At 68.1% G+C, this 111,234-nt stretch carries 113 protein-coding genes and 1 pseudogene (2 of these 114 only partly in view); 77 read left to right on the plus strand and 37 right to left on the minus strand.

Translation table 11 applies throughout. From position 1 onward, the window contains the following. Positions 1–643 carry the 3' portion of a DUF484 family protein gene (locus tag CNE_RS00540; RefSeq protein WP_010811484.1) on the plus strand. It extends 44 nt beyond the left edge of the window, so 643 of the gene's 687 nt are visible here — the last part of the coding sequence; the start codon falls outside the window, past its left edge; its stop codon occupies positions 641–643. A gap of 25 nt (positions 644–668) precedes the next feature. Beyond that, positions 669–1,748 carry a tyrosine recombinase XerC gene (locus CNE_RS00545; protein WP_013955206.1) on the plus strand — a complete coding sequence of 360 codons (1,080 nt, stop codon included), beginning with the start codon at positions 669–671 and terminating at the stop codon, positions 1,746–1,748. 1 nt (position 1,749) lies between these two features. Here the strand turns inward: CNE_RS00545 and CNE_RS00550 are convergent, their stop codons facing one another. Beyond that, positions 1,750–2,706 carry a transcriptional regulator GcvA gene (locus tag CNE_RS00550; RefSeq protein WP_013955207.1) on the minus strand — a complete coding sequence of 319 codons (957 nt, stop codon included), beginning with the start codon at positions 2,704–2,706 and terminating at the stop codon, positions 1,750–1,752. Between the two features lie 248 nt (positions 2,707–2,954). On the opposite strand from CNE_RS00550, the gene CNE_RS00555 reads away from it, so the two are divergent. The 9 genes from CNE_RS00555 to pcp all read left to right on the plus strand — a co-directional run bounded on the left by CNE_RS00555 (position 2,955) and on the right by pcp (position 10,443). Continuing rightward, positions 2,955–3,323, plus strand: coding sequence for a DUF2917 domain-containing protein (locus CNE_RS00555; protein ID WP_013955208.1), 369 nt, complete (start codon positions 2,955–2,957; stop codon positions 3,321–3,323). Positions 3,324–3,494: 171 nt separating this feature from the next. Beyond that, positions 3,495–4,250 (plus strand): lipoyl(octanoyl) transferase LipB, encoded by a 756-nt coding sequence (lipB, locus tag CNE_RS00560; protein ID WP_013955209.1) that lies wholly within the window; start codon positions 3,495–3,497, stop codon positions 4,248–4,250. Positions 4,251–4,290: 40 nt separating this feature from the next. Continuing rightward, positions 4,291–5,286, plus strand: coding sequence for a lipoyl synthase (gene lipA / locus CNE_RS00565; protein WP_013955210.1), 996 nt, complete (start codon positions 4,291–4,293; stop codon positions 5,284–5,286). Between the two features lie 241 nt (positions 5,287–5,527). Then, positions 5,528–6,175 carry a 5-oxoprolinase subunit PxpB gene (pxpB, locus tag CNE_RS00570; protein WP_013955211.1) on the plus strand — a complete coding sequence of 216 codons (648 nt, stop codon included), beginning with the start codon at positions 5,528–5,530 and terminating at the stop codon, positions 6,173–6,175. Further along, positions 6,172–7,191 carry a 5-oxoprolinase subunit C family protein gene (locus CNE_RS00575; RefSeq protein ID WP_013955212.1) on the plus strand — a complete coding sequence of 340 codons (1,020 nt, stop codon included), beginning with the start codon at positions 6,172–6,174 and terminating at the stop codon, positions 7,189–7,191. Before pxpB ends, CNE_RS00575 begins: the two co-directional genes overlap by 4 nt. 55 nt (positions 7,192–7,246) lie before the next feature. Further along, positions 7,247–7,987 (plus strand): 5-oxoprolinase subunit PxpA, encoded by a 741-nt coding sequence (gene pxpA / locus CNE_RS00580; RefSeq protein WP_013955213.1) that lies wholly within the window; start codon positions 7,247–7,249, stop codon positions 7,985–7,987. A gap of 100 nt (positions 7,988–8,087) precedes the next feature. Next, positions 8,088–8,816: a DUF969 domain-containing protein gene (locus CNE_RS00585; protein WP_013955214.1), complete on the plus strand. Its 729-nt coding sequence runs from the start codon at positions 8,088–8,090 to the stop codon at positions 8,814–8,816. Positions 8,817–8,826: 10 nt separating this feature from the next. Next, positions 8,827–9,777: a DUF979 domain-containing protein gene (locus CNE_RS00590; protein WP_013955215.1), complete on the plus strand. Its 951-nt coding sequence runs from the start codon at positions 8,827–8,829 to the stop codon at positions 9,775–9,777. Positions 9,778–9,792: 15 nt separating this feature from the next. Beyond that, positions 9,793–10,443 carry a pyroglutamyl-peptidase I gene (gene pcp / locus CNE_RS00595; RefSeq protein ID WP_013955216.1) on the plus strand — a complete coding sequence of 217 codons (651 nt, stop codon included), beginning with the start codon at positions 9,793–9,795 and terminating at the stop codon, positions 10,441–10,443. 11 nt (positions 10,444–10,454) lie between these two features. Here pcp and CNE_RS00600 read toward each other — a convergent pair whose 3' ends face one another. Genes CNE_RS00600 through CNE_RS00620 form a run of 5 tightly spaced genes read right to left on the minus strand, consistent with a single transcriptional unit; the run spans position 10,455 to position 15,368 of the window. After that, a complete protein-coding gene (locus CNE_RS00600; RefSeq protein WP_013955217.1) occupies positions 10,455–11,705 on the minus strand; it encodes a VanZ family protein in 1,251 nt (416 codons plus the stop codon). A gap of 19 nt (positions 11,706–11,724) precedes the next feature. Next, positions 11,725–12,372, minus strand: coding sequence for an ABC-type transport auxiliary lipoprotein family protein (locus tag CNE_RS00605; protein ID WP_404997185.1), 648 nt, complete (start codon positions 12,370–12,372; stop codon positions 11,725–11,727). A 52-nt stretch (positions 12,373–12,424) separates the two neighbouring features. Beyond that, a complete protein-coding gene (locus CNE_RS00610) occupies positions 12,425–13,366 on the minus strand; it encodes an MlaD family protein (protein WP_013955219.1) in 942 nt (313 codons plus the stop codon). Then, positions 13,363–14,235, minus strand: coding sequence for an ABC transporter ATP-binding protein (locus CNE_RS00615; protein WP_013955220.1), 873 nt, complete (start codon positions 14,233–14,235; stop codon positions 13,363–13,365). Before CNE_RS00615 ends, CNE_RS00610 begins: the two co-directional genes overlap by 4 nt. Next, complete coding sequence (locus CNE_RS00620) at positions 14,232–15,368, minus strand: MlaE family ABC transporter permease (RefSeq protein ID WP_013955221.1); 1,137 nt, start codon at positions 15,366–15,368, stop codon at positions 14,232–14,234. Before CNE_RS00620 ends, CNE_RS00615 begins: the two co-directional genes overlap by 4 nt. A gap of 172 nt (positions 15,369–15,540) precedes the next feature. On the opposite strand from CNE_RS00620, the gene CNE_RS00625 reads away from it, so the two are divergent. From CNE_RS00625 to CNE_RS00635, 3 genes are read left to right on the plus strand one after another with little or no spacing between them, the layout of a single operon-like run. Beyond that, positions 15,541–16,422 carry a biotin--[acetyl-CoA-carboxylase] ligase gene (locus tag CNE_RS00625; protein ID WP_041228266.1) on the plus strand — a complete coding sequence of 294 codons (882 nt, stop codon included), beginning with the start codon at positions 15,541–15,543 and terminating at the stop codon, positions 16,420–16,422. Next, on the plus strand, positions 16,419–17,261 hold the full coding sequence (locus CNE_RS00630; protein ID WP_013955223.1) for a type III pantothenate kinase: 843 nt from the start codon (positions 16,419–16,421) through the stop codon (positions 17,259–17,261). The genes CNE_RS00625 and CNE_RS00630 overlap by 4 nt, the downstream gene beginning before the upstream one ends. 42 nt (positions 17,262–17,303) lie before the next feature. Further along, a complete protein-coding gene (locus tag CNE_RS00635; protein WP_013955224.1) occupies positions 17,304–18,029 on the plus strand; it encodes an SPOR domain-containing protein in 726 nt (241 codons plus the stop codon). A 15-nt stretch (positions 18,030–18,044) separates the two neighbouring features. Here the strand turns inward: CNE_RS00635 and rfaE2 are convergent, their stop codons facing one another. The 7 genes from rfaE2 to CNE_RS00670 form a co-directional block, all read right to left on the minus strand. After that, positions 18,045–18,539, minus strand: a complete 495-nt coding sequence (gene rfaE2, locus CNE_RS00640; RefSeq protein ID WP_041227682.1) for a D-glycero-beta-D-manno-heptose 1-phosphate adenylyltransferase — start codon at positions 18,537–18,539, stop codon at positions 18,045–18,047. Between the two features lie 575 nt (positions 18,540–19,114). Beyond that, positions 19,115–19,978, minus strand: a complete 864-nt coding sequence (locus CNE_RS00645; RefSeq protein WP_013955226.1) for a ferritin family protein — start codon at positions 19,976–19,978, stop codon at positions 19,115–19,117. A 200-nt stretch (positions 19,979–20,178) separates the two neighbouring features. Further along, positions 20,179–21,444 carry a patatin-like phospholipase family protein gene (locus tag CNE_RS00650; RefSeq protein ID WP_013955227.1) on the minus strand — a complete coding sequence of 422 codons (1,266 nt, stop codon included), beginning with the start codon at positions 21,442–21,444 and terminating at the stop codon, positions 20,179–20,181. Between the two features lie 37 nt (positions 21,445–21,481). Continuing rightward, positions 21,482–22,279, minus strand: coding sequence for a polyhydroxybutyrate granule multifunctional regulator PhaM (gene phaM, locus CNE_RS00655; RefSeq protein ID WP_013955228.1), 798 nt, complete (start codon positions 22,277–22,279; stop codon positions 21,482–21,484). Positions 22,280–22,353: 74 nt separating this feature from the next. Beyond that, positions 22,354–23,187 (minus strand): enoyl-CoA hydratase/isomerase family protein, encoded by an 834-nt coding sequence (locus CNE_RS00660; protein WP_013955229.1) that lies wholly within the window; start codon positions 23,185–23,187, stop codon positions 22,354–22,356. A 121-nt stretch (positions 23,188–23,308) separates the two neighbouring features. Beyond that, entirely contained in the window at positions 23,309–24,289 is a 981-nt protein-coding gene (locus CNE_RS00665) for a fumarylacetoacetate hydrolase family protein (RefSeq protein ID WP_013955230.1), read from the minus strand. 82 nt (positions 24,290–24,371) lie between these two features. Continuing rightward, positions 24,372–25,370, minus strand: a complete 999-nt coding sequence (locus CNE_RS00670; protein ID WP_013955231.1) for a Bug family tripartite tricarboxylate transporter substrate binding protein — start codon at positions 25,368–25,370, stop codon at positions 24,372–24,374. Positions 25,371–25,550: 180 nt separating this feature from the next. Between CNE_RS00670 and CNE_RS00675 the strand changes: the two genes are divergently transcribed. The 4 genes from CNE_RS00675 (at position 25,551) to CNE_RS00690 (ending at position 28,815) form a co-directional block, all read left to right on the plus strand. Next, positions 25,551–26,384, plus strand: coding sequence for an IclR family transcriptional regulator (locus CNE_RS00675; protein ID WP_013955232.1), 834 nt, complete (start codon positions 25,551–25,553; stop codon positions 26,382–26,384). Between the two features lie 58 nt (positions 26,385–26,442). After that, the gene (locus CNE_RS00680; RefSeq protein ID WP_013955233.1) at positions 26,443–27,438 is read left to right on the plus strand and encodes a DUF3108 domain-containing protein; all 996 of its coding nucleotides are present in this window, start codon (positions 26,443–26,445) and stop codon (positions 27,436–27,438) included. Positions 27,439–27,489: 51 nt separating this feature from the next. After that, entirely contained in the window at positions 27,490–28,332 is an 843-nt protein-coding gene (locus CNE_RS00685; protein ID WP_013955234.1) for an alpha/beta fold hydrolase, read from the plus strand. A gap of 225 nt (positions 28,333–28,557) precedes the next feature. Next, entirely contained in the window at positions 28,558–28,815 is a 258-nt protein-coding gene (locus CNE_RS00690; RefSeq protein WP_010812891.1) for a BTH_I0359 family protein, read from the plus strand. A 72-nt stretch (positions 28,816–28,887) separates the two neighbouring features. On the opposite strand, the gene CNE_RS00695 is transcribed toward CNE_RS00690, so the two are convergent. Then, positions 28,888–29,280 (minus strand): rhodanese-like domain-containing protein, encoded by a 393-nt coding sequence (locus CNE_RS00695; RefSeq protein ID WP_010812890.1) that lies wholly within the window; start codon positions 29,278–29,280, stop codon positions 28,888–28,890. Positions 29,281–29,509: 229 nt separating this feature from the next. On the opposite strand from CNE_RS00695, the gene CNE_RS00700 reads away from it, so the two are divergent. The 5 genes from CNE_RS00700 to CNE_RS00720 all read left to right on the plus strand — a co-directional run bounded on the left by CNE_RS00700 (position 29,510) and on the right by CNE_RS00720 (position 35,452). Then, positions 29,510–30,571: a homocysteine S-methyltransferase family protein gene (locus tag CNE_RS00700; protein WP_013955235.1), complete on the plus strand. Its 1,062-nt coding sequence runs from the start codon at positions 29,510–29,512 to the stop codon at positions 30,569–30,571. A 17-nt stretch (positions 30,572–30,588) separates the two neighbouring features. Further along, positions 30,589–33,336 (plus strand): methionine synthase, encoded by a 2,748-nt coding sequence (metH, locus tag CNE_RS00705; RefSeq protein ID WP_013955236.1) that lies wholly within the window; start codon positions 30,589–30,591, stop codon positions 33,334–33,336. Positions 33,337–33,599: 263 nt separating this feature from the next. Next, entirely contained in the window at positions 33,600–34,061 is a 462-nt protein-coding gene (locus CNE_RS00710; protein WP_013955237.1) for a hypothetical protein, read from the plus strand. 305 nt (positions 34,062–34,366) lie between these two features. Continuing rightward, positions 34,367–34,999, plus strand: coding sequence for a response regulator (locus tag CNE_RS00715; RefSeq protein WP_013955238.1), 633 nt, complete (start codon positions 34,367–34,369; stop codon positions 34,997–34,999). Positions 35,000–35,044: 45 nt separating this feature from the next. Next, entirely contained in the window at positions 35,045–35,452 is a 408-nt protein-coding gene (locus CNE_RS00720; RefSeq protein ID WP_041227685.1) for a response regulator, read from the plus strand. Between the two features lie 49 nt (positions 35,453–35,501). Here the strand turns inward: CNE_RS00720 and CNE_RS00725 are convergent, their stop codons facing one another. Further along, a complete protein-coding gene (locus tag CNE_RS00725) occupies positions 35,502–36,905 on the minus strand; it encodes a sensor histidine kinase (RefSeq protein ID WP_013955240.1) in 1,404 nt (467 codons plus the stop codon). 284 nt (positions 36,906–37,189) lie between these two features. Here CNE_RS00725 and CNE_RS39015 point away from each other — a divergent pair, with 284 nt between their 5' ends. Continuing rightward, positions 37,190–37,357: a DUF1328 domain-containing protein gene (locus CNE_RS39015; protein ID WP_010812883.1), complete on the plus strand. Its 168-nt coding sequence runs from the start codon at positions 37,190–37,192 to the stop codon at positions 37,355–37,357. A 52-nt stretch (positions 37,358–37,409) separates the two neighbouring features. Then, positions 37,410–37,838 carry a DUF883 family protein gene (locus CNE_RS00735; RefSeq protein WP_013955242.1) on the plus strand — a complete coding sequence of 143 codons (429 nt, stop codon included), beginning with the start codon at positions 37,410–37,412 and terminating at the stop codon, positions 37,836–37,838. 174 nt (positions 37,839–38,012) lie between these two features. Here CNE_RS00735 and CNE_RS00740 read toward each other — a convergent pair whose 3' ends face one another. Then, positions 38,013–38,333, minus strand: a complete 321-nt coding sequence (locus CNE_RS00740; RefSeq protein ID WP_013955243.1) for a DUF1840 domain-containing protein — start codon at positions 38,331–38,333, stop codon at positions 38,013–38,015. 253 nt (positions 38,334–38,586) lie between these two features. On the opposite strand from CNE_RS00740, the gene argS reads away from it, so the two are divergent. The 5 genes from argS to CNE_RS00765 all read left to right on the plus strand — a co-directional run bounded on the left by argS (position 38,587) and on the right by CNE_RS00765 (position 43,778). Continuing rightward, positions 38,587–40,383, plus strand: coding sequence for an arginine--tRNA ligase (argS, locus tag CNE_RS00745; RefSeq protein WP_013955244.1), 1,797 nt, complete (start codon positions 38,587–38,589; stop codon positions 40,381–40,383). A 117-nt stretch (positions 40,384–40,500) separates the two neighbouring features. Next, a complete protein-coding gene (locus CNE_RS00750) occupies positions 40,501–41,226 on the plus strand; it encodes an SPOR domain-containing protein (protein WP_013955245.1) in 726 nt (241 codons plus the stop codon). Positions 41,227–41,392: 166 nt separating this feature from the next. Continuing rightward, entirely contained in the window at positions 41,393–42,028 is a 636-nt protein-coding gene (locus tag CNE_RS00755; protein ID WP_013955246.1) for a thiol:disulfide interchange protein DsbA/DsbL, read from the plus strand. 107 nt (positions 42,029–42,135) lie between these two features. After that, on the plus strand, positions 42,136–42,942 hold the full coding sequence (locus tag CNE_RS00760) for an SDR family oxidoreductase (protein ID WP_013955247.1): 807 nt from the start codon (positions 42,136–42,138) through the stop codon (positions 42,940–42,942). Between the two features lie 2 nt (positions 42,943–42,944). Beyond that, entirely contained in the window at positions 42,945–43,778 is an 834-nt protein-coding gene (locus tag CNE_RS00765) for a helical backbone metal receptor (RefSeq protein ID WP_013955248.1), read from the plus strand. 16 nt (positions 43,779–43,794) lie between these two features. On the opposite strand, the gene CNE_RS00770 is transcribed toward CNE_RS00765, so the two are convergent. Next, positions 43,795–44,871: an MBL fold metallo-hydrolase gene (locus tag CNE_RS00770; RefSeq protein ID WP_013955249.1), complete on the minus strand. Its 1,077-nt coding sequence runs from the start codon at positions 44,869–44,871 to the stop codon at positions 43,795–43,797. 208 nt (positions 44,872–45,079) lie between these two features. Here CNE_RS00770 and CNE_RS00775 point away from each other — a divergent pair, with 208 nt between their 5' ends. From CNE_RS00775 to CNE_RS00900, 26 genes are all read left to right on the plus strand, one after another. Continuing rightward, positions 45,080–45,544 carry a MerR family transcriptional regulator gene (locus CNE_RS00775; protein WP_013955250.1) on the plus strand — a complete coding sequence of 155 codons (465 nt, stop codon included), beginning with the start codon at positions 45,080–45,082 and terminating at the stop codon, positions 45,542–45,544. Between the two features lie 128 nt (positions 45,545–45,672). After that, entirely contained in the window at positions 45,673–46,149 is a 477-nt protein-coding gene (locus CNE_RS00780) for a PaaI family thioesterase (protein ID WP_013955251.1), read from the plus strand. 64 nt (positions 46,150–46,213) lie between these two features. Next, positions 46,214–47,395 (plus strand): isovaleryl-CoA dehydrogenase, encoded by a 1,182-nt coding sequence (locus CNE_RS00785; RefSeq protein WP_013955252.1) that lies wholly within the window; start codon positions 46,214–46,216, stop codon positions 47,393–47,395. Positions 47,396–47,503: 108 nt separating this feature from the next. Further along, complete coding sequence (gene aceK / locus CNE_RS00790) at positions 47,504–49,339, plus strand: bifunctional isocitrate dehydrogenase kinase/phosphatase (RefSeq protein ID WP_013955253.1); 1,836 nt, start codon at positions 47,504–47,506, stop codon at positions 49,337–49,339. Beyond that, entirely contained in the window at positions 49,336–50,007 is a 672-nt protein-coding gene (gene can / locus CNE_RS00795) for a carbonate dehydratase (protein ID WP_013955254.1), read from the plus strand. Before aceK ends, can begins: the two co-directional genes overlap by 4 nt. A gap of 50 nt (positions 50,008–50,057) precedes the next feature. Further along, positions 50,058–51,236, plus strand: a complete 1,179-nt coding sequence (locus CNE_RS00800; RefSeq protein ID WP_013955255.1) for an acetyl-CoA C-acetyltransferase — start codon at positions 50,058–50,060, stop codon at positions 51,234–51,236. Between the two features lie 93 nt (positions 51,237–51,329). Continuing rightward, a complete protein-coding gene (locus CNE_RS00805; protein ID WP_013955256.1) occupies positions 51,330–52,010 on the plus strand; it encodes an SDR family oxidoreductase in 681 nt (226 codons plus the stop codon). A 30-nt stretch (positions 52,011–52,040) separates the two neighbouring features. Beyond that, entirely contained in the window at positions 52,041–53,171 is a 1,131-nt protein-coding gene (locus tag CNE_RS00810; RefSeq protein WP_013955257.1) for an acyl-CoA dehydrogenase family protein, read from the plus strand. A gap of 87 nt (positions 53,172–53,258) precedes the next feature. Further along, on the plus strand, positions 53,259–53,915 hold the full coding sequence (locus CNE_RS00815; protein ID WP_018314407.1) for a 2-hydroxychromene-2-carboxylate isomerase: 657 nt from the start codon (positions 53,259–53,261) through the stop codon (positions 53,913–53,915). After that, positions 53,912–54,598 carry an HAD family hydrolase gene (locus CNE_RS00820; RefSeq protein WP_013955259.1) on the plus strand — a complete coding sequence of 229 codons (687 nt, stop codon included), beginning with the start codon at positions 53,912–53,914 and terminating at the stop codon, positions 54,596–54,598. Before CNE_RS00815 ends, CNE_RS00820 begins: the two co-directional genes overlap by 4 nt. Beyond that, positions 54,595–55,032, plus strand: coding sequence for a YchJ family protein (locus CNE_RS00825; protein WP_013955260.1), 438 nt, complete (start codon positions 54,595–54,597; stop codon positions 55,030–55,032). The genes CNE_RS00820 and CNE_RS00825 overlap by 4 nt, the downstream gene beginning before the upstream one ends. Further along, positions 55,029–55,706 carry a glutathione S-transferase family protein gene (locus CNE_RS00830; protein WP_013955261.1) on the plus strand — a complete coding sequence of 226 codons (678 nt, stop codon included), beginning with the start codon at positions 55,029–55,031 and terminating at the stop codon, positions 55,704–55,706. The genes CNE_RS00825 and CNE_RS00830 overlap by 4 nt, the downstream gene beginning before the upstream one ends. A 53-nt stretch (positions 55,707–55,759) precedes the next feature. After that, positions 55,760–57,367, plus strand: a complete 1,608-nt coding sequence (locus CNE_RS00835) for a carboxyl transferase domain-containing protein (protein ID WP_013955262.1) — start codon at positions 55,760–55,762, stop codon at positions 57,365–57,367. Between the two features lie 42 nt (positions 57,368–57,409). After that, positions 57,410–58,303: a dienelactone hydrolase family protein gene (locus tag CNE_RS00840; protein WP_013955263.1), complete on the plus strand. Its 894-nt coding sequence runs from the start codon at positions 57,410–57,412 to the stop codon at positions 58,301–58,303. A 37-nt stretch (positions 58,304–58,340) separates the two neighbouring features. Further along, a complete protein-coding gene (locus CNE_RS00845; RefSeq protein WP_013955264.1) occupies positions 58,341–59,129 on the plus strand; it encodes an enoyl-CoA hydratase/isomerase family protein in 789 nt (262 codons plus the stop codon). Between the two features lie 265 nt (positions 59,130–59,394). Continuing rightward, positions 59,395–60,807 (plus strand): adenosylmethionine--8-amino-7-oxononanoate transaminase, encoded by a 1,413-nt coding sequence (gene bioA, locus CNE_RS00850; protein ID WP_193351033.1) that lies wholly within the window; start codon positions 59,395–59,397, stop codon positions 60,805–60,807. Continuing rightward, on the plus strand, positions 60,797–62,011 hold the full coding sequence (gene bioF / locus CNE_RS00855) for an 8-amino-7-oxononanoate synthase (RefSeq protein WP_013955266.1): 1,215 nt from the start codon (positions 60,797–60,799) through the stop codon (positions 62,009–62,011). Before bioA ends, bioF begins: the two co-directional genes overlap by 11 nt. Further along, entirely contained in the window at positions 62,008–62,745 is a 738-nt protein-coding gene (bioD, locus tag CNE_RS00860; RefSeq protein ID WP_013955267.1) for a dethiobiotin synthase, read from the plus strand. The genes bioF and bioD overlap by 4 nt, the downstream gene beginning before the upstream one ends. A 19-nt stretch (positions 62,746–62,764) precedes the next feature. Beyond that, positions 62,765–63,796 carry a biotin synthase BioB gene (bioB, locus tag CNE_RS00865; RefSeq protein WP_013955268.1) on the plus strand — a complete coding sequence of 344 codons (1,032 nt, stop codon included), beginning with the start codon at positions 62,765–62,767 and terminating at the stop codon, positions 63,794–63,796. A 64-nt stretch (positions 63,797–63,860) separates the two neighbouring features. Then, positions 63,861–65,888, plus strand: coding sequence for an acetyl/propionyl/methylcrotonyl-CoA carboxylase subunit alpha (locus tag CNE_RS00870; protein ID WP_013955269.1), 2,028 nt, complete (start codon positions 63,861–63,863; stop codon positions 65,886–65,888). Between the two features lie 108 nt (positions 65,889–65,996). Next, a complete protein-coding gene (locus CNE_RS00875) occupies positions 65,997–66,938 on the plus strand; it encodes a 2-hydroxyacid dehydrogenase (RefSeq protein ID WP_013955270.1) in 942 nt (313 codons plus the stop codon). Between the two features lie 38 nt (positions 66,939–66,976). Next, on the plus strand, positions 66,977–67,912 hold the full coding sequence (locus CNE_RS00880) for a hydroxymethylglutaryl-CoA lyase (RefSeq protein ID WP_013955271.1): 936 nt from the start codon (positions 66,977–66,979) through the stop codon (positions 67,910–67,912). A 41-nt stretch (positions 67,913–67,953) separates the two neighbouring features. Beyond that, on the plus strand, positions 67,954–68,454 hold the full coding sequence (locus tag CNE_RS00885) for a YbaK/EbsC family protein (RefSeq protein ID WP_013955272.1): 501 nt from the start codon (positions 67,954–67,956) through the stop codon (positions 68,452–68,454). After that, positions 68,451–68,879, plus strand: a complete 429-nt coding sequence (locus CNE_RS00890; protein WP_013955273.1) for a thioesterase family protein — start codon at positions 68,451–68,453, stop codon at positions 68,877–68,879. Before CNE_RS00885 ends, CNE_RS00890 begins: the two co-directional genes overlap by 4 nt. A gap of 21 nt (positions 68,880–68,900) precedes the next feature. Continuing rightward, on the plus strand, positions 68,901–69,173 hold the full coding sequence (locus tag CNE_RS00895) for a DUF1289 domain-containing protein (RefSeq protein ID WP_085959674.1): 273 nt from the start codon (positions 68,901–68,903) through the stop codon (positions 69,171–69,173). Continuing rightward, positions 69,143–70,099: an MBL fold metallo-hydrolase gene (locus tag CNE_RS00900; protein WP_013955274.1), complete on the plus strand. Its 957-nt coding sequence runs from the start codon at positions 69,143–69,145 to the stop codon at positions 70,097–70,099. The genes CNE_RS00895 and CNE_RS00900 overlap by 31 nt, the downstream gene beginning before the upstream one ends. A gap of 22 nt (positions 70,100–70,121) precedes the next feature. On the opposite strand, the gene CNE_RS00905 is transcribed toward CNE_RS00900, so the two are convergent. The 6 genes from CNE_RS00905 to CNE_RS00930 all read right to left on the minus strand — a co-directional run bounded on the left by CNE_RS00905 (position 70,122) and on the right by CNE_RS00930 (position 77,075). Further along, positions 70,122–72,314, minus strand: a complete 2,193-nt coding sequence (locus CNE_RS00905) for a TonB-dependent receptor (protein WP_013955275.1) — start codon at positions 72,312–72,314, stop codon at positions 70,122–70,124. Between the two features lie 159 nt (positions 72,315–72,473). Continuing rightward, positions 72,474–72,938 carry a hypothetical protein gene (locus CNE_RS00910; RefSeq protein WP_404997184.1) on the minus strand — a complete coding sequence of 155 codons (465 nt, stop codon included), beginning with the start codon at positions 72,936–72,938 and terminating at the stop codon, positions 72,474–72,476. Further along, the gene (locus tag CNE_RS00915; RefSeq protein WP_013955277.1) at positions 72,865–74,157 is read right to left on the minus strand and encodes a GTP-binding protein; all 1,293 of its coding nucleotides are present in this window, start codon (positions 74,155–74,157) and stop codon (positions 72,865–72,867) included. The genes CNE_RS00910 and CNE_RS00915 overlap by 74 nt, the downstream gene beginning before the upstream one ends. A 232-nt stretch (positions 74,158–74,389) precedes the next feature. Then, positions 74,390–74,809, minus strand: a complete 420-nt coding sequence (dksA, locus tag CNE_RS00920; RefSeq protein ID WP_010813282.1) for an RNA polymerase-binding protein DksA — start codon at positions 74,807–74,809, stop codon at positions 74,390–74,392. 613 nt (positions 74,810–75,422) lie between these two features. Beyond that, a complete protein-coding gene (locus CNE_RS00925; RefSeq protein ID WP_013955279.1) occupies positions 75,423–76,508 on the minus strand; it encodes a CobW family GTP-binding protein in 1,086 nt (361 codons plus the stop codon). Between the two features lie 30 nt (positions 76,509–76,538). Next, complete coding sequence (locus tag CNE_RS00930; RefSeq protein WP_013955280.1) at positions 76,539–77,075, minus strand: Fur family transcriptional regulator; 537 nt, start codon at positions 77,073–77,075, stop codon at positions 76,539–76,541. 147 nt (positions 77,076–77,222) lie between these two features. Between CNE_RS00930 and CNE_RS00935 the strand changes: the two genes are divergently transcribed. From CNE_RS00935 to CNE_RS00960, 5 genes are all read left to right on the plus strand, one after another. Continuing rightward, positions 77,223–78,122, plus strand: a complete 900-nt coding sequence (locus CNE_RS00935) for an alpha/beta fold hydrolase (RefSeq protein WP_013955281.1) — start codon at positions 77,223–77,225, stop codon at positions 78,120–78,122. Positions 78,123–78,417: 295 nt separating this feature from the next. Continuing rightward, positions 78,418–79,404 (plus strand): tripartite tricarboxylate transporter substrate-binding protein, encoded by a 987-nt coding sequence (locus CNE_RS00945; RefSeq protein ID WP_013955282.1) that lies wholly within the window; start codon positions 78,418–78,420, stop codon positions 79,402–79,404. 229 nt (positions 79,405–79,633) lie between these two features. Beyond that, positions 79,634–80,170 carry an ATP-dependent protease subunit HslV gene (hslV, locus tag CNE_RS00950; RefSeq protein ID WP_010813287.1) on the plus strand — a complete coding sequence of 179 codons (537 nt, stop codon included), beginning with the start codon at positions 79,634–79,636 and terminating at the stop codon, positions 80,168–80,170. A 50-nt stretch (positions 80,171–80,220) separates the two neighbouring features. Then, positions 80,221–81,552 carry an ATP-dependent protease ATPase subunit HslU gene (gene hslU / locus CNE_RS00955; RefSeq protein WP_013955283.1) on the plus strand — a complete coding sequence of 444 codons (1,332 nt, stop codon included), beginning with the start codon at positions 80,221–80,223 and terminating at the stop codon, positions 81,550–81,552. 345 nt (positions 81,553–81,897) lie between these two features. After that, positions 81,898–82,191: a hypothetical protein gene (locus tag CNE_RS00960; protein ID WP_013955284.1), complete on the plus strand. Its 294-nt coding sequence runs from the start codon at positions 81,898–81,900 to the stop codon at positions 82,189–82,191. Positions 82,192–82,264: 73 nt separating this feature from the next. On the opposite strand, the gene CNE_RS00965 is transcribed toward CNE_RS00960, so the two are convergent. Continuing rightward, complete coding sequence (locus tag CNE_RS00965) at positions 82,265–82,876, minus strand: response regulator transcription factor (protein ID WP_013955285.1); 612 nt, start codon at positions 82,874–82,876, stop codon at positions 82,265–82,267. Then, positions 82,873–84,267 carry an ATP-binding protein gene (locus tag CNE_RS00970; RefSeq protein WP_013955286.1) on the minus strand — a complete coding sequence of 465 codons (1,395 nt, stop codon included), beginning with the start codon at positions 84,265–84,267 and terminating at the stop codon, positions 82,873–82,875. The genes CNE_RS00965 and CNE_RS00970 overlap by 4 nt, the downstream gene beginning before the upstream one ends. Before the next feature lie 176 nt (positions 84,268–84,443). Here CNE_RS00970 and CNE_RS00975 point away from each other — a divergent pair, with 176 nt between their 5' ends. Then, the gene (locus tag CNE_RS00975) at positions 84,444–84,932 is read left to right on the plus strand and encodes a copper chaperone PCu(A)C (protein WP_013955287.1); all 489 of its coding nucleotides are present in this window, start codon (positions 84,444–84,446) and stop codon (positions 84,930–84,932) included. 179 nt (positions 84,933–85,111) lie between these two features. On the opposite strand, the gene CNE_RS00980 is transcribed toward CNE_RS00975, so the two are convergent. Next, complete coding sequence (locus CNE_RS00980; protein WP_013955288.1) at positions 85,112–86,047, minus strand: LysR family transcriptional regulator; 936 nt, start codon at positions 86,045–86,047, stop codon at positions 85,112–85,114. A 93-nt stretch (positions 86,048–86,140) separates the two neighbouring features. On the opposite strand from CNE_RS00980, the gene CNE_RS00985 reads away from it, so the two are divergent. Beyond that, complete coding sequence (locus CNE_RS00985; RefSeq protein WP_013955289.1) at positions 86,141–86,671, plus strand: DMT family transporter; 531 nt, start codon at positions 86,141–86,143, stop codon at positions 86,669–86,671. Here the strand turns inward: CNE_RS00985 and CNE_RS00990 are convergent. Next, positions 86,644–86,886 (minus strand): cysteine-rich CWC family protein, encoded by a 243-nt coding sequence (locus CNE_RS00990; RefSeq protein WP_013955290.1) that lies wholly within the window; start codon positions 86,884–86,886, stop codon positions 86,644–86,646. The two genes, CNE_RS00985 and CNE_RS00990, sit on opposite strands and share 28 nt — an antisense overlap. Positions 86,887–87,241: 355 nt before the next feature. Here CNE_RS00990 and argB point away from each other — a divergent pair, with 355 nt between their 5' ends. From argB to metW, 5 genes are all read left to right on the plus strand, one after another. Next, positions 87,242–88,159 (plus strand): acetylglutamate kinase, encoded by a 918-nt coding sequence (gene argB / locus CNE_RS00995; RefSeq protein ID WP_010813296.1) that lies wholly within the window; start codon positions 87,242–87,244, stop codon positions 88,157–88,159. 71 nt (positions 88,160–88,230) lie between these two features. Further along, a complete protein-coding gene (locus CNE_RS01000) occupies positions 88,231–89,169 on the plus strand; it encodes a pyrimidine 5'-nucleotidase (protein WP_013955292.1) in 939 nt (312 codons plus the stop codon). Then, positions 89,166–89,837 (plus strand): nucleoid occlusion factor SlmA, encoded by a 672-nt coding sequence (gene slmA, locus CNE_RS01005; RefSeq protein ID WP_013955293.1) that lies wholly within the window; start codon positions 89,166–89,168, stop codon positions 89,835–89,837. Before CNE_RS01000 ends, slmA begins: the two co-directional genes overlap by 4 nt. Before the next feature lie 275 nt (positions 89,838–90,112). Next, positions 90,113–91,294: a homoserine O-succinyltransferase MetX gene (gene metX / locus CNE_RS01010; protein WP_013955294.1), complete on the plus strand. Its 1,182-nt coding sequence runs from the start codon at positions 90,113–90,115 to the stop codon at positions 91,292–91,294. Then, positions 91,291–91,902 carry a methionine biosynthesis protein MetW gene (gene metW, locus CNE_RS01015; protein WP_013955295.1) on the plus strand — a complete coding sequence of 204 codons (612 nt, stop codon included), beginning with the start codon at positions 91,291–91,293 and terminating at the stop codon, positions 91,900–91,902. Before metX ends, metW begins: the two co-directional genes overlap by 4 nt. Here the strand turns inward: metW and CNE_RS01020 are convergent, their stop codons facing one another. Continuing rightward, positions 91,903–92,817, minus strand: a complete 915-nt coding sequence (locus CNE_RS01020; RefSeq protein ID WP_013955296.1) for a LysR family transcriptional regulator — start codon at positions 92,815–92,817, stop codon at positions 91,903–91,905. It lies immediately after the preceding gene. Positions 92,818–92,927: 110 nt separating this feature from the next. Between CNE_RS01020 and CNE_RS01025 the strand changes: the two genes are divergently transcribed. Both CNE_RS01025 and CNE_RS01030 read left to right on the plus strand, forming a co-directional pair. Continuing rightward, positions 92,928–93,815: a DMT family transporter gene (locus tag CNE_RS01025; RefSeq protein WP_013955297.1), complete on the plus strand. Its 888-nt coding sequence runs from the start codon at positions 92,928–92,930 to the stop codon at positions 93,813–93,815. A 124-nt stretch (positions 93,816–93,939) separates the two neighbouring features. Beyond that, positions 93,940–94,788 carry an acyl-CoA thioesterase gene (locus tag CNE_RS01030; RefSeq protein WP_013955298.1) on the plus strand — a complete coding sequence of 283 codons (849 nt, stop codon included), beginning with the start codon at positions 93,940–93,942 and terminating at the stop codon, positions 94,786–94,788. Between the two features lie 13 nt (positions 94,789–94,801). On the opposite strand, the gene CNE_RS01035 is transcribed toward CNE_RS01030, so the two are convergent. Continuing rightward, positions 94,802–96,061: a muropeptide transporter gene (locus CNE_RS01035; protein WP_013955299.1), complete on the minus strand. Its 1,260-nt coding sequence runs from the start codon at positions 96,059–96,061 to the stop codon at positions 94,802–94,804. A gap of 155 nt (positions 96,062–96,216) precedes the next feature. Here CNE_RS01035 and CNE_RS01040 point away from each other — a divergent pair, with 155 nt between their 5' ends. Beyond that, a complete protein-coding gene (locus CNE_RS01040; protein WP_013955300.1) occupies positions 96,217–97,179 on the plus strand; it encodes a M48 family metallopeptidase in 963 nt (320 codons plus the stop codon). Positions 97,180–97,249: 70 nt separating this feature from the next. On the opposite strand, the gene argC is transcribed toward CNE_RS01040, so the two are convergent. After that, a complete protein-coding gene (gene argC, locus CNE_RS01045) occupies positions 97,250–98,197 on the minus strand; it encodes an N-acetyl-gamma-glutamyl-phosphate reductase (protein ID WP_013955301.1) in 948 nt (315 codons plus the stop codon). A 116-nt stretch (positions 98,198–98,313) separates the two neighbouring features. Here argC and CNE_RS39020 point away from each other — a divergent pair. Beyond that, positions 98,314–98,517 (plus strand): annotated as a pseudogene (locus CNE_RS39020) (type II TA system antitoxin MqsA family protein); the annotation flags it as partial. A 9-nt stretch (positions 98,518–98,526) separates the two neighbouring features. Here the strand turns inward: CNE_RS39020 and CNE_RS01050 are convergent. Beyond that, the gene (locus CNE_RS01050) at positions 98,527–99,303 is read right to left on the minus strand and encodes an exodeoxyribonuclease III (protein ID WP_013955302.1); all 777 of its coding nucleotides are present in this window, start codon (positions 99,301–99,303) and stop codon (positions 98,527–98,529) included. Positions 99,304–99,330: 27 nt separating this feature from the next. Between CNE_RS01050 and pyrE the strand changes: the two genes are divergently transcribed. Together pyrE and CNE_RS01060 are read left to right on the plus strand one after the other, a co-directional pair. Next, positions 99,331–100,017 (plus strand): orotate phosphoribosyltransferase, encoded by a 687-nt coding sequence (gene pyrE, locus CNE_RS01055; protein ID WP_013955303.1) that lies wholly within the window; start codon positions 99,331–99,333, stop codon positions 100,015–100,017. Positions 100,018–100,119: 102 nt separating this feature from the next. Next, positions 100,120–101,427, plus strand: coding sequence for a patatin-like phospholipase family protein (locus CNE_RS01060; protein ID WP_013955304.1), 1,308 nt, complete (start codon positions 100,120–100,122; stop codon positions 101,425–101,427). 14 nt (positions 101,428–101,441) lie between these two features. On the opposite strand, the gene CNE_RS01065 is transcribed toward CNE_RS01060, so the two are convergent. From CNE_RS01065 to CNE_RS01080, 4 genes are all read right to left on the minus strand, one after another. After that, entirely contained in the window at positions 101,442–102,251 is an 810-nt protein-coding gene (locus CNE_RS01065; RefSeq protein WP_013955305.1) for a polyphosphate kinase 2 family protein, read from the minus strand. Positions 102,252–102,359: 108 nt separating this feature from the next. Next, entirely contained in the window at positions 102,360–103,226 is an 867-nt protein-coding gene (gene dapF / locus CNE_RS01070; RefSeq protein WP_013955306.1) for a diaminopimelate epimerase, read from the minus strand. A 42-nt stretch (positions 103,227–103,268) separates the two neighbouring features. After that, complete coding sequence (locus CNE_RS01075) at positions 103,269–104,162, minus strand: lipid A biosynthesis lauroyl acyltransferase (protein WP_013955307.1); 894 nt, start codon at positions 104,160–104,162, stop codon at positions 103,269–103,271. After that, positions 104,159–105,064, minus strand: a complete 906-nt coding sequence (locus tag CNE_RS01080) for a lysophospholipid acyltransferase family protein (RefSeq protein WP_041228271.1) — start codon at positions 105,062–105,064, stop codon at positions 104,159–104,161. Before CNE_RS01080 ends, CNE_RS01075 begins: the two co-directional genes overlap by 4 nt. 331 nt (positions 105,065–105,395) lie before the next feature. Here CNE_RS01080 and metK point away from each other — a divergent pair, with 331 nt between their 5' ends. Both metK and CNE_RS01090 read left to right on the plus strand, forming a co-directional pair. Then, the gene (gene metK, locus CNE_RS01085) at positions 105,396–106,559 is read left to right on the plus strand and encodes a methionine adenosyltransferase (RefSeq protein ID WP_029047350.1); all 1,164 of its coding nucleotides are present in this window, start codon (positions 105,396–105,398) and stop codon (positions 106,557–106,559) included. Positions 106,560–106,761: 202 nt separating this feature from the next. Continuing rightward, positions 106,762–107,706, plus strand: coding sequence for a Kdo hydroxylase family protein (locus CNE_RS01090; protein WP_013955310.1), 945 nt, complete (start codon positions 106,762–106,764; stop codon positions 107,704–107,706). Here the strand turns inward: CNE_RS01090 and CNE_RS01095 are convergent, their stop codons facing one another. Beyond that, the gene (locus CNE_RS01095; protein ID WP_013955311.1) at positions 107,707–109,110 is read right to left on the minus strand and encodes a coniferyl aldehyde dehydrogenase; all 1,404 of its coding nucleotides are present in this window, start codon (positions 109,108–109,110) and stop codon (positions 107,707–107,709) included. Between the two features lie 314 nt (positions 109,111–109,424). Between CNE_RS01095 and CNE_RS01100 the strand changes: the two genes are divergently transcribed. Further along, positions 109,425–111,104 carry a GMC family oxidoreductase gene (locus CNE_RS01100; RefSeq protein WP_013955312.1) on the plus strand — a complete coding sequence of 560 codons (1,680 nt, stop codon included), beginning with the start codon at positions 109,425–109,427 and terminating at the stop codon, positions 111,102–111,104. A gap of 4 nt (positions 111,105–111,108) precedes the next feature. Here the strand turns inward: CNE_RS01100 and CNE_RS01105 are convergent, their stop codons facing one another. Continuing rightward, positions 111,109–111,234, minus strand: partial view of an acyl-CoA dehydrogenase family protein gene (locus CNE_RS01105; RefSeq protein WP_013955313.1) — the 3' portion only. The gene runs 1,536 nt beyond the window's last position; only the last 126 of its 1,662 coding nucleotides appear in the window; the start codon falls outside the window, past its right edge — the gene reads right to left on this strand; it ends in the stop codon at positions 111,109–111,111.

The raw sequence follows: 111,234 nt of genomic DNA on the forward strand, positions 1-111,234 counted from the left end.
ATTCTTCGAAGAACACGCCGAGCTGCTGGCCGCGGTGCAGCTGACCAGCCCGCACAGCCACCGCGCCGTGTCGCTGCAGGAACGCCAGATGGAAATCCTGCGCGAGAAGAACAAGGGCCTTGAGCTGCGCCTGGCGGACCTGGTCCGCCACGGCCATGACAACGACCGCACCCAGCAGCGCATGCATGCCTGGCAGCTGCGCCTGCTGGCCGAAGCCGATTCGCACGCGCTGCCCTATGCGGTGCAGGACGGCCTGCAGCAGGTGTTCGACGTGCCGGCGGTGGCGCTCAGGCTGTGGGACGTGGCCGAGCAATACGTCCATATGGAAGTGGCGCAGGGCGCCAGCGAAGACCTGCGCATCTTTGCCGAAGGCCTGCGTGCGCCGTACTGCGGCAGCAACGGCGGCTTCGAGGCGGCGGGGCTGCTGGAGCGCGACGATATCACCTCGCTGGCGATGGTGACGCTGCGCGTGCCGGTGCGTGCCGGTGATGCCGAGGCCGGTGCCGACGTGCGCGGTGCCGCCTTTGGCCTGCTGGTGCTGGGCTCGCCCGATCCGCGCCGTTTCCACGAAGGCATGGGCACCGCCTACCTGTCGCAGATCGGCGAAGTCGCCGGCGCCGCGCTGCACCGGCTGCGCGACTGAGGCGCGGCGGCCCACGCCTGACGCCATGACTGCACGCCGGCCGCCCCGCAGCGTGGTTGCGGATGTCGCGCCTGCCAGCGACACCCCGCCGCCGGCACCCGAGCCGCTGGTCACGCGCTACCTCGACTGGCTACGCGGCAGCCGCAAGCTGGCTGAGCACACGCTGACCAGCTACAGCCGCGACCTGCGCGTGCTGCAGGGGCACGCGGCGCGCTATGCGCCTGGCGTGGCCCTGCTGGCACTGCAGACCCACCATATCCGCAACTTTGCCGCGCGGCTGCATGGCGCCGGGCTGGTCGGCACCAGCATCGCGCGCACATTGTCGGCGTGGCGCGGTTTCTTCCAGTGGGCGGCGCGCCACGGCCATGGCGTCACGGTGAATCCGGTCGACGGCGTGCGCGCGCCGCGCTCGGGCCACGCGCTGCCCAAGGCGTTGTCGGTCGAACACGCGGTGGCACTGGTCGCGCATCCTGCCGGCACGGATGCCCAGGCACTGCGCGACCATGCGGTCTATGAGCTGTTCTATTCAAGCGGGCTGCGGCTGTCCGAGCTGGTGCAGCTGGACCTGCGCTATGCCGATGCCGACGGCTACCGCTCCAGCGGCTGGCTCGACCTGGCCGGGGCGGAAGTCACCGTGACCGGCAAGGGTTCGCGCCAGCGCTCGGTGCCGGTCGGCAGCAAGGCCGTCGAGGCGCTGCGCGCCTGGCTGGCGGTGCGCGACACGCTGCTGCGCCCCGGCGCCTTGCCGGAAGATGCGCACGCCCTGTTCCTCGGCCCGCGCGGGCGGCGCCTGTCGATGCGCACGGTGCAGTTGCGGCTCAAGCAACAGGCGCTGCGCGCCGGCGTGCCGGCCGATGTGCATCCGCATATGCTGCGGCATTCGTTTGCCACCCACGTGCTGCAGTCGTCGGGCGACCTGCGTGCGGTGCAGGAGATGCTGGGCCATGCCAGCATCTCGACCACGCAGGTCTATACCGCGCTGGATTTCCAGCACCTGGCGAAGGTCTACGACAAGGCCCATCCGCGGGCCGGCCGGGCGCGCGCCAGGCCGGCAGCTGACGCCGCCGCCGATCCTGCTGACGCCGACGAAGCGTCGGAAGACTAGTTCACTCCCACTGCGCCAGCACCTCGCGGAAGCGCTCGATCTCGGGCAGCAGCCAGCCGCGGAACGCCTGCACCTTGGGCAGGTTCAATGAGCCCGGCGCGCATACGAAGTACAGCAGCCAGGGACAGGCGATGCTGACATCGAACAGCCGCACCACGCGCCCGGCCAGCAGGTCGTTGTAGGCCAGCGAGGAGCGGATCAGCGCAATGCCCTGGCCTTCGGATGCGGCCTGCAGCAGCAGCGAGGAATCTTCCAGCAGCAGCCCCTTGCGCGGTTCCGGCCAATCCAGCCCGGCGGCCTCGAACCACGGCTTCCACGGATCGCCCTCGCCGCGCAGCAGCGGCAGGCCGGCCATGTCCTGCGGCCGCTCGGGCAGGCGGCCGCCATTGAAGCCGGGGCTGCAGACCGGAAAGAAGACGTCGTCCAGCAGCCGTTCCACATACAGGCCGGGATAGTCGCCGCTGCCCATTCGCAGCGCGATATCGACTTCCTCATGCGCAAAGTTGACCAGCGTGTTCGACGATAGCAGCTCGACATCCAGCTCCGGGTGGCGCTCGATAAAGCTGCCGATGCGCGGCGTCAGCCAGCGCGCGGCAAACGACGGCATGGTGCTGATGGTCAGGCGCTTGTCGCGGTTGCCGGCCTGCAGCGCGCGCGTGGCATCGGCGATCTGCAGCAGCGCGTCACGCACGCGCTCGGCATACAGGCGCCCCGACGGCGTCAGCGCGACGCGCTTGCCGTGGCGCTCGAACAGCGGCATGCCCAGTTCTTCTTCCAGCGCGCGGATCTGGTGGCTGACCGCGCCGTGCGTGACAAACAGCTCCGTGGCCGCGCGCGAAAAGCTCTCGTGCCGCGCCGCAGCCTCGAAGGCGCGCAGCGCGGTCAGCGCCGGCAGGCGCGGCAGCTCGCGGTGCCAGCCGCGCGGCAGGTCCTTTTCCCAGGCGCTCTTCCAGGCCATGGTGGTCTCCAGGCGGTCGTGTGTATGTGAATTTGTCTAACAAGAACAAGGAAAATATATCGTTTTGATAGTGGCCGGGCAATCACTAATATTCCATCACCGGCCCCCGCAGTACTTATTTACTTCACGGCGATATTCGTAGGATTTAACTGGCCTGGTCCCCTTGCCGGGCCAGTTCCGGTGGCCCGCCGCGAATTCGTACTGCGCCTAGCGTATTCCCGCCGAGGCCGGCTGAACGGAGAACCACCATGAAAACCGTGCTCACAACGACCGTGTTCACACTGAATCCTGGCGAAGTCACCACGCTGTCGGTGCATGCTGCCCAGCGCCTGCATGTCGAAGAGGCCCGCGGCACCGACGTATGGCTGACCCGCGAGAAAGATTCAGAGGACTACTGGCTGCGTTGTGGCGGCAGCCTGCTGCTGCGCTCGGGTGACGAGGTGGTGCTGAGTGTAGACCCGCGTGCGCTGCACCCGGTGCGCCTCGCCCTGATCGCGGAAGCGCGCCGCCCGGCGCTGGCGCTCGCTGACGTGCCGCACCTGGTGTACCGCAGCCTGCGCCGTCTGGTTCGAGGCACGGAGTGGACGCCGAACCAGGACCAGGTCACCGCATCCTGAGGCAAAGGCTGACGGAGCATCGTCCACATCACATCGCGACCGCGGGCATCTGCGCCTGGTCTGGTCGCGTGACGCATCGGACGATTCCCTCCGGACTGACGCCCTGAGCGGGCAGCAGAAGTGACCGAGGCAGGGCCGGCGCAAGCCGGCCCTTTTCGTTACACTCTCGCCATGCATCCGATTCAAGTCATCGAACGCGGCCGCGAGGACTATCAGCCGTGTTTCGACGCGATGCGCGCCTTCACCGCCGCACGCACGCCCGAGACGCCCGACCAGGTCTGGCTGGTCGAGCATCCGCCGGTCTATACCCTGGGCCAGGCGGGCGACCCCGCGCACCTGCTGGCCCCGGACGACCAGATTCCCGTCGTCCAGATCGATCGTGGCGGGCAGATCACATATCACGGTCCGGGCCAGGTCGTGGCCTATCTGTTGCTCGATCTGCGCCGCCGCCGCCTGATGGTGCGCGAGTTGGTGCACAGCATCGAGCAGGCGGTGCTGGACACGCTCGCGGCGTATAATCTCGCAGCCGAACGCAAGCCCGGCGCCCCCGGCATCTACCTGTCCGACGGGCCGCACCAGGGCGCAAAGATTGCCGCGCTCGGCCTCAAGATCCGCAACGGCTGCAGCTACCACGGCGTCAGCCTCAACGTGCAGATGGACCTGTCGCCGTTCCTGCGCATCAATCCCTGCGGCTATGCCGGGCTGGAAACAGTCGACATGGCCAGCGCGGGCGCCACCTTCGCGGCGGCGGATGCCAACGGCGACCCCTTGCCCGTGACCGCGGCACAACAACCGGAAATCGCACAGCGCCTGGCGGCAGCATTGTGCGAGGTGCTGGCAGCGCATGAAGCCCGCGCGCTGGCTGCCGAAGGAACTGCCGCCCCGGCTGAAGCAAAGCAGCCGGGTGAGACGGCCCTGGCCTCCTAGTCAAAAGCGAAATGCACGCTGAGCGCGTGCGGAGAAATGTATGAGCGACGCCCTGATCGCCACTTCCAGCGAAGCCCCGCAGTCCCCCGCGGAGCAGTATGACCCGACCCGCAAGCAGAAGTCGGCCGACAAGACCGCACGCATCCCCATCAAGATCGTGCCGGCCGAAAAGCTCAAGAAGCCGGACTGGATCCGCGTCAAGGCCGCCACCGGCAGCTCACGCTTCTACGAGATCAAGGACATTCTGCGCGCCAACAACCTGGTGACGGTGTGCGAAGAAGCCAGCTGCCCGAACATCGGTGAATGCTTCGGCAAGGGCACCGCCACCTTCATGATCATGGGCGACAAGTGCACGCGCCGCTGCCCGTTCTGCGACGTCGGCCACGGCCGCCCCGATCCGCTGGATGTGAACGAGCCGGGCAACCTGGCCCGCACCATCGCCCAGCTCAAGCTGAACTACGTGGTCATCACCAGCGTCGACCGCGACGACCTGCGTGATGGCGGCGCCCAGCACTATGTCGATTGCATCTCGCAGACGCGCGAGCTGTCGCCCATTACCCGCATCGAAGTGCTGGTGCCCGACTTCCGTGGTCGCCTGGACAAGGCGCTGGACATCCTGCAGGCGTGCCCGCCGGACGTGATGAACCACAACATGGAAACCGTGCCGCGCCTGTACAAGCAGGCCCGCCCGGGCGCGGACTATGCGCACTCGCTCAAGCTGCTGCAGGAATTCAAGCGTCGCAACCCCAACGTGCCGACCAAGTCCGGCCTGATGGTGGGCCTGGGCGAGACCGACGAGGAAATCCTCGAGGTCATGCGCGACATGCGCGCCCACGACATCGACATGCTGACCATCGGCCAGTACCTGGCGCCGTCGAACCACCACCTGCCGGTGCTGCGCTACGTGCATCCCGACACGTTCAAGATGTTCGAGGAAGAGGCTTACAAGATGGGCTTCACCCACGCTGCGGTGGGCGCGATGGTGCGCAGCTCGTACCATGCTGACCAACAGGCGCATCAGGCGGGGTTTGCCTGAGCAACAGCGCTGCACACTGATTGAGCCGAGACGGCCGGGATTTCCCGGCCGTTTTTCTTTGGTGCCCAGCCATGGTGCAGCCGGTCGCAGTGGCCCTTGCGCCCCTAGGGTCAATCCTGACTGTTTCTCCTCGTCTCATTTCGATATGATGAATTCATCGATAAATTATCGATGAAATACAAACACGTCACATTCCGGCTTGCCTGCCTAAACTGGTAGCAAATGAGCTACCGGGAATCCCATGAACTGCACCGTCCACCGACTCGCCGAGCAGGCGCTGCTGTACAGCGTGGCTCCCCCCGCCTCGCTGGGGGTCCAGCGCCGCATCTGGGCGATGGCTGCCCGGGCCGCGGACTGGCGCGGGGTGGTTGACGTGGTGCCGGGCATGAACAACCTGACCGTGATCTTCGACGGCAGCGCCGACGTGGACGCGCTGGAACGCAACCTGAAGCTCGCGTGGGCCTCCGGCGAGGCGCGCAATGCCACCGGCAAGCTGGTGGAGATCCCGGTGCGCTACGGCGGCGAGCATGGCCCGGACCTGGGCGATGTGGCGGCCCATACCGGGCTGACGCCGCAGGAAGTGGTGCGCCGCCACGCTGCCGGCGAGTATGTCGTCTACTTCCTGGGCTTCCAGCCGGGATTTGCCTATATGGGCGGGCTGGCGCCGGAGCTGGCCACGCCGCGCCGGCGTGAGCCGCGGGTGGCGGTGCCGGCCGGATCGGTCGGCATTGGCGGCGAGCAGACCGGGATCTATCCGGCGGTGCTGCCGGGCGGCTGGCAGCTGATCGGGCGCACCGACGCCGAGCTCTTCGTGGCGGACCGGGATCCGCCGTCCCTGTTTGCGCCCGGCGATACCGTGCGCTTTGTTGCCGAGGAAGTCATCGCGTGATCGAAATCATTCGTCCCGGCGCGCTCGCCTCGGTGCAGGACCTGGGCCGTACCGGCTTTCGCCGTTTTGGCGTCGGCCGTTGCGGGGCGATGGACATGCTGGCGGTGGAAGTCGGCAACCGCCTGCTCGGCAATGCGCCGGGCTGCGCCGCCATTGAATTCACGCTGGGCCGCGCCGCGCTGCGCTTCCATGCCGATATGCGCGTGGCGCTGGCCGGTGCCGAATGCGGCGCCAACCTGGACGGCGTGCCGGTGTGGTCGTGGCATGCCTTTGACGTGCACAAGGGCGAGACGCTGACGCTGCCTTCGACGCGCGGCGGCACGCGCGTGTACCTGTGCGTGGCGGGCGGCATCGACGTCGAGCCGGTGATGGGCTCGCGCAGCACCGACCTGAAGTCAGGCTTCGGCGGGCTGGGCGGCCGCGCGCTGCAGGAAGGCGACCGCCTGCCGGCGGGACGCCCGGGGCTGGTGGCCGAGACCGACTGGATCGGCGTACAGGCGCCGGCGTGGGCGCTGCCCGCCAGCATCGAGGGCAAGGCCACGCCGGTCCGCATGCTGCCGGGCCCTGAATATGAGGACTTCGACGCGGCATCGCAGGCCGCGCTGTGGCAGGCCGACTGGACCGTCACGCCCAACAGCAACCGCATGGGGCTGCGCCTGAACGGGCCCGCGCTGGCGCGGCGCGCCGAGCGCAGCGCCGATCTGCTGTCGCATGGCGTGGTGCCGGGCGTGATGCAGGTGCCGCCGGGCGGCCAGCCGATCGCGCTGATGGCCGATGCGCAAACCACCGGCGGCTATCCCAAGATCGGCGTGGTGATCGGCGCGGACCTGTGGCGGCTGGCGCAGGTGCCGCTGGGTGCGCCGGTGCGTTTCGTGCAGGTGACGCTGGCGCAGGCAGAGGCGGCGCAGGCCGAGCTGGAGCGCTACCTGCGCCAGATCGACCAGGCGCTGCGGTGGCAGGGCGATGGCATGCCCATCGGCGCGCGGCGGCGCGCACACACGCGCGTGGCCGCATAGGCGCGCACGCGCAACAGCAATCGGGCGACGCAATGCGCCGCACAGGAGAATGGCAATGCATATCGATTTGAACGCCGACCTTGGCGAAGGCTGTGACAACGACGAGGCGCTGCTGGCGCTGATCAGTTCGGCCAATATCGCATGCGGCTGGCACGCGGGGGACGCGGCTACCATGGTGCGGACGGTGAAGTGGGCGCTGGAGCGCGGCGTGGCGATCGGGGCGCACCCGAGCTACCCCGACCGCGAGAACTTCGGCCGCACCGAGATGCAGCGCGACCCGGAACACGTCTACGCCGACGTGCTGTACCAGATCGGCGCGCTCGACGCGATCGTGCGCGCGCAGGGCGGCGAGCTGCATCACGTCAAGCCGCATGGCGCGCTGTACAACCAGGCCGTGCGCGATCCGGCGCTGGCCCGCGCGATCGTGCGCGCGGTGCGCGACGTCGATGCTGACCTGGTGTTCTTCGGCCTGGCCGGCAGCCAGATGATCGATATCGCCAAGGAGGCCGGCCTGCGCGTCAAGCAGGAGGTCTTTGCCGACCGCGGCTACAACCCCGACGGCACGCTGGTCAAGCGCGGCACGCCGGGCGCGCTGCATGAGGACGAGGAAGTCGCCCTGAACCAGACCCTGACCATGGTGCGCGAGAAACGCGTGCGCGCCATCGACGGCTCCTGGGTACCGATTCAAGCCGAAACCGTGTGTCTGCACGGCGACGGCGCCCACGCGCTGGCCTTTGCGCGCCGCATCCGGGAACGGCTGGGCGCGGAAGGCATCGCGGTCCGCGCCGGCGACTGAGCACTCCGTCTCAACCGCCAGCATCCACTGCGGCCGGCCCCGTCGTGCGGTAAGACGGCTGCCGTCCGCTCGCCTCCATCACACTCGTTTGGTGTCTCTTATGGAACAGGCAGTCAATCTCTGGCCCCTTGTCGGGGTCGGCGTCATCATCATCGGCTTCGTGCTGCGCTTCAATCCCATGCTGGTGGTGGTGCTCGCCGCGCTGGCCACGGGGCTGGCCGCGCCGATGCCGCTGATGCAGATCTTCTCGGCGATCGGTACCGCCTTCGTCAAGGCGCGCAACCTGCCGCTGATCATCCTGTTGCCACTGGCCGTGATCGGCCTGCTGGAGCGGCACGGGCTGCGCGAGCATGCGCAGGCATGGATTGCGCGCATCGCATCGGCCACGGTTGGCCGCCTGCTGATCGTCTACCTGGGCGTGCGCGAGCTGACCGCCGCGATCGGCCTGACCAGCCTGGGCGGGCACCCGCAGATGGTGCGCCCGCTGCTGGCGCCGATGGCCGAGGGCGCGGCCGAGAACCGCTTCGGCCACCTGCCCGAGCCGGTGCGCCAGCGCATCCTGGCGTTCTGCGCCGCCACCGACAATGTCGGCCTGTTCTTTGGCGAGGACATCTTCGTGGCCTTCGGCGCGATCGCGCTGATGCACACCTTCCTGCTGTCGTCGAACATCGACGTGGAGCCGCTGCGTATTGCCGTGTGGGGCATCCCCACCGCGATCTGCGCTTTCCTGATCCACGCCGTGCGCCTGAAGCGCCTGGACCGCTGGCTCGAGCGCGAGCTGGGCGGCAAGGCCGCCGCGGCCGCCGTGCCTGCCAAGAGCGCCGAGTAAGGAGCGCGCCATGATCATTTCCATCGAATATCTCTACTGGCTCGCCGGCCTGGTGCTGGCGATCACCGCGCTGATGACCTTCGCCGACCGCGAGCATCCGCGCCGCCTCAGCACCGGCCTGTTCTGGCTGCTGTACGCGATCGTATTCCTGATTGGCGACCGGCTGCCGCCGGCCGCGGTCGGCATCGGCGCGGTGGTGATGGCGCTGATTGCGGGCTTTGGCGGCGTCGGCCACGGCAAGCACCACAGCCTGCCCGAGGAAGAGCGCCGCGCCAGCGCGCGCCGCCTGGGCAACAAGCTGTTCATCCCGGCGTTGCTGATCCCGCTGGTGACCGTGATCGGCACCATGCTGTTCAAGAACGTCAAGATCGCCGGCCTGCCGCTGCTCGATCCCAAGAACGTGACCTTTGTCTCGCTGGGGATCGGCTGCCTGATCTCGCTGGCGGTGGTGTGCTGGCTCACGCGCGACACCGTGGCGCAGGGCCTGCGCGAGTCGCGCCGGCTGACCGAGTCGCTGGGCTGGGCACTGGTGTTGCCGCAGATGCTGGCGATGCTGGGCCTGGTGTTCGCCGACGCGGGCGTGGGCAAGGCCGTGGCGCACCTGTCCACCGCCTATATCAACATGGACTACAAGCTGGTGGCGGTGGCGGTCTACTGCGTGGGCATGGCGCTGTTCACGGTGATCATGGGAAATGGTTTCGCGGCCTTCCCGGTGATGACCGGCGGCGTGGGCGTGCCGATCCTGGTCGGCATGTTCGGCGGCAACCCGGCGGTGATGGCGGCGATCGGCATGTTCTCGGGCTATTGCGGCACGCTGATGACGCCGATGGCGGCCAACTTCAATATCGTGCCGGCGGCGCTGCTGGAACTCGACGACAAGAACGCCGTGATCCGCGCGCAGGTGCCGACCGCGCTGGCGATCCTGGTGGCCAATATCGCGCTGCTGTACTTCCTGATGTAACCGCGGAGCCCCGCCATGCGTACTGTGCTGCTGACCGGCTTCGAGCCGTTCGAGAATGAACCGATCAATCCCTCATGGGAGGCCGTGCGCGCGCTCGACGGCGAGCGCGTGGGCGACGCCGTGATCGTGGCGCGGCAGCTGCCGTGCGTGTTCGGCGCGGCGATCGACACCATCGGCGAGCTGGTCGACGTGCTGCGGCCCGCGCTGGTGATCGCCGTGGGCCAGGCCGGCGGGCGCGCCGAGATGTCGGTGGAGCGCGTGGCGATCAATGTCGACGATGCGCGCATTGCCGACAACGCCGGCGCCCAGCCGATCGATACCGCCATCGTCGCAGGCGGCCCGGCCGCCTACTTTGCCACGCTGCCGATCAAGGCGATGGTGCGCGACATGCGCGCGGCGGGGGTGCCGGCCTCGGTGTCGCAGACCGCCGGCACCTTCGTCTGCAACCATGTCTTCTACGGGCTGATGCACCGGCTGGCGCAGCAGCCGGATGGCGACGTGCGCGGTGGCTTTATCCATATCCCCTACCTGCCCGAGCAGGCGGCGCGCCATCCGGGCCAGCCCAGCCTGGCGCAGGAAACGCTGGTGAAGGGATTGCGCGCGGCGGTGGCGACAGCGCTGTCGACCCGCGCCGATGTGCGCGAGCAAGGCGGCCAACTGCACTAGGCCCGCCAGCGCTATTCCTGGGTACCGGCCGCGGCCGCCTCACGGCGCGCCGCGGCCTTTTTCCTGGCGTGGCGGCGCAGGCTGACCTGTTCGAAGCGCCAGATCACATAGCAGAACGCCAGGAACGGCCACACCCAGCCCAGCCATTGCGCCAGGCTGTTGAAGTGGATAAAGCGGCCCATGCGCCAGCCTTGCTCCGAGATCCACGCATAGGGGTTGGACGGCAGCACATTGGTCAGCACCACCAGCACGATCAGCGCCACCATCGCCAGCACCGCGCGCAGCCAGCGTGGCAGGTACAGCAGCAGCGCCAGCACCAGCGAGCTGGTCAGCAAGGCAAAGCGCCCGCCTTCGGACAGCCAGACAAAGGCGCTCTCGGACGGAAACTGCAGTTCGGCAGCAGTGGCCTTGAGCAGCAGCGCCGCCGCCAGCAGGCCGGCCAGGATTCGCAGCATCGGCGCGCTGCGGCGCATCGCGATCGAGGCAAACAGGCCCGTGCCGACCCAGCTGCTGGCGGTCACCAGCGATTCCAGCAACTGCTGGCTCTGCATGTCCTCGGGCCGCAAGCCGATATGGTCCTGCCAGGCCTCCAGCTGCGGGAACACCATCTGCAGCACCTGCATCGGCCAGGATTCCGGGTCGGTCAGCCATTCGCGCACGATGCCGCCCATGCCGAACAGGTGCTCTTGCGGAAACACCTGCGCAAACGGCCACAGCAGCAGCAGGATGATGGCAAAGCTGGCGTGGGGCTCGAACCACGCATGGCGCAGGCGCGTCAGGCGCCCGTCGTCGATCAGTGCCCGGGTGAACGGCGCCACCACCGCGCCGCCCAGCAGCGCGCCCAGCGCATTGGTGATCAGGTCGATATTGGAGGAGATGCGGCTTGGCAGCCAGGTCTGGAAGGCCTCCATGCAGGCCGACAGCAGCGCCCCGGCCACCAGTGCCACCAGCGTGGCGCGCCCGCCCGACATGCGCGGATGCAGCGACAGCACCACCAGCGCGCCGAACGGGAAGTATCCCAGCACATTGGTCAGCAGGTCGAAGTCGGTGATGTAGCGCGGCTTGGGCGCGCTCAGGAAGGCAAACGGCGAAACGCCGTTGTCGACCCAGCCCGAGAACGGGTACAGGCTGGCGTACACGACCAGCAGCGTGAAGCAAAGCAGCCCCACGCGGGCCAGCGGCGAGTACTGCGGGCCGGTGGCTTCGGGCGTTGGCTGTGCCGCCGGGGGCGGCGCGGAGGGCGGCGGGGGAGCCGGCTCCATGGCATGTCTCCTTGCGTGTCTACTTTAGCTGCAGCGTGCCGATCCAGTCGAGCAGCGCCGTGATCACCGCGTCGCTGGCCTCGGCCAGCGCCTTGACGCCGCCGGCACCATCGGCGCTGGCCGCGGGCCGGCGCGCCTCGAAGGTCTGCTGGCCGAGCATGCCTTGCTGGAACACCGTAGCGCGCATCCGTACCACGCCTGCGCTGGTGGTGGCGCTGTCGAACACCTGGTCGAACTCGATCAGGTCCACCTTCAGCGCCGGCACGCTGCTGTCGCCGAACCAGCTCAGCGTGCCGCGCGCGGCCACGGCCTCGCGCAGCCGCTCGTCGAACAGGCGCGTGGGCGACATCACCCAGCGTTGCGTGGCGTAGGCCTGCAGGCGCTGCGCCTGCGCATACTGCAGCCGATAGAAGAGGGCGTTGCCGTCCAGCCAGTTGGGCCCGTCGGTCTGTGCCACGCGCAGTTTGGGCAGCCGCGCCGGCGCGGGGTTCCCGTTGCCGGGGGTGGCGGCGGCCGGCGGGCCGAGATCGTAGGTGACGGTGGGGTTGTTGCCGCGCGTCAGCGCGCAGCCCGACAGCGCCAGCCCCGCGGCGGCCAGCAGCAGGGCGGCCTGGAGGCGGGAGCGCGCGGATCGGAGAAAGCGTGGCATCTCGGTCGCAGGGTTCACGGCGGTATCTCGCGGTTGGCGGTATCGGGTGAGGGGTGGCATGCGGGCCGCGCTATGGTGCGCTGAAGCCCGGCTCGCCCGGGCCCGGGGCAGGCGCGGGCGCGCCGAACAGCACGCTGCTCGGGCTCTCGTTGAACTGGCCGGCGGCGCGCTCGAAGGTGCGCGCGGTCTGGCGCGCGTCGCGCGCCAGACCATTGAGCTGCGGCAGGGTCTCTTCGCTGAAGGTGCCCGCCGCGGACTGCACCGACGAGGCCGCGCCCTGCATGTCGCGCCCGACGCTGTCGACGGTGCGCATCACCGTGCCGTTGGGGTTGGCCAGCTCCTGCGTCAGGCGCCGGGTCGATTCCAGCGTGGCGTTCAGGTTCTCGGTCACCTTCGGCAGCCGGTTGGCGGCCGGGCCCAGCGAATCGGACAGCCGCGAGTAGTCTTCCGCGGTCTTGCGCACCGCGTGGATCGCGGCCATCAGCTCAGTGCGGTTGGCGCTCTGGAACATGTCGTTGAGCGAGGTCATCATGGTCTCGACCTGCGTCAGCAGCGAATCGCCGCGCTTTTCCAGCTCTTCGAAGAAGCCGGGGCGCATGGCGATGCGTGCCACCGCTTTGGGCGAGGTCGGCAGCGGCGGCGAAGCCGTTGCGCCGTCGTGCGTGGCGCTGTCGTCCAGTTGCACGTAGGCGATTCCGGTCACGCCCTGGAAGCCCAGCGTGCCATAGGTGGTGCGCGTGATCGGCGTGTCCTTGTTGACGTTGACGCGCACAATGATCTGGCCCGGCACCTGCGGGTCGAACTTGATCGACTCGACCTTGCCCACCGCCAGCCCGCGGTATTTCACGTCGCCCTGCGGCTGCAGGCCGTTGACGGTGGCGCGCGTGATCAGGTCGTATGGCACGCGCACGGCGTGGTCGCTGCTGAACCAGAAGATTGCGAACAACACCAGCACGGCCAGGCCGATGGTGAACACGCCGGCAAGGAACGCGTGTGACTTGTTTTCCATCATGCTTCTCCAGGGGGCGCCGCATCCGGCTGCCCGTGCGGTGGCAGCGCCTGCATGGCGCGCTGGGCGCGCTCGCCCAGGAAATACTCGCGGATGAAGGGGTGGTCCACCTTCACCACTTCAGGGATCGGCGCCGCGGCGATCACCTTGTGGTCCGCCAGCACCGCGACGCGGTCCGACAATGCCACCAGCGTGTCCAGGTCGTGCGTGATCATCACCACGGTCAGGCCCAGTTCGCGGCGCAGTTCGCGGATTAGCCGCACGTAGTCGTCCGAAGCCATCGGGTCCAGCCCGGCGGTGGGCTCGTCCAGGAACAGCAGTTCCGGCTCCAGCGCCAGTGCGCGCGCCAACGCCACGCGCTTGATCATGCCGCCGGACAGGTCCGCCGGCATCTTGTCGGCATCGCGCGCCGACAGCCCCACCAGCTGCAGCTTGAGCAGCGCCGCCTGGCAGATCAGGTTGTCGGGCAGCGCGCGTAGCTCGCGCAGCGGCAGCGCGATATTGTCGATCACCGACAGCGCCGAGAACAGCGCGCCGCGCTGGAACTGCAGCCCCCAGCGGTTGCGCAGCGCCTGCAGCTGCGCCGGGCGCAGCCGGGTCGGGTCTTCGCCGAACACCTTGATGGAGCCCGAGGTGGGACGCTCCAGCCCCACGATCTGGCGCAGCAGTACGGTCTTGCCGCTGCCCGAGCCGCCAACGATGGACAGCACCTCGTCGCGGTAAACGTCCAGGTTCACATGGTCATGCACCACCGCCTTGCCGAAGCGCTTGACCAGGTCGCGCACCTCGATGACCGGGGTGCGGTCCGCCTTGCGGTCCGGCTTGCGTCCGGGTTTGCCGTCCGGCGTGGCGTTCGCTTGCGCCGCGCTCACAGGCCCACGTCCTTGAACAGGATGGCGAAGACCGCGTCGGCCAGGATCACCATGGTGATCGCGGTCACCACCGAGGCGGTGGTGCCTTCGCCCAGGCTTTGCGTATTGGGCTTGATGCGCAGCCCGAAGTGGCATGCGGTCAGCGCGATCAGGATGCCGAACACCACCCCCTTGCCCAGTCCGAGCCACAGGTTGGCCACCGGCACCGCATCGGGCAGCTCGCGCAGGAAGAAGGTGGCGCTGATGCCCAGCTGCCAGCGCGCGGCCAGGATGCCGCCCGCCAGCGCCATCACGTCGGTCCAGGCCACCAGCAGCGGCATGGCGATGGCCAGGGCGATCACGCGCGGCATGATCAGCCGGAAGCCGTGCGAGATGCCCATCACAAGCATCGCATCGAGCTCTTCGGTCACGCGCATCACGCCGATCTGCGCGGTGATGGCCGAACCCGAGCGGCCCGCGATCAGGATCGCCGCCAGCACCGGCCCCAGCTCGCGGATCACCGCCATGCCCAGGATGTTGACGATAAAGGTGCTGGCGCCAAACGTGCGCAACTGGTTGGCCGACAGGTACGACAGCACGATGCCGATCAGGAAGCCGACCAGCGCGGTGATGCCAAGCGCCTTGTAGCCCACGTTGTAGATATTGGCCGAGATCTCGCGCCAGGGGCCGCGCTGGGGCATGCGTGTAAAGCGCAGCAGGTCGAAGGTCAGCTGGCCCAGCATGCTGACGCCGCGGCCCAGCTGCGCGCCGAACGACAGCACGCTCGCGCCGAACAGCGTAACCGGGTTGAAGCGGTCCACCATGTGCTTCTTCCAGCCCTCGTCGTGCACTGCGGCGATGCGCTCGAACACGCGGCGCTGGCCTTCGCTGGCATCGAGCCGCTGCGGCAGCGCGCCGTTCCAGGCCTGCCACAGCAGTTGCCCGCCGATATGGTCCAGCCGCTCGACGCCGGCCAGCGACCACTGCGCGCTGTCTGGCGCCTGCGCCAGCTCATGCAGTTGCGCGCGCAGCTGCCGCGCCTGGTGGCAGCCGGCCAGGGCGAGCGCGGTCCAGTCGCCACGCAGCGCTACGCTGACGGTTCCGTCTCCGCGCGTGATATGGAAGTCTGGCGTCGTCTGGCGTTCCAAGGGCATGCGATGTGATGGCCGAGTCTCGATTCTAAGCCACCCGCCCCGCTGGCGCGACCGCGCCGTGCCGAGGCGGCGGCGCGGCTACAATGCGGCATCTGCAGCAGGCACTTGGGGCGCAGCCCTGCCCCCGCCTGTGTTTTCCACGATCGCCATCGATCCCAGCCCATTGCCGCGCATGTCCGCCGTTCCTCCGACTCCATCCGACCCTTCCGCCCCATCCGGCGCCAACTGGCGCATCGATGCCGGCGCGCTGCGCGGCATGCTGTCGCCCGCGTTGAGCGACTGGACGCTGGAGCTGGTGGAAGAAACCGGCTCCACCAATGCCGACCTGACCGCGGCCTGCCGCCAGGCGCCGTGGTCCGACGCCGGCAGGCTGCGCCTGGCCTACCGCCAGACCGCCGGGCGCGGGCGCCAGGGCCGGCCGTGGCAGGGGCAGGCAGGCATGACCTTCTCGGTGGCACTGCCGCTGGCGCTGGCGCCGGCGCAGTTGATCGGCCTGAGCCTGGCCGTGGGCCTGGCGCTGGTCGAGGCCCTGGGCGATGTCGAGGCGGGCCTCGGCGCTCGGATCGGGCTGAAATGGCCCAATGACCTCCAGATCGATGAGCGCGAGCTGGCCGGGATCCTGATCGAGGCGGTGCCCGCCGGGCCGCAGCGGGTCTGGGCCGTGATCGGCATCGGCCTGAACCTGGTGCGCGACGCGCAGATGGAAGCGGCACTGGGCCGCGAGCTGGCGGGCGTGGCCGAGGCCATGCCCGGCTTCGACGCGCAGCGCGATGCCCCGCGCCTGCTGGCCGCGCTGCTGGAGCGGCTGGCGGCCATGCGCACCGCGTTCCTGGCGCACGGTTTCGGGCCGATGGCGCGGCGCTGGTCCGCGGCCGATGCCTACCGCGACCAGCCGGTGCGGCTGCTGCACGAGGGCAAGGTGATCGCCGAAGGCATGGCGCGCGGCGTCGACGAGGCCGGCCACCTGCTGCTGGAAACGCCGGCGGGGCTTGAGCGCATCGCCAGCGGCGAGCTGTCGCTGCGGCCCGCGCCGGGGCAGGGAGGCACCGCATGAGCGCGCCGCACCTGCTGATCGATATCGGCAATACCCGCCTCAAGTGGGCCTGGTGCGAAGCCGGTGCGGCGCTGCCCGCCACCGGCGCGCTGCCCACGCCGTGGCAGCACGGCGGCGCGGTCGCCCATGCCGACGCCGGCGCGCTGCAGGCGCTGGCCGCTGACCTGCGCGCGCTGCGCGGCAGCGGGCCGATGCCGTCGGTGTGGATCAGCAATGTCGCCGGACCGGTGATTGCGGCCGCCGTGGATGCAGCGCTGGCCGAGGCCTTCGGGGGCTGTGCGCCGGTGCAATGGGTGCGCAGCACCGCCGCGCAAGGCAACCTGGCCAACGGCTACCGCGAGCCCACGCAACTGGGCGTGGACCGCTGGGTCGGCGCCATCGGCGCGCACCGCTGGCTGCCGCACGACACGCTGCTGGTGGTGACCGCGGGCACCGCCACCACGCTGGATATCGTCACGGCCGCGGCGGACGGCAGCGCGCGCTTCGAAGGCGGCCTGATCCTGCCCGGCCTGGCACTGATGCTGGGCACGCTGGCGCGCAACACCGCGCAGCTGCCGGCACTGGACGTGGACGATGCCGGCACCGTGGCGGGCGCGCACCTGCGTTGGGCCGACAACACGCACGACGCCATTGCCGCAGGCTGCCTGGCCGCGCAGGCCGGCGCCATCGAACGCACCTGGCGCGCGCTGGGCGAGCGCGGGCCGGCGCGTCGCCCCGTGCGCTGCCTGCTGTCCGGCGGTGCCCGCGGCGCGCTGGCTGGCGCGCTCGCGGTGCCGTTCGAGATGCACGATAATCTGGTGCTGCTTGGCCTGCACGCGATGGCATCGGCCGGCGCCTAGCGCGCAGCGCAACTTCTCACACGCCTCAATCCACCCCGACCCATGACCGCCCCAGGCCAGCCCGCCCGGCCACGCTCGCCGCGCATCGTCCCGCTGTTGCTGCTGCTCGCCAATGCCATGCTGCTGGGGGCGGTGCTCGGGGTGTTCGGCGCGAATCCGCTGGCCGGCTGGTTTGAAACCCCGCGTGAGCCCCAGCGGCTGCGGCAGCAGGTACGTGGGGAGCGGATGCGGGTGCAGGCGTCGCCATTGGCACCAGCGTCGGCACCAGCGGCGGATGCCGTACCGCGCAGCGCGCTGCCGTCGGCCACGCTGGCTGCCTGCATCGAGATCGGTGGCTTCAGCGCCCAGGCGGCGCGCCGCGCCACTGAAGACCTGGCCGCCGCCGCGCTGCGCGTGGAAGCGTTCGCGCGGCAGGAACAGGTGCGCTGGTGGGTCCATCTGCCCGCGCAGCCCACGCGCGAGCATGCCGAGCGCAAGCTGGCCGAGCTGCGCCGGCGCAATGTGACGGAGTACTCGCTGGTGACCGCCGGCACGCCCGAGGCCACGACCTATACGGTGTCGCTGGGCCTCTTCCGCGAGCGCGAGCGTGCCGAGCAATATCTCGATTCCCTGCGCGGCCACGGCGTGCGCACCGCCATGCTGACCGAGGCCGCGCGGCCGCTCACGCGGCAGTGGCTGCGCGTGCGCGATGCCGACGACGCGGCGCGCGCCCGGCTCGAGGCCATGCGCCAGCGCTACGGCGCCGAGGACGTGCTGGCCTGCTCCTGAGCGACCTGAGCTGCCTTAGCTGCCCTGGCGTACCCTGGTCAGCAGCTTGGTGGTCGAGCGGTCGTGCAGGAAGGGGATGGCGTAGGCCTGGCCGCCCCAGCTGCGCACCAGCCGGGTTTCTTCCAGCGTGTCGATGTCGTAGTCGCCGCCCTTGACGTAGATGTCGGGGCGCACCAGGCGGATCAGTTCCACCGGGGTCTGTTCGCGGAACATCGCGACCAGGTCGACCGACTCCAGCGCGGCCAGCAGCGCCATGCGGTCCGATTCATGGTTCAGCGGGCGGTCGTCGCCCTTGCCCAGCATCTTCACGGAAGCATCGCTGTTGACGCCGACCACCAGGCTCGCGCCCAGTGCGCGCGCCTGTGCCAGGTAGGTGGCATGGCCGCGGTGCAGGATGTCGAAGACACCATTGGTGAACACCAGCGGGCGCGGCAAGGTGGCGATGCGCGCGGCCAGCGCGGCGGGGGTGTCAGGCAGGGTCAGCTTGGATTCGAAAGCGGGTACGGACATGGGGTCGGCATCGGAAAGTGGAGGCCAGCCCCTGGTCGGAGCCGGCGTGCTTGCCCGAGATGGTACCCCTTCTTGTGATCTCCGCCGGCGGTGGGCCCTGGTTACCCCGTCACGCACAGCCTGCCGGATCGACAACCGGCCTGGCCTGCTGCCACGCCGGGAACTGCGAGGCATGACACCACGAATTAAATGAATTCGTAATGCTGGATTTACAGCGCATTGAGTGTCAGGATAATCGTCGCGTGCTTTAAATATTTTATTTTCGGATATAAGTTTATTCGACGAACGGGCGCCAGCCATGGGTTTGCCGCCGCTGCGTGACAGCATGGCAGTACATGGGACGGGAATGAATGATGTAGTAACCGGCTACTACCTGCATCGTAGCCGGCTCGTTTATCATGCCAGGCGCTTGATTTTCCAGGATTAGGAAAACAGCCATGCAGAATACCCGCCACAACCGGATCAAGCCCGGTGCGCCGCGGCGGGTCGCATTTGTCGGGAATGCGTCCAGGCAATAGAAGGGCAAAAAAAGCCCCGCTTCGGCGGGGCTTTTTTCGTGCTGTCGGACTGGCCGCTCAGGCTTGCGCCGGCTGGGCCCCGCCCGTGCCTTGCAGGCTGGCGTTCAGTTCCTTGCGGTAGCGGTTCAGGTCCTGCACCGTCTCGAAGGTGCGTTCGAACAGCAGCGACATGTTGTGCAGGATCCGTTCGATGACCTTCTTCTCCCAGCCTTCGTCAAAGCGGATCTGCTCGTCCAGCCAGTGCTCGAGCCAGTCCGGGTCCGGCAGGCGCGACTGCACCGTGTCGTTGGGGAACAGCGCCTTGTTGACGTGCAGGTTGGTCGGGTGCAGCGGCTTCTCGGTGCGGCGGGCCGATGCCATCAGCACGCCGATCTTGGCAAAGGCGGCGCGCGCGCTGTCGCCGAACTGCGCCAGGTACTTCTTCATGTAGCGCAGGTAGGCGCCGCCATGGCGGGCTTCATCCTGCGACAGGGTGCGGTAGATATGCTTGATCACCGGTTCCGTGTGCCATTCGGCGGCGCGGCGGTACCAGTGGTTCAGGCGGATCTCGCCGCAGAAATGCAGCATCAGGGTTTCCAGCGGCGGGGCCGGGTCGAACTCGAAGCGCACCGCGTGCAGTTCTTCCTCGGTCGGCACCAGGTCCGGGCGGAAGCGGCGCAGGTACTCCATCAGCACCAGCGAGTGCTTCTGTTCCTCAAAGAACCAGATGCTCATGAACGCCGAAAAATCAGAATCGTGGCGATTGTCGCGCAGGAACATCTCGGTCGCGGGCAGGGCGGACCATTCCGTGATCGCGTTCATGCGAATGGTCTTGGCCTGGTCGTCCGTCAGCATGCTGGCGTCAAAGGTATCCCAGGGGATGTCCTTGTCCATGTGCCAGCGGACGGCTTCCAACGATTTGAACAGTTCGGGGTAGAGCATGGTAAGCCTTTGAAATTACGGGCAGATTCTACCAGATGCGAATTATTCTCTTCTCCTTTTTTAGTTCGGATCGGGGCAAATGCAACGCTTTTTGACGCGGTTTGGCGCAGCCGGCTGCATATTGCGGGCGATCAGCGCAACGATGACACGTCAATGTGCCAGCCGCGGCGCCTGGCCGCACGCCATGTGCTGGCGGGTGCTCAGGGCGAAAGCGCGCGCTCGCCGGCCGGCAGCGCGGCCGGTGGCGTGCCCGGGACGATGCCGAACAGGAACGCCGCCAGCTCGTCCGCCTGGGCCTCGGCGTCGCGCTCGCCCAGCGCCATCAGGGCCTGGGTGAAGGCGGGTTCGAACAGCAGGTAGCTGGCAAAGGCGGCGCCGCGCGCCTCGGTGCCGCCCAGTGGCGCCAGCAGGGCGCGCACCGTGCGCGGCAGCTGCTTCTGGTGCTCGGCGGCAATGGCTTCGATCGGCTCGCTGGGGGCGATCGTCATCACCTGCACCGGTCGCCAGCCCTCGCGGTCGCCGGCCAGCTCCGGCATGCGCGCCAGCAAGCGGTTGATATGCAGCAGCCGCTCCAGGTCGGCGTTGAGTCCGTCCAGGAAGATGCTGGCCAGCGCCTGCCCGCCCACCTGCGCCAGCGACGGGTAGCCGCCGGCCGGCATGGTGTCGTACCAGCCCGAGCGCTGGCGCGAGGCCGCGCCGATCGCCAGCACGCGCGACGCGCCCAGGTGGATCGCCGGCGAAAGCGGCGACATCTGCCGCATGGTGCCGTCGCCGAACCACTCATGGTGGCCGTCCAGCTCCAGCGGCATCGCCGGGAACAGGAACGGAATCGACGCCGATGCCAGCAGGTGGTCCACCGTGATCTGCGCCGGGATCGCAATGCGCTGGCTGCGGTGCCACGGATGGATGCGGTGGTGCGACTGGTAGAAGGTCACGTGGCGCCCGGTGCTGTAGGACAGCGCGGTGACCGCGAATGCCTGCAGCGCACCGCTGTCCAGGCTGGCCTGCACGCGCTCGGGCTCGAACAGCTCGCCCAGCATGCTGCCCAGCGGGGTGTTGTCGAAGAGGGCACGGGGCGCGCGCCGCTGCGTGGCCCAGCCCAGCGCCAGCGTCGACAGCCAGCGCGCGCCCGATATGCCCACGCGCAGCACGTCGGTGCGGTAGACGTCGTCGGCATGAATGCTGTGCCACAGCGCCGCCAGGCTCTGTGTGGCGGCCTGGAAGTCCCCCGCCTGGATCGCCAGCCCGGCGCCGTTGATCGCGCCTGCCGAGGTCCCGGCGATGATGCCGAAGGGCATCGCGCCATGGCCCTTGCCGTGCCGCGCGGCAATGCGTGCCAGCCCGCTCAGCACGCCCGCCTGGTAGGCGGCGCGCGCGCCGCCGCCCATCATGATCAGCGCGGTGGCGGCGGGGTTGGGTCCGGATTGCAGCGCGGGGTGGGGGGCCGGGAAGGACTCGCGGTGCATTGCGTTGGCGTGGCGAATTGTCGGGAGTTTTTGGCTGTCAGGCTGCGTTGCTGCCGTTGGGGCCGTGGCCGCCGCCGCCGCTGTTGCCGCCGTTCTTGCCATTGTCATCGCCGTTGCCCGCGTCCTTGGCCGGCTTTGCCTTGACTGCCTTCTTGGCCGGCGCTTTCTTTGCCGGCGCCTTCCTGGCGGCAGGCTTGCCCGTGCCGGCGGAGGCGGCCTTGCCGGGCTCGCCCGTCTTCGGCTTTGCCGCAGCCGCTTGCGCTGCGGCTTCGGGGCCGGCCGCGGCGCCGAAGCCGCCCATGCCGAACGGGGCGATGCTGGCCGCGGCGGCGCTGCTGGCGATCTGGTTGAACTGCTGTTGCAGCAGGTCCCACCACAGCGCGGCGTTGGGGGGCAAGGCGGAATCGGTGTCGCTTGCCGCAGCCTGCGGCTGCTCGGCGGCAGGCGGCTCAGGTTGCGCACCGCTGCCGGCATCCGCGCCGGCGGCGCGCTCCGGCGCCGCGGCACTGGGCGTGTTGGCCGCGCGTGCGACATTTTCCATCGCGGACTGCATGGCGTCGGGCGACAGCGCGTTGCCGAAGGTCTGCAGCGCCACCAGCGTGGCGCGCTGCACTTCCAGGCCCTGGATGGTGGTGCGCAGCAGGTTGGTGTTCAACTGCAGCCAGCTCTCCACGGCCTTCAGGTCGGCAATGCGCTTGTCGAGGTCGTCGAGGTCCATCGGCGGCGTCATCGCCTGCAGGCCGGGCATCAGGCCGGCGGGCATGCCGCTGCCGCTGCCCCACAGCCGGCGCATGAAGTCAAAGCCGTTGGTGAAATCGGGAATCTGTCCGAACATGGTCGAGCGCTCCGTGTGCGGCGCAGCCCCGGGATTGGCCAGGAGGGCCCGTCGGGCCGGCGGCTGCGTCGTCGTTACCTGAACTGTGGCGGCCGCTTCTGGCGCAGGCTCGCCACGCCTTCGTGCACGTCGGGGCCGGCAAAGCCCATAAATTCAAGCGCCAGCGAGGTATCGAAGGCGGGGCCGGCCATGCGCAGCCAGTTGTTGAGGGCATACTTGGTCCAGCGGATCGCGGTCTGCGACCCGGCTGCCAGCCGATTGGCCACCTCGAACGCGCGCGCCACCAGTTCGTCCTCTTCCACCGCCAGCGAGACCAGGCCGATCCGCTCGGCTTCCTCGCCGCTGACCGACTCGCACAGCATCAGATAGTACTTGGCCTTGGCCATTCCGCACAGCAGCGGCCACACGATGGCGGCATGGTCGCCCGCGGCCACGCCCAGCCGGGTATGGCCGTCGACGATGCGCGCGGTCCTTGCCGCGATCGAAATATCGGCCAGCAGCCCGGCCACCAGCCCGGCGCCGACGGCGGGGCCGTGCATGGCGGAGACCACCGGCTTGTCGCAATTGATGACGTTGTAGACCAGGTCGCGCGCCTCATGCCAGACGCGGGTACGGGTCTCGAAATCGTTGGCCATGTCCTCGACCAGGGCCAGGTCGCCGCCGGCCGAGAAGCCCTTGCCCTCGCCGCGGATCAGCGCCACGCGCACCTCGGGGTCGGCGGAGACGTCGCGCCAGATCTCGGCCAGCTCGCGGTGCATGTTGGCGTCGGCCGTGGCCAGCTTCTGGTTGGCCGACTGGGCCGCGCCCATGATGATTTCGAGGATGGGGCCGTGGCGGCGCAGCGTCAGTGCGCGATAGCGCTCGTAGCGGGGGGAGAGGGGTGTGGAGTCTGCGGTGGGGGTAGTCATTGGGGGCCTGAGAGGTACGGGGTTAGCGGCGCGCCGCATGCATCGTTGATTTGCCAACCGATCGGTCGGTTAATTATATGCATATCTGGCTCGCCGCCGCACCCCGCGGCCCCAACGTGCGTCAGGCCGGTGCCACCAGCTGGTCGATCGCGCCGAATACCGAATGGCCCTGCGCGTCGAACATCTCGATCTTGACCGCGTCGCCGAACTTCATGAACTCGGTCACGGGCTTGCCCTCATCGATGGTTTCCAGCATGCGCTTCTCGGCGATGCAGCAGTAGCCCTTCGTGCGGTCGACATTGGAGATCGTGCCCGAGCCCACGATGCTGCCGGCGCGCACGTTGCGGGTCTTGCAGATATGGGCGATCAGCTGGCCGAAGTCGAACACCATGTCGGTGCCGCAGTCGGGCTGGCCCACCTTCTTGCTGTTCCAGTGCACGGTCATCGGCAGGAGCACCTTGCGCTCGCGCCAGGCCTCGCCGAGTTCGTCGGGCGTCACCGCCACCGGCGAGAATGCCGTGGCCGGCTTGCTCTGGAAGAAGCCGAAGCCCTTGCCCAGCTCGGCCGGGATCAGGTTGCGCAGCGAGACATCGTTGGCCAGCATCACCAGGCGGATGGCTTCGCCGGCCTGCTCGGGCGTGGCGCCCATCCTCACGTCGCCGGTAATCACGGCCACCTCGGCCTCGAAGTCGATGCCGAAGGCTTCGCTGGCGCAGACGATATCGTCCTGCGGACCGACGAAGTCGTCAGAGCCGCCCTGGTACATCAGCGGGTCGGTCCAGAACTCGGGCGGCATCTCGGCGCCGCGCGCCTTGCGCACCAGCTCGACGTGGTTGACATAGGCCGAGCCGTCGGCCCACTGGTAGGCGCGCGGCAGCGGCGCCATGCAGTCCTTGGGGGCGAATGGGAAGGGGTGGCGCGCGCGGCCGGCGTTGAGCGCGTCGTACAGGTCCTGCAGCTGCGGCGCGTAAAACGGCCAGTCGTCCAGCACGGTCTGCAGCTTGCCGGCGATGTCGGTGGCGTAGTGGGCGGTCTTCAGGTCGCGCGACACGACCACCAGCTGGCCGTCGCGCGAACCGTCCTTCAGGGTTGCGAGTTTCATGGATGCAGTACGGTAGGGATCGGGGGCGCCCGCGGGGCAGGCGCAATGGCCACTAGTCTACCGTGGCCCGCCCGCGCGCCAGTCAGTCGACGGTGATGCCCTTGGCCTTGATCAGCTTGCCCCAGCGCTCGCCCTCGGCGCGCGCGTAGCTGGCGAATTCCTCGGGCGTGCTGTAGACCGCCTCCACGCCCACGCCTTCCAGCTTCTTCTGCACCTCGGGCGTCTTCAGCGCCTTGACCAGCTCGGCGTTCAGGCGCGTGACCACGGCCTTGGGCGTGCCGGCCGGCGCCACCATGCCTTGCCAGGCGTAAGCTTCAAAGCCGGCCACGCCGCCCTCGGCCACGGTCGGCACGCTGGGCAGCACGGTAAGGCGCTTGGGCGTGGCCACGCCGAGCGCGCGCAGCTTCCCGGCCTGCACATTCTGCTGGCCCGAGGCCAGGTCCAGGAACATCAGGTCGACCTGGCCCGCGAGCAGGTCCTGCACCGCCGGCGCCGCGCCCTTGTAGGGCACGTGCGTCATCTTGACCCGGGTCTGGTCCATGAACAGTTCCATCGCCAGGTGGTGCGGGCTGCCCGCGCCCGGCGAGGCGAAATTGACCTTGCCCGGGTTCTTCTGCGCGTACTCGACCACTTCCTTGAGCGTGCGCGCCGGGAAGTTGGGATTGGCCACCAGCACCAGCGGGAAGCGCGCAAGCTGGCCGATGTAGACGAAGTCCTTGTCCGGGTTGTACGGCAGCTTCTTGTACAGAGACGGATTGGCGGCCAGCGTGGCGGTGTCGGCGGTCAGCACGGTGTAGCCGTCGGGCTTGGCATGCGCCACGGCATCGGCGCCGACGATGGTGGCCGCACCGGGGCGGTTGTCGATCACTACCTGCTTGCCCAGCCCCGGGGTAATGGCCTGGGCCACGGTGCGCGCCACCACGTCGGTGCCGCCGCCGGCGGGATAGGGCACGACCCAACGGATCGGCTGCGACGGCCAGTCGTCGGCGCGCGCGGGGGCGCTGGCGGTGAACAGGGCGGCAAACAGGGTAGCGGCCGTCAATGCGGCGAGGGCGGGGCGAAAGTAGCCAAGGGGGCGCATCGGTTGTCTCCGTGTTAAAAAGGGGCCCGGTTCGGGCGGGCTTGCACGAGGGGCATACCGCCGGCCAGGTCTGTTGCGAGGAAAGTCTACCGATGGCTTAAAAATTGGTAAATCGATTTCGCTATAGTAAATTTACCTACGAATTTCCCCAGCCCCCGGGGATAGCCAACCATCCGCCGCATGTCAGAGATCGAAGAAGAAGACACCAAGCTGCGTTCCGGCATCCAGTCCATCGAGGTGGGCTTCAGGCTACTGCAGGCGCTGGCGGTGTCGCCGCGCGCGATGATGCTACGCGACCTGGCCGCCGCCGCCGGCATGAACCCGGCCAAGGCCCATCGCTACCTGGTCAGCTTCATGCGGCTGGGCGCCGTGGCGCAGGACCCCGTCAGCGGGCGCTATGACCTGGGCCCGTTCGCGCTGCAGCTGGGCCTGGCCGGGCTGAACCGTCTCGATCCGGTCAAGAAGGCGCGCCCGATCCTGTCGCAGCTGCGCGATGAACTGGACCTGACCGCCGGCATTGCCGTGTGGGGCAACCACGGTCCCACCGTGGTGCACTGGGAGGAATCCAGCCATCCCGTCACCGTCAGCCTGCGCCTGGGCGATGTGATGCCGATGCTGAACTCAGCCACCGGCCGCCTGTACGGCGCCTACCTGCCGCGCAAGCAGACCCTGCCGCTGATCGAGCGCGAGCTGGGCGCGCGCGGCAATGACGGCGTGCCCGACATGCCGCGCTCACTGGCCGACTACGACGCGATCTGCGCCGAGGTGCGCGCGCATGGCGCCGCGCGCACGCTCGGCGGCGTGCTGCCGGGCATCAATGCGTTCTCGATGCCGGTGTTCGACGCCAACGGCCACCTGGCCATGGGGCTGATCGTACTGGGCGCGCAAAGCATATTCGATGCAGAATGGGGCGGTACGATGGATCGTCGCATCCGTGACATCGCCCAACAGCTCTCATCGGAACTTGGCTACCTTGGTGCAGCCACCCCGGCCGGAGAAACCGGCCAATCCTAGTCTCCACGCCCGGCCCGGCGCGGATCCCCGCGTCTGGCGCCGGCGGCGCTGGATCATCGTGATCGCCCTGGTGCTGCTGGTCCACGTGCTGGCCGTGGTGGGCTTTGTGCGCATGCCGGGGCCGCTGATCCCGATGGATGTCAGCAGCACGCCCACGCTGGAAGCGGTGCTGCTGCCGCCGCCCAGGCCGCCAGCCCCGCCCGCGCCGCGGCCGATGCCGCGCCCGCGCCCGCAGCCCAGGCCGGCCGAGCAGGCCCCGGAAGCCGAGCCGCAGGAAGCCCCCGCTCCCGCGCTCGCCACCAGCCCGCAGGGCGCGACCGAAATGGCTTCGGGCAGCGGCGGCGAAGGCAGCGCGGCCAAGCCTGCCACCCCTGCCGCCGCGCCATCCGGCGGCCCGCAGGGCGGCGTCGATGGCGTGCGCTACGACCCGCCGCCGTCGGCGACGATGCACTACGCCAGCTTCGTCAACGGCGTGCAGAACCCCGACGGCCTGATCCGCTGGGAGCAGGACGGCAGCCGCTACCGGCTGGCGGTCGAAACCCGCGTGTTGTGGTTCCGCTTTGCCTTCCAGAGCGGCGGCGCGATGGCCGTGCAGGGACTGTTGCCGGAACGCTACGAAGAACGCCGCCGCAACAAGACCGAGTCCTCGCGTTTCGATGCCGCGGCCGGCACCGCAGTGCTGGCCTCGGGCACGCAGGCCCAGTTCCCGCCCGGCGCGCAGGACCGCTTCAGCGTATTCCTGCAGCTGGTGGGGCTGGTGCGCGGCAATCCCCAGCGATATGTCACCCCGGGAGTGACGGAAACGTTCCTTGTGGCCGACACGCGGGATGTGGAACCCATGCAAGTGCAGTATGTTGGAGAAGACGAGATCGACACCGGCCGCGGCGTGATACGCGCAAAGCACTTTGTACGGCTGCAGCGCCGTGCCAATGACCGGCGCCGCGTCGAGCTGTGGCTGGCGCAGTCGCTGGGCTGGATGCCGGTGCGCCTGCGCCAGACCGAGCCCGACGGCACCCAGATCGACCTGGTGTACCGCGGCAAGGAAGGGCAGTAGGGCCGCGGCGCGCGCCTCCCGACGCATCATCTAACCGAAAGGAGCCCAGCCATGACCGTTGCCACGCCACCAGTCGAAACCCACCGCATCCACGCCGAAGGCGCCGACCTGCACGTGCGCGTGGACGGGGCGGACGGGCCCTGGGTGATCCTGGCCCACGCCCTGGCTGCCGACCACACGCTGTGGGACGCCACCGCGCAGCACCTGGCGGGCCGCTATCGCGTGGTGCGCCCTGACATGCGCGGCCACGGCGCCAGCGACGCCCCGCTCGGGCCCTACACCATGACGCGGCTGGCCGACGACGTGGTCGCGGTGATGGACGCGCTGCAGATCCCCCAGGCGCATTTCTGCGGGATTTCCGTGGGCGGCATGATCGGGCAGACCATGGGGCTGCGCCATCCCGAGCGGCTGTTGTCGCTGGCGCTGGTGGCCACCAACAGCCAGACTCCGATGGAGGCGCACCCGATGTGGCACAACCGCATCGGCCAGGCCGAGGCCCATGGCATGGCCGGCATGGCCGATGCCACCCTCGGGCGCTGGCTGACGCCGTCCTTCCATGAGGCGCATCGCGACCAGGTGTCGCGCATTCGCGACAGGCTGGTGGGCACGCCGGTACGTGGATACGTAGGTGTGGCCGAGGCGATCATGGCTTTTGACCTCGCCGGCGCGCTTTCTCGCATTCATTGTCCTACGCTGGTAGTAGCGGGCGAGCAGGACCAGGGCGCAACCGTGGCGATGGCACAGAGCATCGCCGCGGCCATCCCCGGTGCCAGGCTCGAGGTAGTGCCGCAAGCGGCGCACCTGGTGCACGTGGAGCAGCCCGAGCGCTTCCATGCCGCGCTGGACGCCTTTCTTGGGAATGCCGCATGCGGGGGGCAGTGCGACGTTCCGTGACAAGCAACACACTGATGTGGAAGGCTCAAGAAACTTGTTGCATTGGCCGATGCCCAATTCATGTAAGGCAGAAAATCGTGGCAACGAGGTGACCCACACCAATAACTTGATTTCCCGCCGGTCACCCCAAGTTTGGAGGTAAAGCCGCGGCGCCCCCTCAAGGCATCAACTGAGGCAAGAACCACAAGGGCATGCCGCCCATCCATGACGCCCAGGAGGTGTGCCATGCAAATGATCTACAACAGCGACAACTACTGCATCGTGGAATTTGGTGCGGATGTCGATCAGGCGCCGCTTGAGTTCGGGGGCTATGAAATCGTCGACAAGAACCTGAAGCGCGAAATTTTCCTCGGCGGCCATCTGGCCGAGAGCTTTCGCGCCGACGTCAAACGCCTGATTGAAAGCGAGCCATCCGTGGAGGAAGTCGACGATTTTCTCGGCAAGTTCGACAATGTGATGATGCACCCGCTGGTGATGCACTGAGCGGCTTTGCCTGGAACGATCACGCCCGCTTCGGCGGGCGTTTTTGTTGGTGGCGGGCGCTGCGGGCCGCGCTCAGTACTGTTCCCACGGCAGTCCGTCATGGCGCCAGCCATTGACCGTGTTGCGGTGGCGCTGCGCATCGAGATCGCCCTCGAAGCCGTGCAGCACGAACTGGACGTTGGAGAAACCCGCGCCCTCCAGTGCCCGCGCCGCCGCCGACGAGCGGTTGCCGCTGCGGCAGATCAGCAGCACCGGCCGCGCCGACGCCTGGCCCGCCAGTTTCTTCACCATCTGCACGAAATGCGGGTTGACCTCCCAGTCCGGGCCGTCGTTCCAGGGGACGTTGTGCGCGCCCTTAGGATGGCCGACGAACAGGTATTCCATCTCGCTGCGGCAGTCGATAAAGAGCGTCTCGGGCGATTGCGCCAGCAGGTCCTGGGCGTCGGCGGGGGAGAGATGTTGCATGTCGGTCAAGGAAGGGGGCAGCGCGAAGCGCCCCGGGGCGGTGACGGTTACGTCTCTCAGTGTAGGCGCCACCGGGCCGGACAGGCAACCGCGGGCCACCGCGGACAGCCGCAAGGCCTTGATACACCTGATAAAATCGTCCCTCTTTGGCCAGCATCGGCCACAGCAGCGGCCCGGCGCCGATCCAGCCATGGATACGCCGCAGGCCCGCCTTTCCAGAGTCCCCGCCATGAGTGCCCCTGAATCCACCGCGGCCGCGCCGCGCCCCTACACCCGGGCTGCCGAGTTGCCCCGGCTGCTGCAAGAACGCATCCTGATCCTGGATGGCGCCATGGGCACCATGATCCAGCGCTACAAGCTGACCGAGGCGGACTACCGCGGCGCGCGCTTCGCGGAACACAAGGTGGACGTCAAGGGCAACAACGAACTGCTGCTGCTGACGCGCCCGCAGGTCATCAGCGAGATCCATGAGCAGTACCTGGCCGCCGGGGCAGACCTGATCGAGACCAACACCTTCGGTGCCACGCGCGTGGCGCAGGAAGACTACAAGATGGCGGACCTGGCGTACGAGATGAACGTCGAGGCCGCGCGCCTGGCGCGTGCCGCCTGCGACAAGTACAGCACGCCGGACAAGCCGCGCTTTGTCGCCGGCGCCTTCGGCCCGACGCCCAAGACCGCCAGCATCTCGCCCGACGTGAACGACCCGGGCGCGCGCAACGTGACCTTCGAAGAGCTGCGCGATTCCTACTACGAACAGGGCAAGGGCCTGCTGGAAGGCGGCGCCGATGTGTTCCTGGTCGAGACCATCTTCGACACGCTCAATGCCAAGGCGGCGCTGTTCGCCATCGACCAGCTGTTCGAGGACACCGGCGAACGCCTGCCGGTGATGATCTCCGGCACGGTGACCGATGCCTCGGGCCGGATCCTGTCGGGCCAGACCGTGGAAGCGTTCTGGAACAGCCTGCGCCACGCCCGCCCGATCACCTTCGGCTTGAACTGCGCGCTGGGCGCAACGCTGATGCGCCCCTATATCGCCGAGCTGGCCAAGGTCTGCGATGCCGCGGTGTCGTGCTACCCGAACGCGGGTTTGCCGAACCCGATGAGCGACACGGGCTTCGACGAAACGCCCGAGGTCACCTCGTCGCTGGTGGAAGAGTTCGCCGCCTCCGGGCTGGTGAACCTGGTGGGCGGCTGCTGCGGCACCACCCCCGAGCATATTGCCGCCATCGCCGAGCGCGTGGCCGACAAGAAACCCCGCACCTGGCCCGGCCAGTACCGCGACGCCGCCTGAGCCCGGAGCCCGACAACATGAGCGACAACCAACTCCCCCCGCGCCCGATGCGCCTGTCCGGCCTCGAGCCCTTCACCATCGACGACGACACGCTGTTCGTCAACGTCGGCGAACGCACCAACGTGACCGGCTCCAAGGCCTTCGCGCGCATGATCCTGAACGGCCAGTTCGACGAGGCGCTGGCGGTGGCTCGCCAGCAGGTCGAGAACGGCGCGCAGATCATCGACATCAACATGGACGAGGCCATGCTGGACTCGAAGGCGGCCATGGTTCGCTTCCTGAACCTGATCGCCTCCGAGCCGGACATTGCGCGCGTGCCGATCATGATCGACTCGTCGAAGTGGGAAGTGATCGAGGCCGGCCTGCAGTGCGTGCAGGGCAAGCCGGTGGTCAACTCGATCTCGCTCAAGGAGGGCGAGGAACAGTTCCGCCACCATGCCGCGCTGATCCGCCGCTATGGCGCCGCCTCGGTGGTGATGGCCTTCGATGAGAAGGGCCAGGCCGACACCTTCCAGCGCAAGACCGAGATCTGCAAGCGCAGCTACGACATCCTGGTCAATGAAGTCGGCTTTCCGCCGGAAGACATCATCTTCGACCCGAATATCTTCGCGGTCGCGACCGGCATCGAGGAGCACAACAACTACGCGGTGGACTTCATCGAGGCCACGCGCTGGATCAAGCAGAACCTGCCGTATGCCAAGGTCAGCGGCGGCGTGTCCAACGTCTCGTTCTCGTTCCGCGGCAACGACACGGTGCGCGAGGCGATCCACACCGTGTTCCTGTACCACGCCATCGGCGCGGGCATGGACATGGGCATCGTCAACGCCGGCCAGCTCGGCGTGTATGACCAGCTTGACCCCGAGCTGCGCGAGCGCGTGGAAGACGTGGTCCTGAACCGCCGCGAAGATTCCACCGACCGCCTGCTGGAAATTGCGGACCGCTTCAAGGGCGGCGGCGCGAAGAAGGAAGAAAACCTGGCCTGGCGCGGTACGCCCGAGCAGCCAGTGCCGGTGGGCGAGCGCCTGGCGCACGCCCTGGTGCATGGCATCACCACCTTCATCGTCGAAGACACCGAAGAGGTCCGCCAGCAGGTCGAGGCGCGCGGCGGCCGCCCGATCGAGGTGATCGAGGGCCCGCTGATGGACGGCATGAACATCGTCGGCGACCTGTTCGGCGCGGGCAAGATGTTCCTGCCGCAGGTGGTCAAGAGCGCGCGCGTGATGAAGCAGGCGGTGGCACACCTGCTGCCCTACATCGAGGAAGAAAAGCGCCTGCTGGCCGAGGCCGGCGGCGACGTCAAGGCGCGCGGCAAGATCGTGATCGCCACCGTGAAGGGCGACGTGCACGACATCGGCAAGAACATCGTGTCGGTGGTGCTCCAGTGCAATAACTTTGAAGTGGTCAACATGGGCGTGATGGTCCCGTGCAACGAGATCCTGGCCAAGGCCAAGGTCGAGGGCGCGGACATCGTCGGGCTGTCGGGCCTGATCACGCCGTCGCTTGAAGAGATGGCCTACGTCGCCTCGGAGATGCAGCGCGACGACTACTTCCGCGTGAAGAAGATCCCGCTGCTGATCGGCGGCGCCACCACCTCGCGCGTGCATACCGCGGTCAAGATCGCGCCCAACTACGAAGGCCCGGTGGTGTACGTGCCGGACGCCTCGCGCTCGGTCAGCGTGGCGTCGAGCCTGCTGTCGGATGAAGGTGCGGCCAAGTACCTGGACGATCTGAAGACCGACTACGACCGCATCCGCACCCAGCACGCCAACAAGAAGGCTACGCCCATGGTGACGCTGGCGCAGGCGCGCGCCAACAAGACCCCGATCGACTGGAGCAGCTACGTGCCGCCCAAGCCCAAATTCATCGGCCGGCGCGTGTTCCGCAACTACGACCTGGCGGAACTGGCCAACTACATCGACTGGGGCCCGTTCTTCCAGACCTGGGACCTGGCCGGCAAATTCCCCGACATCCTCAACGACGAGATCGTCGGCGAGTCGGCGCGCAAGGTATTCTCGGACGGCAAGGCGATGCTGTCGCGCCTGATCCAGGGCCGCTGGCTGACCGCCAACGGCGTGATCGCGCTGCTGCCGGCCAATACCGTCAACGATGACGATATCGAAATCTACACCGACGAGACCCGCAGCAAGGTCGCGCTGACCTGGCACAACCTGCGCCAGCAGAGCGAGCGTCCGGTGGTGGATGGCGTGCGCCGCCCCAACCGTTGCCTGGCGGACTTCGTGGCACCGAAGGACAGCGGCATTGCCGATTACGTCGGCCTGTTCGCCGTGACCGCGGGCCTGGGCGTGGAGAAGAAGGAAGCGCAGTTCGAAGCCGACCACGACGACTACAGCGCGATCATGCTCAAGGCCCTGGCCGACCGCTTCGCCGAAGGCTTTGCCGAGTGCCTGCACGAACGCGTGCGCAAGGACTTGTGGGGCTATGACGCGGGCGAGCAGCTCACCAACGAGCAGCTGATCGCCGAGTCGTACCGCGGCATCCGCCCGGCGCCTGGCTACCCGGCGTGCCCGGAGCACACCGTCAAGGGCCCGATGTTCGAGTTCCTGGACGCGCCCGAGATCGGCATGGGCATCACCGAGTCGCTGGCGATGACGCCGGCCGCATCGGTGAGCGGCTTCTACCTGGCGCATCCGCAGTCGACCTACTTCACCATCGGCAAGATTGGACAGGACCAGCTCGACGACATGGCGGCGCGTCGCCACGAGGACCGCGCCACGCTGGAGCGCGCGCTGGCGCCCAACCTGTAACCGGGTGCGACGGCAGGGCGGCAGGGGCGGCGGCATGGCCCCGCCGCCAGCCCGTTGATGGAACAGGGAAAACCGCTGCAGGCGGCCTGCAAAGCCGTGCCGGCGCGACGTGCCAGGCGCCTCACAACTCCTTACAGAGCCTTTCAACTCCTCACAGACCGGCGCAGTCCGGCTCCCTAGACTGAGGGCTCGATACACGCAATCACCAGCGTGATCACCGCGGCGAATGTTTCGCCGCGGGGCATCCTGAAAGGAGTCTGTCCATGAAGAAACTGCTGCTCTCCCTGTCCGCTCTGTCGATCGCCGCCGCTTCCTCGCTGGCCATGGCCCAAGGCACCGGCGTTTCCGTTGGCACGAAGGCCGACGTCGGCGCATCGGTGACCACACCCTCTCCCGCCGCTGCAGCGCAGGGCGGCCTGAACACTGCCGGCAGCGCCGCCACGGGTGCCGCAGGCGCGGCCGAAAAGGGTCTGTCGACCGCGGGCGCGGCGACCAGCAAGGGCCTGTCGGCAGCAGGCTCGGCGGCTGACAAGGGCTTGTCGACCGCCGGCGCGGCGGTCGACAAGAGTGCCGGCACCGCTGCCGACGCCACCGGCGACGCCGCGGCAGACGCCGGCACCAAGGCCAAGCATGGCAAGCACGCCACCAAGTCGACCAAGAAGGCCAAGACCGACGCGAGCGTGGGCGTCAGCGCCGGTGCTGACGCGGGTGCCAAGGCGCAGTAACGTGCTGCGCTAGTCCACAGTCACTGGCCATTGGCGACTAGCCTTGTGCCGGTGCCGGCGGTGCAGGGCCCTCCAGGAAGTTTCAGTACTGACGCGCCGCAGCAAAGCGGGACGGATCACATCCGTCCCGCTTTGCTTTTGTGCGCGATCAGTGTGCCTTGTGAGGGCTGGCCCCGCCCAATGTCAGCCTGACACTGACAGCCCGCGCCCGCGCCCGGCACTACAATGACATCAACGCAAGCGGTTCCGCCTGCACCCGACTGCACCGGGCAATGTGCCGGTCTGTTCAACCCAGTGGAGCCCACATGATCCGCGTCCTGATCGCTGACGATCACGAGATTGTGCGTGCCGGGCTGCGCCAGTTCCTTTCCGAAGAGCCCGACATCCAGGTGACAGGCGAGGCCGGAAGCGGCGACCAGGTCATGGCGCAGTTGCGCGATGCCGAGTTCGATGTGCTGGTCCTGGATATCTCGATGCCCGACCGCAACGGCATCGACGTGCTCAAGCTGATCCGTCAGCGCAAGCCCGAATTGCCGGTCCTGATCCTGTCTACGTACCCGGAAGACCAGTACGCGATCAACCTGATCCGTGCCGGCGCCTCTGGCTACCTGACCAAGGAAAGCGCCCCGGACGACCTGGTCAAGGCCATCCGCACGGTGGCCCAGGGCCGCCGCTACGTGAGTGCCACCGTGGCCGACCTGCTGATCGGCGGGCTCGACAAGCCGACCGAACAGCCGGTGCACCAGATGCTGTCGGAGCGCGAGTTCCAGATCTTCTGCAAGCTGTCGCGGGGGCAGTCGGTGTCGGTGATTGCCGACGAACTGTTTCTCAGCGTCAAGACCGTCAGTACCTATCGTTCCCGCATTCTCGAGAAAATGGGCATGAAGACCAACGCTGACCTGACCTATTACGCCATCAAGAACGGCCTGGTCGAATAACAGCCCGAGATGGGCGGCACCGGACGAGGACCAGCAATACATAACATGTCGGAGCAGGCTTCGAACACTTCCTACCGGGCGCTGAGCATACTGCTGATTGAAGACTCGGCGGTCCTGCGAGGCATGCTGCTCGAATACCTGAAGGATTTCCCGTTCATCGAGAACGTGGACTGGGCCGATACCGAAGCCATGGCGCTGCGGCTGCTCGCCGCCGGCAAGTACGATGTGGTCATCGTCGATCTGCAGTTGCGCCAGGGCAACGGCATCAATGTGCTGCGCGCGATGCAGCGCAACGGCACCGGCGCGGTGCGCATCGTCTACACCAACCACGCCCAGGTCAGCATATATCGCCGCCAGTGCGCCGAGGCCGGTGCGGACTACTTCTTCGACAAGTCGCTCGAGCTCGAGCAGGTGTTCCGCGTGATCGAGGAGCACGCGGCAACGGCGCCCTGAGCCGGGCCAGCACCTCGTTCCCTCATCATTCCCTGTCCGCCGGTGCGCGTCAGGCGCGCGCCGGCTCCTGGTTTTCCGGCTCCTCTGCCGGCGCCAGCACCGCGTCCGTCAGCGGCACCTCGATGCGGATGCGCACGCCCGCCTGCACCGAGGAATCGATCTGCATGCTGCCGCCCAGCGCGGTGACGCGCTGCTCCATGCCCAGCAGCCCGTGGTGGCCGGCGGTGCTGCCAGGGTCGAAGTCCGCCGGCAGGCCCTTGCCGTCGTCGCGCACGGTTAGCGTCAGCAGGTTGCCCTGGCAGGCCAGGCTGACATCGATGTGCCTGGCTTCAGAGTACTTGCTGGCGTTGGTCAGCGATTCCTGCACGATCCGGTACAGCGCGATCGCGGCCTCGTCGCGCAGCGGCGGCAGGTCTTCCGGCACGCTGACATGGGTCTCCCAGTCATTGCGGCCCCCCACTTCCTCGACCAGCTGGCAGACCGCCGCGCGCAGGCCCAGGTTCAGCAGCACCGTGGGGCGCAGGTCTTCGATCAGGCGGCGCTTGATCTGGATGCCCTGGTCCACGTGCAGCATCACGCGCGTCAGGCGCTCCGCCGCCACCGGATGGTCCTCCTGCACCTTGCGGCGCACCCAGTGCAGGTCCAGCTTGATCGCGGTCAGGATGGCGCCGAGCTCATCGTGCAGCTCGCGCGCCAGGCGTGTCTTCTCGTCCTCGGTCACGCGCTGCAGGTGGGCGGCCAGCGCCGACAGCTGGCGCGTGCGTGCGCGCACCTTGCGGTCCAGCCGCACGCTTTCCTCTTCCAGCTGGATGCGCACCGCCTCGGCCATCGACAGCCGCTTGGCGTGGCCCACGCCCACCGCCATCATCAGGATGATGTTGATGGCGGTGAGCAGGCCGATGCCGTAGCGCGACAGCTGCACATCGTTCTCGGCGCCTTCCAGCCGGTGCGAGACTGTGCCGGCTTCGCGCGCCTGCAGCTGGTCCAGGCCGCGGCGCGCGTTGTCCATGGTCTCTTTGCCGTAGTCGGTGCGGATCAGGTCCAATGCCACTTCCAGGTCGCGCTTGCCATACACCAGCGTCAGCGCCATCTCGTTGAGCTTGCTGTTGACCAGCTTGGAGGTGTCGGCGAACTGCTTCAGGCCTTCGGGATCGTGGGCATAGCCGGCGCGGATCTGCGCCATCAGTTCGGCGATGCGCGGCAGGGCCTTGTAGTACGGCTCCAGGTAGCTTTCCTTGCCGGTCAGCAGGAAGCCGCGCTGGCCGGCCTCGGCATTGACCAGCTCGCCGTTGAGCGCCGCCAGCTCGGTCTGCACGCGCTGCGAGCGGATCACGTCGGTATAGCTTTCGCGCAGGCGGATATTGCCGGTTTCCGACGCCACCAGCACCGCCAGCGTCAGCAGGATGCCGCCCGCCAGCAGCAGCGTGTGGGGGAGAAAAGACTGCTTGAACATGGGCAATTCCTGTTTAGTGAAGGCGCGCCGCTCGCCCGCCGCAGCGCCAGGGAGCGCCCATGGAATCACATCGATCGCCATGGGTCAACCTTGAAGCCGGGCCCGCGCGGGCGTTGTCCGAGAGCTTGTAGGACTCGGCTGACAACGGAATCGGCTCGCTGTCAGTATTGGTGCGCGGGCTGGCTTTCTACGATGAGGCTATGAGCTTGCACCCCTTGGCGCAAGCCCTCACATGGGCCCAGCCAGTGCGCCTGGCGCGGTCCGATCGCTTCGGGAGCCTAGCCATGCTGCAATATGCACTCGTATTTTTCGTCATCGCCCTGATCGCCGCGATCTTCGGCTTCGGCGGGATTGCCGCCGGCGCCGTGGAAATCGCCAAGATCCTGTTCTTCATCTTCCTGGTCGTGGCGCTGGTCGCCGCGGTGATGGGCCTGGTCCGCAGGGGGCGATGACACCGGCCGCGAGCCGTTTTTCCCCACCGCCGACCGAACCTGAGGAGACCGTATGCTGACGCAGAACCCGAAAGTCAGGAAGGAACTGAACCACCTGTCCGACAGTGCCGACAGTGCCATCCGCCATATCAGGCATGCCGCGCGCGACACGCGCGATGCGGCAGCGCCGGTATCCGCAGAAGTCAAGGCGCTGATCGCCCAGCTGGAGCACACCATCGAAGTACTGGCGCGCGAGGGCTCTGCCGAGAGCATGCGCGCCGGGCAGCGCCTGCGCGAGCGGGCCACCGACATGGCGCATCGGCTGCGCGCCCAGACCACCGACGGCATGATGCGCGCCCGCGAGCGCATGGATGGTGCGGTGGAACACGCCCAGCACCGCGTGGCCGAGTCGCCGCTGAAGGCGGTGGCGATCGCGGCGGCCGTGGGGGCGCTGATCGGGCTGCTGCTGGCCAATGGCCGGCGCCATTCAGAGGAGGATTAGGCCCGCCCCCAGCCACCACACCGATACCGGGATCCGCCTGGCACGCCGTGCGGGTCCTGCAAGGGATTCCCCCTTTCCGGAATTCTCGTCCGGAAGCCCGGCAGCCCACTGCGGTGCCGGGCTTTTTTTTGCGCGCGGCGATCCGTGCCGCACGCAACCGGGTGTCTGTTCCCGTCACACCCCCCACATCACGTTGGCGCCCTCACGCTGGGAGGCACGCAGCATGTCCAGGAACGGGTAGGCGCGCTGGCCCAGGTGCAGCGGTTCTTCCTCGTCTTCGTCCTTGCCGGTGTCCGCTTCGACGGCCGAGCTGGCGGGATGGGTCTTGGCATCGGCGACCGCGGCTTCCAGCTTGTGGATCGCGGTTGGAAGCTCTTCAACGGTGATCACCCCTCGTTCCCCGAGGCGCTTGCCGATGATGCCAAGCAGCGTCATCGCCAGATCCTTCATCATGATCAGGTCCTGCGCGGCGTGGGATTTGAAGGTGATCAGCATGATGTGTTTTCCTTTCACGGAGAGGCGGGGGCGTTCCCGGGGGCGGGAAGTCTCGCTGATTTTGGCCCCGGATTGTGGCCCGGGGCCATCCTCGCGCATGATGTCAGCATAGCACCTGATAAAATTCGGCGTTCCCGATTCCCATGCCTGTCACGCGGCGCGGCGTTGCTTTGCCGTCACTTGCCGTATTCCGGGCGCCGGCGCTGCCCCAGGGGCTGCGCCTGAATACTTGCCCACAGGGCTTCCGACATCCATGCTGCCTGTTCAGACCTCTAATCTTGCCGCCGCGTTCACTGATGCGGTGCGCGCGCTCGCCCCGGCCGATGCCACCCTGCCCGCCGTCACCTTCGAGCGGCCCAAGGTGGCCGCCCACGGAGACCTTGCCTGCAACATCGCCATGCAGGTCGCGCGCGCGCTCAAGAGCAATCCGCGCGAGCTGGCCCAGCGCATCGTCGATGCGGTGCAGGCCGACGCGCGCGCGCAGGGCCTGGTCCAGGCCATGGAGATTGCCGGCCCCGGCTTCATCAACCTGCGCCTGACCCCGGCCGCCAAGGCCGACGTGCTGCGCGCGGTGCTGGCCGAGGGCGACCGCTACGGCGCGCGCGAGCGCGGCGTGCACGGCCAGGTGCTGGTGGAGTTCGTCTCGGCCAACCCGACCGGCCCGCTTCACGTTGGCCACGGGCGCCAGGCGGCGCTGGGCGATGCGCTGGCCAACCTGCTGTCGTGGCAGGGCTTCCACGTGCACCGTGAGTTCTACTACAACGACGCCGGCGTGCAGATCCAGACCCTGGCGCTGTCGGTGCAGGCGCGCGCGCGCGGCCTCAAGCCGGGCGACGCCAGCTGGCCTGAGGCCGCCTACAACGGCGACTACATCGCCGACATCGCCGCCGATTTCCTGGCCGGCAAGACTGTCAGCGCCTCGGACGGCGAGCCCGTGACCGCGTCAGGCAACGTCGAGGACATCGACTCGATCCGCAAGTTTGCCGTCACCTACCTGCGCAATGAGCAGGACATCGACCTGCAGGCCTTCGGCGTCAAGTTCGACCGCTACTACCTGGAGTCGTCGCTGTATAGCGACGGCCGCGTCGAAGCCGCGGTGCAGTCGCTGATCGGCAAGGGCAAGACCTACGAGAGCGAGGGCGCGCTGTGGCTGCGCACCACCGACGACGGCGACGACAAGGACCGCGTGATGAAGAAGAGCGACGGCACCTATACGTACTTCGTGCCGGACGTGGCCTACCACACCACCAAGTGGGAGCGTGGCTTCACCAAGGTCATCAACGTGCAGGGCAGCGACCACCACGGCACCATCGCGCGCGTGCGCGCCGGCCTGCAGGGCCTGGACATGGGCATCCCGCAGGGCTACCCCGACTACGTGCTGCACAAGATGGTCACCGTGATGAAGAACGGCGAGGAGGTCAAGATCTCCAAGCGCGCCGGCTCCTATGTCACCGTGCGCGACCTGATCGAATGGTCCAACGGCCAGGACGACACCTGCGAGACCATCCGCGGCTGCCTGGAGCAAGGCGTGGCCGACTGGCCCGCGCACTTCACCCGTGGCCGCGACGCGGTGCGCTTCTTCCTGCTGTCGCGCAAGGCCGATACCGAGTTCGTGTTCGACGTCGACCTCGCGCTCAAGCAGAGCGACGAGAACCCGGTGTACTACGTGCAGTACGCCCATGCCCGCATCTGCTCGATCTTCGAGTCGTGGGGCGGCGCGGACTGGGAAGCCCGCCTGGCCGAGCTGGCCGGCGCCGACCTGTCCGCCGTGACCGGCCCCGAAGCCAGCGCCCAGGCGCAGGCGCTGGGACAGCGCCTGGCCGAGTTCCCGGACATGCTGTCGGTCGCCGCCGCCGAGCTGGCGCCGCATGCGGTCGCCTTCTACCTGCGCGACCTGGCCGGCGACTTCCACGCCTTCTACAACGCCGACCGCGTGCTGGTGGACGACGAGGCCGTCAAGCGCGCCCGGCTGGCGCTGCTGGCCGCCACGCGCCAGGTGCTGCGCAACGGCCTGGCGGTGATCGGCGTGTCCGCTCCGCGCCGCATGTAAGCAGACGTCCGGCGTCCCCCGCGCGGGACGCACGGGGCCGTCCGGCCCCGGGGACGATGCCAGTGCTGCCGTTGGCGGCGCTGGCCCTATAATCCCGGCATCACCGAAGAGGACTTCATGCAACAGCAACGCAAGCGCGAGTCGCGCCATGTCCGCCGCAACCAGCAACGCGGCGGTACGTTCCTGGGCCTGGTGCTCGGGCTGATCGTCGGGCTGGCCATCGCCGTGGTGGTCGCCCTGTACATCACCAAGTCGCCGACCCCGTTCCAGCAGAAGAGTGCCCCGCGCCCGAGCGAGCCGGGTAATGTCACCAGCCAGCTGCCGCCGCCGGCCCAGCGCGCCGACGAGGGCCCGAGCGACCCCAACAAGCCGCTGTGGAGCAAGACCCCGGCCAAGCCGGTGGGCCAGCCGCCCGAGCCGGAACCGAAGGCGAACGGCCGTTCTGGCCAGAACGGCCAGCAACCCCCGGTGGCAGTGGCCCGTCCGGCCGAGAAGCCGGTGGAAAAGCCCGCGGAAAAGCCGGCTGACAAGCCCGTCGCCAGCAAGCCGGCCGAGAAGCCGGTGGCCGACCCGATCGCCGAGATCGCCCAGGCCGACGCCAACAAGGTGGGCTACCTGCTGCAGGTGGGCGCGTTCCGCTCGTCGGACGACGCCGACCGCCAGAAGGCCAACCTGGCGATGCAGGGCTTCGAAGCCAGGATCACCGAACGCGACGTCAACGGCGTCAAGATGTACCGGGTGCGCCTGGGGCCGTTCAACCGCATCGAAGACATGAACAAGGCACGCGACCGGCTGCAGTCGTCCGGCTTCGAGGCCTCGGTGATCCGCTTCACCAAGCAGTAAGCCGGACCGCAGGGTCAGGCGTTATTCCAGTCGTGCCGGCGGCACTGGCTGTCATCGCCGGTAACCGCCGCAACACGTTGTCACCAGAAGTGGCCGGCGTTCCGCTGAACCGGACGCCGCCGCCGCTGTCATACGCTCATCGTCCAAACCGCAAGGCCGCACCAAGATGAAAAAACTCGCCGCACTGTTCGCCATGTTCGCCGCCGTGGGCGGCCTGCTGATGTCCGCCCCGTCCCGGGCGGCGCCCGCCGAGGGCAAGGAATACCAGGTCCTGAAGGCGGCCCAGCCGGTCGCCGCGGGCAAGATCGAGGTGACCGAGTTCTTCTGGTACGGCTGCCCGCACTGCTACGATTTCGAGCCGGATCTGGAAGCCTGGGTCAAGAAGCAGGGCAGCAACGTGGTCTTCAAGCGTGTGCCGGTCGCGTTCCGTGACGACCTGCTGCCGCACACCAAGATCTTCTATGCGCTGGAAGCCATCGGCAAGCTCGACGCCATGCACACCAAGGTCTTCAACGCCATCCACGTGGACCGCAAGCGCATGACGGACCCCAACGAGATCGCCGACTTCATGGCCAAGAACGGTGTGGACCGCAAGGCCTTCCTGGACGCCTACAACTCGTTCACGGTGACCACCAACTCGCAGCGCGCCAACAAAATCGCCGACGCCTACAAGATCGACGGCGTGCCGACCGTGGTGGTGCAGGGCAAGTTCGTGACCTCGCCGTCGATTGCCGGCAACAAGCAGGGCGCGATCCAGACCATGGATTACCTGGTGGACCAGGTGAAGGCGAAGAAGATGTAATCTGCTGGCGGCCTTCGCAAGCCGAGGGTTATCCAACACCTGTAGCAAGCCAAACGGCTGGTATCCTGTACCAGCCGTTTTTTATTTCAGACCGCAACCCTGCCTTCATGCGTCCTCTCAAAGTCTTCCTGACCGGCGCCTCCAGCGGCCTGGGCCAGGCTCTCGCGCGCGAATACGCGTCGCAGGGCGCCATCCTCGGGCTGGTGGCGCGCCGCGAGGACGCGCTGCGCGAGTTTGTCGCCACGCTGCCCAACCCGGGCGCGGTGCGCGTCTACGGCGCCGATGTGCGCGATGCCGACGCCATGGCGCGCGCCGCGCAGGACTTCCTTGGCCATTTCGGCTGCCCGGACGTGGTGATCGCCAATGCCGGGGTCTCGGTCGGCACCGTCGCCAGCGAGCGCGAGGACCTCGACGCCTTCCGCCAGGTGATGGATACCAACTGGTTCGGCGTGCTGACCACCTTCCAGCCCTTCCTGCACGCGATGCAGGCGCGCGAGCCTGGCCACTTCGGGCGCCGCGGCACGCTGGTGGGCATTGCCAGCGTCGCCGGCGTGCGCGGGCTACCGGGCGCGGGCGCCTACAGCGCGTCCAAGTCGGCGGTGATCAAGCTGCTGGAAAGCCTGCGGCTGGAGCAGCGCGCGCACGGCATCCGCGTGGTCACGATCGCGCCTGGCTATATCCGCACGCCGATGACCGCGCACAACCCGTACCGCATGCCGTTCCTGACCGATGCCGACGTGTTCGCGCGCAAGGCCGTGCGCGTGATCGCAGCCGGCCGGCGTTTCCGCGTGATTCCGTGGCCGATGGGCGTGGTGGCGGCGCTGCTGCACGTGATGCCGCGCTGGCTCTACGATGCGCTGGCCGCGGGCGCGCCGCGCAAGCCGCGGCGCGCCGACCCGCCGCAGGAGCCCTGACCATGTGGCGCGACGCCATCGGCCAGCAGCATGCCGCCGCCAGCGGGGTGGTGCGGATCGCGTCGCTGGTGCCGTCGGTGACGGAGTTGCTGTTCGCGCTCGGGCTGGCCCGGCAGATGGTGGCGCGCACCGGCTTCTGCATCCACCCGGAACCGGCCGTGCGCGCGGTGCCCAAGGTGGGCGGCACCAAGGACGTGAACGTGGCGCGGCTGCGCGAGCTGGCGCCCACGCACGTGGTGGTCAATATCGATGAGAACCGGCGCGAGACCGTGGACGAGATCCGCGCGTTCGTGCCCAATGTGATCGTCACCCATCCGTGCGCGCCGGAAGACAATCTGGGCCTGTACCAGCTGCTGGGCGGCATCTTCGGCTGCCACGCCGAGGCCGAGGCGCTGTGCACGGCGCTGCAGGTGCAGCTGGACGCGATCTGCGTGCGCCCGTGGCCGGCGCGCCGCGTGCTGTATGCGATCTGGCAGGACCCGTGGATGACGGTGTCGCGCGACACGTATATCAGCCGCTTGCTGGCGCTGGCCAACTGGCAGACCTGGCCGGACGGCGGCGCTGCATTGCAAGCCTGCGTGGGCGGCGACTGCAGCCGCCCCAACGCGTCCGGCGAGCGCTATCCCACCTTCCGCTGGAGCGACGCGCTGGTGCGCGAGCTCGACCTCGTGCTGCTGTCGACCGAGCCCTACCGCTTTACCGAAGACCACGCCGACGCGCTCGAGCGCCAGCTTGGCAAGACGGTGCTGCTGGTCGACGGCGAGATGCTGTCCTGGTATGGCAGCCGCGCCATCGACGGGGTGCGCTACCTGGCGGCGCTGGCGGCCGCCAACTAAGGCCCTGCTAAGCCAGTCAGGCCGCGCGGAAGCGGATCACGCCGTCGTCGCCGGTCTCCCGCATCAATTCGCCACGGTGCCACAGGCAGTGCAGGTGGGCCAGCGACTCGCCCATGGCGAAGGTCATCTGGTGGATGTCGAACTGGCGCTTGAAGATCACGCTGACGATGTCGTGCGCGCTGCAGGCCTTCCCGCCGCAGGCTTCGAGCGTTTCGGCGAGGCGGTCGGCATGGTGCTCGCGCAGCTGCATGATGCGGGTATGCAGGTTGCGGAAGGGGCGGCCGTGTGAGGGCAGGATCAGCACGTCCTGCGGCAGTGGCTCATACTTGCCGAGCGAGTCCAGGTAAAGCTGCAGCGAATTGCCTTCGGGCTCCATGTCGAACACGCTGACATTGGTCGAGATGCGCGGCAGCACCATGTCGCCGGAGATCAGCACATTGGTGGCGGCGTTGTACAGCGCCACGTGCTCGGGCGAATGGCCGAAGCCGGTGATCACGCGCCAGGCCGAGGTCGCCGCATCGGTGCCGATCCGTACCGTGTCGCCTTCCATCATGCGGCGGTACTGCGCCGGCAGGTCCGGCACCAGCGACGGGTAGTAGGTCTTGCGCGCGCGCAGCTTTTCCTGGCTGTCGGCATCGGTCAGGCCGTGCAGCGCGAAGTGCGCGGCGGCGGCGTCGCCGCCCGCGCTGGAGCCGGCACCGGTGCCGCTGCCCATCACGCGCGCGCTCATGTAGTCGCCCAGGCTCATCCACAGCCGTACGCCGAAGCGCTTGCACAGCCAGTGCGCCAGGCCGACGTGGTCGGGGTGGCTGTGCGTCACCAGCACGCGCACCACCGGCAGGCCTTCCAGCTCATTGGCGAAGATGGTTTCCCAGTGGCCCTTGATGATGTCGTTGGTGATGCCGCAGTCGATGATGGTCCAGCCGTCGCGGCCGTCCAGGCGGTCGCGCAGCAGCCACAGGTTGATATGGTCGAGCGCGAACGGCAGCGGCATGCGCAGCCAGTAGACGCCGGGGGCGACTTCCTGCTTGGAGCCGGGCTCGGGCATGGTGTCGCCGAACGGGTATTGGAGCTGGTGTTCGAGTGCGTTCATGAGGAGTCTCGTGGTCGAAGCCTGGCGCCAGGGCGCGGGCTTTCTCGTTCTGCCGCCACGCCCGGCCCGAAAGACCTGGGGCGTGAAAGCACCGGTTGCCAGCCGTCCTGGTTGACGCTAACGTAAACGTCAATCATACGGCTCGTTTCCATCTTAAGCGAAAACTTGACTTCACAACGAACGACCGTTCACTTTCTTTGGGCAGGCTATGTCAGCGACGCCAGCGGCGGCTTCCGCCACCTTCACCATCACCGACCTTGCGCGCGAATTTGACATCACGCCCCGGGCCATCCGTTTCTACGAGGACCAGGGCCTGCTGTCGCCGGAGCGCGAAGGGCCGGGCGGGCGCAAGCGGGTCTACAACGGCCGTGAACGGACCCGGCTGAAGCTGACGCTGCGCGGCAAGAGGTTGGGGCTTACTCTCAATGAGATCCGCGAGATCCTTGATCTCTACGAGTCACCGCGCGACACCACCCCGCAGCTGGAGCGCTTCCTGCACTCGCTCGCGGCGCACCGGCGCACGCTGGAGCAGCAGATGGAAGACTTGCAGGCACAATTGGCCGAGATCGACCAGCATGAGCGGCAGTGCAGGGCCTTGCTGGCCGCGCAGACCGGCAAGCCGCAGCCGGCCACGGAAGGCGGCGATGCGCCGGCCCGGACCACCGCCGCCTGAAGCGCCACTTCCACCGGCATCCGTGCCGGATGGGATTGACGTTTACGTAAACGTCAATAGAATACCCGGACAGCGCGCGCAGCCTGTGGCTGCCCGGCGACCCAACGTTTTCACACCGGAACTCCGCCATGACGTCATCCAACGCCAGTGCCGTACCCGCTGAACCAGGATCGCTGTCCGCCGCGCGCGCCGACGCCATTGCCACCAGTTTTTCCCGCCAGGGGCTGATGACCACCTTTGGCGCGAGCCTGCGGCGGGTGGACCGCGGCGAGGTCGAGCTGGCGATGCCGTGGTCCGACGGCGTGACCCAGCAGCACGGCTTCTTCCACGGCGGCGCGGTGGGTGCGCTGGCAGACAGCGCCTGCGGCTATGCCGCGCTGACGATGGTGGGCGAAGATGAGGCGGGCCTGACCGCCGAATACAAGATCAACCTGCTGTCTCCCGCCCAGGGCGAACGCCTGGTGGCGGTGGGGCGGGTCCTCAAGCCCGGGCGCACGCTGATCGTGGCGCAGGGCGATGTCTATGTCGAGCAGGACGGCCGCCGCAAGCAGGTGGCCACCATGCTGATGACGCTGTGCGTGGTCAAGACACTGGGCCACGTCTGAACTGACGGATCCGGCCATCCATCCGGAACCCGACACACATACCGATTCCAAACAGGAGACCATCATGACCGAACTGCCAGGCCTGAAATTCGATCTGGGCGAAGACATCGAGATGCTGCGCAACTCCGTGCGCGACTGGGCCCAGGCCGAACTAGCCCCGCGCGCCGCCGAGATCGACCGCACCGACCAGTTCCCGATGGACGCCTGGAAGAAGATGGGCGACCTGGGCGTGCTGGGCATCACCGTGGCCGAGGAATACGGCGGCGCCAACATGGGCTACCTGGCGCACATGATCGCGATGGAAGAAATCAGCCGCGCCTCGGCGTCGGTCGGCCTGTCCTACGGTGCCCACTCCAACCTGTGCGTGAACCAGATCCACCGCAACGGCACCGCCGCGCAGAAGGCCAAATACCTGCCCAAGCTGGTCTCGGGCGAATGGATCGGCGCGCTGGCGATGAGCGAGCCCAATGCCGGCTCCGACGTGGTCAGCATGAAGCTGCGCGCCGAACTGAAGGGCGACCGCTACGTGCTCAACGGCACCAAGATGTGGATCACCAACGGCCCGGACTGCGACGTGCTGGTGGTCTACGCCAAGACCGAGCCCGAGCTGGGCGCGCGCGGCATGACCGCTTTTATCGTCGAGAAGGGCATGAAGGGCTTCTCGGTGGCGCAAAAGCTGGACAAGCTGGGCATGCGCGGCTCGCACACCGGCGAACTGGTGTTCCAGGACGTGGAAGTGCCGGTCGAGAACATCCTCGGCGCCGAGAACGGCGGCGCCAAGGTGCTGATGAGCGGGCTGGACTACGAGCGCGCGGTGCTGTCGGGCGGCCCGGTCGGGATCATGCAGGCGTGCATGGACGTGGTTACCCCGTATATCCACGACCGCAAGCAGTTCGGCCAGAGCATCGGCGAATTCCAGCTGATCCAGGGCAAGGTGGCCGACATGTACACCACGCTGCAGGCCGCGCGCAGCTACCTGTACACGGTCGGCAAGAACCTGGACGCGCTGGGCAGCGGCCACGTGCGCCAGGTGCGCAAGGACTGCGCCGCGGTGATCCTGTACACCGCCGAGAAGGCCACCTGGATGGCGGGTGAGACCGTGCAGATCCTGGGCGGCAACGGCTATATCAATGAATACCCGGCCGGCCGCCTGTGGCGCGACGCCAAGCTGTACGAGATCGGCGCCGGCACCTCGGAAATCCGCCGCATGCTGATCGGCCGCGAGCTGTTCGCGGAGACCATGTAAAGCGCAAGGGGGCGCCGAAATCACCCGGAGCCCCCGCCCGAACCCCATTACAATCTCAGTACCCGTCGCAAGACCTCTCGCAGTATTGCCCCCGGCCCCCGTCGACCCATGTCCCACTTCCCCAAACTGCTCTCTTCGCAGATTGCCTTCGATGTGGCGAGAACGATGCTCGACGGGTTCGACAAGCACTACCGCCTGTTCCGCGAGGTCAGCCACCAGGCCAAGCTCAAGTTCGAGGCCGGCGACTGGCACGGGCTGCAGCAGATTCAGCGCGACCGCATTGCGTTCTACAACGAGCGCGTGCGCGAATCGAGCGTGATCCTGGAAGACGAGTACGACGCCGAGAACATCGAGGACGAGATCTGGCAGCAGATCAAGCTGCACTACATCGGCCTCCTGACCAACCACCACCAGCCCGAGCTGGCCGAGACCTTCTTCAACTCGGTCTGCACGCGCATCCTGCACCGCTCGTACTTCAACAACGATTTCATCTTCGTGCGCCCGGCGATCTCGACCGAGTACATCGAGAACGAGGAATCGCCCACGCGCCCGACCTTCCGCGCCTACTACCCGGGCAGCCGCGAGGGCATGGCCGCGTGCTTCGAGCGCATCGTGCACAATTTCCAGCTGGAGAGCCCGTTCGAGGACCTGCCGCGCGATATCGGCTACGTGGTGCGCGCGGTCAGCGAGCATTTCGGCGACCTGCGCATCGCGCCGAATTTCCAGATCCATACGCTGTCGTCGCTGTTCTTCCGCAACAAGGCGGCCTTCATCATCGGCCGCATCCTGAACGGCGACCACACCTTCCCGCTGGCAATCCCGATCCTGCACGGCCCCTCGGGCAAGCTGATGCTGGACACGGTGCTGCTGAAGAAGGAACAGCTGCTGATCCTGTTCTCGTTCACGCACTCTTACTTCATGGTCGACATGGAGATTCCGTCGGCCTACGTGACCTTCCTGCGCGACATCATGCCGCGCAAGCCGCGCGCCGAGATCTATACCTCGCTGGGCCTGCAGAAGCAGGGCAAGAACCTGTTTTACCGCGATTTCCTGCACCACCTGCAGCATTCGTCGGACAAGTTCATCGTTGCGCCCGGCATCCGCGGGCTGGTGATGCTGGTGTTCACGCTGCCGTCGTACCCGTACGTGTTCAAGGTCATCAGGGACTTTTTCCCGGCGCCCAAGGAAACCACGCGCGAGCTGGTCAAGTCCAAGTACCAGCTGGTCAAGCAGCACGACCGCGTGGGCCGCATGGCGGATACGCTGGAGTACTCCGACGTGGCCTTCCCGCTCTCGCGCTTCGATGATGCGCTGGTGCGCGAGTTCGAGCAGCACGCGCCGTCGATGATCGAATACCAGCGCGGCAAGGACGGGGGCGAAGAGATCGTGGTGCGCCACGTCTATATCGAGCGCCGCATGACGCCGCTGAACATCTACCTGACGGAGGGCTCCGACGCGCAGGTCGAGCACGGCGTGATCGAATACGGCAACGCCGTCAAGGAGCTGATTGCCGCGAACATCTTCCCGGGAGACATGCTGTACAAGAACTTTGGCGTCACGCGCCACGGGCGCGTGGTGTTCTACGACTACGACGAGATCGAGTACCTGACCGACTGCAACATCCGCGACGTGCCGCAGCCGCGCAACGAGGAAGAGGAGATGTCGGGCGAGGTCTGGTACACGGTGCGTCCGCACGATATCTTTCCCGAGACCTTCCGCACCTTCCTGCTGGGCGACACGCGCGTGCGCGCGGCGTTCCTGCGCCACCATGCGGACTTTTTCGACCCTGCCATGTGGCAGAGCCACAAGGACCGGCTCCTGGCCGGACATGTTCATGACTTCTTTGCCTATCACAGTTCAGAGCGATTCATTCACCGCTACGGCGAAGCTGGCAGCGTGCAGGCTGCCGTTCCCGATCCTGGTCCCGCAAGGAGGGCCGCATGACTGACGCCATTGCCCAGCTGTTCCGCAACAACCGCGAGTGGGTCGACCGGGTCAACGCCGAAGACCCCACCTTCTTCATGCGCCTGGCCAACCAGCAGGCGCCCGAGTACCTGTGGATCGGCTGCTCCGATTCGCGCGTGCCGGCCAACCAGATCCTGGGCCTGGCCCCGGGCGAGGTGTTCGTCCACCGCAATATCGCCAACGTGATCGCGCACAGCGACCTGAACGCGCTGGCGGTGATTCAGTTCGCGGTAGAGGTGCTCAAGGTGCGCCATATCACCGTGGTGGGCCACTACGGCTGCGGCGGTGTCAAGGTCGCGCTCAAGCGCGAGCGCATCGGCCTGGCCGACAACTGGCTGCGCCATGTGCGCGACGTGGCCGACAAGCACGAGGCCTATCTCGGCACGCTGCTGCGCGAGGACGACGCCCATACCCGGCTGTGCGAGCTCAATGTGATCGAGCAGGTCAACAACGTCTGCCAGACCACCGTGCTCCAGGATGCCTGGACCCGCGGCCAGGCCGTGACCGTGCATGGCTGGGTCTACGGCGTGTCCGACGGCCTGCTGCGCGACCTGGGCATGGCCGCCAGCAGCAACGAAGAACTGCACGAGCAGCTGGCCGCGGCCTACCGCCAGTACGGCGATCCGCCGCAGGCGTCGATCCGCTGACCGGACCCACCCGACACCGCTTCTTCATACACCGATCCAGGAGACCCGACATGGAAGAGATCGTTATCGTTTCAGCCGCCCGCACGCCGATGGCTGCGTTCCAGGGCGAATTCGCCAGCGTCACCGCGCCGCAGCTGGGCGCCGTGGCCATCCGCGCCGCCGTTGAGCGCGCCGGCCTGAAGCCCGAGCAGGTGGAAGAAGTGGTGTTCGGCTGCGTGCTGCCGGCCGGCCAGGGCCAGGCCCCGGCGCGCCAGGCCGCGCTGGGCGCCGGCCTGCCGCTGGGCGTGGGCTGCACCACCGTCAACAAGATGTGCGGCTCGGGCATGCGCGCGGCCATGACCGTCTACGACGGGCTGATCGCGGGCTCGTTCGACATCGCCATTGCCGGCGGCATGGAGAGCATGACCAATGCGCCGTACCTGGTGCCGAAGGGCCGTGGCGGCTACCGCATCGGCCACGGCATGATCTACGACCACATGATGCTGGACGGCCTGGAAGACGCGTATGACAAGGGCCGCGCCATGGGCACCTTCGGCGAGGATTGCGCCGCCAAGTACGGCTTTACGCGCGAGCAGCAGGACGAATTCGCGATGGAAAGCGTGCGCCGCGCCCAGCAGGCCACCGAGAACGGCGACTTCCGCTGGGAGATTGCGCCAGTGACCGTGTCCGGCAAGGGCGGCGACACCGTGATCGACACCGACGAAGGCCCGCGCCGCATCAAGCTCGACAAGATCCCCTCGCTCAAGCCCGCCTTTGCCAAGGACGGCACTATCACCGCGGCCTCGTCGTCGTCCATCAACGACGGCGCCTCGGCGCTGGTGATGATGCGCGCCTCCACCGCGAAGAAGCTCGGCCTGCAGCCGATCGCACGCATGCTCGGCCACACCACCCACGCGCAGGCGCCGGGCTGGTTCACCACCGCGCCGGTCGAGGCCATCGCCAAGCTGTACCGCAAGCTGGACTGGACCACCGACAGCGTCGACCTGTTCGAGATCAACGAGGCCTTTGCCGTGGTGCCGATGGCGGCCATGCACGACCTCAAGATCGCGCGCGACAAGGTCAATATCCACGGCGGCGCCTGCGCGCTGGGCCACCCGATCGGCGCCTCGGGCGCACGCATCATGACCACGCTGATCGGCGCGCTGCGCAAGACCGGCGGCAAGCGCGGCGTGGCGAGCCTGTGCATTGGCGGCGGCGAGGCAACCGCGGTCGGTATTGAGATTCTCTGACGTAGTTCTGCGCCCCTCTCCCTCATAAAGGGGGAGGGGCGCAAGATCCAGGCAGTTCGCTGAACCCAAGTAGCCAGTCAAAGGAGCACAGCCTTGCCAACCGTCCTGATCCTCGGTGCCTCGCGCGGCATCGGCCTTGAATTCGTGCGCCAGTACCGTGCCGACGGCTGGCGCGTCATCGCGGCGGCGCGTACGCCCGAAGGCGTCGGCGCGCTGCAGGCGCTGGGTGCCGAAGCTCACCAGGTCGACCTGTCCGATGCCGGCGCGGTCGCGGGCCTGGGCTGGAAGCTCGACGGCGAAGCCCTCGACGTGGCGATCTACAACGCCGGCGTGCTGGGGCCCCGCACCGAAGGCGCGCAGCCGGTCACGCCGCAGGAATTCGACCAGGTGATGCATGTCAACGTGCTCGGCCCGATGATGGCGCTGCCGCTGCTGCTGCCCTACGTCGAAGCGGGCCAGTCCGGCCACGGCGGGGTGCTGGCGGTGCTGTCCTCGCGCATGGGCAGCATCACCGCGATGGAGCACAGCACCAGCTGGCTGTACCGCGTCAGCAAGGCCGGCGCCAATGCGGCGCTGCGCGCGGTCTCGCTCGATGCGCGCCACGCCACCTGCGTCGCGCTGCACCCGGGCTGGGTCAAGACCGACATGGGCGGCCAGGAAGCCGACCTGACCGTGCAGCAGAGCGTCAAGGGCATGCGCCAGGTGCTGGCTGGCGTCAAGCGGCGCGACAACGGCACCTTCCATAACTACGACGGCACGCCCATCCCCTGGTAAGCGCGCCCGCACACTGATCACCGAACCGACATGCTGCTGACCCCCGAACAGGAAATGATCCGCGACGCCGTGCGCCAGTTTGCGCAGGAAGTGATCGCGCCGCAGGCCGCGCAGTGGGACCGCGACAAGACCTTCCCCAAGGACGTGCACCGCGAACTGGCGGCGCTGGGTGCCTACGGCGTGGCAGTGCCGGAGGAATACGGCGGCGCCGGCCTGGACTACCTGTCGCTGGCGCTGATCCTGGAAGAGATCGCGGCCGGCGATGGCGGCACCTCCACCGTCATCAGCGTCAACAACTGCCCGGTGTGCAGCATGCTGATGTCGTTCGCCAGCGAGGCGCAGAAGCAGCAGTGGCTGGTGCCGCTGGCGCGCGGTGAGATGCTGGGCGCGTTCTGCCTGACCGAGCCGCACGTCGGCTCGGATGCCTCGGCGCTGCGCACCAGCGCGGTCCGCGACGGCGACCACTACGTGCTCAACGGCGTCAAGCAGTTCATCACCAGCGGCCAGAACGCCGACGTGGCGATCGTGCTGGCCGTGACCGACAAGGCTGCCGGCAAGCGCGGCATCAGCGCCTTTATCGTGCCGACTTCGACCCCGGGTTACGTGGTCGCGCGGCTGGAGGACAAGCTCGGCCAGCACTCGTCGGACACCGCGCAGATCCTGTTCGAGGACTGCCGCGTGCCGGCGGCCAACCTGCTGGGCGACGAGGGCGGCGGCTACAAGATGGCGCTGTCGGGCCTGGAAGGCGGGCGCATCGGCATCGCCTCGCAGAGCATCGGCATGGCGCGCGCCGCGTTCGAGGCGGCGCTGGCCTATGCCAAGGAGCGCGAGAGCTTCGGCCAGCCGCTGTTCCAGCACCAGGCGGTGCAGTTCCGCCTGGCCGAGATGGCCACCCGCATCGACGTGGCGCGCCAGATGGTGTGGCACGCCGCCGCGCTGCGCGACGCCGGCCGCCCCTGCCTGAAGGAGGCGGCCATGGCCAAGCTCTTTGCCAGCGAGATGGCCGAGCGGGTGTGCTCGGATGCGATCCAGGTGTTTGGCGGCTACGGCTACGTCAGCGACTTCCCGGTGGAGCGCATCTACCGCGACGTGCGCGTGTGCCAGATCTACGAGGGCACCAGCGATATCCAGAAGATCCTGATCGCGCGCGCGCTGGCCTAGCTATGCGCGTACGATGGGGTGCATGCCGCGAAGGCGGCGCGCTTCCCTGATTCCAGACCCGGCAACCACAACAAGAAGGGCCCCGACATGACCGCAGCGATCGACTTCTACTTTGATTTCTCTTCGCCCTACGGCTACTTTGCCAGCACCCGCATCGACGACCTGGCGCAGAAGTACGGGCGCATTGTCGCCTGGCATCCCATCCTGCTGGGCGTGGTGTTCAAGACCACCGGCGCCTCGCCGCTGCCGCAGCTGCCGCTCAAGGGCGATTACTCGTGGCGCGACTTCGAGCGCACCGCGCGGTTCCACGGCATCGAATACAAGCGCCCCACGCATTTCCCGCTGCCCACCACGCACGCCGCGCGCGCCATGCTGTGGCTGCAGAACCACCACGGCGACGACATCGCCACGGCCTTTGCCAAGTCGGTGTACCGCGCGCTGTTCGTCGACGACATCAATATCGCCGAGCCGGCCGAGATCATGAAGCTGGCCGAGCCGCTGGGCGTGGACGTGCAGGCGCTGGATGCCGGCGCCACCAGCTACCAGATCAAGGACCAGCTCAAGGCCGAGATCGACGTGGCGATGGCCAAGGGCGTGTTCGGCTCGCCCTTCGTCATCATCGACGGCGAGCCGTTCTGGGGCTTCGACCGCTTCGACCAGGTCGAGGCCCACCTGAAGAGCCGCCGCCAGACTGAACTCAGAGCCGTGCCGAGCCTGGACACCAAGGAAAAGAAACCCGCATGACTGCAGCAACCCGTGGCCATTCCGGCCGATTCGATTGCGTGATCTTCGACTGCGACGGCGTGCTCGTCGACAGCGAGCCCATCGTCAACCGCGTGCTCAACCAGATGCTGAACGAGCTTGGCATCGAGATCTCGCTGGAAGACTCCACGCGCCTGTTCCTCGGCCGCGCCGTGCGCGAGGAGCTGGACATGATCGCGCGCATGCGCGGCGCGCCGCTGCCCGAGAACTGGCTGTCGACCTGGCTGGCCCGCCGCAACGCGGTGCTGGAAGCCGAAGTCGTCGCGGTGGCGCATGTGCGCGAGGCGATTGGCAAGATCGCCGCCACCGGCATGCCGGTGTGCGTGGCGTCGGGTGCGGACCGCATCAAGGTCAAGCTGCAACTGACCAGGACCGGGCTGGTCGAGCTGTTCCAGCAGGATGAGCGCGAGCACATCTTCTCTGCCACCGAAGTGGCGCGCAGCAAGCCCGCACCCGATGTGTACCTGCTGGCCGCGCGCACCATGGGCGTGGAGCCGGCGCGCTGCGCCGTGGTGGAAGACAGCCCGACCGGCGTGACCGCGGGCGTGGCCGCCGGCATGACGGTGTTCGGCTACGCCGAGCGCAACGATGCCGCGCTGCTGCGCGAGGCCGGCGCGGGCACCATCTTCACCGATATGCGCGACCTGCCGGAGCTGGTGGGATGACGGCGAAAGCGGCAGGCCGCCTGCCCAAGGCCGGACCGGTGCCGTGCCCGTGCGGCAGCGCGGACTATGCCGCCTGCTGCGGCCGCTTCCATCGTGGCGAGGCACTGCCGCCCAATGCCGAGGCGCTGATGCGCTCGCGCTACAGCGCCTATGTGCTGAACGACATGGAATGGCTGCGGCAGACCTGGCATGCATCGACCTGCCCGGCCGACCTGTTGCCGGATACCGCCACACGCTGGCTCGGGCTCACGGTGAAGGCGCATGCGCAGCAGGACGACACGCATGCCGAAGTGGAATTCGTGGCGCGCTACAAGGTAGGCGGGCGCGCCAAGCGGCTGCATGAGCGCAGCCGCTTTGTCTGCGAAGCGCGCGCGCCCGGCGAGGCGCCCCGCTGGCTTTATGTGGATGGGGACATGATCGGGGAGGCACCATGAGCATCGAAAAGCGGAACGAGCCTGAGTACCTGCTGTATTGCTTTGCCCAGTCCGGCAATGCCTACAAGGTGGCGCTGCTGCTGGAAACCGTCGGCGTGCAGCGCGGCCAGCAGCTGTGGCAGCCGCGCTTCGTCGATTTCTTCAATGGCGAGACCCGTACGCCCGAGTACCGCGCCATCAACGTGATGGGCGAGGTGCCGGTGCTGGAGTTCGGCGGCCAGCGCCTGTCGCAGTCCGGCGCCATCCTGGAAACGCTGGCCACGCGCCTCGATGCCTACGGCCCGCGCGATGAGGCCGAGCGCGCCGAGGTGCTGCGCTGGCTGCTGTTCGACAACCACAAGTTCACCTCCTACACCGCCACCTACCGCTTCATGCGCAACTTCGCCAGGTCGCCGGACCCGGCCGTGCTGGAGTTCTTCCGCGCGCGCTGCGAAGGCGCGTGGAACGTGCTCAACGCGCACCTGGCCGGACGAGCATTCCTGCTGGGCGAGCGCGCCAGCATCGCGGACTTCTCGCTGGCGGGCTACGTCTTTTTCGACGACGAGATCGGCGTGCACTGGCGCAAGGAGTACCCGCATATCCACGCCTGGGCCGAGCGCATCCGTGCGCTGCCGGGCTGGAAGCATCCCTACGACCTGATGCCGGGGCACCCGCTGCCCAAGCACGCAGGCTGAGCCCGGCCGCTGGCAGGACGGCGAAAACCAATATCAAGCAGGAAGAGACACAGATGCCCACCCTGGAAACCAAACTCAACGCCCGCTCCGAATCCTTCAAGGCCAACGCCGAGTCGATGCAGGCCCTGGTGGCCGACCTCAAGGCCAGGATCGCGAAGCTGGCCGAAGGCGGCGGCGAAGACGCGCGCAACAAGCACCTGTCGCGCGGCAAGCTGCTGCCGCGCGAGCGCGTGCAGCAGCTGCTGGATCCGGGCACGCCGTTCCTGGAGCTGTCGCAGCTGGCCGCGTACGACATGTACGACAATGCCGCGCCGGGCGCGGGCATCATCACCGGCATCGGCCGCGTGGCCGGGCAGGAATGCGTGATCGTCTGCAATGACGCCACCGTCAAGGGCGGTACCTACTACCCGATGACGGTCAAGAAGCATGTGCGCGCGCAGGAGATCGCCGAGGAGAACAACCTGCCGTGCATCTACCTGGTGGATTCCGGCGGCGCCAACCTGCCCAACCAGGACGACGTGTTCCCCGACCGCGACCACTTCGGCCGCATCTTCTACAACCAGGCCAACCTGTCCAAGCAGGGCATCCCGCAGATCGCGGTGGTGATGGGCTCGTGCACCGCCGGCGGCGCCTACGTGCCGGCGATGAGCGACGAGTCCATCATCGTCAAGAACCAGGGCACCATCTTCCTGGGTGGCCCGCCGCTGGTGAAGGCCGCCACCGGCGAGGAAGTCAGCGCCGAAGACCTGGGCGGCGCCGACGTGCATACGCGCCTGTCGGGCGTGGCCGACTACTTTGCGCAGAACGACCATCACGCGCTGAGCCTGGCGCGCAATATCGTGCAGCACCTGAACCGCCGCAAGCCGGACCAGATCCGCCTGCACGAGCCGGTCGAGCCGCTGTACCCGGTGGAAGAACTGTACGGCGTGATCCCCACCGACACGCGCAAGCCCTACGACGTGCGCGAGGTGATTGCGCGCCTGGTCGACGGTTCCGAGTTCGACGAGTTCAAGGCGCGCTACGGCACCACGCTGGTGTGCGGCTTCGCGCGCATCTGGGGCTACCCGGTCGGCATCGTCGCCAACAACGGCATCCTGTTCTCCGAGTCCGCGCTCAAGGGCGCGCACTTCATCGAGCTGTGCTGCCAGCGCAAGATCCCGCTGGTGTTCCTGCAGAACATCACCGGCTTCATGGTCGGGCGCAAGTACGAGAACGAAGGCATTGCCCGCAACGGCGCCAAGATGGTGACCGCGGTGGCCACCGCGCAGGTGCCCAAGTTCACCGTGATCATCGGCGGCTCGTTCGGCGCCGGCAACTACGGCATGTGCGGGCGCGCCTATTCGCCGCGCTTCCTGTGGATGTGGCCGAACGCGCGCATCTCGGTGATGGGCGGCGAACAGGCCGCCAGCGTGCTAGCCACGGTGCGCCGCGACGGCATCGAGGGCAAGGGTGGCAAGTGGAGCGCGCAGGAGGAAGAGGCGTTCAAGCAGCCGATCCGCGACCAGTACGAGCACCAGGGCCATCCGTACTACGCCAGTGCGCGGCTGTGGGACGACGGCGTGATCGACCCGGCGCAGACCCGCACCGTGCTGGGCCTGGGTCTTTCCGCCAGCCTGAATGCACCGATCGACGAGATGAAGTTCGGCGTGTTCCGCATGTAATTGCGGCCAAGCCACTACTGTCCCATTACCGCCTTCCACCCCATGCGCAGTGTCGCCCGCCTGCTTTGCAGCCTAGCCCTGGTTACGGCGTTCGCCATGCTGGCGCCGCTGTGCGGGCATGCGCAGACTGCGAACGGAAACGGCAAAGCTGCGCGCATGCGCTTCCAGGAGCAGGTGGTGATGCTGCCCAAGGCGGCGATCCCGTCGCGCATCGACCTGGAAGCCACGGTATTCAAGCCGGCTGGCGACGGGCCGTTTCCGCTGGTGGTGATCAACCACGGCAAGGCGCCGGGCCGGCCCGCCATGCAGGGGCGCGCGCGCTTTCCGGCGCAGAGCGTGGAATTCCTGCGCCGCGGCTACGCCGTGGTGCTGCCGATGCGGCAGGGTTTTGCGCGCTCGGGCGGCGCCTATGTGGGCGGCAGCTGCGATATCGAGGCCAACGGCATGATGCAGGCCGACGATGTCGTCGCCACGCTCGACTTCATGGCCACGCAGCCCTATGTGGACATGGAGCGCATTGTCGTGATCGGCCAGTCGCACGGGGGCCTGACCACGATGGCGTTTAGCACCATCGGCTATCCCGGAGTGCTGGGTGTGATCAATTTTGCGGGCGGACTGCGCAACCTGAACTGCCCGGACTGGGAAGAGCGCCTGGTCGATGCCTTTGCCAGCTACGGCGGCCTGGCGCGCTACCCATCGCTGTGGGTGTACGGCGACAACGACAGCTACTGGCCGGTGCCCTTGCCCGGCCGCATGTTCAACGCCTTCAAGGCGCGCGCCACCGGTCCCGCGGCTCAATCACGGCTGTTGGACGTGGGCGAGTTCGGCAACGACTCGCATCGCGTCTTCAGCGCGCGTGAAGGCATCCCGGTGTGGTTGCCTGAAGTCGGCAACTTCTTCCGCTCGCTGGGCCTGCCGTTCGACGCCGGCACCTGAACCGCACCAGACAACTTATCCGCCAACGGAGCGAACCATGGAATTCACCGCACTGACCGTCAATATCGCCAGCCACGTCGCCACCGTCACGCTGAACCGGCCCGATGTGCGCAACGCCTTCAACGAGACCGTGATCGCCGAGCTGACCGGCGCCTTCCGCGCGCTGGGCGACATGGACGAGGTGCGCGCAATCGTGCTGGCCGGCAATGGCCCGGCCTTCTGCGCCGGCGCCGACTTGAACTGGATGAAGAAGATGGCGGGCTATTCCGACGACCAGAACCGTGCCGATGCGCTGACCCTGGCGCAGATGCTGCACACCATCTGGTCGTGCCCGCGCCCGGTGATCGCGCGCATCCAGGGCGACACCTACGCCGGCGGCATGGGCCTGGTGGCCGCGTGCGATATCGCGGTGGCAGCCGAGCACGCGCACTTCTGCCTGTCCGAGGCGCGCCTGGGCCTGCTGCCCGCCACCATCAGCCCGTATGTGATCCGCGCGCTGGGCGAGCAGGCCGCACGCCGCTACTTCATCACCGCCGAGCGTTTCGATGCCGCCGAGGCGCTGCGGCTGGGCTTTGTGCACACGGTGGTGCCGGCCGAGGCCCTGGACGCCAAGGTCACCGAACTGGCGACCGCGCTGGTGGCCAACAGCCCGAACGCCGTGCGCGAAAGCAAGCGGCTGGTGCAGGACGTCGCCGGGCGTGCGATCGACAACGATTTGCTGGCCGATACCGCGGACCGGATTGCGAAGATCCGGGCGTCGGAAGAGGGGCGTGAAGGGGTGAAGTCGTTCCTGGAAAAGCGCTCGCCGTCGTGGCGCCCCGCTTGAGTCACACGTGCGGCCTGCCGCAGTGAAAAAAGACTGCCGGCAGGTTGCGTGGAGATCGCGGCACGCTAGCGACAAGAACAGCGCTTCACCCCGATAACGTTCGGTAAATCCGGTCAAAGCACCGCTAACGCAAAAATATCACCTTCATTGCCAAGCGCGAGAAGACATTCCTAACATGACCCTCCCCAACCTGTCCGCCACCGTTGCACTGCCCGGCCTTGCCGGCAGCGGCGCGCGCGCGGACGGTCAACAAAGGAGGGCTACCTTGGATCACCTGTCCCTTTCCCCAGGCAGCGACGCGCAGGCACTCGGCCAGCGCAGCCGCAACGCCGTCTGGCATCCGTGCACGCGGCTGCGTCCCGACGACGACGCCGTGCCGCTGGCGATCGTGCGCGGCGTTGGCCCGTGGCTGCATGATGCCGACGGCCGCCGTTATTTCGACGCCACCAGTTCGTGGTGGGTCAACCTGTTCGGCCACGCCAACCCGCGCATCAACGCCGCGCTGGCCAGCCAGCTGGAAACGCTGGAGCACGTGATGCTCGCCGGCTGCACCCACGCCCCGGCGGTGGAACTGGCCGAGCGCCTGTCAGCGCTGACCGGCGGCGCGCTCGGCAATGTCTTCTACGCTTCGGACGGCGCCTCGGCGGTCGAGATCGCGCTGAAGATGAGCTTCCACTACTGGCGCAATACCGGCCTGCCGGCCAAGCGCGAGTTCGTCTGCCTGCGCCACGGCTACCACGGCGAGACCGTGGGCGCGCTCGCGGTGACCGACGTGGAAGTCTTCCGCGATGCCTATGATCCGCTGATCCGCCGCGCACACGTCGTGATGTCGCCCGACGCACGCCAGGCCGCACCCGGCGAGAGCGCTGCGGACGTGGCTGCCCGCGCCCTGGCGGAGCTGGAAACCCTGCTGCGCGAGCGCGCCGGCCAGATCGCTGCGCTGATCGTCGAGCCGCTGGTGCAGGGCGCCGCCGGCATGGCGATGTACGACCCGTCGTATCTGGATGGCGCGCGCGCACTGTGCGACCGCTACCGGATCCACCTGATCGCCGACGAGATCGCGGTGGGCTGCGGGCGCACCGGCACCTTCTTCGCGTGGGAACAGTCGCGCGCCGCGGAGGCGCCGCTGCCCGCCCACCTGTGGCCCGACTTCCTGTGCCTGTCCAAGGGTATCAGCGGCGGCTACCTGCCGCTGTCGCTGGTGCTGTCGCGCCCCGAGATCCAGCGCGCCTTCGTCGCCGACGAGCTGGCCCGCAGCTTCCTGCATTCGCACTCCTACACCGGCAACCCGCTGGCCTGCCGCGCCGCGCTGGCCACGCTGGACCTGTTCGCGCAGGACGACGTGCTCGCGCGCAACCGCGAGCGCGCGCACTGGCTCGCCGACGGCATGGCCGCGCTGGCCGCCGACGCGCGCCTGCGGCACGTGCGCCAGCGCGGGCTGATCTGGGCCGCCGATGTGCGCGATGACGTCGCCGGCGCCGACTTTGCCGCGCGCTTCCATCACGCCGCGCGCGAGCGCGAGCTGCTGGTGCGCCCGATCGGCAATACGCTGTACGTGATGCCGCCCTACGTCTTCGATGCCGCACAGGCACGCTGGCTGGGCGAGCAACTGCTGGCCACGCTCGACGACGTGACCACCGATATGAGCACGAGCGGGGAGGTGCGCCATGCTGCTTGAACAACTGAGGCAGGCCGCCGAACAGCGCCACGCGCTGGCCCTGACGCGCCGCCGCCGCGTTGCCCACACTGCCTGCGCGCCGCACCAGGCCGTGGGCGAGGACGGGTCCGAGCCGGAATCGCTGCTGACCTTCTGCAGCAACGACTACATGGGGCTGGCCAACCACCCGGACGTGATCGCCGCGCTGGTGGAAGGCGCGCAGCGCTATGGCGCCGGCAGCGGCGCCTCGCACCTCGTCAGCGGGCATTCGCTGGCGCACACCCAGCTGGAAGCGGAACTGGCGCGCTGGCTCGCCCCGCATATCCCGCATGCGCGCACGCTGTATTTCTGCACCGGCTACATGGCCAACATGGCGGTGCTGACCGCGCTGGGCACGGCGGGCGCCACGCTGTTCTGTGAGTCGCTCAACCATGCCTCGCTGATCGATGGGGCGCGGCTCGCGCGCGCCGACGTGCAGCGCTACCCGCATTGCGACACCGCCGTGCTGGAAGCGCTGCTGGCGGCCAGCACCAGCGAGCGCAAGCTGATCGTGACCGACAGCGTGTTCAGCATGGACGGCAATGTCGCGCCGCTGCGCAAGCTGCTGGAACTGGCCGAGCGCCATGACGCCTGGATCATCGTCGACGATGCCCACGGCTTCGGCGTGCTGGGCGAGCAGGGCCACGGCGTGCTGGAAGCGCTGGGACTGTCGTCCGAGCGGCTGATCTATGTCGGCACGCTCGGCAAGGCCGCCGGCGTGGCGGGTGCCTTTGTCGCCGCACACGAGGCCATCATCGAACACCTGGTCAACACCGCGCGGCCCTATATCTACACCACGGCCGCGCCGCCGGCTGTCGCGCATGCGCTGCTGGCCAGCCTGGCGATCCTCGAAGGAGAAGAGGGCAGGCAACGCCGGGAGCAACTGACGCGCTGCATCGCCATGCTGCGCGAGGGGCTGGCCCAGTTGGCTGCCATCGCGGGCTGGACGCTGGGCGACAGCGAGACCGCGATCCAGCCGCTGATCGTCGGCGACAACGGCGCCGCGCTGGCGCTGTCGGCCACGCTGGAGGCGGATGGCATCCGCGTCGGCGCGATCCGGCCGCCGACCGTGCCTGAGGGCACCGCGCGGCTGCGCATCACGCTTTCGGCTTCGCACACCGAAGACGATGTGCGGCGCCTGCTGGATGCCCTGAGCGCCGCCGTGGCGCAGTGGGAGGCCGCATGAGCACGCGCGCGCCTTTCGCCTGCTTTGTCACCGGCACCGATACCGGCATCGGCAAGACCCACGCCAGCGCCACGCTGCTGCATGCGCTCCATGCCGCCGGCTACCGCACCGCGGGCATGAAGCCCGTGGCCAGCGGCAGTGAGTGGCGCGACGGCCATTGGCACAACGACGACGTGGCGCAGCTGCGCGCCGCCAGCTCGGTGGCGGTGCCGCTGGGCCAGACCTGCCCGTTCCTGCTGCGCACGCCGTGCTCGCCGCATCTGGCCGCCGCGCACGAGGGCGTGCGCATCACGCGCGCGCCGGTCCGCACCGCCTTCGACGCGCTGCGCCGCCAGGCGGATGCGGTAGTGGTGGAGGGCGTGGGCGGTTTCAACGTGCCGCTCGACGCCGGCGCCGTGCGCTGGAACACCGCCGACCTGGCGGTGATGCTGGCGGTACCAGTGGTGATGGTGGTCGGCATCCGGCTCGGCTGCCTGAACCACGCCGTGCTGACCGCCGAAGCTATCCGCGCGCGCGGCCTGCCGCTGGCGGGCTGGATCGCCAACCGGGTTGACCCGGACATGCTGCTGGCCGACGAGAACATCGCCACGCTGCACGCGTCGCTGGACGCGCCTTGCCTGGGTGAATTGCCCTGGCAACTGGCGCCCGCCGCTGCCGCTGGCCGGCTCGACCTTGCGCCGCTGTTCGCCGCCGCCACCCAATACCAAGCCGAGGCCGCCGGCCTTGCTGCCTGAACCAGAATTCGCATCGATCATGACTCAAGCTCACACCGCTACCACCGTTACTACCGTTTCCGTCGATTCCCTGCGCCAGAGCGCGCGCTCGCACGCTCTGCCCGATGACGCCGCGTGGCGCGTCGATGACGTTGCCGCGCTGTTCGCGCTGCCGTTCAACGACCTGTTGTTCCGCGCCCAGCAAGTGCACCGCGAGCACTTCGACGCCAATACCGTGCAGCTGTCCACGCTGCTGTCGATCAAGACCGGCGGTTGCGAAGAGGATTGCGGCTACTGCCCGCAGAGCGCGCACCACGATGCCGGCGTGAAGGCCGAAAAGCTGATGGCGCTGGACGAGGTGCTGGACGCCGCGCGCGCGGCCAAGGCCAATGGTGCCACCCGCTTCTGCATGGGCGCCGCCTGGCGCAGCCCGAAGGACCGCCACCTGGAGCCGGTGATGGACATGGTGCGCGAAGTGAAGGCGATGGGCCTGGAGACCTGCGTCACGCTGGGCATGCTCAAGGCCGAGCAGGCGCAGCAGCTCAAGGACGCGGGGCTGGACTACTACAACCACAACCTGGATACCTCGCCGGAGTTCTACGGCAAGATCATCACCACGCGCACCTACCAGGACCGGCTCGACACCATCGGCCATGTGCGCGACGCCGGCATCAATGTCTGCTGCGGCGGCATCGTGGGCATGGGCGAGGCGCGCGAAGCGCGCGCCGGACTGATCGCGCAGCTGGCCAATATGGACCCGTATCCGGAGTCGGTGCCCATCAACAACCTGGTCCAGGTCGAGGGCACGCCGCTGGCGGGCACCGAGGCGCTGGACCCGTTCGAGTTCGTCCGCACCATTGCCGTGGCGCGCATCACCATGCCGCGCGCCATGGTGCGCCTGTCCGCCGGCCGCGAGGCCATGGACGAAGCGTTGCAGGCGCTGTGCTTCATGGCCGGCGCCAATTCCATTTTTTACGGCGAAAAGCTGCTGACCACCGGCAACCCGCAGGCCGACCGCGATCGCGCCCTGCTGGCTCGCCTCGACATCCGCGCAGAGGGCTACGCGGGATGATGAGGTAAGGAAGCCCACCGGTAGTCAGCTGGCTCGCCGTCCTGTCGAAAAACTAGGAGGAGCCATGTTCAACAAGATCCTGATCGCCAACCGCGGTGAAATCGCCTGCCGCGTGGCCGCCACCTGCCGCCGGCTAGGCATCCGCACCGTTGCGGTGTATTCGGATGCCGACGCCGACGCGCGCCACGTCGCCTTCTGCGACGAGGCCGTGCATATCGGCGGCTCGGCCGCGCGCGACAGCTACCTGCGCGCCGACCACATCATCGAGATGGCGAAGGAGACCGGCGCCCAGGCCATCCACCCGGGCTACGGCTTCCTGTCCGAGAATGAAGCCTTTGCCGAGGCCTGCGCCGCGGCGGGGCTGGTCTTCATCGGCCCGCCGGCGTCCGCCATCCACGCGATGGGCAGCAAGAGCGCGGCCAAGCAATTGATGGAGAAGGCCGCGGTGCCGCTGGTGCCCGGCTACCACGGGGAGGACCAGGGTCCGGCGCTGCTGCGCCGCGAGGCCGACCGCATCGGCTACCCGGTGCTGCTCAAGGCCAGCGCTGGCGGCGGCGGCAAGGGCATGCGCGTGGTCGAGTCGGGCGATGGCTTCGAGGCCGCGCTGGCCTCGGTCAAGCGCGAGGCCAGCGCCAGCTTTGGCGATGACAAGGTGCTGGTGGAGAAGTACCTGACGCGCCCCCGCCATATCGAGATCCAGGTGTTTGCCGATACCCACGGCAACTGCGTCTACCTGTTCGAGCGCGACTGCTCGGTGCAGCGCCGCCACCAGAAGGTGCTGGAAGAAGCCCCCGCGCCGGGCATGACCGAGGAGCGCCGCCGTGCCATGGGCGAAGCGGCGGTGGCCGCGGCCAAGGCGGTCGGCTATGTCGGCGCCGGCACGGTCGAGTTCATCGCCAACCAGGACGGCTCGTTCTACTTCATGGAGATGAACACGCGCCTGCAGGTGGAGCACCCCGTCACCGAAATGATCACCGGGCAGGACCTAGTCGAATGGCAGCTGCGCGTCGCCGCCGGTGAGGCGCTGCCGCTCACGCAGGACCAGCTGCGCATCGACGGCCATGCGCTGGAAGCGCGTATCTACGCCGAGAACCCCGACAAGCAGTTCCTGCCGTCCACCGGCACGCTGCGCTTCCTGCGCACGCCGCCGGCGGTGCAGTTCATGCGCGGTGAGGATGCACACGGCCCGGCGGGTATCCGCATCGATGCCGGCGTGCGTGAGGGCGACACCATCAGCCCGTTCTACGACCCGATGATCGCCAAGCTGATCGTCTGGGGCAAGGACCGCGACGAGGCGCTGGCGCGCATGCGCCAGGCGCTGGCGGCCTACCACGTGGTTGGGCTGTCGACCAACGTGGCTTTCCTGCAGCGGCTGGTGTCGTCCCAGGCGTTCCGCACCGCCGATCTCGACACCGGCCTGATCGAGCGCAACGAGAAGATCTTGTTCCCGCCGCCGGCGCCGGTCGGCCTGGAAGTCATCGCGCTGGCGGTGGCGGCGCTGTTCGACCGCGAGGCCCGCGAGCGCCGCATCGACGCCGCCGACCAGCATTCGCCGTGGACCCATGGCGGCACGTGGCGGCTGAACGGCGGCGTGTCGCGCGCGCTGCGCTTCGGCTATGGCGAGCAGGTGCTGGAGGTGACGCTGAGCACCAATGAGCGCGGCAGCACGCTGATCTATGCGGACCAGGCGGCGCCCTTTGCCTGCACTTGCCAGGCCGACGATATCCGCATCAACCTCGGCACCCGGCGCGCGCACGGGCAGGTGCATGCCGATGACGAGACCTTCCACGTCTTCTATGCCGGGCGGCATGTGAGCCTGGCCTGGCTCGATCCGCTGGCCCATGCCGGCGAGACCGAAAGCGAGGGCGGCAAGCTCACTGCGCCGATGCCCGGGAAGGTCATTGCCGTGATGGTCGAGGCTGGCAGCACCGTCACGCGCGGCACGCCGTTGCTGGTGATGGAGGCCATGAAGATGGAGCACACCATCAGCGCACCGGTGGATGGGGTGGTGAGTGAGGTGCTTTACGGGGTGGGGGAGCAGGTTGTGGAGGGGGCGCAGCTTCTGGCGTTCGAGGGGAAGTCGGGGACTTGATGCGCGCTAGGGGTGGCAGGGGCGCGGTCACCGTTGCCCCAACCAACCCCACGCCCGTTCCTCTGCCAAAATACGCCTTTACCCCCACCAGAATCCCCTGGAGACAAAATGAAGTTGCAGTTGTACGTCCCCGACGGCCGCTACGACCCCTGGATCGCAGGCTTCGCCGAGGCACTGCCCGAAGCGCAATGTGTGACGTGGGAGGACAGCCGCGGCGAACCGGCCGACTACGCCGTGGTCTGGCGCCCGCCGGTGGAGATGCTGCGTGGCCGTACCGACCTGAAGGCGGTGTTCAACCTGGGCGCCGGCGTCGACGGCATCCTGCGCCTGCGCGATGAAGCCCCTGACGCCTTGCCCGCCGGCGTGCCGATCGTTCGGCTCGACGATGCCGGCATGGCCGCGCAGATGGCCGAGTACGTCACCCACGCCGTGCTGCGCTATTTCCGCAAGATGGACGCCTACGAGGCCCAGCAGCGCGCCGGTAACTGGAAGTTCCTGAAGCCGCATCGCCGCGAGGATTTCACCATCGGCATGATGGGGGTGGGCACGCTCGGCACGCATATCGCGCGCACGCTGGCGGGCTTCGGCTTCCCGGTGCGTGGCTGGAGCCGCACCGCGCGCGCCATCGAAGGCGTGAGCGGCTTCTATGGCGATGCCGGGCAGGCGCCGTTCCTCGATGGCCTGCGCGTGCTGGTCAATGTGCTGCCGCTGACGCCCCAGACCGAGAACATCCTCAACGCCGGGCTGTTCGCGCGCCTCGCGCAGGGCGCATATGTGATCAACGTCGCGCGCGGGCAGCACCTGGCCGAGGAAGACCTGCTTGCCGCGGTGCAGTCGGGGCAGGTTGCCGGTGCCACGCTCGATGTATTCCGCACCGAGCCGTTGCCGGCGGAACACCCGTTCTGGCAGGAGCCGCGCATCACCCTCACGCCGCATATCTCTGCGCTCACGCTGCGCGAGGACAGCATCGCGCAGATCGCCGGCAAGATCCGCGCGCTGCGCGCGGGCCAGCCGATCGCGGGCGTGGTCGACGTGCAGCGGGGCTACTGAGCGCCCCGACCAAGACGAACTAGAGACAGGAGACAGCCATGACCATGCCGAACTACGTGAAGATCGTTGAAGTCGGCCCGCGCGACGGCCTGCAGAATGAGAAGGCGATGGTGCCGACCGAGGTCAAGGTCGCGCTGATCAACCAGCTGACCGATGCCGGCTTCGTCAATATCGAGGCGGCGTCGTTCGTGTCGCCCAAGTGGGTGCCGCAGATGGCCGACGGTGCCGACGTGATGGCGCGCATCCAGCGCCGGCCCGGCACGCTGTATTCGGCGCTGACGCCGAACATGAAGGGGTTTGAAAGCGCGATCGAGGCCGGTGCCGACGAGGTGGTGATCTTCGGCGCCGCCAGCGAGGCGTTCTCGCAGAAGAACATCAATTGCTCGATTGCCGAGTCGATCGCGCGCTTTGCGCCGGTGGCCGCCGCAGCGAAGGAGAAGGGCGTGCGCCTGCGCGGCAGCATCTCGTGCGCGCTGGGCTGCCCGTACCAGGGCGAGGTGCCGGTGCACGCGGTGGTCGACGTGGTGCGGCGCATGCGCGAACTGGGCTGCGACGAGATCGACATTGCCGACACCATCGGCGTGGGCACCCCCGTGCGCGTGCAGGAGGTGATGCGCGCCGCGGCCGCGGAGTTTGCGCTGGACCGCCTGTCGGGCCACTTCCACGATACCTACGGGCAGGCGCTGTCCAATATCCTGGCCAGCCTGGAAGTGGGCATCTCGATCTTCCATGCGTCGGTGGCGGGGCTGGGCGGCTGCCCGTACGCCAAGGGCGCGACCGGCAATGTGGCGACCGAGGACGTGCTGTACATGCTGCACGGCATGGGCATCCACACCGGCATCGACCTGGAAGCGGTGGTGCGCACCGGCGACTATATCTCGCAGGCAATCGGCCGCGCCAACAGCTCGCGCGTGGGCCGTGCCTTGCTGACCAGGTGGGCCGCCGCCAGCGATGCGGCGCCCGCCTGCGCGTAAGTGCGGATCAGGCGCGGGCCACAGAACAAGGAGAAGAACGCATGACGGTGAATGACGAAGCGCTGCCCGAGTCCGCGCAGCGCGTGGCGGACCTGCTGGCCGGGCTTGGCCATGACCGGCCCGTGGTGATGCTGCCGGCCACCGGCAAGACCTCGGCCGAGGCCGCGGCGGGCCTGGGCTGCAGCGTGGCGGAGATCGCCAAGTCCATCATCTTCCGGCGCGTGGCCGACGATGCGCCGGTGCTGGTGATCGCCAGCGGCAGCAACCGCGTCGACGAGGCCAAGGTGGCCGCGCACGTGGGCGCGCTCGGCAAGGCCGACGCGCGCTTCGTGCGCGAGAAGACCGGCTATGCCATCGGCGGCGTCTGCCCGATCGGCCATGCGGTGGCGCCGGTGATGCTGCTGGACCAGGACCTGTTCCGCTACGACAGCTTGTGGGCCGCGGCGGGGCATCCCCATGCGGTCTTCAACCTGACGCCGCAGCAGTTGCAGCAGATGACGGGCGCTGAAGTGGCCGACGTCGCGGCAGGCTCGGTGGCATGAGTCCCAATCTGCGCCCTGGCCTGACCTTCAGCTGGCAATACACGGTGCCGCCCAAGGCCACCGTGCCGCGCCTGTACGACGATATCCCGGGCTGCCCCGAGATGCCCGACGTGCTGGCCACCGGCTATATGGTCGGCATCATGGAATGTGCCTGCCTGCAGATGCTGCGCGAGCACCTGGACTGGCCGCGCGAGCAGTCGCTCGGCACGCTGGTCAGCTTCTCTCACCTGGCGCCGACGCCGCCGGGCATGACGGTGACGGTCAAGGGCGAACTGGTGGCGGTGGACGGGCGCCGCCTGCGTTTCCAACTGAGCGCCTGGGACGGCGAGGACAAGATCTCCGAGGGCGTGCATGAGCGCCACCTGATCGACGCCGGCCGCTTCAACGAGAAAGTGGCGGCCAAGGCCGCGCGCGCGGCGGGCTGAGTGCCGAGCGAGCGCAACGCCATGGCCTCTACGCCCCCCACACCCATCACGCCTGCCTTGCTGGCCGCGGAACTGGCCGCGCAGGCCGACGCCGCGCGGCAAGCCTCGCCGGTGCCGTCGCCATGCCGCAACGTCTGCCGCATGGACCCTGCCAGCGGCTATTGCGAGGGCTGCCTGCGCACCATCGAAGAGATTGCCGGCTGGTCGTCCGCCGGCGACGAAGACAAGCGCCGCATCTGGGCGCAGCTGCCGCAGCGCGCCGCATGGCTGGCAGGCGAGGAGACATCCCCTTGAACGAAAGCCCGGTCCCGCATTTGCCGGCCACCATGCGCGTGTTCGAGCGCGGCTGGCTGTCGGCCAACAATATCCTGTTCGTGGAGGGCGACGATACGGCGCTGGTCGATACCGGCTACGTCACCCACGCGCCGCAGACGGTGGCGCTGGTGGCGGCTGCCTTGCAGGGCCGGCCGCTTGCACGCGTGATCAATACCCATCTCCACTCCGACCACTGCGGCGGCAATGCCGCGCTGCAGGCACGCTGGCAGCCGCGCACGGCGATCCCCGCGGCCGAGGCCGCAGCCGTTGCCGCGTGGGACACGGAAGCGCTCAGCTACAACGCCACCGGCCAGCAGTGCGACCGCTTCACCTTCGACAGCGTGCTGAATGATGGCGACAGGCTGCGCCTGGGCGGCATCGACTGGCAAGTCGTGGCCGCCCCCGGCCATGACCCGCACGCGGTGATGCTGTTCGCGCCGGCCGAGCGCATCCTGGTTTCCGGCGATGCGCTGTGGGAGAACGGCTTCGGCGTGATCTTCCCCGAGCTGGATGGCGAGAGCGGCTTTGCCGAGCAGGCGGCGGTGCTGGAACGCATCGCCCAGCTCGACGCGCGGCTGGTGATCCCGGGCCATGGCCGGATGTTCACCGATGTGGCGGCGGCGGTCGAACGCGCCCAGGGGCGCCTGGCCTACCTGGGCGCCGATCCGGCGCGCAATGCCAGCCATGCGGTCAAGGTGCTGGTGAAGTTCAAGCTGCTGGAGCAGCAGCGCATGACCCAGGACGCGCTGGTGGCATGGATGGAAGCCGCGCCGCTGATGGTGCGCATCCGCCAGCGCTTCATGCCGGGGCTGGCGATAGCCGAGATCTGCGCGCAGACGGTGCGCGCGCTGGCGGGGGTGAAGGCGCTGGCGGTGGAGGGGGAGTGGGTGGTGAACCGGGATTGATTCACCACGCCTGCCCGCGTCCTCAGAACGACGTCCTGAACCCCACCTTGACACTGCGCCCGGCCAGCGGCGCGATATCACGCAGGATCGACGCCGAGTTGCGCGCATCCTGGTTGGTCAGGTTGTCGCCGCGCAGGTACACCAGCGTCTGCGTGCCCGACACCTTGAACTTGTAGGTCAGCGCCAGGCTCAGCAGCGTATAGGCATCGGTCGGCGTGTCGTTGGTTGGCACGCGGGTCTGCTTTGCGGCGTAGGTCACATCCACGCGCGCGCCCCACGGGCCCGCGCCATACACCAGCGCGCCACCCAGGCGCAGCGGTGCCAGGCGCGGCAGCGGTTCGCCGGTATCGCGGTTCTCGCCGCGCACATAGTCGGCGCGCGCCTCGAAGTCCAGCGTGTCGCTGGTGGTCAGCATCTTCTGCAGCAGCCGCGTCTTGCCTTCGGCCTCGAAGCCGTACAGTGTGGCCGGCACACCCAGGTACTGGAACTCCGGCAGCGCACCCGGGCTGCCGGCGGCGATCACGTCGCCCGCCTCGTCACGCGTGCGGCCGGTGGCGTTCAGCGCCAGGTAGTTGGCAAAGCGGCTGTAGTAGCCTGACACGCCGGCGCTGTGCGCCCCGGACTTGAAGCGCACGCCCAGGTCGATCGACGTGGCCCGTTCCTTGTTGGCATTGGGGTCGCCCAGCTCCCAGGCGCCGGTGGCCACGTGGGGGCCGTTGGCATACAGCTCGTAGAAGGTCGGCGCGCGCTCGGTGTACGACAGGTTGCTGGTCAGCGACCACAGCGGGTTGACCTTGTAGAGCAGCCCGGCCGAGGCGCTGGTGGCGTTGAAGCTGCGGTTGGCATCGGTAAAGCGGTCGTTGCCGTTGGCGCTGGCCTTGATGCTGCTGTGGTCCAGGCGCCCGCCCAGGTTCAGCTTGAGGTCGCCGGAAGCGGTCAGCGGCAGTTCCTCGAACACGAACAGCGCCGCGTTATCCGTATTGGTGCTCGGCACGAATGCCTCTTCGCCCAGCGCCGAGAAGTCGGTATGGCCGAACTGCGTGCCGATCACGCCCGTCATGTTGCCGATCTTCGCGTGCCTGGCCTCCAGGCGCGCATCCCAGCCCCGGTTCTTGAAGATGGTGCCGGTTTCGCCGCCCTCGATTTCCTTGTGCTCGTAGTCGGTGTAGCTGAACTTGCCCTTGACCGATTCGAGCCAGCCGGCGGTGTTGCCGGCCAGGTTGCGCGCCTCGCCTTCGAGCGCAAAGCGGTCCTGCCGCATCTTCAGCCGCACGTCGTCCTCGGCGGGCGTGCCGTACTCATTGCGGTAGGCGCTGTAGTTGGCGCCGACGAAGCCGTCGGCCCAGGTGTAGGAGCCGCCCATCGCGCCGCCTTCCTGCTGTGCGCTGGTGTTGGGCAGGCGGCCATAGGCTTCGGTCTCGCCTGCGGGCAGCGGATCGGTGGTGCGCAGGCGGTCGCTGCGGGCGTAGCCGGGGATGTGCAGGTCGCTGGTCTTGCGCGCGAAGGCGTCGGCGTGGACGGCGAACTTGCCGTTGCCGGCCTCGATCAGCGCGCTGGCGTTGCGCGCCTGGTCGCCGCCCGCGGTGGCGCTGGCATCGACCGCGCCGCCGATGCCTTCGATCGGCTCCTTCGGAATCCGGTTGTCGATCACGTTGACCACGCCGCCGATGGCGTTGCCGCCGTACATCAGCGCCGCCGGGCCGCGCACGACCTCGATGCGCTCGGCCACGAGCGGGTCCACCGGCACTGCGTGGTCGTAGGACAGTGTAGACGCGTCGACCGTGGTGCCGCCGTTCTGCAGCACCTTGATGCGGTCGCCGTCCAGGCCGCGGATCACCGGCCGGCTGGCATTGGGGCCGAAGTAGCTGGACGAGACCCCGGGCAGCTTGTCGAGCGTATCGCCCAGCGTGCTGCCCTGGCGCACGGCCAGGGCGTCGCCGCCGAGCGTCGATACTGGCGCGACCATGTCATTGAGGTCGCTGCCGAGCGGGTTGGCGGTGACGACGACTTCGCGCAGCGTGGCGCCGGCCGGTGCGGTGGCAGTGGCAGTGGCCGTGGCGGGTGCGCTGTCGGCGGCAGGTGCCGTGGCGGCCTGTGCCAGCGCGGCGGGCGCGACGAAAGCGGTGGCCATGGTGGCGGTGAGGGAAGCGGCAAGGGCCGCCAGCGGGGTCAGGCGCGGTGCGCTGGTTGGTGCGGTGTAACGATTCTTCGACATGGCGCGCGGAGTGAGGCAATGGCAATCGGCCCGGCTGGCACGGCAGCTGCCCGGCACGGCGCCGGCCACCCGCGATGGGCGTGGCCGCGCAGCCGCAATGGGCAGGCGTTCAGCTCGGAATTGGTCAGGCCGGGTGCGCGGCGAGGGCCGCGTCCCGGATCAGGCGAGGGCGATGGCCGGCGCCGGCGGCGCGCGCGATTGGAAGGGGTGGGTGGCGGGCAGGTCGGGCCAGCGCCAGGCCAGGTTGGCCGGCTTGACCGGTTTGCCAAAGGCAAGCTGCGGCAGCGGCAGCTTGCCGCACAGGGTGTCGGCAACCGTGGCGCCATCGAACAGCACGCACGAGTGGCCGCTGAATTTCTGCGCCAGCGGGTGCGGCTCGGGGTCGTTGGCCGAGGCGGCGTCGGCCGTTGTCACGGTGGCCGACGGCGCGAGCAGCCCGCCGTGCACGATGCGGTGGGTCAGCCCGGCGTACTGCGCCAGCAGCAGGCATAGCGCCAGCCACAGCGCGGACCAGAGGCCCGGGCCGTGCGTGCGCAGGCGGGCGAACCAGTCAGTGCGCATGCGGATGGCCGGCGTGGTTGCCGTGGTGGTGGTCGGGATCGCCGCAGCCGCAGTCGTTGCCATGGCTATCGCCATGGTCGTGGCCATGGTCATGCTCGTGGTCGTCGTCGAAGTCGTCGACCCAGCCGGGGAACGGATCCTCGTAGGCCGCCCAGGCTTGTGCGCCCGCGGACATCTCGGCATCGGTCAGCAGGCAGGCGTCGAGCCGGGCCTGCAGCGCCGCATGGTCCAGGTCCAGGCCGGTCAGCACCAGTTCCTGGCGGCGGTCGCCGAAGGCTGCAGGAGCACCGTCGACCTGCATGTCGGCTTCGACTTCTGCGCGTTCGGCGCTGTCGGCCGGCCATTCGGCCGGATCCAGCGCGGCCCACCAGGCGCCGGCGCCGCCATGGCGGCAGACGCCGCCGGACTGGTTCCAGTCGCCCGCGGTATCCATGCGGCTGGCCAGCCAGAACAGGCCCCTGGAGCGCAGCACGCTGCCGTGCTCGCGCAGCCATTCGGTATGGATCAGGTCAGCGAAGCGTTGCGGGTGGAACGGGCGGCGGCGGCGGTAGACCAGCGTGGAGACGCCGCTGGCGTTGGCAGCCAGCGCCTCGCCGCGCAGCGCGGCAAGCCAGCCCGGGGCGTCCGCTGCGGCTTCAAAGTCGAAGCGGCCGGTGCCTTGCACGCGCTCCGGCGGCACCTTGCCGAAGCTGGCTTCGACGATGTCGGCACGCGGGTTCAGCGCCTGCAGCACGGCGTGCAGCCGCGCCAGTTCAGCCGCGCTGGCGAGGTCGGCCTTGTTCAGCACGATCACGTCGCAGCATTCGACCTGCGCCACCAGCACTTCGGCCACGGTCCGGTCATCGTCCGTGGCCTGCGCCAGCCCGCGGTCGGCCAGGAACTCGGCCTCGTTGAGGTCGCGCAGGAAGGTGGCGGCATCGATCACCGTCACCAGCGTGTCGGGTTGCACCGTCGCGTCGGGCCCGGCGCCATGCTCGGCCTCGAACAGGAAGCCTTCGGCAATCGCGAGCGGCTCGTCCAGGCCGTCGGCTTCCATCAGCAGTGCGTCAAAGCGGCCCTCGGCGGCAAGCCGGGCGACTTCGCCGAGCAGCGCGTCGCCCGCGGGCAGCACCGCGGCCTCGCAGCCGGGCGGCAGCGGCGCCAGCGCCTGCCCGTTCTGCGGCCCGCAGACCAGCACGGCCATGCGCCTGCTCGCGCTGTGCGCGAGCAGGTGGTTCAGCAGCGTGGTCTTGCCGGCGCCGGGGAAGCCGGACAGCACGGTGACGGGCAGGCGATCAGCCATGGCAGGAGTGGTGGAAGTGACGACGGGCTACGCAGCCCAGGTGCTGGCTGCGTTGTTGCAACAAGGTTGCGAATTTACCAGAAAGGCCGGGGCGGCAACAGCCGGACGATTCTCAATGGTAGGCCGTGGCGACGGCACGACAAGGCAGACGCGGCCCCGCCAAAGCAAACGGCCCGGGTAACCGGGCCGACACGTTACGCCTGCCGCACCGGCCGTGCCGGTGCGCGGCGCTTCAGTCGCCGAACAGCTTCTGGCGCAGTTCGCGGCGTTGCTGCGCTTCGAGCGACAGCGTGGCCGTGGGACGGGCCAGGAGGCGCGGCACGCCGATCGGCTCGCCGGTTTCCTCGCACCAGCCGTAGTCGCCGGACTCGATGCGCTGCAGCGACTGCTCCACCTTCTTCAGCAGCTTGCGCTCGCGGTCGCGCGTGCGCAGTTCCAGCGCATGCTCTTCCTCGATGGTGGCACGGTCGGCCGGATCCGGCACGATGACCGTCTCGCGCAGGTGTTCCGTGGTCTGGTCAGCGTTCTTCAGGATTTCGTCGCGCAGCTGCTCAAGACGGTGCTTGAAGAAGGCGAGCTGCGCTTCGTTCATGTAATCCTTGTCGCTCATCTTCAGGATTTCAGCTTCAGTCAGAAGTTTGTTGCTGCTCATGGTTGCTGCTGATTCTCTTGTTGATGCGGCCGGCGGCGTCTGGGTCCGCTCGGGTGCGCTGTCCGCGCGCTTGCGCGCCACGGCTGTTTCACTCTGGCTGGCTGCAGTCTTGCTGCTTCGCGGGCCTCCCTTCGTTGCGCCCGCTTCGGCGTTCGCCGTACTGCCGCGGGGAGCGGGCGCGGCCTTCACAGGCTGCGCCTTGAGCGTCTCTGCCGCCGCACTACCTGTCTTGCTGCGGCTTTCTTTCGTCTTCGTTGCGGCTGTCATGGGGACACCTCTCTCTCGCGTCAGTCAGTGACGGCGCGCGTCGGGGCACCCCAGGCGGAAAAAAGGCGGTCTCCGCACGAAGCACTGCGACCGCACCTGCCGGCGGCCTGCCTCATGCTGACGACAACCGCCGCCCTGCAAGTCCACCAGATCCGATGGACCAAATGCCGGCAGCGGGAAAAAGGTGCGCCACCGGTATCAAATCCGGCCTATTGTACTTGAACAAATTTCTCCGAGATACCGGGAAAACCGGCTGGCGCTTCGGTATTTCCCCGGTACCCCGAACGGGGGGCGGCCGCGCAGCGGTGTCCGGAGGGGGGCGTCGCCGATGGGGCGACTGGGGCACTCAGGCCAGGCAGTTCTCCAGGCCCTTGAGGATGGCGTCGCGGGGCAGGTCCACGCCGATGAACACCATGCGCGTGCCCGGGGTCTCTTCCTCCCACTTGGCGCCGATGTCGCTGCCCATCAGCTGGTGGACCCCCTGGAACACCACTTTGCGGTCCACACCGTCCATATATAGTACGCCCTTGTAGCGCAGCAGTTTTTCCCCGTACACGGCCAGGATGCCGGACAGGAATTCCTCCAGCTTGCCGTAGTGGAAGGGCTTGTCGCTGCGGAAGACGAACGACGCAATGCGGTCGGTATGGTGGTGGTGGTGATGGTGGTCGTGCGCGTGGCCATGGCCGTGCGCATGGTCGTGCCCGTGATCATGGCCGCAGTCGTCGCCGCAATGCTCGCCGTGCTCATGGTCATGATCGTGGTCATGGTCGTCGGCGCGCAGGAATTCCGGGTCGATCTCCAGCTTGGCGTTCAGGTTGAAGCCGCGCAGGTCGAAGATGGTGTCGATCGGCGCCTCGCCGAAGTTGACCAGGCGGATCGGCGCGCGCGGGTTCATGTGCAGCAGGCGGTGGCGCAGCTCGGCCACGTCGGCTTCGGTCACCAGGTCGGACTTGGTGATGAAGATGGCGTCGGCAAAGCCAACCTGGCGCTGCGCCTCTTCCTGCTTGTCCAGCTGCAGGTGGGCGTGCTTGGCGTCGACCAGCGTGATCACCGCGTCGAGCAGGTAGCGCGAGGCAATTTCCTCGTCCATGAAGAAGGTCTGCGCCACCGGGCCCGGGTTGGCCACGCCGGTGGTCTCGATCACCACGCGGTCGAAGCCGATCTCGCCGGCGTCGCGGCGCGTCAGCAGCGTCGACAGCGCCTGCACCAGGTCGCCGCGGATGGTGCAGCAGATGCAGCCGTTGCTCATCTGCACGATCTGCTCGCGGCCGTCCTGCACCAGGATCTCGTTGTCGATGTTCTCTTCGCCGAACTCGTTCTCGATGACGGCAATCTTCATGCCGTGTTGCTCGTTCAGGATGCGCTTGAGCAGGGTGGTCTTGCCGCTGCCGAGAAAGCCGGTCAGGATCGTGACCGGGGTCAGTTTGGACATTGTTGTTCTCCGGGTATGAGAGATTGCCGTTCAGTGCGAAGCGCCGCCGGGCGAGGCGGGCGCACGCTTGCCGCACTCGGCGCAGACGCCGTTCACGGTCAGTTCGACATGTTCGATGGCAAAGCCGCTGGGCACGCGCGGCGCGGCCGGCTGCACCGGTGCGCTGGCATCGTCCAGGCAGAAGGTGCGGTCGCAGCGGGTGCAGTGGAAATGGCTGTGCTGGCGGTGCTCCTGCGCGCGCGCGGCCTCGTGCTCGACCAGGCTGAAGCGGAACACCCGGTCGTTGCCGGCACGCTTCTGCGCCACGCCCTGTTCCACCAGCCAGTCCAGCACGCGGTAGACGGTGACGCGGTCGATGGTCTCGCCCGGTTCGGGCAGGCGGTCGATCACGGCCTGGTGCGTCAGCGCCTCATCGCTGCCGATCAGGCAGGCCAGGATGCACAGCCGCGGCTGGGTCACGCGCGCGCCCAGCTGGCGCAGGCGCTCGTGGGCGGCTTCCAGGGACGCAGGGGTGGGGATCGCCGGTTCCGGCACAGCGGCCGGCCGGTCCGGACTGGGACGGGTCATGGGCAGATTTAACCATAGGCCCCCGGTTGATGCAATTCAGTTGCGTCAGCAGGCCGAATGGCGAAGCCGGCGCAGCCACGCCGATGGGGCGGTTTGCGCCTATGATCGGCACAGGACGACCTATAAGCCCCAGAGCGGAGACGACCCATGCTGAATGACGCCAGCGCGCTGCTGTTCCCGAACTTCGAAACTTTCCGGCAGCGTGTCGGGGAGGTCGAGATCGCCGGCGTGCGCGGCGGTTCGGGGCCGCCGCTGCTGCTGTTGCACGGGCACCCGCAGAGCCACCTGATCTGGCACCGGGTGGCGCCGGCGCTGGCCGATCACTTCACGGTGATCGCCACCGACCTGCGCGGCTACGGCAGCAGTTCGGCCCCGCCCGGCAATGCCGGCCACGAGCACTACAGCAAGCGCACCATGGCGCAGGACCAGGTCTCGCTGATGGCGGCATTTGGCTTCGAGCACTTTGCGCTGTGCGGCCACGACCGGGGTGCCCGCGTCGCGCACCGGCTGTGCATGGACCATCCGGAGGCGGTCAGCCGCGCCATGCTGCTGGACATCGCGCCCACGCTGGCGATGTACGAGCGCACCAGCATGGCCTTTGCCGCCGCCTACTGGCACTGGTTTTTCCTGATCCAGCCGGCGCCGTTCCCCGAGACGCTGATCAACGCCGAGCCCGATTTCTACATCGAGAAGCTGATGGGCCTGCGCCACGCGGGCCTGACGCCCTTCGCCCCCGACGCCATGGCGGCCTACACCGCGGCGATGCGCGACCCGGCGCGCGTGCATGCCATGTGCGAGGACTACCGCGCCGCCGCCACCATCGACCTGGAGCACGACCGCGCCGACCGCGAGGCCGGGCGCCGACTGGCGCTGCCGCTGCGCGTGCTGTGGGGCGAGCACGGCGTGGTGGCGCGCTGCTTCGAGCCGCTGGCGCTGTGGCAGGAGGTGGCCACCGACATCAGCGGCCAGGCGCTGCCGTGCGGGCACTACATCCCGGAAGAGGCCGCCGAGCCGCTGCTTGAGGAAATGCTCAGCTTCTTCCGTTAGGCCGCACCCGGTGTCACAAACGGCTGCCTTTGCAGCCGATCTCTGCCATATCTTCCCCGTTTCCCGCCATATGCGGCTGATTGCAGGCGGGTTAGCCCCTATACCTGCGTATTGTCTGGAGTTGCTAACATCAAGGCCCGCCCTTGCCGTTTACGGCAGGGCAGCGGAGCCAGCCGGCATGGTCCAAGAGCGCGGCCACAGAGACCGCGCCAGACGCGTCCCCCGCACAAGCAGGGGCCGGGCCGGCGGCAACGCATTGCAAGACGGGTATTGAAGGGAACCAGGAGAAGAAAGCATGAAACGAGTGGTAAAGATGGTCGCGGGTGCGCTGGCAGTCAGCGCGATGGGAGTGGCGGCGGGCGCGTATGCGCAGGAATTCCCGGGCGGCAAGCCGATTTCGGCCGTGGTGCCGTTCTCCGCGGGCGGCCCGACCGACAAGGTCTCGCGTGAACTGACCGCGATCATGTCCAAGCACCTGGGCTCGACCATCGTGATCGAGAACCTGGGCGGCGCCGGCGGCACCATCGGCGCCAAGAAGGTCGCCCAGGCCAAGAACGACGGCCACACCGTGCTGATCCACCATATCGGCATGGCCACGGCCCCGGCGCTGTACCGCAACCTGGGCTTTGATCCGCTCAAGGACTTCGAGATGATCGGCGAAATCGCCGACGTGCCGATGATCCTGGTCGGCAACAAGTCGCTGCCGCCGAACACCTTCAAGGACCTGCTGCCGTACATCAAGGCCAACGCCGGCAAGCTGTCGCTGGCCAATGCCGGCATCGGCTCGGCCTCGCACCTGTGCGGCCTGCTGTTCCAGAGCGCGATCCAGACCGAGCTGACCACCGTGCCGTACAAGGGCGCTGCGCCGGCACTGACCGATATCCTGGGCGGCCAGGTCAACCTGCTGTGCGACCAGACCACCAATCTTGCCGGCCATCTCAAGGCCCACTCGGTCAAGCCGTACGCGGCCATGCAGGCACGCCGCGTGGAAGCGTTCAAGGATGTCCCGACCGCGGCCGAGCAGGGCATGCCGGGCGTGGAAGTGAAGGTCTGGCACGCCATGTACGCGCCCAAGGGCACGCCCAAGCCGGTGATCGACAAGCTGTCGGCGGCGCTGCAGAAGTCCGTGGCCGACCCGGCCTTCCGCGCCAAGATGGCCGAGCTGGGTGCCGAAGCGGTGCCGGCGCAGCGCGCCACGCCGGATTCGCTGCGCAATTACCTGACCGCCGAAATCAACAAGTGGACGCCGGTGATCAAGAAGGCCGGCGTATATGCCGACTGATCCGGTGGCGTGATGCATAAGGCGCGCGGGCCCTGGCCCGCGCGTCGCCGGACAAGGGCCATGCGGCAGCGCATGGCCCTTTTTGTTTTCTGGCGGGACCTCCGGCAGCCTGCCGGCAGGCATCCTATATTGGGTCAGATCGGGCGGCGCTTCCCGGAGCACGCGACAGGCCTTGAAACCGGCCAGGGGCGTCGCCAACTACGGTCCTGACATATTCACGGAAGCCACCATGGAACAGTATCACGGCACTACCATCGTCAGCGTCCGCCGCGGCAATCAGGTCGCACTTGGCGGTGATGGTCAGGTCACGCTCGGCAATATCGTGATGAAGGGCACCGCGCGCAAGGTGCGCCGCATCTACAACGGCAAGGTCCTGGTCGGGTTTGCCGGCAGCACCGCCGACGCCTTCTCGCTGCTGGACCGCTTCGAGGCCAAGCTGGAAAAGTACCAGGGCAACCTGACCCGCGCCGCGGTCGACCTGGCCAAGGACTGGCGTTCGGACCGCGCCCTGCGCCGGCTGGAAGCCATGCTAATCACCGCCGACCGCGACACCACGCTGGTCATTACCGGCAACGGCGACGTGCTCGACCCCGAGGGCGGCATCGCCGCGATCGGCTCGGGTGGCGCGTATGCGCAGTCGGCCGCCAAGGCGCTGGTCGAGAACACCGAAATGGCGCCCAAGGACGTGGTCGAGAAAGCGCTGACCATCGCCGGCGAGCTCTGCATCTACACCAACACCAACTTCGTCATCGAGACGCTGGAATAAGCGCAGGCCGGCCACCGCGCAGGCCGGCGCGCCCCCACTGAACGGATACCATGTCGCACACCATGACCCCGTCGGAAATCGTTTCCGAACTCGACAAGCACATCATCGGCCAGAACAAGGCCAAGAAGGCCGTGGCGGTGGCGCTGCGCAACCGCTGGCGCCGCCAGCAGGTGGCCGAGCCCCTGCGCCAGGAAATCACGCCCAAGAACATCCTGATGATCGGCCCGACCGGCGTCGGCAAGACCGAGATCGCGCGCCGCCTGGCCAAGCTGGCCGACGCGCCCTTCATCAAGATCGAGGCCACCAAGTTCACCGAGGTGGGCTACGTCGGCCGCGATGTCGACACCATCGTGCGCGACCTGGCCGAGATGGCGATCAAGCAGACGCGCGAGTCCGAGATGAAGAAGGTGCGCACCAAGGCCGAGGACGCGGCCGAGGACCGCCTGCTCGACGTACTGCTGCCGCCGGCGCGCGATATCGGCTTCTCACAGCCGGAGGAGAAGGACTCCAACACGCGCCAGGTGTTCCGCAAGAAGCTGCGCGAAGGCTCGCTCGACGACAAGGAAATCGAGCTGGAACTCTCCGCTGGCATGCCGAGCATGGACATCATGGGCCCGCCGGGCATGGAAGACATGACCGAGCAGATCCGCACCATGTTTGCCGGGCTGGGCCAGGGCAAGAAGGCGCGCCGCAAGATGAAGGTCAAGGAGGCTTTCAAGCTGCTGATCGACGAAGAGGCCGCCAAGCTGGTCAATGACGAGGAGCTCAAGCACAAGGCCATCGCCAATGTCGAGCAGAACGGCATCGTGTTCCTGGACGAGATCGACAAGATCGCCAGCCGCAGCGAGATCGGCGGCGGCGAGGTGTCGCGCCAGGGCGTGCAGCGCGACCTGCTGCCGCTGGTCGAGGGCACTACGGTGAGCACCAAGTACGGCATGATCAAGACGGACCACATCCTGTTCATTGCCTCGGGTGCATTCCACCTGTCCAAGCCGAGCGACCTGATTCCCGAGCTGCAGGGCCGCTTCCCGATCCGGGTCGAGCTGGATTCTCTGTCCGTGCAGGACTTCGAGGCCATCCTGACGCAGACCGATGCCAGCCTGACCAAGCAGTACCAGGCGCTGCTGAGCACCGAAGAGGTCAGCCTGGTGTTCGCGCCGGACGGCATCCGCCGGCTGGCCGAGATCGCCTTCTCGGTCAACGAGAAGGTCGAGAACATCGGCGCGCGGCGCCTGTACACGGTGATGGAGCGGCTGCTGGAGGACCTGTCTTTCCACGCCACCAGGTCGTCGGGCGAGACTGTGACGATCGATGCGGCGTATGTGGATGAGCGGCTTGGGGATCTGGCTGGCAACGAGGATCTGTCGCGTTACGTGTTGTAAAGCCGGCGGCTGGGACACGATGCAGGGCGCACCATGGTGCGCCTTTTTTTTTTTTGTGGGTATTCGGGGCTCGTGATTTTTGGCTTGGTGCCAAGCGCGACACCCGACCGTAATGGCACCAAGCCAAAAACCACCATGCGCGAAGGCCTCACCTGCCCGTCACCCGCACGGGACGTATTTCATGTCCAGGCGTTTCCACCTGCCACACCCCGGTAACCATCGTAAGCATTGGTAAGCCCGCTGGCGCACCCCTGCCGGCCGATGCGACCCTTGCGCACCTTGACGGTCGATTGACCGGTGCGGGAGCCACCGCATCCCCATCAACTCACTGGCAGGAGAAATCAGATGGTCAACTACAAGACCCGCCGAGTTGTGCTCACCACGGGTGGCCTGCTGGCCGCGCTGGCCGCGGCGACCGCGTTCCTGTGTGTGCGTCCGGCCATTCCGGCTGCCGAAGCGGCGCAATCGGGCACGGTCGGTGCGGCCGCTGCCGCGGCGGCGACGCTGGCGCTGGACTCGGGCGCGCTGTTCACGCTGGCGGACCGCCATGCCGGCGATGCCATGCGCATCGCACAAGGCAGCACGCCACAGGACCGTGCCGAGGGCCTGGACTGGGACTATGTCCAGCTGCGCCTGTAACCCGGATGGCGCTTGCCATCGGGCATGTGAAAGGCCGCGCAAGGCGCGGCCTTTTCGCTTGTTGCCGTAACAATTACCGCGACACCGGCCGCTTGCCCAGCTTGCGCTGCAAGGTGCGCCGGTGCATGTTCAGCGCCCGTGCCGTGGCGGAGATATTGCCGTCATGCTCGGCCAGCACGCGCTGGATATGCTCCCATTCCAGCCGCGCCACCGACAGCGGCACCGGTTCTTCCAGCGCGGCCTGCGCCGCGTCTTCGGACACGCCTGCCATCAGCGCGGTCAGGATCGAATCGACATTGGCCGGCTTGGCCAGGTATTCGTCCGCGCCTTGCTTGACCGCCGCCACCGCGGTGGCGATGCTGGCGTAGCCGGTCAGGATCAGGATGCGTGCGTCCGGCAACGCCTGGCGCAGCGGCGACACCAGCTGCAGCCCCGATTCGGCGGGCACGGTGCTGCCGGCATCCGGCGGCGGCTCCAGGTGCAGGTCCAGCGTCACATAGGCAAACTCGATGCGTGATGCCAGCGCCAGTGCGGTGCGGCTGTCGTGCGCCACCTGCACGGCATAGCCGCGTCGCGTGAGCGCGCGTGCCAGGGTGCCGGCAAAGACTTCGTCGTCGTCGATGACCAGGAAGGGCGTGCCAGCCGGTGCGATGGCTTCGGGTACCGGGGGGAGGGTGTCGGTCATGGGATTCGTGGTGCCATGGCGGCGGTGGCGGCGGATGCGGAAAGGGTGGACAGCGCGGGCAGGCGCAGCTCGGCAACGGTGCCGCCGCCGGCGCGGTCGTGCCAGGCCAGTTCGCCGCCCATCTGCCGGGCGGCGCTTTGCGCCAGGTACAGGCCGATGCCCTGGCCGCCGTGCTGGCTGGCCACCGGGGTTTCGCCCAGTTGGCCGCGCAGCATCTCGGGAATGCCGTCGCCGTGGTCGGCGATGCGGAACGACAGCCACGGCGCGGTATTGCCGGGCGCCATGGCGATCTGCAGCTGCAGCGGCTCCTGGCCGCGGCTCGCGGTTTGCTGGCTGCGCGCGGCGTTGTCCAGCAGGATGGTCAGGATCTGGCCCACGCGCGCGGTTTCCACCGCCTGCGCGCCGGCGCCCGGCGTGGCACTGGCCTGCAGGCTGGCGTTGGGGTGGCGCAGCTGCCAGCGCTCGGCAAAGGCCGGCAGCCAGCCGTCGATTCGCTGCGGCGCGAGCGTGGCCGGGTCTTCGCGCAGGCGCGCGAGCGTTGTGCGGCACAGCGCCAGCTGCTGTTCCATGGTCTGCAGGTCGGGCAGGTAACCGTTGATTGCGGAGGTGCCGCGGCCCGCGTCGGAGGCATCGGCACGCAGCTCGCCGGCGATGACCGCCAGCGTGGCCAGCGGCGTGCCGATCTCATGCGCGACCGCGGCGGCCTGGCCGTTCAGGTCTTCCACGCGCGCCTCGCGCAGCAGCTGCTCGCGCGCCAGGTTCAGCTGCGCCTCACGCTGGCGCAGCACGCCGGACAGGCGCGCCACGAACAGCGCGATCATCACCGCGCTGGCGACGAAGTTCAGCCACATGCCGGCCAGGTGGTAGTTCACCGCGTTGTCCGGGTTGTGCAGGTCCAGCGGCACATATTCGAACAGCAGCAGCGTGTAGCAGGCGAGCGCGTACAGCGCCAGCGCGATCACCTGGCGCCACGGCAGGATGGCGGCGGCAATGGCCAGCCCCGGCAGGTAGAACGAGACAAAGGGGTTGGTCGCGCCGCCGGTGTAGAACAGGATGGCCGACAGCGCGGTCAGGTCCACCAGCAGCTGGCCCATCAGCTCGGCCTCGCCGGGGGCGCTGTTGCGCCGCGTGTGCTGGCGCAGGCGCAGGCCGGTCAGCAGGTTGAACAGCGCCTGCAGGCCGAACACCACCAGCAGCGGCCCGTAGGGCAGGCGGATGCCGGCGATGGGCTCGCAGCTCAGCACGGTCAGCGCCTGTCCCGCCAGCAGTGCCCAGCGCAGCCAGAACAGCCGGCGCAGCGTCACCTGGCCATGGCGGGCGGAGGTGCCCGCCGGCAGTGGCGACAGGAAGGGGAGGTCGGGCAAGCGGGTCACGGCTGCGGCGGTGGTCATGGCGCGAGTGTATCAATGCGGCCGCGGGGCACCGGTGCGTGCGACACCTTGCCGCATTGGCGCCGCGCCGGGCGGGCTGCCAGACTAGCCGGCTGTGCGTCGCATGGCGGGGTTGCCTGGGGCATGCACGGGCGGGCATCGCCATGGTCTAATGTCTGCTTTCAGGAGAGCCTTTCATGCAAGCCAAATTCCGCTCGGCCACGCTGGCCGCATCGGTCGCCCTCGCAGCGGCGCTGGCGTCCGGCGCCGCGCTGGCCCAGGTCGATGTCAGCAACGCCTGGGTGCGCGGCACGGTGCCGACCCAGACTGCCTCCGGCGCCTTCATGGTGCTGCACGCGCACGACGACGCGAAGCTGGTCGGCGTATCGTCGCCGGTGGGCGCGGCCGAGCTGCACGAAATGAAGATGGAAGGCAACGTGATGCGCATGCGCCAGGTCAAGTCGCTGGACCTGCCCAAGATGAAGGACGTCGAGCTGAAGCCGGGCGGCTACCATGTGATGCTGATGGACCTGAAGTCGCAGCTGAAGAAGGGTGACACCGTGCCCATCACGCTGAAGATCGAGCAGGGCGGCAAGGTGACCGAGCAGAAGGTCACGGCCGAAGTGCGCGACATGGTGCCCGCTATCGCCGGCGCGAGCGGCGGCCACGGCGAACACAAGCACTGAGCGCCTGACGGGGCCCGGCCTCGTCCATCCACCCACCCAGTCATCATGGCCAACAAGCAGCACGGCACCCGGCAGAAGCTGGTCTTTCGTGGGGATACGCGCCCCGCCAGGCCACCTGCTGTTCCCGCGCAGCGCCGTGATGCCCAGCCCCCGGCGCCAGCCAAGCCGGGGGTGCGCCGTCAGCCGCGCAAGCTGATCGGCTCTTCCGATTCCTGACTGGCCGCCGCGGCCAGTACGCGCTCGCGCAGCCAGGTGTGGGCGGGATCGGCTTCGGTGCGCTCGTGCCAGATCATGCTGAAGGTGAAGTCGTCCAGCGCAAACGGCGGCGCGAACACGGCGTAGCGCGGGTCTTCCTCCAGCGCGGCCAGGCTGCGCCGCGCCGTGGTCAGCACCAGGTTGGTCCCGGCGATCAGCGCCGGCGCCACGCTCCAGTGCGGCACCACGCAGGCGATCTTGCGCCGTCCCCCCAGCTTGGCCACCGCGGTGTCGATCGCGTCCATGCGTTCGCTGTGCGTGGCCACCAGCACGTGCGAGCGCGCCAGGTAGGCCACCTGGTCGAGCCGGCCAGTATCGCGCACGGTGGCGGCATCCACCGCGCAGGCATAGCTCTCGCAGAACAGCTCCGCGGATTTCACGCCTTCCGGCTGGTGGGTGAACACGCCCAGGGCCATGTCGATTTCGCCATCGGCCACCTGGGCGGTCATGCCTTCGCGGCTGGCTTGCGACACCACCAGGTCGATATTGGGCGCGGCCTTGCGCACCGCGCGCAGCAGCCGCGGCAGCACCACCAGCGCGCCGTAGTCGGACATGGCCAGCCGGAAGCTGCGCCGCGCGGTAGCCGGCTGGAAGCCGCTGGGCCCCAGCAGGATGCGCACCTGCGCCAGCGCCTCGGCCAGCGGGCCGGACAGCTCATGGGCGCGCGCGCTCAGCACCAGGCCGCCCTTGCCGCGCACCAGGATGGGATCGTCGAGCAGCTGCCGCAGCCGCCCGAGCGCGTGGCTGACCGCCGGCTGGCTCAGGTGCAGCCGCAGCGCGGCGCGGGAGATATGGCGCTCGGCCAGCAGTGCTTCGAGCACCACCAGCAGGTTGAGGTCGATTCCGCGTAGGCTATTCATTCGGCGAATATTAAACGTACGAAAGCAGAATTGGAAATTCGCATTGCGATATTTCAAACTGCCGGCACCGCATCTTGCCCTATGGAGCGCGTCATGTCAGGCACCCAGTTGCCGTTTTCCCTCCCGGTTTCACTCTGGCTGCCGCTTGGTACGGCCGTGCTGGCCGGCGCGGCGATCCCTTTCCAGGCAGGCGCCAATGCCACCCTCGGGCGCACGCTCGGGCATCCGCTGTCGGCCACGCTGGTGTCGCTGCTGGTCAGCCTGGCGGCGCTGCTGCCCGTGCTGTGGCTGATGCGCGTGCCGCTGCCGGCGCCGTCGGCACTGGCGCGCGCGCCGGGCTGGCTCTGGATCGGCGGGGTGCTGGGGGTGTTCTATATCTCGGCCGCGCTGATGATGGCGCCCAGGCTGGGCGCCGCCGGCTTTATCGCCGCGGTGGTGGCGGGCCAGGTGCTGGCCGCGCTGCTGGTGGACCAGTTCGGGCTGGCCGGCTTTGCGGTGCGCGCGCTGACGCCGGCGCGGCTGGCGGGTGCGGCGCTGATCGTTGCGGGAATGCTGGTGATGCAGTGGGGCAGCGCGACGGCATCCGGGCCGGCGTCTCAGCCGGCGGCGGAATCGGGTTCCTGAGCGGGCTCCTGAGCGGCTTGCCGGCGCTCCGCCAGGCAGGCCGGACACAGGCAGTGCTGGCCCGGCACGATGCGCCGCGCCGGCAGCAGCGGCTGGCTGGCGCACCAGCACTCGGGCAGCCCCGCCACGTAGCCGCAGACAAAGCCCGCGCCGCAGTGGCTGCAATGTTCGACCGGGCGCGGCTGGCCGGTCAGCACGGCCGAGGCGTCGCTCATGGCTGGCCTCCCGGCGCTGGCAGGAAGCTGGGGATCCGGGCTGGCAAGAGGCGGCTGGCGGCGGGCATGATGGTCAAGGCTGGGGAACGCTGAGCCGCGGCGCAAGCCAAACGGCTGAGGTGGCGGCACGTTGTTGCGCGGACGGAACGCGTTGGTGCCCCGTGGGGCGCTTGCAGGCCGCTTGCAGGCAATTCGCGGGACCACGTTCGGCCGGTTGACTCGCGCCCCGCGCGGTTTCTTGTAAAATCGGCGCCTGCCATGGCCGGATGGCGCACTTTCGGGCGATCCCCGTTGGTTATCCCTGGCTACGTGGCCGATTAGCCATCATACCTGTTGATTCTCACGGATGTCCCCCATGAACGCCGACAACCCCGGGCCTGCCGCAACCACGGTGGCCGCCATTGCTCCCGCGCTGAAAGCCGAGATTCTCGCCGAGGCCCTGCCGTATATCCGCAAGTTCCACGGCAAGACCATCGTGGTCAAGTACGGCGGCAATGCCATGACCGAAGAGAAGCTCAAGCACGGCTTCGCGCGCGACGTGATCCTGCTCAAGCTGGTCGGCATGAACCCGGTGGTGGTGCACGGCGGCGGCCCGCAGATCGATGAGGCACTGAAGAAGGTCGGCAAGGTCGGCACCTTCGTGCAGGGCATGCGCGTCACCGACGAAGAGACCATGGAAGTGGTCGAGTGGGTGCTGGGCGGTGAAGTCCAGCAGGACATCGTGATGCTGATCAACCAGTACGGCGGCCAGGCCGTGGGCCTGACCGGCAAGGACGGCGGCCTGATCCGCGCCAAGCGCCTGCAGATGCCGGACCGCGAGAACCCGGGTGCCTTCATCGATATCGGCTATGTGGGCGACATCGAGGCGATCAACCCCGCGGTGGTCAAGGCGCTGCAGGACGACGCCTTTATCCCGGTGATCTCGCCGATCGGCTTCTCCGACGACGGCCAGGCCTACAACATCAACGCCGACGTGGTTGCCGGCAAGATGGCCGAGATCCTGAAGGCCGAGAAGCTGGTGATGATGACCAACATCCCGGGCGTGATGGACAAGAAGGGCAACCTGCTGACCGACCTGTCCGCACGCGAGATCGAAGAGCTGTTCGCCGACGGCACCATCTCGGGCGGCATGCTGCCGAAGATCTCGTCGGCGCTGGATGCGGCCAAGAGCGGCGTGCATTCGGTGCACATCATAGACGGTCGCATCGAGCATTCGCTGCTGCTGGAAATCCTGACCGAGCAGGCCTTCGGCACCATGATCCGCTCGCACTGAGCGGAGCCTCGGGGCGGTGCCGGCAGCGGCCGGCCGCCCCGATCATCCCATCACCCTCCGAGTTGCCCGGCGTGCCTTCCAGTCTTCCTTCTCCGCGCCGTGTCCGCGCTCGCCTCTGCCGCCGCCCCGCGGGCAATACCTCGGGCGATACGGTCTGGCTGTTCGATCTCGACAACACCCTGCACGACGCCTCGCACGCGATCTTCCCGGCCATCAACCGGCTGATGACCGACTACGTGGCGCGCGTGCTCGGCTGCGACGAGGCCACCGCCAGCCGCGTGCGCGTGGACTACTGGCAGCGCTACGGCGCCACGCTGCTCGGCATGATCCGGCACCACGGCGTGGATCCGGCTGACTTCCTGCGCGCCGCGCATGAATTCCCGGAGCTGGCCGACATGGTGCGGGTGCGGCGCGGGCTGGCCGCGCACCTGCGGCGCCTGCCGGGGCGCAAGATCCTGGTCACCAATGCGCCACAGGACTACGCGCGGGCGGTGCTGGAGATAGCGGGCATACGGCACTGCTTCGAGCGCGTGGTGGCAATCGAGCAGATGTGGGTGCATGGCCACCTGCGGCCCAAGCCGGACCGCCGCATGCTGCGCCGGCTGCTGGTGCAGACCCGCATTGCCCCGCATCGCGCGGTGCTGGTGGAAGACACCGTGTCGCACCTGAAGCGCTATGCCGGCACTGGCATCCGCACCGCCTGGGTGACGGGCTACCTGCGCACGATCGCGCCATCGCGCCCGCATGAGGTGCCCGCGGTGCGCGACGACGGCAGCCGGCGCGATGCCGCGGTACGCTCGACACTGGAGGCAGAGGACCGGCGCCATGTCGGCCATGCCGCGCAGGAGCAGTCGGTGACGCTGGTGGCCGCGGAGACCCAGGCACCGCAGGCGCAGCCCGACAACGTGCCGCGCGTGCGCGCCCGCGTGCCGAACCGGCCGGCCTATGTGAACATAAAAGTACAATCGATGCATCAACTCCAACGACGAATGCGGAGAATCGGGTCATGACGCAAAGCAACGGGCGCGAGCCGGAGGCGGTCATTTCAGGCAGTGCGCAGGATGCGCAGGACGGAGGCCAGCCGCCCGCCACGCCGGCGCGCAAGCGCCCGCGCCCGGGCGAGCGCCGCGTGCAGATCCTGCAGACGCTGGCCACCATGCTGGAGCACCCGCGCGGGGAGAAGATCACGACGGCCGCGCTGGCTGCGCGCCTGAGCGTGTCCGAGGCGGCGCTGTACCGCCATTTCGCCAGCAAGGCGCAGATGTACGAGGGCCTGATCGGCTTTATCGAGCAGACCGTGTTTGGCCTGATCAACCAGATCACCGACAAGGAAGAGCACGGCCTGCGCCAGGCCCACGCCATCGTGCGCATGCTGCTGTCGTTTGCCGAGAAGAACCCGGGCATGACGCGCGTGCTGACCGGCGAGGCGCTGGTGGGCGAGCACGAGCGCCTGCAGGAACGCATCAACCAGCTGGTGGACCGCATCGAGGCCTCGCTGCGCCAGTGCCTGAAGATGGCGGTGACGCAGGCCGCGTTCCCCGCGGATGCCGACATCCCGGCGCGCGCGGCGCTGATCATGGCGGCGGTGCAGGGACAGTGGCACCGCTATGCCAAGAGCGGCTTCCGCAAGTCGCCGTCGGACCATGCCGAGGCGCACCTGCGGGTCTTGCTGAGCTGAAAACAACACGCCGGGCCGATTGCTCTATAATTGCCCGGTCGCGCCGATTTGATGACTGGCTTGCGGGCGCGCGGCAGCCAAGGGACCAAGTTCCGGGTTGCCACTATAAATGCGGCTAAAGAGGTTGGGTCGGCGCCCCATGCCACCACGGTAGTGGATGGCGCCGGCACGCGGAATCCCGCAAGGAATCCAGTGAATCCCGACTTGGCTGCGACGCTTCAAAACGCAAATGCCGGTCGGGTTTTTTTATGCCCGTTCGCCACGGGCCGGATTCCATGACTGATGTCGCCCTGCCGACCGCCACGCCTGCCGCGTTCGACCTGCCGCCCGATTCGGTCGGCGTGGTCACGCCGCAGCGCATGCACTTTGCCGAGCCGCTGAAGCTGCGCAACGGCTCGTCCATTGCCGGCTACGACCTGATGGTCGAGACCTATGGCACGCTCAATGCGGCCCGCTCCAACGCGGTGCTGGTGTGCCACGCGCTCAATGCCTCGCACCATGTGGCCGGCGTCTATGCCGAAGACCCGCGCGACGTGGGCTGGTGGGACAACATGGTCGGGCCCGGCAAGCCGCTCGATACCAATCGCTTCTTCGTCATCGGCGTCAATAACCTGGGCTCGTGCTTCGGCTCGACCGGGCCGATGAGCCTGAACCCGGCCACCGGTGCGCCCTACGGCGCGGCGTTTCCGGTGGTGACGGTGGAAGACTGGGTCAATGCGCAGGCGCGCGTGGCCGATGCGTTCGGCATCACGCAATTCGCCGCGGTGATGGGCGGCAGCCTGGGCGGCATGCAGGCGGTGGCCTGGAGCCTGATGTACCCGGACCGCCTGCGCCACTGCATCGTGGTCGCGTCCACGCCCAAGCTGTCGGCGCAGAACATCGCTTTCAACGAGGTCGCGCGCAGCGCCATCCTGTCCGACCCCGACTTCCACGGCGGCAACTACTACGCGCATGGCGTCAAGCCCAAGCGCGGCCTGCGCGTGGCGCGCATGATCGGCCATATCACCTACCTGTCGGACGAGGACATGGCCGAGAAATTCGGCCGCGAGCTGAAGACCGACGACATCCGCTTCTCGTTCGATGTCGAGTTCCAGGTGGAGAGCTATCTGCGCTACCAGGGCGACAAGTTCGCCGAGTACTTCGACGCCAACACCTACCTGCTGATCACGCGCGCGCTCGACTACTTTGACCCGGCGCTGGCCTTCGGCGGCGACCTGACGCGCGCGATGGCGCAGACCCAGGCGAGCTTCCTGGTGGCGAGCTTCGGCACCGACTGGCGCTTTGCGCCCAGCCGCAGCCGCGAGCTGGTGAAGGCGCTGCTGGACAACAAGCGCCCGGTCTCGTACGCCGAGATCGACGCGCCGCACGGCCACGATGCCTTCCTGCTCGACGACCCGCGCTATCACAACCTGATGCGCGCCTACTACGACCGCATCGCAGAGGAGATCGGCGCATGAACGCCCTGGCCAATCCCAATATCCTGGCGCTGCGCCCCGACTTCCGCGCAATCGCGCGCTGGATCGAACCCAACTCCACCGTGCTCGACCTGGGCTGCGGCGACGGCAGCCTGCTGCGCGTGCTGCAGGACGAGCTCGACGTGCAGGCCTACGGCATCGAGATCCGCGACGAAGGCGTGCTGGCGTGCGCGCAGAAGGGCGTGCATGTCATCCAGCAGAACCTGGAAGGCGGCCTGGCGCTGTTCGAGGACAAGAGCTTCGACACGGTGATCCTGTCGCAGACGCTGCAGACCATCCACAACACCGCGCAGGTGCTGCGCGACACGCTGCGGGTGGGGCGCGAGTGCATCGTGTCGTTCCCGAACTTCGGCTACTGGCCGCACCGGCTGTCGGTGTTCCGCGGCCGCATGCCGGTGTCGGAATCGTTGCCCTACCAGTGGTACAACACGCCCAACGTGCGTGTGCTGACCATCAGCGACTTCGAGGCGCTGGCGCCCAAGGTCGGCCTGCGCGTGATCGACCGAGTGGTGATGCACGAGGGCGTGACCGTCAACTGGGGCGGCAACTGGCGCGGCAGCCTGGCGGTGTACCGGGTCTGCGCGGCCTGATCAGGCTGGCGCGTCGGCGGCCGTGGCTGCAAGGTGATCGACAAAGGCGCGCACCTTGGGCGGTACATGCCGTGTGGGCGTGTAGACCGCGTAGGCCGTGCCGATGTAGGGCTCGAGGATGTCCCAGTCGGCCAGCACGGTGACGACCCGGCCCTGGTCCAGGGCATCGCCCAATGAGAAGTCCGGCACCAGCCCGATGCCGGCATCGCGTTCCACCATGCTCATGATCGCCAGGCTGTTGTTCAGCGTCAGGCGCGGCGGGATGCGCACCTCCACTTTCTCGCCGCCGGCGTGGTGGCGCATGGTCCAGCGCTCGCCGAAGTTGCCGTAGCCCAGGTACAGGCAGCGTGCGGCGGGCAGGTCGGCGGGCGTGGCCGGCGTGCCGTGGCGGGCCAGGTAGCCGGGCGAGGCCACCAGCCGGTAGCGCACCTCGCGCAGCGGGCGCGCGGCCAGCCCGGGCGCCAGTTCGCGCGCGATGCGTACGGCCACGTCCATCCCTTCCTCGACCAGGTCGACCATGCGGTCGGCCAGCGTCAGCTGCAGGTCCAGCCCCGGGTATTTGGCCAGCAGCGCCGGCAGCCGCGGCGCCAGCCAGGCCTGCCCGAACGAGACCGGAGCGCTCACGCGCAGCACGCCGTGCGGCGTGCCGCCGTGCTCGCCGGCGAGCGCGGTGACCTCGCGCGCGGCGGCGGTCATGCGGGCGCAGGCAGCGTAGACCGACTGGCCCAGCTCAGTCAGCGCAAAGGCGCGCGTGGTCCGCTGCAGCAGGCTGGCACCGAGCGTGGCTTCCAGGCGGGAGACGTGCCGGCTGACCGCCGATGGGGTCATGCCCAGGTCGAGCGCGGCGGCCGAGAAGCTGCCGCACTCGACCACGCGTGCAAACACGGCCATCGCATTAAGTGGCATATCCGGCATTGCGCGTCCCCATCCTTTGACTTCAGATCAAATACTAATTGAGCGACGACGGGATTGTTGAGCAGATTGCATGATGGAACAATGCAGCCATTGTCTGACCGGAGTCCGTCATGCCCTCGCAACAACCCTTGCCAGGTGGCGCCTGGCGCATGGTAGCGGCCATGCTGCTGTCTGGCACCATCGGCTGGTTCGTGGTCACCAGCGGCCAACCGCCGCTCGATGTGGTTTTCTTCCGCTGCCTGTTCGGCGGCGCTGCGCTGCTGGGCGTGCTGACGCTGCAGCGCGGCTGGGTGCGGATGACCCGTGCGCAGCTTGGCTGGCTGGTGCTGGGCGGCGTCACGCTGGTGCTCAACTGGCTGGCGCTGTTCTCGGCGTATGCGTACAGCGGCATCGCCATTGCCACGGTGGTCTACCACACCCAGCCGTTCTTCCTGCTGATGCTGACCTCGGTGATCCAGCGCGAGCCGTTCCCGTTCGCGCGGCTGCCATGGCTGGTGCTGGCCTTTGCCGGGGTGATGCTGATCACCGGGCTGGAGCATGGCGCCACTGGCACTGCGATGCTGGCCGGCATCGGTCTGGGCCTGCTGGCCGCACTGCTGTATGCGGTGACGACCCTGGCCACGCGCCGGCTGCAGGCCATCCCGCCAGGCCAGATTGCCGGGCTGCAGATGGTGCTGGGCGTGTTGATGCTGGCACCACTGGCGCATCCTGCTGCGGGCAGCTATGGCACCGGCACCTGGGCCGCGCTGCTGGCGCTGGGGCTGGTGCATACGGGCGTGATGTACACGCTACTGTATGGCGCCTTCCAGCGCCTTACCGTGGTGTCGATCGCCACGCTGTCCTTTATCTATCCGCTGGTGGCGATCGTGATCGACGTGATGGTGTTCGGCGTGGTGCTGGGGCCGCTGCAGATCGCCGGCATGGCGCTGGTGCTGCTGGGCGTGGTCGCCAACCAACTGGGCTGGAGCCTGCCGCTGCGGCGGCGGGCGCAAGGCTGATGCGGGTGCGACGGTGCCAGCGGCTGGAGGACTGCCGTCTTGACCCGAACGCTGACTACGGTTAGTGTAGGCAGTGGATCGAACGATCGTGCTATTCCCTGCGAGTCACCAACCCATACCAGCCATGTCCACTGCGCCCCAGACCCAGGCGGCCACTGCCGCCAGCCCGCTCCATCCCTTTGACGACGCGCTGGCGCTGGAGCCGGCCGGCGGCCACCGCTTCCTGGGCCGCACCACGCCCGAGTACTGGAACATGATCGGCCCGTTCGGCGGTATCACCGCCGCCACGCTGCTGCAGGCGGCGCTGGACCATCCGCAGCGCCTGGGCGACCCGGTCTCGCTGACGGTCAACTTTGCCGGGCCGATCGCCGAGGGGCCGTTCGAGATCGAGGCGCGCCCGGTGCGCACCAACCGCTCGACCCAGCACTGGACGCTGGAGTTGCGCCAGGGCGATGCCGTGGCCACCACTGCCACCGCCATGTTTGCGGTGCGCCGCGAGACCTGGGCCTGCGGCGAGGCGCTGATGCCGGAGGTGCCAGCGGCCGACACCCTCCCGGTCATGAGCGGGTTTGCGCCGGTGCGCTGGCTCAAGTCCTACGACATGCGCCCGGTGCGCGGCGCCAAGCCGGCCACCGAGGCCGGCACCGAGCACCCGGACAGCCTGACGCAGTTCTGGCTGCGCGACGCGCCGGCGCGCACGCCGGACTTCGCCGCGCTGGCGGCCTGGGCCGACAGCTTCTACCCGCGCATCTTCCTCAAGCGCGCGGGCTTCGTGCCGGCCGGCACGGTGTCGATGACCACCTATTTCCATGCCGATGCGGCCACGCTGGCCGCGCTGGGCGACAGCCACGTGCTGGCCAGCGCGCAGGCGCAGGTGTTCAGGCAGGGCTTCTTCGACCAGCGCGCGCAGCTATGGAGCGCCCGCGGCGAGCTGATCGCCAGCTCGCACCAGATCGTCTACTACAAGGAATGAGGCAGGCGCGGGCTCAGGCGATCGCTTCGCGCGCCTGGGCCTCGTAGCGATGCACGGTGTGGCGCATGGCCCAGAGCAGCATCACGCCAGGCAGCGCCACCACCACCGTGCCCAGGTAGAACGGCGCCCAGCCCCAGGCCTCGACCATATAGCCCGAGGAGGGCCCCACATAGACCCGGCCCACCGACGCCAGCGCCGACAGCAGCGCGTACTGCGTGGCCGAGAACGAGCGGTTGCACAGCGTCATCAGCAGCGCGACGAAGGCCGCCGTGCCCATGCCCCCGCACAGGTTCTCGACCGCAATGGCCGTCCCCATGGTCCACAGGTGCGGCGGCGTCACCGCCAGGATCCAGTAGCCCAGGTTCGACACCGCCTGCAGCACGCCGAACAGCATCAGCGAGCGGTACAGGCCCAGGCGCACCATCAGGGTGCCGCCGAACAGCGCGCCGATGATGGTGGCGGCCAGCCCCAGGGTCTTGTTGACGATGCCCACCTCGCCCGCCGAGAAGCCCACGCCGCGGATCAGGAAGGTGGTCGACAGGCTGCCGGCAAAGGCGTCGCCGAGCTTGTACAGCACGATCAGCAGCAGCAGCCACCACGCGCCCTGGCGGCCAAAGAAGTCGCGCAGCGGGCCGACCACCGCCTCTTCCAGCGAATGCGGCGTGCGCGCGGGCACGTCGGGCTCCGGGGCCCACAGCAGCGTGACGATGCCCACGCCCATCAGCGCCGCCATCAGCAGGTAGGTCTGCTGCCATCCGAGCACGCGGTCGGCCAGCCACAGCGCCAGGCCGCCCGAGACCAGCATCGCCAGCCGGTAGCCCAGCACCTTGACCGCTGCGCCGGCGCCGCGCTCGGCCGGGCGCAGCACGTCGGTGCTGTAGGCGTCGAAGACGATGTCCTGCGACGCCGACAGGAAGGCCACCAGCGTGGCCAGCGCCGCCAGCATCCACAGCGCCTCGCGCGGTGGGCAGAAGGCCATGCCGGCAATGCCCAGCACCAGCCCCAGCTGCGTCACCAGCAGCCAGCCGCGCCGGCGCCCCAGCAGCGGCGGCGTGTAGCGGTCCATCAGCGGCGCCCACAGGAACTTGAAGATATAGGCCTGGCCCACCAGCGAGAAGAAGCCGATGGTCTTGATATCCAGCCCCTCGACCGTCATCCATGCCTGCAAGGTGCCGGAGGTCAGCGCCAGCGGCAGCCCGGAGGCGAAGCCCAGCGCCAGCATGGCGCCGATGCGGCGGTTGCGGAAGATATCGAGATAGGTCTGGAAGGTCATGAACGGGCCGGCGTGAAGCGCCGCGCGGCTGCGCGGGCGCCGTGTATTATTGCATCACCTGTTTGCCTGCCCGCCACATGTGGCACGGCAGGGCATCGTTGCCGCGGATCACCGATCCGCCTGCCTGGTCTTCCACTGCGTCCGAGGAACCGCAAATGCTCCGCCGCCTGCAAGGTGTTCAGCGTCCTACCCGTGACCGTCTGGTCCGCGCGCTGGCGTTGGCCGCGGTGGCGGCGCCCATGGCTTGGTGCATGCCCGCCCAGGCGCAGGACAGCGAGGCTGGCGGCATCCGGCTGGACCGCAGCGGCTCGGCCGTGCGCAAGATCGTGCCGGTCGAGGCCATCGAGCAGCAGGCCGCGCAGGAATACGAGCAGCTCAAGCAGGAAGCCATCGCCAAGCATGCACTGGCCGCCGCCGACAACCCGCAGCTGGTGCGCCTGCGCACGATCGGCAAGCGGCTGCTGCCGCAGACCGCACGCTGGAACGAGCGCGCGCGGCAGTGGCAGTGGGAGATCAACCTGATCGGCTCCAGGCAGGTCAATGCGTTCTGCATGCCGGGCGGCAAGATCGCCTTCTATACCGGGTTGCTCGACCAGCTCAAGCTGACCGACGACGAGATCGCCATGGCGATGGGCCACGAGATCGCCCACGCGCTGCAGGAGCATGCGCGCGAGCGCGCCGCCAAGTCAGAGATCACCAACCTCGGTGCCAACGTGATCTCGCAGCTGTTCGGCTTCGGCAACCTTGGCAATATGGCGCTGGGCACCGGCGCCCACCTGCTGACGCTGCGTTTCTCGCGCGCGGATGAGTCCGAGGCGGACCTGATCGGCATGGATATCGCCGCGCGCGCCGGCTACGACCCGCGCGCGGCAGTGTCGCTGTGGCAGAAGATGGGCAAGGTGAGCCAGTCCGGCACAGAGTTCCTGTCCACGCATCCGTCCGGGCGCAGCCGCATCGCCGACCTGGAGAAGCACCTGCCGGAAGTGCTGCCGCTCTATGCGCGCGCGAGCAATACCACGGTGGACAGGCTGCCGCCATACCGCGCCAATGTGGCGAACCTGGGCGGCGCGCCGGTGGACAGCGGCGACGACGACCGGCAGAAGCCGCTGCAACGCTGAGCGGTCTGCTGACGCCAATGAAAAAAGCCGGCAATGCCGGCTTTTTCCTCATTCGGGGCCTGCTGCCGCGTCAGGCGCGCAGCCCCGTGGCCTCGTCAGCGCCCACATGCACGTTCATGCATTGCACCGCCGCGCCGGCCGCGCCCTTGCCCAGGTTGTCCAGGCGGGCCACCAGGTTCAGGCGCTCGGCATTGCCGAACACGAACAGGTCGACACGGTTGGTGTCGTTGTTGGCCTGAACGTCGAAGAAGCCGCCGTCGAGGTTGTCGGCGCTGTTGTACGGCATCACGCGCACGAACTGCTCGCCTTCATAATGCTTGCGGTAGATCTCGACGATCTGCTCGGGGCTGACCTTGCGCGCCAGCCGGTCCGTGAACACCGGCACCGTCACCGCCAGGCCCTTCAGGAAGTTGCCGACGATCGGGTTGAAGATCGGCGCCTGCGCCAGGCCGGCCTGCACGCGCATCTCGGGCAGGTGCTTGTGTTCCAGGCCCAGCGCGTACGGACGCGGGCTGTCCAGTTTCGGGTTACCGCCGGCTTCGAACTCGGCAATCATCGACTTGCCGCCGCCGCTGTAGCCGGTCAGCGAGAACGCCGAAACCGGGTAGTCGGACGGCAGCACACCGGCGTCCACCAGCGGACGCACTGCCAGCACGAAGGCGCTGGCGTGGCAGCCCGGCACCGCAATGCGCTTGCTGTCGCGGATCTTCTCGCGCTGGCCGCGCGCCAGCTCGGGCAGGCCGTAGGCCCAGCTGTCGGAGGTGCGGAACGCCGTGCTGGCGTCGATCACGCAGGTGTTCGGGTTGGTCACCAGCGACACCGCCTCGCGCGAGGCCGCATCGGGCAGGCACAGGAAGGCGACGTCGGCGGCGTTCAGGAATCGTGCTCGTTCGGCCGGGTCCTTGCGCTTGTCATCGGCAATGCGCAGCAGTTCCACGTCGGAACGGCCGGATAGATAGTCAAGCAGCCGGAGACCGGTGGTGCCTTCCTGACCATCGACGAACACTTTGAAAACCATGGCTGACTCACTCAATGAGGTGCGGGGAATGCGAAACGTCCCCTGCCGCATGCGATAGGGAACCTGCATTGTAGCGGGGATGGGGGCTGGTCGCAGGGGTTTGTACCGATGGGATTACGCTTGTCGATCCGGCCTATATCACCGGCGTTCGCAAGAAGCTCCGCCTCGACCAGCGCGAAGGCGCCGAGATCTTCGGCGGCGGGGTCAACGCGTTCTCGCGCTACGAGACCGGCCGGACCAAGCCGCCGCTGGCGTTGGTCAAGCTGCTCAAGCTGCTTGATCGCCACCCGAAACTGCTCGAAGAGATCCGGGCGGCGTAAATGCCGTGCTCAGAGCGGAAAGTCGTAGTCGATCGACAGCGGCGCGTGGTCGCTGAACTTCTCGTCCTTGTAGATCGAGCACAGGTGCGCCGTGTCTGCGATCTTGGGCGTGGCCAGGTGGTAGTCGATGCGCCAGCCGACGTTCTTGGCATAGGCCTGGCCGCGGTTGCTCCACCAGGTGTACTGGTCGGGGCGCGGATCCAGCTTGCGGAACACATCGACATAGCCGTGGCTGTCGAACAGTTCACCGATCCAGGCGCGTTCTTCCGGCAGGAAGCCTGAGTTCTTCAGGTTGCCCTTCCAGTTCTTGATGTCGATTTCCTTGTGCGCAATGTTGACGTCACCGCACAGCACGATCTCGCGCCCGCTTGCCTTCAGTTGCAGAAGATGCGGCAGGAAGGCCTCCATGAAGCGGAACTTGGCCTGCTGGCGCTCCTCGCCGCTGGAGCCGGACGGCACGTACACGGAGATTACTGCCAGGTGCGGGTACTGCACTTCCACATAGCGGCCTTCGTTGTCGAACTCGGGAATGCCGAAGCCGGTGACCACGCGCTCGGGCTGATGGCGCGTGTAGAGGCCCACGCCGCTGTAGCCCTTCTTCTCGGCATAGTGGAAATAGCCGTGGTAGCCATGTGGCGCAAGGAACGCTTCCGTCATGTCGGCGGCCTGCGCCTTCAGTTCCTGCACGCAGACCATGTCTGCGTCCTGCTTGCCCATCCAGTCGAAAAAGCCCTTCTTCGACGCGGAGCGGATGCCGTTGAGGTTGGCGCTGATAATCCGTAACATTCGGGGAAATTTTGAATTCAGAGAGAAATGATGACGCAGCAGAAACCGCCCGCGGGTGCCGATCTCAGCCAGACCTTTATCCGCTTTGCGCTCGATGCGGGCGTGCTGTCGTTTGGTGAGTTCGTCACCAAGGCCGGCCGCAAGTCGCCTTACTTCTTCAACGCCGGCCTGTTCAACCAGGGCGCGATGCTGGGCCAGGTGGCGCAATTCTATGCCAAAACGCTGCTGGCCTCGGGCGTGCAGTTCGACGTGCTGTTCGGGCCGGCCTACAAGGGCATCACGCTGGCGTCGGCCACGGCGGTGGCGCTGGCGGGCATGGGACGTGACGTCGGCTTCGCCTACAACCGCAAGGAAGCCAAGGACCACGGCGAAGGCGGCACGCTGGTCGGGGCCAAGCTGCAGGGCAAGGTGGTCATCATCGACGACGTGATTTCCGCCGGCACCTCGGTGCGCGAATCGGTCAACATGATCCGCGCCGCCGGCGCCGAGCCGGCCGCGGTCCTGATCGCACTGGACCGCATGGAAAAGAGCGGTACCGCCGAGCAGGTCGGCACCCATTCCGCCGTGCAGGACGTGCAGCGCGAATTCGGCATCCCGGTGATCGCGATCGCCAGCCTGAAGGACCTGCTGGCTTACCTGGATGCGTCGCAGGACCCGGCGCTGGGGGCTTCGCGCGAGGCCGTGGCGGCCTATCGTCAGCGCTACGGCGTCTGAAGCCGTTGATGACAACGGGGCGCTGCCAGCCTGCGCCCTCATTCCGCACGTTCGGCGGACAGCGGACGGACGGCTGACTTTCAGACTGGGAGGGAGCGCGGCGTGGCGGCAAAAGAGCGGCAGGAACGGGCAGGGCGGCAGGCGGCAACGCCATCCACAACGGCGGAATCAGCCGGCAACGGCGAGTCCCTGGCCGAGCGCGGCGCGCAGGTGCTGCCGCGCAAGCCGGTGCGCCAGGCTGCCAAGGCCCCGGACCGGGCGGCGCATGAGGCCTATGCCGTGCGCGCGCTGGTGTTGCAGGGTGGCGGCGCGCTCGGGGCCTACCAGGCCGGCGTGTACCAGGGCCTTGCCGAGGGCGGGATCTACCCGAACTGGGTTGCCGGCATCTCCATCGGTGCGCTCAACGCCGCCATCATCGCCGGCAATCCGCCCCAGCGCCGCGTGGAACAGCTGTGCGCCTTCTGGGAGTACATCTGCGCGCAGCCGTGGATGCCCAGTCTGTCGCACACCTGGTTCGCCGACCATGCCGAAGGCTGGCCCGAGCCGATGCGGATCTGGTTCGATGGCCTGCATGCGGCGCGTGCCATGCTGGAAGGCCAGCGTGGCTTCTTCCAGCCGCGCAGCTGGCCGGAGCTGATGTCGCGCTACTCGGATCCGAGCCATGCCAGCTTCTACGACACCACGCCGCTGAAGGCGACGCTGGAGCGCTTTGCCGACTTCGACCTGATCAACCACCGCCCCGACCTGATGCGCGTCTCGGTGGGGGCGGTCAATGTGCGCACCGGCAATTTCGCCTACTTCGACAATACCCGCGACAAGCTCTGCCCCGAGCACTTCATGGCCTCGGGCGCGCTGCCGCCGGGCTTTCCGGCGGTGGAGATCGGTGGCGAGTACTACTGGGATGGCGGGCTGGTGTCGAACACACCGCTGGCCGAGGTGCTGACCGCGCAGCCGCGGCGCGACGCGCTGATCTTCCAGGTCGACCTGTGGAGCGCGCGCGGCAAGCTGCCGCACGACCTGGTCGACGTGGCCGAGCGCCAGAAGGACATCCAGTATTCCAGCCGCACGCGGGCCATTACCGATTACATGCGCGAGCAGCAGAACCTGCGCCGCATGCTCAACGAGGTGATGGCGCTGGTACCGCCGTCAAAGCGCGACAACGCCTGGTACCGCCGCGCGGCGGAGCAGGCCTGCGACGCGCGCCGCAATGTGATCCAGCTGATCTACCGCGACAAGTCGTTCGAGAACCTGGCCAAGGACTACCAGTTCGGCGCGCTCACCATGCATGAGCACTGGACCAGCGGGCTGGACGATATCCGCCAGACCCTGCGCCACCCGCAATGGCTGGCGATGCCCAGCCGCGAGCACCCCTTCGTCACGCACGACGTGCACCGCGGCAACGGCGGCTGAGGCGGCCGGGCGGCTCAGTCGACCTTGATCGTGGCCAGTTCCGGCCGGGCCGGCGGGTAGGCCGGCTTCAGGTCCTCGAAGACCTTGGTCAGGATCTCCGCCACCATCAGGTTGCGGTGTGTCTTGGAGTCGGCCGGCACCACGTACCACGGGCATTCGGGCGTGCTGGTCGCCATGATGGCAGCCTCGTAGGCGTCCATGTAGGCCTTCCAGTGCTTGCGCTCGGCAAGGTCGGTGGTGTCGAACTTCCAGTGTTTCTCCGGGTCCGCCAGGCGCGCTTCGAGCCGTGCCTTCTGCTCGTCGCGGGATATATGCAGGAAGCACTTGACGATGGTGGTGCCGGTCTCGGTCAGCATCGACTCGAAGTCCCGGATCTGGCGGAAGCGCCGCTCGCACTCGGCGGCGTCGATCCAGTCGTGCACGCGCGTGATCAGCACGTCTTCATAGTGGCTGCGGTTGAAGACCACGATCTCGCCGGTCTTCGGTACCTGCAGGTGGATGCGCCACAGGTAGTCGCGCGCCAGTTCCTCGGGCGACGGGGCCTTGAAGCCCACCACGCGGATGCCCAGCGGATCGAAGCTGCGGAACACGCCGCGCACGGTGCCGTCCTTGCCGCTGGTATCCATGCCCTGCAGCACCACCAGCAGCTTGCGCCGGTGCTCGGCGTAGAAGATGTCCTGCTGCGCGTCGAGGGCGTTGCTCAGCTCGATGATGCGGGCAAGGTCTTCCTCTTTCTTGCCGCACGACAGCGGCTTGCTGCCCGGGTCGAAGTCGGCAAGGCGAAAACGCTTGCCCGAGGTGATGCGGAAATCGTCCAGCGGCATGGGCGCTCCATCGGTCTGACCAGTAAGATCAAGGGAATGGGCGCCCCCCGCCGGGGCTCCGCGACAAGGAATGCGGGGCGTGTGGAAAGGGGCGCACAGCCCCTATGGTCAGGCCGGCAGGGCTGCTAGGTCAATGCTGCCTTCAAACACGGTGGTGGCCGGGCCGGTCATGCGCACCGGTTCCGCACCGCCGTCCCAGGCAATGGTCAGTTCGCCGCCATGGGTATGCACCCGCACCGGTGAGTCCAGCAGGCCGCGCCGGATGCCGGCCACCACGGCCGCGCAGGCACCGGTGCCGCAAGCCAGGGTCTCGCCGGCACCGCGCTCGTAGACACGCAGCCGGATGGTGTGGCGGTCCTGCACCTGCATGAAGCCGGCATTGACGCGGTTGGGGAAGGCGGCATGGTGCTCCACCACCGGGCCGTCCTGCAGCACCGGGAAGTTCTCCACGTTGTCCACCACCTGCACCGCGTGCGGATTGCCCATCGATACCGCCGAGATCCATTCGGTGCGGCCGTTGACCTCCAGCCCGTACAGCGTGTCCGCGCCTTCCGCGCGGGTGGGCAGGCCTTCGGCACGGAACGGCACGCGCGCCGGTTCCAGTTCGGGCGCACCCATGTCCACCGTGACCTGGCCGTCGTCCTGCAGCGTCAGGGTAATGACGCCGTTCATCACCTCGACGCGCACCGAGCGCTTGTCGGTCATGCCCTTGTCGGTGACAAAGCGCACAAAGCAGCGCGCGCCGTTGCCGCAGTGCTCCACCTCGCTGCCATCGGCATTGACGATGCGGTAGCGGAAGTCGACATCGGGGCGGGACGGCTTTTCAACGATCAGGATCTGGTCCGCGCCCACGCCGAAATGCCGGCTGGCCAGCGCACGCCATTGCGCCGGAGTCAGGTCGATCTGCTGGTGGATGCCGTCGAGCACGACAAAGTCGTTGCCCGCGCCGTGCATCTTGGTGAACTGGAGTTTCATGGTGGGGATTGTAGCTGCGCGGCGCCGGACGTGCCGGCGCGCTCAGTAAATCTCGGGCTCGCCCGGCAGGCGATGCTTGAAGCGCTTGTGCACCCAGTAGTACTCCGGCACGCGCGGGCGGATGCAGTCCTCGAAGAAGGCGTTCATGCGGCGCGTGTCGTCGGTGACGCTTGCGCCGGGGTAGTCTTCCCAGGGCGGCAGGATGCGCAGCACATAGCCCTGGTAGTCAGGCAGCATCTCGGTGTAGATCGGCACCACCTTGGCCCCGGTCAGGCGTGCCAGCCGCGACACCGAGGTCAGTGTCAGCGCCTGCACGCCGAAGAACGGCACGAACTCCGAGTCGCGCTCGCCGAAATCCATGTCAGCGATCAGCTGCAGCGCCTCGCCTTTCTTCAGACAGCGCAGGATGTCGCGCGCGCTGTCGTTGCGCGAGATCATGTTGGCGCCGAAGCGCCCGCGCGCGTGCTTCAGGAAGTGGTCGAACAGGTCGTTCTTCTGCCTGGTATAGAGCGACGCGCCGGAGCGGCCGAGATGCTCGCGCAGGTTGATGGTGAGCCGGATCGCGCCGGCTTCCACGCCTGACAGGTGCAGCGTGACCAGGATATGCGGGGTGCCATCCAGCGCCACCAGGTCGGCCTGGTCGTCGATCTGCACCCAGCGGCGCATCTGCGCTTCGCTGCCGGTCCAGAAGATGCCGCGCTCGGCAAAGCTGCGGAACAGGATGCGGAAGCTCTGGCGCGACAGCTCGTCGATTTCGGCCTCGGTCCGGTCCGGGAAACACAGGCGCAGGTTGGCCTGTACCACACGGCGCCGCTCGCTCGGCACCAGGTAGAGCAGGCTTCCCAGCGCCTCGCCGAAGCGCGCGACGAACGGATATGGCAGCTTGCCCAGCACCGTCAGCAAGCCGATGCCAAGCCACGTGAACACACGGCTCATGAAATCGATTGATCAGCGGCCGGCTCGGTGTCGTTGCCCGGGGTGTCCGGCGCGTCCGGGGTGCCCGCTCCGGCGGGTTGCTTGTAGCGGTTGTAAGCCCACAGGTACTGCGTGGGGCACAGGCGTACCAGTTCCTCGATGGTCCGGTTGATGACCGCTGCTGCTGCGGCAGGATCGTCCGGCAACATGCCGCCGTCGTTGATCACGCGCAGGTGGCCGCGATAGCCGGCGCCGCGCGGCAGGCGCTCGGCAAAGACCGCCACTACCGGCGCGCCGGTCAGCTGCTGCAGCCGGTGCACCAGCGCCATCGTATAGGCGGGCTTGCCGAAGAACGGCGCCCAGTTGCCCTCGCCGCCACTGGGCACCTGGTCGGGCAGGATGCCCACCGCCTGGCCGCGCTTGAGTGCCTTGACCAGCATGCGCACCCCGCGCGGCGTGGCCGGCGCCATGTGCATGTCGGGGCGGGTGCGCATTTTTTCGATCCAGTCGCGCAGCCAGGGCTGGTGCGGCGGCTTGAACAGTGCGGTGACCGGGCGCTGCAGCGCGTGGGACTGCGGCAGCACTTCAAAGCAGCCCAGGTGCGGGGTCAGGATGATGATGCCCTTGCCGCGCGCCTGCAGCTTGCCCAGCTCGGGCCACAGGTAGTCGTCAAAGCCATACAGCTTCGCGCCGATCTTGCTGCGGCTCCAGAAGTAGGGCATCTCGATGATCATGCGTCCGGCCGAACGGGCCGCTTCGTCGATCATCGCCTCGGTGGCGTCGGGAAACGCCTGGCGGAAGTTCTCCCGCAGGCGCCGGCCGTAGCGGCCGGGCAGGCGCGCGCTCAGTAGTCCGAGCGCGCCGCCCGCGGCTTGCAGCAGCCGCAGGGGAAAACGGGAGATCAGCCAGAATAAAAAGGTCATCAGGCGCGAAAAGCAGGTCTGCTGCGGGTCTGTGCCGGGGAACAGGCGAACAGGCAGCGTTTTTTCTATGGCGGTATTCAGTTCCGCGCGCAGCGTGCCGTCATCGGGATTCATATGGGCACGGTGCCCCGGCAGGTTGGCCGGGTGCCGTGCTGTACCGTTGGCGCGCTGCAACGAGCCCGGCAGGCGCGTATAATAGCGTGTATCGCCGAGTTAACTGACAACTTGCGGGGCGATGCGGCTCTGACCGGGCTGCTTGAAATACCGCTAAAGCGTCGCCGCCATGAACCGCACGGGCTGGCACGCAATAGCCAACCTGGAGAATAAGTTCGTGGCAAACGACTTCCTTTTTACTTCGGAATCCGTCTCCGAAGGCCATCCCGACAAGGTCGCCGACCAGATTTCCGACGCCGTCCTGGACGCCATCCTGGCCCAGGACAAGTACGCGCGTGTGGCAGCTGAGACGCTTTGCAACACCGGTCTGGTGGTGCTGGCTGGGGAAATCACCACGACCGCCAACGTCGACTATATCCAGATCGCGCGCGACACCATCAAGCGCATCGGCTACGACAATACCGAGTACGGGATCGACTACAAGGGCTGCGCGGTGCTGGTCGCCTATGACAAGCAATCGCCCGACATCGCCCAGGGCGTTGACCGCGCTTCCGACGACTACCTGAACCAGGGTGCCGGCGACCAGGGCCTGATGTTCGGCTACGCCTGCGACGAGACCCCGGAACTGATGCCGTTCCCGATCTACTACGCCCACCGCCTGGTCGAGCGCCAGTCGCTGCTGCGCCGCGACGGCCGCCTGCCCTGGCTGCGCCCGGACGCCAAGTCGCAGGTCACGGTGCGCTACGTCGACGGCAAGCCGCACAGCGTGGATACCGTGGTGCTGTCGACCCAGCATTCGCCGGACATCACCCAGGCCCAGATCCGCGAAGCGGTGATCGAGGAAATCATCAAGCCGGTGCTGCCGGCCGAGATGCTCAAGGAAACCAAGTACCTGGTGAACCCGACCGGGCGCTTCGTGATCGGCGGCCCGCAGGGCGACTGCGGCCTGACCGGGCGCAAGATCATCGTCGATACCTACGGCGGCGCCTCGCCCCACGGCGGTGGCGCGTTCTCGGGCAAGGACCCGTCCAAGGTCGACCGCTCGGCCGCCTACGCCGCGCGCTACGTGGCCAAGAACGTGGTGGCCTCGGGCCTGGCGCGCCAGTGCCAGGTGCAGGTCAGCTATGCCATCGGCGTGGCCCGCCCGATCAACGTGACGGTCTACACCGAAGGCACCGGCAAGATCCCCGACGCCAAGATCGCCGAACTGGTGCAGGAGCATTTTGACCTGCGCCCGAAGGGCATCGTGCAGATGCTGGACCTGCTGCGCCCCATCTACGAGAAGACCGCCGCCTACGGCCACTTCGGCCGTGAAGAGCCGGAATTCTCGTGGGAAGCCACCGACAAGGCGGCTGCGCTGCGCGCCGCGGCTGGCCTGTAAGCGCCACCCGCGTCAGCAGCACTGACGGCAAGCCCCGCCGGCCCGCAAGGGCCCGCGGGGTTTTTTTGCGCGGACTTGATCCTGGTCCAGTCGCCGCGTGACGCCGGCGCCACCGCATGCAGCAGGGAGTAAAATCCCGCCATCCCAAGCCGCCACGCCGGCGGCCGACCCCAAACACTGGTGACCGTTTCCAGAGGATGCCATGTCCGAAGCGCCTGTCCTTGCCCCCTCGACTTCAACCCAGCCGCCCGCCGCCGCCGGCCAGCTCAACCTGATCCGCCCGCAGCCATATACCGACTGGGCGCCGCAGGTCACGGCCGAAGAACGCGCCACGCTGCGCCGCGAGCTGGAGCAGGGCGCCGTGCTGTACTTCCCGAACCTGAATTTCCGTTTCCAGCCGGGCGAAGAGCGCTTCCTGGACAGCCGCTATTCCGACGGCAAGTCCAAGAACATCAACCTGCGCGCCGACGACACCGCAGTGCGCGGTGCCCAGGGCAGCCCGCAGGACCTGGCGGACCTGTACACGCTGATCCGCCGCTACGCCGACAACAGCGAATTGCTGGTGCGCACGCTGTTCCCGGAATACATCCCGCACATGACGCGCGCCGGCACCTCGCTGCGGCCCAGCGAGATCGCCGGGCGCCCGGTCAGCTGGCGCAAGGACGACACCCGCCTGCACGTGGACTCGTTCCCGTCCAACCCGATGCTGGGCAAGCGCCTGTTGCGAGTGTTCCACAATATCGACCCGGCTGCGGCGCGCGTGTGGCGCGTGGGCGAGCCGTTCGGCGATTTTGCGCAGAAGTTCGTGCCCAAGACCCATGGCATGTGGCCCGGGCAGGCGGCGCTGATGAAGCTGCTGCATATCACCAAGCGCAAGCGCTCGGAATACGACCACCGCATGCTGCAGCTGCATGACCTGGCCAAGGCCGACCTGGATTACCAGGCCAAGGTGCCGCAGCAGGAATTCCACTTCCCGCCGGGTTCCACCTGGATCGTCTTCAGCGACCAGCTGCTGCATGCGGCCATGCGCGGACGGGCGATGATGGAGCAGACCATCTACCTGGCGCCGCAGGCGATTTCCGACCACACCCACTCGCCCGAGGCGGTGCTGTCGCGCATGCTCGGGCGGCCGATGCTGGTGTCCTGATCAACGCAAAAGCAGGCGCAACATGGTTTCGAAGGTCTTGCCGTAAGGCGGCTTGAGCAGGCCGGCGCCGTTCAGGCCGGCCTGGTGGAACACCGGCTTCACCTTGGAGAAGGTGTCGAAGCCCGCTTGGCCGTGATAGGCGCCCATGCCGCTGGCGCCGACCCCGCCGAAGGGCAGGCCGTCCTGGGCGATATGGAACAGCGTGTCGTTGACCGTGACGCCGCCGGCAACGGTCTGCTTCATCACATGGCCGATGGCGCCGCGGTCGCGCTCGAACAGGTACAACGCCAGCGGTCGCGGGCGCGCATTGATGTAGTCCACCGCCTCGTCCAGGGTGCGGTACGTCACCACGGGCAGCACCGGCCCGAAGATCTCCTCGCGCATCGCCGTGATGCCTTCGGGCACATCCAGCAGCAGCACCGGCGGCAGGCGCCGCGCCTGCGCGTCCGGCTGCGCATCGGACAGCGGCACCACGGTCGCGCCTTGCGCCGAGGCTTCATCCACCAGCGCCGCCAGGCGCGCGAAGTGGCGCGGGCTGATGATGCTGGTGTAGTCCACGTTGCGCGCCAAGTCCGGATAGAGCCGGCCCACGCACTGGCGTGCCGCTTCTACCAGCTGCTCGCGCAGGTCTTCCGGCACCAGCACGTAGTCTGGCGCGATGCAGGTCTGGCCCGCGTTCATCAGCTTGCCCACCAGGATGCGCTCCACCGCACGTGGCAGGTCGGCGCCGGCGCCGATAATCGCCGGCGATTTGCCGCCGAGTTCCAGCGTCACCGGGGTCAGGTTGGCGGCCGCCGCGCGCATCACATGGTGGCCGACCGCGGTCGAGCCGGTGAACAGCAGGTGGTCGAAGGGCAGCGCGGTAAAGGCGCTCGCCACCTCGGCATCGCCGTTGACCACCACGATCTCGTCCGGCGCAAAGTGCTGCGGCACCAGTTGCGCGAACAAGGCCGCAAAGCGCGGCGTGTATTCCGACAGCTTCACCATGGCGCGGTTGCCCGCCGCCAGTGCGCCGGCCAGCGGCCCCACCGTCAGGTACAGCGGATAGTTCCAGGGCACCACGATGCCCACCACGCCCAGCGGCTGCGGCACCAGCCGCGAGCGGCCCGGGCGGAACCAGAAGCCGGTGGCGGCGCGGCGCACGCGCATCCAGCGCTTGCCGTGGCGCAGCGCGTCGTCGATGCCGCCCAGGCTCGGGAATACCTCCAGCAGCGCGGTTTCCTGCCGCGGCCGGTTGGTGAAGTCCGCGTGGATGGCGGCGGCAATGGCAGCCTCGTTCTCTGTCACTAGCCGGCGCAGGCGCTGCAGGCGGTCGGCGCGCACGGCCCAGGCGGGCAGCTGGTCGCGCCGTGACGCAGCGTGCATGGCGCCAAAGACGGACGACAGGTCGGGGACTTCTCGCATTGCTGCGCTCCTGGGCAAGGGACGTGCGGGGACAGTGGAAGCGGATCGCGGCGGGTGGCGGTGCAACGGTCCGCGTGTTCCCGCGCACGATAAGGTAGCGTGCCAGCCATGGCAATGGAAGTTTCCTACCAGAAGGGCAATTCAAACGCCCGTCTGCGCTGCGCGGCGGCCCGCGCCACCGGGCTTCTCCACTGTCCGGGCTAGCGCCTACACTGAATCTCACAGCTTGCCATCCGCTGGACGGACAGGGCGCGCACGCACTAGCGCGGCCCGGCTCACGCACGCGCGCCGCCTGCGGACTCGCGGGGAGACAGATGGAAACCACCTTTGACTACGTCATCGTCGGCGCGGGCTCGGCGGGCTGTGCGCTGGCGGGGCGGCTTGCCGACAGCGGCGACGACACCATTGCCCTGGTCGAGGCCGGGCACCACGATCACCATGTGCTGGTACGCACACCCGCGGCGCTTGCCGCGCTGCTGCCGCGCGCGGGGGCACGCAACTACGGCTATGAAACCGTGCCGCAGCCGGGCCTGAACGGCCGCCGCGGCTACCAGCCGCGCGGGCGCGGGCTGGGCGGCAGTTCTTCGATCAACGCCATGATCTACACGCGTGGCCGTGCCGCCGACTACGACGCGTGGGCCGCCGCCGGCTGCGACGGCTGGTCGTGGGACGACGTGCTGCCGTACTTCCGTCGCGCCGAGTGCAATGAACGCCTGGCCGGCAGCGACGACGACCCGCTGCACGGCGGCAACGGCCCGTTGCACGTGAGCGACCTGCGCACTCCCAACCCCTTTGCCGAACGCTTCATCGAGGCCGCGCAGCAGGCGGGCTTCCCGCGCAACGACGATTTCAACGGCGAAGAGCAGGAGGGCGTGGGCTGGTACCAGGTCACGCAGCACGCGGGCGAGCGCTGGAACGCGGCGCGTGCCTACCTGCACGGTGGCAACAAGCGCGACCGGGCCTGCAACGGCGGCCGCGCGCACCTGCAGGTGCTGACCGATACGCAGGCGCTGCGCATCGTTTTCGAAGGCCGCCATGCGGCCGGGGTGCAGGTGGTGCGCGAGGGCCGCCGGCAACTGCTGCGCGCGCGCCGCGACGTGATCGTGTGCGCGGGCACATTCGGCTCGCCGCAGCTGCTGATGGTGTCGGGCGTCGGCCCCGCCGCGCACTTGCGCGAGCACGGCATCGCCGTCGTGCATGACCTGCCTGGCGTGGGCGCCAACCTGCAGGACCATCTCGACATCGTGCTGCACAAGCGCGTGGCCGTGCCTGAATTGTTCGGCGTGTCGTTCGGCGGCCTGGCGCGGCTGGTGTCTGAAATGCTGCGCTACCGGCGCGAGCGCACCGGCATGATGTCAAGCAACTTCGCCGAGGCAGGCGGCTTCCTGCGCAGCCGCCCGGATCTGCCCGAGCCCGACCTGCAGCTGCATTTCGTGGTCGGCATGGCGGATGACCACATGCGCCGGCTGAACTTCGGCCACGGCTATTCCTGCCATGTCTGCGTGCTGCGCCCGCGCAGCCGCGGCGAGGTGCGGCTGGCCTCGCACGATATCCGGCGCGCGCCGCTGATCGACCCGCAATACCTGAGCGATGCGCGCGACCTGGACGACATGGTGGCTGGCGTGCGCATCGTGCGCAGCATCTTTGCGCAGCCGCAGCTGGCCAGCTTTGGCGGACGCGAACTCTATTCCGCCGGCCTGCGAGCCGATGGCAGCGACGACGCTGCCGTGCGCGAGATGATCCGCGAGCATGCCGACACCATCTATCACCCGGTCGGCACCTGCCGCATGGGCATGGATGCGATGGCGGTGGTGGACCCGCAATTGCGCGTGCGCGGCGTCGAGGGCTTGCGCGTGGTCGATGCGTCGGTGATGCCGACCCTGGTCGGCGGCAACATCAATGCGCCCGCCATCATGATCGGCGAGCGCGCGCATGACCTGATCCGCTATGCGCCGCGGGTGATGCTGCGGGTGCTGGAATCAATGGAGGCTTGAATCGTCAGCCTTCGAAGCCGCGCGAGAACACCCGCTTGAGCACGTCGGCATCCGCATCCAGCGTGCCGAACACGCGCCCGTGCTGCCGTCCCAGCCGGCTGGCGACGAACAGCTCCGCATTCTCGGTATC

The organism is Cupriavidus necator N-1, from assembly GCF_000219215.1.
Lineage (GTDB): Bacteria > Pseudomonadota > Gammaproteobacteria > Burkholderiales > Burkholderiaceae > Cupriavidus > Cupriavidus necator.

Coding starts and splice junctions, on each gene's coding strand:
- CNE_RS00545 (WP_013955206.1), top strand. CDS start 669: ATGACTGCACGCCGGCCGCCCCGCAGCGTGGTTGCGGATGTCGCGCCT.
- CNE_RS00550 (WP_013955207.1), bottom strand. CDS start 2,706: ATGGCCTGGAAGAGCGCCTGGGAAAAGGACCTGCCGCGCGGCTGGCAC.
- CNE_RS00555 (WP_013955208.1), top strand. CDS start 2,955: ATGAAAACCGTGCTCACAACGACCGTGTTCACACTGAATCCTGGCGAA.
- lipB (WP_013955209.1), top strand. CDS start 3,495: ATGCATCCGATTCAAGTCATCGAACGCGGCCGCGAGGACTATCAGCCG.
- lipA (WP_013955210.1), top strand. CDS start 4,291: ATGAGCGACGCCCTGATCGCCACTTCCAGCGAAGCCCCGCAGTCCCCC.
- pxpB (WP_013955211.1), top strand. CDS start 5,528: ATGAACTGCACCGTCCACCGACTCGCCGAGCAGGCGCTGCTGTACAGC.
- pxpA (WP_013955213.1), top strand. CDS start 7,247: ATGCATATCGATTTGAACGCCGACCTTGGCGAAGGCTGTGACAACGAC.
- CNE_RS00585 (WP_013955214.1), top strand. CDS start 8,088: ATGGAACAGGCAGTCAATCTCTGGCCCCTTGTCGGGGTCGGCGTCATC.
- CNE_RS00590 (WP_013955215.1), top strand. CDS start 8,827: ATGATCATTTCCATCGAATATCTCTACTGGCTCGCCGGCCTGGTGCTG.
- pcp (WP_013955216.1), top strand. CDS start 9,793: ATGCGTACTGTGCTGCTGACCGGCTTCGAGCCGTTCGAGAATGAACCG.
- CNE_RS00600 (WP_013955217.1), bottom strand. CDS start 11,705: ATGGAGCCGGCTCCCCCGCCGCCCTCCGCGCCGCCCCCGGCGGCACAG.
- CNE_RS00610 (WP_013955219.1), bottom strand. CDS start 13,366: ATGATGGAAAACAAGTCACACGCGTTCCTTGCCGGCGTGTTCACCATC.
- CNE_RS00620 (WP_013955221.1), bottom strand. CDS start 15,368: ATGCCCTTGGAACGCCAGACGACGCCAGACTTCCATATCACGCGCGGA.
- CNE_RS00625 (WP_041228266.1), top strand. CDS start 15,541: ATGTCCGCCGTTCCTCCGACTCCATCCGACCCTTCCGCCCCATCCGGC.
- CNE_RS00630 (WP_013955223.1), top strand. CDS start 16,419: ATGAGCGCGCCGCACCTGCTGATCGATATCGGCAATACCCGCCTCAAG.
- CNE_RS00635 (WP_013955224.1), top strand. CDS start 17,304: ATGACCGCCCCAGGCCAGCCCGCCCGGCCACGCTCGCCGCGCATCGTC.
- rfaE2 (WP_041227682.1), bottom strand. CDS start 18,539: ATGTCCGTACCCGCTTTCGAATCCAAGCTGACCCTGCCTGACACCCCC.
- CNE_RS00645 (WP_013955226.1), bottom strand. CDS start 19,978: ATGCTCTACCCCGAACTGTTCAAATCGTTGGAAGCCGTCCGCTGGCAC.
- CNE_RS00650 (WP_013955227.1), bottom strand. CDS start 21,444: ATGCACCGCGAGTCCTTCCCGGCCCCCCACCCCGCGCTGCAATCCGGA.
- phaM (WP_013955228.1), bottom strand. CDS start 22,279: ATGTTCGGACAGATTCCCGATTTCACCAACGGCTTTGACTTCATGCGC.
- CNE_RS00660 (WP_013955229.1), bottom strand. CDS start 23,187: ATGACTACCCCCACCGCAGACTCCACACCCCTCTCCCCCCGCTACGAG.
- CNE_RS00665 (WP_013955230.1), bottom strand. CDS start 24,289: ATGAAACTCGCAACCCTGAAGGACGGTTCGCGCGACGGCCAGCTGGTG.
- CNE_RS00670 (WP_013955231.1), bottom strand. CDS start 25,370: ATGCGCCCCCTTGGCTACTTTCGCCCCGCCCTCGCCGCATTGACGGCC.
- CNE_RS00675 (WP_013955232.1), top strand. CDS start 25,551: ATGTCAGAGATCGAAGAAGAAGACACCAAGCTGCGTTCCGGCATCCAG.
- CNE_RS00685 (WP_013955234.1), top strand. CDS start 27,490: ATGACCGTTGCCACGCCACCAGTCGAAACCCACCGCATCCACGCCGAA.
- CNE_RS00690 (WP_010812891.1), top strand. CDS start 28,558: ATGCAAATGATCTACAACAGCGACAACTACTGCATCGTGGAATTTGGT.
- CNE_RS00695 (WP_010812890.1), bottom strand. CDS start 29,280: ATGCAACATCTCTCCCCCGCCGACGCCCAGGACCTGCTGGCGCAATCG.
- CNE_RS00700 (WP_013955235.1), top strand. CDS start 29,510: ATGAGTGCCCCTGAATCCACCGCGGCCGCGCCGCGCCCCTACACCCGG.
- metH (WP_013955236.1), top strand. CDS start 30,589: ATGAGCGACAACCAACTCCCCCCGCGCCCGATGCGCCTGTCCGGCCTC.
- CNE_RS00710 (WP_013955237.1), top strand. CDS start 33,600: ATGAAGAAACTGCTGCTCTCCCTGTCCGCTCTGTCGATCGCCGCCGCT.
- CNE_RS00715 (WP_013955238.1), top strand. CDS start 34,367: ATGATCCGCGTCCTGATCGCTGACGATCACGAGATTGTGCGTGCCGGG.
- CNE_RS00720 (WP_041227685.1), top strand. CDS start 35,045: ATGTCGGAGCAGGCTTCGAACACTTCCTACCGGGCGCTGAGCATACTG.
- CNE_RS00725 (WP_013955240.1), bottom strand. CDS start 36,905: ATGTTCAAGCAGTCTTTTCTCCCCCACACGCTGCTGCTGGCGGGCGGC.
- CNE_RS39015 (WP_010812883.1), top strand. CDS start 37,190: ATGCTGCAATATGCACTCGTATTTTTCGTCATCGCCCTGATCGCCGCG.
- CNE_RS00735 (WP_013955242.1), top strand. CDS start 37,410: ATGCTGACGCAGAACCCGAAAGTCAGGAAGGAACTGAACCACCTGTCC.
- CNE_RS00740 (WP_013955243.1), bottom strand. CDS start 38,333: ATGCTGATCACCTTCAAATCCCACGCCGCGCAGGACCTGATCATGATG.
- argS (WP_013955244.1), top strand. CDS start 38,587: ATGCTGCCTGTTCAGACCTCTAATCTTGCCGCCGCGTTCACTGATGCG.
- CNE_RS00750 (WP_013955245.1), top strand. CDS start 40,501: ATGCAACAGCAACGCAAGCGCGAGTCGCGCCATGTCCGCCGCAACCAG.
- CNE_RS00755 (WP_013955246.1), top strand. CDS start 41,393: ATGAAAAAACTCGCCGCACTGTTCGCCATGTTCGCCGCCGTGGGCGGC.
- CNE_RS00760 (WP_013955247.1), top strand. CDS start 42,136: ATGCGTCCTCTCAAAGTCTTCCTGACCGGCGCCTCCAGCGGCCTGGGC.
- CNE_RS00765 (WP_013955248.1), top strand. CDS start 42,945: ATGTGGCGCGACGCCATCGGCCAGCAGCATGCCGCCGCCAGCGGGGTG.
- CNE_RS00770 (WP_013955249.1), bottom strand. CDS start 44,871: ATGAACGCACTCGAACACCAGCTCCAATACCCGTTCGGCGACACCATG.
- CNE_RS00775 (WP_013955250.1), top strand. CDS start 45,080: ATGTCAGCGACGCCAGCGGCGGCTTCCGCCACCTTCACCATCACCGAC.
- CNE_RS00780 (WP_013955251.1), top strand. CDS start 45,673: ATGACGTCATCCAACGCCAGTGCCGTACCCGCTGAACCAGGATCGCTG.
- CNE_RS00785 (WP_013955252.1), top strand. CDS start 46,214: ATGACCGAACTGCCAGGCCTGAAATTCGATCTGGGCGAAGACATCGAG.
- aceK (WP_013955253.1), top strand. CDS start 47,504: ATGTCCCACTTCCCCAAACTGCTCTCTTCGCAGATTGCCTTCGATGTG.
- can (WP_013955254.1), top strand. CDS start 49,336: ATGACTGACGCCATTGCCCAGCTGTTCCGCAACAACCGCGAGTGGGTC.
- CNE_RS00800 (WP_013955255.1), top strand. CDS start 50,058: ATGGAAGAGATCGTTATCGTTTCAGCCGCCCGCACGCCGATGGCTGCG.
- CNE_RS00810 (WP_013955257.1), top strand. CDS start 52,041: ATGCTGCTGACCCCCGAACAGGAAATGATCCGCGACGCCGTGCGCCAG.
- CNE_RS00815 (WP_018314407.1), top strand. CDS start 53,259: ATGACCGCAGCGATCGACTTCTACTTTGATTTCTCTTCGCCCTACGGC.
- CNE_RS00820 (WP_013955259.1), top strand. CDS start 53,912: ATGACTGCAGCAACCCGTGGCCATTCCGGCCGATTCGATTGCGTGATC.
- CNE_RS00825 (WP_013955260.1), top strand. CDS start 54,595: ATGACGGCGAAAGCGGCAGGCCGCCTGCCCAAGGCCGGACCGGTGCCG.
- CNE_RS00830 (WP_013955261.1), top strand. CDS start 55,029: ATGAGCATCGAAAAGCGGAACGAGCCTGAGTACCTGCTGTATTGCTTT.
- CNE_RS00835 (WP_013955262.1), top strand. CDS start 55,760: ATGCCCACCCTGGAAACCAAACTCAACGCCCGCTCCGAATCCTTCAAG.
- CNE_RS00840 (WP_013955263.1), top strand. CDS start 57,410: ATGCGCAGTGTCGCCCGCCTGCTTTGCAGCCTAGCCCTGGTTACGGCG.
- CNE_RS00845 (WP_013955264.1), top strand. CDS start 58,341: ATGGAATTCACCGCACTGACCGTCAATATCGCCAGCCACGTCGCCACC.
- bioF (WP_013955266.1), top strand. CDS start 60,797: ATGCTGCTTGAACAACTGAGGCAGGCCGCCGAACAGCGCCACGCGCTG.
- bioD (WP_013955267.1), top strand. CDS start 62,008: ATGAGCACGCGCGCGCCTTTCGCCTGCTTTGTCACCGGCACCGATACC.
- bioB (WP_013955268.1), top strand. CDS start 62,765: ATGACTCAAGCTCACACCGCTACCACCGTTACTACCGTTTCCGTCGAT.
- CNE_RS00870 (WP_013955269.1), top strand. CDS start 63,861: ATGTTCAACAAGATCCTGATCGCCAACCGCGGTGAAATCGCCTGCCGC.
- CNE_RS00875 (WP_013955270.1), top strand. CDS start 65,997: ATGAAGTTGCAGTTGTACGTCCCCGACGGCCGCTACGACCCCTGGATC.
- CNE_RS00880 (WP_013955271.1), top strand. CDS start 66,977: ATGACCATGCCGAACTACGTGAAGATCGTTGAAGTCGGCCCGCGCGAC.
- CNE_RS00885 (WP_013955272.1), top strand. CDS start 67,954: ATGACGGTGAATGACGAAGCGCTGCCCGAGTCCGCGCAGCGCGTGGCG.
- CNE_RS00890 (WP_013955273.1), top strand. CDS start 68,451: ATGAGTCCCAATCTGCGCCCTGGCCTGACCTTCAGCTGGCAATACACG.
- CNE_RS00895 (WP_085959674.1), top strand. CDS start 68,901: ATGGCCTCTACGCCCCCCACACCCATCACGCCTGCCTTGCTGGCCGCG.
- CNE_RS00900 (WP_013955274.1), top strand. CDS start 69,143: ATGGCTGGCAGGCGAGGAGACATCCCCTTGAACGAAAGCCCGGTCCCG.
- CNE_RS00905 (WP_013955275.1), bottom strand. CDS start 72,314: ATGTCGAAGAATCGTTACACCGCACCAACCAGCGCACCGCGCCTGACC.
- CNE_RS00910 (WP_404997184.1), bottom strand. CDS start 72,938: ATGGCAACGACTGCGGCTGCGGCGATCCCGACCACCACCACGGCAACC.
- CNE_RS00915 (WP_013955277.1), bottom strand. CDS start 74,157: ATGGCTGATCGCCTGCCCGTCACCGTGCTGTCCGGCTTCCCCGGCGCC.
- dksA (WP_010813282.1), bottom strand. CDS start 74,809: ATGAGCAGCAACAAACTTCTGACTGAAGCTGAAATCCTGAAGATGAGC.
- CNE_RS00925 (WP_013955279.1), bottom strand. CDS start 76,508: ATGTCCAAACTGACCCCGGTCACGATCCTGACCGGCTTTCTCGGCAGC.
- CNE_RS00930 (WP_013955280.1), bottom strand. CDS start 77,075: ATGACCCGTCCCAGTCCGGACCGGCCGGCCGCTGTGCCGGAACCGGCG.
- CNE_RS00935 (WP_013955281.1), top strand. CDS start 77,223: ATGCTGAATGACGCCAGCGCGCTGCTGTTCCCGAACTTCGAAACTTTC.
- CNE_RS00945 (WP_013955282.1), top strand. CDS start 78,418: ATGAAACGAGTGGTAAAGATGGTCGCGGGTGCGCTGGCAGTCAGCGCG.
- hslV (WP_010813287.1), top strand. CDS start 79,634: ATGGAACAGTATCACGGCACTACCATCGTCAGCGTCCGCCGCGGCAAT.
- hslU (WP_013955283.1), top strand. CDS start 80,221: ATGTCGCACACCATGACCCCGTCGGAAATCGTTTCCGAACTCGACAAG.
- CNE_RS00960 (WP_013955284.1), top strand. CDS start 81,898: ATGGTCAACTACAAGACCCGCCGAGTTGTGCTCACCACGGGTGGCCTG.
- CNE_RS00965 (WP_013955285.1), bottom strand. CDS start 82,876: ATGACCGACACCCTCCCCCCGGTACCCGAAGCCATCGCACCGGCTGGC.
- CNE_RS00970 (WP_013955286.1), bottom strand. CDS start 84,267: ATGACCACCGCCGCAGCCGTGACCCGCTTGCCCGACCTCCCCTTCCTG.
- CNE_RS00975 (WP_013955287.1), top strand. CDS start 84,444: ATGCAAGCCAAATTCCGCTCGGCCACGCTGGCCGCATCGGTCGCCCTC.
- CNE_RS00980 (WP_013955288.1), bottom strand. CDS start 86,047: ATGAATAGCCTACGCGGAATCGACCTCAACCTGCTGGTGGTGCTCGAA.
- CNE_RS00985 (WP_013955289.1), top strand. CDS start 86,141: ATGTCAGGCACCCAGTTGCCGTTTTCCCTCCCGGTTTCACTCTGGCTG.
- CNE_RS00990 (WP_013955290.1), bottom strand. CDS start 86,886: ATGAGCGACGCCTCGGCCGTGCTGACCGGCCAGCCGCGCCCGGTCGAA.
- argB (WP_010813296.1), top strand. CDS start 87,242: ATGAACGCCGACAACCCCGGGCCTGCCGCAACCACGGTGGCCGCCATT.
- slmA (WP_013955293.1), top strand. CDS start 89,166: ATGACGCAAAGCAACGGGCGCGAGCCGGAGGCGGTCATTTCAGGCAGT.
- metX (WP_013955294.1), top strand. CDS start 90,113: ATGACTGATGTCGCCCTGCCGACCGCCACGCCTGCCGCGTTCGACCTG.
- metW (WP_013955295.1), top strand. CDS start 91,291: ATGAACGCCCTGGCCAATCCCAATATCCTGGCGCTGCGCCCCGACTTC.
- CNE_RS01020 (WP_013955296.1), bottom strand. CDS start 92,817: ATGCCGGATATGCCACTTAATGCGATGGCCGTGTTTGCACGCGTGGTC.
- CNE_RS01025 (WP_013955297.1), top strand. CDS start 92,928: ATGCCCTCGCAACAACCCTTGCCAGGTGGCGCCTGGCGCATGGTAGCG.
- CNE_RS01030 (WP_013955298.1), top strand. CDS start 93,940: ATGTCCACTGCGCCCCAGACCCAGGCGGCCACTGCCGCCAGCCCGCTC.
- CNE_RS01035 (WP_013955299.1), bottom strand. CDS start 96,061: ATGACCTTCCAGACCTATCTCGATATCTTCCGCAACCGCCGCATCGGC.
- CNE_RS01040 (WP_013955300.1), top strand. CDS start 96,217: ATGCTCCGCCGCCTGCAAGGTGTTCAGCGTCCTACCCGTGACCGTCTG.
- argC (WP_013955301.1), bottom strand. CDS start 98,197: ATGGTTTTCAAAGTGTTCGTCGATGGTCAGGAAGGCACCACCGGTCTC.
- CNE_RS01050 (WP_013955302.1), bottom strand. CDS start 99,303: ATGTTACGGATTATCAGCGCCAACCTCAACGGCATCCGCTCCGCGTCG.
- pyrE (WP_013955303.1), top strand. CDS start 99,331: ATGATGACGCAGCAGAAACCGCCCGCGGGTGCCGATCTCAGCCAGACC.
- CNE_RS01065 (WP_013955305.1), bottom strand. CDS start 102,251: ATGCCGCTGGACGATTTCCGCATCACCTCGGGCAAGCGTTTTCGCCTT.
- dapF (WP_013955306.1), bottom strand. CDS start 103,226: ATGAAACTCCAGTTCACCAAGATGCACGGCGCGGGCAACGACTTTGTC.
- CNE_RS01075 (WP_013955307.1), bottom strand. CDS start 104,162: ATGAGCCGTGTGTTCACGTGGCTTGGCATCGGCTTGCTGACGGTGCTG.
- CNE_RS01080 (WP_041228271.1), bottom strand. CDS start 105,064: ATGACCTTTTTATTCTGGCTGATCTCCCGTTTTCCCCTGCGGCTGCTG.
- CNE_RS01090 (WP_013955310.1), top strand. CDS start 106,762: ATGTCCGAAGCGCCTGTCCTTGCCCCCTCGACTTCAACCCAGCCGCCC.
- CNE_RS01095 (WP_013955311.1), bottom strand. CDS start 109,110: ATGCGAGAAGTCCCCGACCTGTCGTCCGTCTTTGGCGCCATGCACGCT.
- CNE_RS01100 (WP_013955312.1), top strand. CDS start 109,425: ATGGAAACCACCTTTGACTACGTCATCGTCGGCGCGGGCTCGGCGGGC.